Genomic DNA, 85,493 nt, shown 5'->3' on the forward strand with positions numbered 1-85,493 from the left:
CCCCCACCCCCCTCCCCCCCCCCCCCCCCCCCTCCTCCCCCCCCCCCCCCCCCCCCCCCCCCCCCCCCCCCCCCCCCCCCCCCCCCCCCCCCCCCGACAGGGTCTCTCACTTCTGAGCGAGTTCCTTCACCGCGATGTTGAGCTTCAGGACGTTCACCGCGGGCTCACCGAGGAAGCCGGCGGTACGGCCGTCGGTGTGGGCCTTCACCAGCTTCTCGACCTGGGCGACGCTTAGCCCATTGTGCTCGGCCACGCGCTTGACCTGGATCTCGGCGTAGTCCGGGGAGATGCCGGGGTCGATGGCGGAGGCCGAACCGGTGACCGCGTCCTTGGGCACCTGGGACTGCGGCACGCTGTTGAACTCGGCGACCTGCTTCTTCGCTGCCTTCACATTCTTGACCAGGGTGGGGTCGCTGGCGCCGAGCTGGCTGGAGCCGGTGGCCAGCGGGTCGTAGCCGCTGTTGGAGGGGCGGCCCTGGAACCACTTGGGGTCGGGCTTGTCCGTTCCCTTGAGGTTCCAGCTCTGACCGATGAGCTCGGAGCCGACGACCTTGCCGTCGACCTTCACCTCGGAGCCGTTGGCCTTGTCGTGAAAGAGCCCCTGCGCGATAGCGGTCACAGCCAGCGGGTAGATCACGCCGCACACGACCGTCAGGACCAGCAGGATGCGCAGCGACGCCCACGCCAGCCGGAGGGTGCTTGCTACGGAGTTGTTCACGGCGGTCACCCGATTCCGGGAATCAGAGAGATGAGCAGGTCGATGATCTTGATGCCGATGAACGGTGCGATCAGTCCGCCCAGGCCGTAGATGCCGAGGTTGCGCCGCAGCATCTTGTCGGCGCTCATCGGCCGGTACTGCACGCCCTTCAGGGCCAGCGGCACCAGCGCGATGATGATCAGCGCGTTGAAGATGACCGCCGAGAGGATCGCGGACTCCGGCGACGCCAGGCCCATGATGTTGAGCTTGTCCAGGCCCGGGTAGGCGATCGAGAACATCGCCGGGATGATCGCGAAGTACTTCGCGACGTCGTTGGCGATGGAGAAGGTCGTCAGCGCACCTCGCGTGATCAGGAGCTGCTTGCCGATCTCGACGATCTCGATGAGCTTGGTCGGGTTCGAGTCGAGGTCGACCATGTTGCCGGCTTCCTTGGCGGCCGACGTACCCGTGTTCATGGCCACGCCGACATCAGCCTGGGCGAGCGCCGGTGCGTCGTTCGTACCGTCGCCGGTCATCGCGACCAGCTTGCCGCCGGCCTGTTCGCGCTTGATGAGCGCCATCTTGTCCTCGGGCGTGGCCTCCGCGAGGAAGTCGTCCACGCCCGCCTCGTCGGCGATGGCCTTGGCCGTCAGCGGGTTGTCGCCCGTGATCATGACGGTCTTGATGCCCATACGGCGCAGCTCGACGAACCGCTCCCGCATGCCTTCCTTGACGACATCCTTGAGGTGGATGACACCCAGCACGCGAGCGCCCTTGTCGTCCTCGACGGCCACCAGCAGCGGGGTGCCGCCGGCCTGCGAGATGGCGTCAGTGAGCTGCTGGGCGTCGTCAGCGACCTCGCCGCCGCGCTCCTGGACCCAGGCGAGGACCGAACCCGACGCGCCCTTGCGGACCTTGCGGCCGTCCACGTCCACACCCGACATCCGGGTCTGGGCGGTGAAGGCGATCCACTCGGCGTGCTCCAGCTCGCCCTGGTGGCGCTCGCGCAGCCCGTACTTCTCCTTGGCGAGGACGACGATGGAGCGGCCCTCGGGCGTCTCGTCGGCCAGCGAGGAGAGCTGAGCGGCGTCCGCGACCTCGGCCTCGGTGGTGCCTCGTACGGGGACGAACTCGGCGGCCTGACGGTTGCCGAGGGTGATGGTGCCGGTCTTGTCCAGCAGCAGCGTCGACACGTCGCCGGCGGCCTCCACCGCCCGTCCCGACATCGCCAGCACGTTGCGCTGCACCAGCCGGTCCATGCCCGCGATGCCGATGGCCGAGAGCAGTGCGCCGATCGTCGTCGGGATCAGACAGACCAGCAGCGCGGTCAGCACGATCAGCGACGTCTGCTTGTCCGCACCCGCGTAGAGGGCGAACGGCTTCAAGGTGACGACCGCGAGCAGGAAGACGATGGTGAGCGAGGCGAGCAGGATGTTCAGCGCGATCTCGTTGGGGGTCTTCTGCCGTGCGGCGCCCTCGACGAGGTTGATCATCCGGTCGATGAAGGTCTCACCGGGCTTCGTCGTGATCTTGATGACGATGCGGTCGGAGAGCACCTTCGTCCCACCGGTCACCGCAGAGCGGTCACCGCCGGACTCCCGGATGACCGGAGCGGACTCACCCGTGATCGCCGACTCGTCGACGGATGCGACGCCCTCGACGACATCGCCGTCACCGGGGATGATGTCGCCGGCCTCGCAGACGACCAGGTCGCCGATGCGCAGTTCGGTGCCGGGGACCTCCTCCTCGGCCTTGCCGTCCTCGGACAGCCGGCGCGCGACCGTGTCCGTCTTCGCCTTGCGCAGGGTGTCGGCCTGCGCCTTGCCGCGGCCCTCGGCCACCGCCTCCGCCAGGTTGGCGAAGATGACCGTCAGCCACAGCCAGGCCGCGATGACCCAGCCGAACCACACGCCCGGGTCCTTGACCGCCAGGACAGTGGTGACTACCGACCCGACCAGGACCACGAACATGACCGGGGACTTGACCATCACCCGGGGGTCGAGTTTGCGGAAGGCGTCGGGCAGCGACTTCACCAGCTGCTTCGGGTCGAACAGGCCCGCGCCCACGCGCCCGTCGTCCTTGTGCCCGGTGGGGATGTCGCTGTGCGGCGCCGGGGTCGGGGTAGCGGTGGACATGGCGTCCTCGTGCTTCTTGGAATCGGTGGTCATGACGACAGCCCTTCAGCGAGCGGGCCCAGAGCGAGCGCCGGGAAGAAGGTCAGACCGGTGACGATCAGCAGAGTGCCGACGAGCAGGCCCGTGAAGAGCGGCTTCTCGGTACGGAGGGTGCCCGCGGTCTCCGGGACTGGCTTCTGCTCGGCGAGCGAGCCGGCCAGGGCGAGCACGAACACCATCGGCAGGAACCGGCCGAGCAGCATGCACAGGCCGAGCGTGGTGTTGAAGAACGGCGTGTTGGCGCCGAAGCCCGCGAAGGCGGAACCGTTGTTGTTCGAGGCGGAGGTGTAGGCGTAGAGCACCTCGGAGAATCCGTGCGCCCCGATGTTGGTCATGGCTTCCTTGCCGTCCGGCAGGGCAATGGCCACGGCCGTGCCGATCAGCACGAGCGCCGGGGTGATCAGGATGTAGCAGGCCGCGAGCTTGATCTCGCGGGTGCTGATCTTCTTGCCGAGGTACTCGGGCGTACGGCCGACCATCAGGCCGGCGAGGAACACCGCGATGATCGCCATGATGAGCATGCCGTAGAGGCCCGAGCCCACACCGCCGGGCGTGATCTCGCCGAGCATCATGCCCAGCAGCAGTACGCCGCCGGACAGGCCGCTGAACGAGTCATGGAAGGAGTTGACCGATCCGGTCGACGTCATGGTGGTGGAGACGGAGAAGAGCGACGAGGCGCCCTCACCGAACCGCTGCTCCTTGCCCTCCATCGCACCACCGGCGAGCTGCGAGGCGGTGCCCGGGTGGGCGTACTCGAGCCATGTCACCGCGATGACGGCACCGAACCAGACGATGCCCATGGCCGCGACGATCGCGTAACCCTGCTTGATCGAACCCACCATCTTGCCGAAAGTCCGCGGCATCGAGAACGGGATCACCAGCAGCAGGAAGATCTCCAGGAGGTTCGAGAGGCCATTGGGGCTTTCGAAGGGGTGGGCGGAGTTGGCGTTGAAGAAGCCGCCACCGTTGGTGCCCAGGTCCTTGATGGCCTCCTGGGACGCCACCGCGCCGGGGCTGAGCGCCTGCTTCTGACCCGTCAGGGTGGTGATGTGGTGGATGTCGCCGAAGTTCTGGATCGCACTGCACGCCACCAGGATGATCGCGGCGATCACCGAGAGCGGGAGCAGGATGCGGACAGTGCCGCGCACCAGGTCGGACCAGAAGTTGCCCAGTTCGCCGGTGCGGGACCGGGCGAAGCCGCGTACGAGCGCCACGGCGACCGCCATGCCCACGGCGGCGGAGACGAAGTTCTGCACGGCCAGACCGGCGGTCTGGGTGACATGGCTCATGGCCACTTCACCCGAGTACGACTGCCAGTTGGTGTTGGAGATGAAGGACGCGGCCGTGTTGAAGGCCTGGTCCGGGGTGATCGGCTTGAAGCCGAGCGACAGCGGCAGCTTGTCCTGTACGCGCTGCATCGTGAACAGGAAGAGCACGCCGACCGCGGAGAATATGAGGACGCCGCGCAGGTACGCGGGCCAGCGCATCTCGGCCTCGGGGTTGGCGCCGACGCTGCGGTAGATCCACTTCTCTACGCGCAGGTGCTTCTTGGACGAGTAGACGGCGGCCATGTAGTCGCCGAGCGGGCGGTGCACCAGGGCGAGCGCGCCGATGAGCGCGGTGACCTGGAGCACGTCAGCAAGAACGGGGCTCATATCTGCGGCTCAGAACCTCTCCGGGAATACAAGGGCGAGGACGAGATAGCCCAGCAGGGCGACGGCCACGATCAGGCCGATGAGGTTTTCGGCGGTCACAGCTTTGCCACCCCCTTGGCGACAAGGGCCACCAGCGCGAAGACCGCGATCGTGGTGACCACGAAGGCCACATCGGCCATCGTGAACTCCTGAGAGGTTCGGTTGAACGGACCAGGAGAGGGAATCGCGTCGGTGGCTCGTTCTCGCCCCTCGTTGACGCGGTCCTTACGGCCATTAGCGCGACATTGACGCATCCCTAACGGCTACGTGGCAACCTGCGGAGGCACGTCACGGGAACTGCGTTGAACCGGGCTGACGGCGGTGGTCGGCCAGCGCTCCACGGCAGCCCGGTGGAGCGCGCCTCGGCGGCGGCCCGGTGCAGAACCGTCAGGCTCCCAAGCGAGCCACTTACGCATCGACCGTGGCCCCGGCATCCAACTCACCGACTGGGAGCGGGCCTTCGAACCTTTCCATCGAAGGCGGCGACGTCCTCCCGTGCGCCGAGGGCGTACGCCACGCGGGCAGAAGATGCGGACGTGCTCCAGTCGGGTGCCTGAGCCATTCGAATTCCGTTAGGGAACCGGCTGTGATGCTCGTCTGTCCTCGCGTCGGCAGCCACGGTGGAGTCAGTCAGGGTGAGCGGAGGATCGAGGAGGGCCGTGAGCATGTGCGGAGACATGCCGGCGGTGGTGTCGTGAGCGTGGAGCGGATCGTGGGGCTGCTGGTGGCGGCATCGCTGGTCGGGCTGCTGGTGATCGTCGTCAAGTTCCCGGACCGGTTTTGAGGGTTGCCGGCATCTTCCGAGGGCTGCGAGATGTTCGGATCATGCGTCGCCGAGGCCGGCGTCCTCAAGGTCGAGCCTGCGTTGCAGGCGGCGTCGGGTGAGGTCGCTGATGTGGTTGTCCGCGTAGAGGCGTTGGAGTGTGGCGGTTTGGGCGGCTATCACGGTGCGGCGTAGTTCGCGGTAGCCGGCGGCGGAGGCCGAGGAGGACGGGGCCGTGTCGTCGTCCTGGTCGGCGTCGGCCTGGTCGAGCCGGGCCAGCAGGCCGCGGCGCAGCTGGTTGATGAGGGTGGCGGGTGCGGCCTCGGCGGCTTCGAGTTCGTCCAGGCAGCCCAGCCCGGCCTTGGCGAGGCCGGCGCGGGCGCGGGCTTCTTCGCGGGCGGTGTGTTCCGGTTCCAGTGCGATCTTGGACCAGCGGACGACCGGGGCCAGGGTGAAGCCCTGGAGGATGAGGGTGAAGACGACGACGCCGGTGGTCAGGACGAGGATCAGGGGGCGGTGGGGGAGCGGGGTGCCGTCGTCGGCGGCCAAGGGGATGGACAGGGCGGCTGCCAGCGGCATCACGCCACGGGTGCCGGCCCAGGAGACCACCGCGGGGATGCGCCAGGTCACGGTGCCATTGCCGCGGCGGCGCTGCATGACGGCGGAGAGCGGGAGGACTCCGAGGAGCCGTACGGTGATCACGGTGGCGGCCACCGCGAGCACGCCGAGCGGCCAGCTGTGCTCGTCCGCGGTCAGCTGGCGTACGAGAGCCGGCAGTTCGAGGCCGATGAGGGCGAAGACGACGCTCTCCAGGAGGAAGACCACGGTGCCGTAGACGGCGTGTACCTGGAGGCGGATGGTGGCATTCGTGAGCTTGTGGCCGGTGCTGCCGAGCACCACCCCCGCGACCACGACGGCGGTGACGCCGGAGGTGTGCAGGTCCTCGGCGAGAACATAGGCGGCGTACGGCGTGACCAGGGCGATCACCGTCTCCAGGACGGGGTCCTCGGTCCGCCGCCGGATCAGCGCCACCGCACCCGCGACGGCGCCGCCGACCAGCGCCCCGCCCCCGCCCAGCACCAGGAACTGACCGCCGGCCGCGGGCAGGGTGACCGCATGGGCGGCTATGGCGGTGCCCACCGCGACTTTGAACAGGACCAGGCTGGTGGCGTCGTTGAAGAGGCTTTCGGACTGGACGAGTACCTGGATGCGGGGCGGCAGCGCGATCTTGCGTCCCAGGGCCGTCACGGCGACCGGGTCGGTGCTGGCCAGCACCGCGCCCAGGACGAACGCCATGGTGGTGCTCAGCGGGGTGACCGCGGCAGCCACGGCGCCCACGGCGGCCGCGGTGGCCAGCACCAGGCCGAAGGCGAGGACGGTCACCGGCCGCCAAACCATGCGCAGTTCGCGCCAGGGGATCTCCTCGGCGGACGCGTAGAGCAGCGGCGGGAGTACAACGACGCTGATCACTTCGGGCGCTACCTGGCCGTCCGGTATCCAGGGCAGCAGCCCGATGAGGAGGCCGCCGACGACAAGTAGTGAGGGAGCGGGGATGCGCCAGTGGCGGGCGCCCGTGGCGACCAAAGTGGCGAACACGACGAGCAGCAGGAGGGCAGTAAGGTCGGTCACGAACTCGTCTCTCGATGGCTTCGGCTGTCACTGAACCGCCGCCGACCAGACTTCCCGGCACTCCGCAAGGAAATCTACCGGGTGTTGTCGGGTTACTGCCAGAGTTCTAACGACTTGCAGTTGCATTCGGCCCGGACGCCGCTGTCGCCGGCGATGTCACACCCCGGGATGCCACCCCACCGGCCATTGATGGGCAGGCTGGGCGGGACAGTGCCACTACGGCCAGTTGTCCTCGTGGCCGGACGCCGCGACCAGGATGCCTGCCGCGGCTGACAGCACGGCCGGCAGTCGACCGCCGCCCGTCCCCGAGGTGCCCTCTCCGCAGTCGCTCACAGCAGCCCGGAAGCTTCGAGGACTGCGCGCGCCTCCTGCCCGTCGATCCGGTCCGCCAGCGCCTGTAGCACCTGCGCACCGTGGCGCAGCGTGCCGCGTTCGAGGGAGCGGCGGGCGCCGGCGTCGAGCAGGTGCCAGAGGAGCGGATTGGCTTCCAGGACATGAGGACCGAGTTCCAGCCACTGTCCGTGCACATCTCGTAGGACGAGGTGCGTGGCGATGCCGCCGCAGCGCCGCACCGAGACCAGGGCGTCGGTGCGCACCCGGCGCTCGCCCATGAGGCCCCGCACTGCGAGCCACCCCTTGCCCGCGGTCACGCGTGACGGAAGGAAGACAGCAAGGACCAGGAGCCCGAGCACGGCCCAGAGTCCGGCGCGGGGCAGCGTGAGGCTACCCGTGCCCCAGTCGAGCAGCATGATCAGACCGACGAACGCCAGGGAGTACGCAAGGGCGCGCCGCGCATCCGCACGCCAGTGGCGGTCGACGGCTGTGTCCGGCCGTCCGGCGCGCATCGCCGCGGCGGGAGCGGTTCGCCGTCCCATTCCGCCGACAGTAGGCAGGCTGTGGGTGGCTGCCTGCTCTCCTGGCGACTCCCTGATGTCGTGTCGCTCATCTTTGTCGCGCCCTTGATGTCGAGGCGCTGTGTGCCCGCTCAGCCGACGTGGACGCGGGGGCGGCGTTCCCGGTCGGGTTCGGCCTCCCGCAGGACCTCACGGGTGACGGGGGCGACCTCGCCCTGGCCGAAGAGGAAGAAGCGGAGGAACTGGGTGATGGGGTTGCCTTCGGTCCATTCGAAGTAGATGTGCGGCCGCTGGCCGGTGGCATCGCGTACGTGCAGCAGCAGGGCGGCCAGCGCGTTGGAGACGGTGGAGCTCTCCAGGCAGAGCACGCGGTAGCGGCCGTGCAGCACCTCGCCGCGAGCCCGGAGCTCGCTTTCGAATTCGGAGGGGTCACCGAGGGTGACCTCGACGAAGACGAAGTCCTCGCCCTCCAGATCGTTGTCGGTGCGGATCTGCTGGAGCTTGTCGCGGTACTCGGCCAGATCGCGCTGGTCGGGCTCGTTGGCGATGAAGCGGATCTTGCGGTGCGAGATGTCGCGGATGAACCGCTCGGCCATCTCGTCGAGCACCACGTTGGTGACGCGCAGTTCGAAGGCGCGGGCGAGGCGGGAGAGGAACGACACCAGGATGATCCCGGCGATGAAGCAGGCGCCGATCTTCACGCCGTCGGGCCGCTCGATGACGTTCGCCACGGTGGTGTAGAGGAACACCACGGAGATCACGGCGAAGCCGATCGTCCAGCCTCGTTGCCCGGCCCGGTGGGCGGCGATGGTCACGGCGATCGCGGCGGAGCTGATCAGGACCAGGACACCGGTGGCGTAGGCGCCGCCCTGGGCGTCGACATCGGCGTTGAAGATCCAGGTCACCAGGAAGGCGACGAGGGTGAAGACCAGCACCATCGGGCGCACCGCACGGGCCCAGTGCGGGGCCATGCCGTAGCGCGGCAGGTACTGGGGCATCAGATTGAGCAGCCCGGCCATGGCCGAGGCGCCGGCGAACCACAGGATGGCGATGGTGGAGATGTCATAGATCGTGCCGAAGGCGGAGCCCAGGTACTCGTGCGCGAGGTAGGCCAGCGCGCGCCCGTTGGCCTCGCCGCCCGGCTTGAACGCGTCCGCGGGGATGAGCAGGGTCGTGATGAAGCTGGTGAGGATCAGGAAAACGCTCATGATCACGGCAGCGGTGGTGAGCAGCTTCTTCGTGCCACGGATCCGCCCGGCAGGACGCTCTTCGGTGTCGCCGGGGCTGCCCTGTACGTGCGGCATGACCGCGACGCCGGTCTCGAATCCGGACAGGCCCAGTGCCAGTTTCGGGAAGACCAGCAGCGCCACTCCCACCATCGCCAGCGCGTTGCCGTGTTCGGTGGTCAGCGCCTGGGACCAGTCGGTGACGACATGCGGCGCGGTGAGCACATGCCCCAGTCCGACGACCACCACGGCGACGTTGAGCAAGAGGTAGAGACCCACCAGAGCGACCGCTACCCCGATCGCCTCCAGGAACCCCTTGAGGAAGACCGCGCCGAGCAGCGCGACGAGGATCAGCGTGACGACCATCTGCTGGTTGCGCAGGACGCTGCTGACGTGCGGGTTCTCCACGAGGTGGGTGGAGGCATCGGCCGCCGAGAGGGTGATGGTGATGAGGAAGTCGGTGGCGGCGAAGCCCAGCAGGGTCAGTACGAAGAGCTTGCCTTTCCAGAAGGACAGCAGCCGCTCCAGCATCGCGATCGAGCCCTGGCCGCGCGGGCTCTCCTCGGCCACCCGCCGGTAGACCGGCAGCGCGCCGGCCAGCGTGACGATGACCAGCACGATGGTGGCGACCGGCGACAGCAGCCCGGCGGCCAGGGCCGCGATCCCCGGCTGGTAGCCGAGGGTGGAGAAGTAGTCGACACCCGTCAGGCACATCACCCGCCACCACGACTGCCCTTGATGGGCGCTCTGCGGCCCTGCATGCGGGCCGGGGTGGCGCTTGGCCATATCGGTCAGGCCTTCCAGCATCCACCCGCGCAGGCGGTGCCGTACGGCAGCCCCGGACGAAGAACCGGCAGGGGCGGAGGCGGCCATCGTGTGCTCCTGTCGTACCGCGAAAAGATCCAGCCATCGACACGACGGCCAGGTCAGGGTACGCGACGGCAGTATTTTCGCCATAGTGTTCGTCAATATGGCGGCCTCGTGTCACTCCTCCTCATGTCCCCGAAACGGTGGTCAGTGCGCCGGCCTCAGGACTTGGTGGCTGAGGTACGCAGCATCAGGTGACACGGGTGCTCCTCGCCGTCGCGGTGGAACGTGAGCCGAATGCGGATCTCACACGCGTTGGACGCCAGGGCGGGCTGTGCGGAGATGCTGCCGTCGGTATGTGTGCCGTCGCCGGCAGGTCCGTAGGCGCCGCCCCAGTCGAAGTACTCGTTGCCGACGTCGTCCATGGCCTCCAGGGCCAGGAACACGGGGGTGCAGTCCGCGGCGTCCGGCAGGGGTGGCGCGATCGTGTAGTGGACGGTGAAGGAGTCGTCCCGCCGTCTCAGGCCGTGGACCGACAGCTCGTGGGCGCCGTTGAGGATCTTCATCGAGGCGAGGGGTGCGCGGTGCGGCTTCATCAGGGCTCCTCGTTGTCGGGCGGTGTTCAGGCGGTGAGTCCGGCGACGCGGCGGGCCGGTTGTCCGGTCAAGTGGTGGACGTACTCGTACTCCAGACGGAAGCCGGCGGTCCAGGCGAGGAGCCGACTGGGCCGGTTGTCGCGGGAGCAGGTCCAGCTCGGGGTGTGGCCGCGGGCGGCGATGTCCTGGCACAGGGCCGTGACACAGGCCAGGGCGAGGCGCTGTCGGCGGCGTTCGGGAACGGTCACGCAGGCGACGTCCTCACATCTGCTGCCACGGAAGTACGTACAGGCCACCGCGAGAATGCGGTCGTCCTCGAAGGCCGCCCAGCCGTGTGCAGATGCGGCGAGACCGGCCGGGCCACCCCAACTGGCATGGACCCACGCCGAGTCAGGGCCCAGCGCGGCGAGTGCCGGAGCGTCCCCCGGTGCCAACCGACGCACCGTCACGCCGCGGGGTGGCCGCGGAGCCGACACCGGCACGCGGTGCAGGTACGCCATGCGCTCCCAGGGCACGAGCAGATCGAAGGCGTTGCCCAGCAGGGGCAGGAAGCGGGCAGGGGCCTGCACATAGTGCGCGGCGAAGGCGCCGAGTGCGAGCGGGGACAGGACGGTTGGTTCGCCGCGGAGCAGGAGGTGATCGGCGCAAGCCACGGCTATGGCACGCGGGTCGACGGCGCGGTCGGCCCACAAGCGACCGGCTCCTGATACCAGCGCATGTTCGGCGAGTGCTGTTGCTGCCGGGGGGCCGGCCGCGAACCAGTTGGAGAGCGCGGGAAGTTGGTCGGGGGAGAGTTCGATCACGGAGCCTCCTTGTGACGGTCGCGGTGGCCCCGGTTGGGGCCGGGGGCCACCCCGCTCGGCGTTTCAGCGCTGTCCGGCCCTGCTGCCGTGGTTGGCCTTCTTCCTACGGCGGGATTTCTTCTTGCGGGAGCGCTTGGACATGGGCATACGGGCCTTTCGTGCTCGGGAGGCCGCCTTCTCCTTCTTAGGGCAGCGGGGTTCCTGAGGCGGCCGGGTCCTTCAGGTGGGTGGGGTGTTCTTCAGGCGTGGTGGCTTACCAACTGGTCGGCGAGTTTGGTGAGGCGCTTCACGGTGCGGTCCTCCGTTGCGGCCTGGGCGGGCTCGACGCGCTGGTCGCGGTCGTAGTAGGCGCCGTTGACGATCTCCACCGCCGGGTCGCAGAGGCGTACGACATGACCGGCGCCCTCTGCCGCGGATGCACCGCTGATCGCGTAGAGGGACAGCAGGTCCGTCTCGCAGATGCCAGGGTGGACGGAGACGGCCGTGACCCGGGGGTCGGCGGCGAAGACGGTGAGGGCGAGCTGGGACTGGGCGTAGGCGGCGAGGCGGGAGTAGCGGCGGGCGCGCTGCGGATCGCTCCACTGGATGGAGGCGGTGCGGTGCAGCGACGACGACACATTGACCACTCGGCCGCCCGGCTCGCTGATCAGCGCCGGTTCCAGGAGGCAGGTCAGCAGGTAGTGGGCGAGGAAGTTGACCTGGAAGGCGATCTCGTTGCCGTCGGCCGTGAGGGTGTGCCGCTCAGGGGCGGCCATGCCGGCGTTGTTGACCAGGACGTCGAGATGAGGGTGCTCGGCGACCACGCGCCGAGCCATGGCCTCGACTTCCTCCAGGCGCGTGAAGTCCGCAGCGAATCCGCACAGTTGGGCGCCGTCGATGCCCGCGGTCGTGATGAGCCTGTCGGTGGCGGCCTGGGCATCCTCGGCGGTGCGGCCGTGCACAAGGACGGTGGCGCCGCGCTCGGCGAGCTGCCGGGCGGTCTCGAAGCCGATGCCGGAGGTGGCGCCGGTGACCAGGACAGTACGGGAGGAGAGGTTGAAGACGGGCATGATCCATTCCAGGGAAGAGCGACAAAGGGGATGGGCATACCAAGCGGGCGCGTCAGGGCCTGAGGTATGCGGGGACAAAAAGGGGGCGCAGCGATCAGATCGCCGCGCCCCGTAGGCGTGTAGAAACGTCTCAGTGGGAGGCGGACGTCTCCGGGCAGCGCGGTGCACGACACGGAGCCGCCGGATGAGGCGGACGGTCGAGCAGGAGCCAGGCGCTGTTCACAGCACCATCAAATGCCGTGCCGCACGCCGTTTCAAGAGTTCCCCGCGCCTCTTGACACAGCCCTGATGAAGCGCGGAATGCGGCCAATCGATAGTGCACCGGAGACACAAGAGGGAAGGGCCAGGGAGAGTTCTTGGTCATCGGCTCGCGACCGAGACAGCGAAAAGGATCAGTGAGAGCAGTATGACCAACCCGCCTCCGGCCATGAACCCGCGCTCCATTCCCAGGCGTTCATGGGCATGGACGACGACGTTGCGCGGATCGTCGGCATCGTAGAGGACAAGGACGTGGTCGCCATCGTTGAGCGGCCGACGGCGGGGCGGGGGCACAGGACAGAGGACCTCCACCACGCGGTCGTCTTGCGTCACGAACTGGAGCCGCGGCCGGGCCGGCTCGTCGGAGGTGTGCCCAGGAGGCCGCTTGACCAGGGCATCAACGCGTATGCCGGTCCGCCGCACCTGTCGTGCCTGCCGCAGTCCGCAGGAGCCGGCGAGCGGGGCGAGCAGGCCGCCGAAGGCGGCCATTCCTGCGAGGACGGGTACAGCCAACGCCGTTCAGTTAGGGCGGGGTCGGTGGTGTCAAGGGCTGCTTTTGAGCATGTTGATGCTGATGGTGGCTTTGTAGGTGGTGCGGTCGATGGCGGGTCCGCGTGCGTTGTATTTGGAGATCGCGCGTTTGACGATGCGGTCTTTGGTGCGGACCCGCCGGGCCGGCAGGAGGTGGGCCAGGACGTGACGGCCGATGGTGCCGACCAGATCGGTGTCCGCGCCGGTGATGACACCGGCGGCCAGGACAAGCTGGTTTCTGGCGGCGGCGAGGGCGGTGGTGAAGCCGGCCCGGTCCGGGTCGGTGCCCGGGGCGCTGTCGGTGGCGTCGGTCATCGCGGTGCGTAAGGCCTGGTAGGCGGTCAGCAGGGCCCAGACCTCCTGTTCGATGCCGTCGGGGGTGCGGGCCCGCAGAACACGTCCGCCCAGGATCGTGGACTTCAGCTCGGCGTAGGCGGTCTCGATCTCTCAGCGCTCGTGGTAGAGCCGGACGAGTTCACCGGCCGGGTGGGTAGCGGGGTCGGTGAGGGTGGTCAGCAGCCGGTAGTGGCCGGTGCGGGTGCCCTGGGCGGTGCGGATGGTGATCTCGGTGTCGATGACGCGAACGGTCAGCGCTCCGATCCGGGTCAGTGTCGAGCCGTCGGGGCAGCGGGCCACCGGGGGCAGGTTCCGGTTGGCCTTGCAGCGGACCAGCAGATCGGCGCCGGTGGCTGCCAGGTGGTTCATCAGGGCGGCGGAGGCAAAGTTCCGGTCGCCCAGCATCAGCATTCCAGCCCGCAGGCTGCCTGCCAGACGGCGGGCGTACTCCAGCTCACCATGCGTGGCCGGACCGAACACGGCCCCGATCACCGACCGGGTCCCGCAGGCCACCAGCGCGGCCAGACGCAGTTGCGGGTATCCCGAGGTCCCATGGCCGAGCCGCTGCCGGGAGAACACAGCAAGGTTGACCGGACAGTCCGGGACCGGCAGCAGGGTGCCGTCCACCGCGACCACCCTCAGACCCGCCACCGCCCGGCGGCAGCGGTCGTGGCCGCAGGCCCGCTCACGAGGTTGAACAGCGCCTTCATCGGTGCCGGACCCAGCCGCTGGCGGGCCTGGCGAAGAGCGCTGCCGCTGGGCCGGAGCAGCGGCAGGCCGGCCAGCCCTGCACACAACCGGTCGAAGACCTGCCGGTAGCCCAGCCCGGTGAAGAGTGCCGCGGCCAGCAGCAGGTAGACCGTGACGCGCGCCGGCACCAGCCGGACCCTGCGCTGCACCGCACCGGTCTCCGCCAGCACCTCATCGACCATCTCGAACGGAACGATCCGGGTCAGCTCCCCGATATGTCCCGGCGCGAACACCTCGGCCGCCACCCCGACCGTCCTTGTTATGGCAGCCTGTTCCAACAGTGGAGCTCCTGTGGTGATGATGTCTTGGAGTGACAGACCTCTTCTACAGCAGCTCCGCTGCCTCGTTCACCAGCCTTGACACCCCCGACCCCGCCCTAACTGAACGGCGTTGCGGCTACAGCTCCTGCGTCCACCTCTCTCCGATCTCCGGTCTCCGAGATGCCCACCCGCTCGGGCTACGTGAGCTCCGCGGGCTTCTCCTCGGCAGCAGCTCGCAACGAGAGGACCATGGTCAGCCCGCCTCCGGGGGTGTCCTCGGTGGTCAGAGTGCCGCCCATTGCCTCGGCCAGGCCCCGGGAGAGTGCCAGCCCGAGCCCCAGGCCGGTGGTGTTGTCGCCGTCGCCCAGGCGCTGGAAGGGGACGAAGATCCGGTCCCGGTCCTCGGGCAGCAGGCCCGGGCCCCGGTCGATGACCCTCAGTTCGACGCGCGGGCCGAGGGCGCTGGCGCTGATCAGCACCCGCTGTTGTTCGGGTGAGTGGCGCACGGCGTTGATCACCAGATTGGCGATGACCCGCTCCAGCAGCGGCGGATCCGCGAGTACATCGCAGCTCTCCGCCAGCCCCTGGGTCTCGATTGACACCGTCGTCGCGGAGAGGGTGTCGAGTGCCAGGGGAAGGACGTCGGCGAACGCGGTGGGCTGGAGGTGCAGGGTGAGGGCACCGGCCCGGAGTCGGCTCATGTCAAGGAGGTTGTCCACCAGGCGGTTGAGGGTGGTCAGCGACTCCTCGGCCGTCGTCAGCAGCTCCGCTCGTTCCTCGGCGGAGAAGTCCACGTCGGTGCTGCGCAGCGAGCTGATGGCGGCCCGTCCGGCGGCCAGTGGCGTCCGCAGGTCGTGACTGACCGCGGCGAGCAGCGCCGTACGCATCCGGTCCGCCGCCTTCACCGGCTCGACCTCGGCGGCGGCCTCGGTAAGGCGGGCGTGGTCCAGGGCGGCGGCAAGGTGTGCCGCGAAGGCGGTTAGCACCCGGTGCTCGGACGCGGGGAGGGTGCGGCCCCGTAGGACGAGCACGCGGTCCGGTCCGGCCGGCACTTTCACGAGTCCGTCGGTGCGCTCTACCGCTTCGTTCTCCTGATCCGAACGCGGGACGAGCTCGGCCGACTCCATACCGAAGGTCTCCCGGGTGCGCTCCAGGAGCATCGACACCGCTTGATCACCCCGGAGGATGTTCCCGGCCATGGAAGACAGGGTCTCCGCCTCCGCGGTGGCGCTCGCCGCGCGCCGGGACAGCCGCAGCGAGCGGTCGACGAGGGCGGCGACCGTGACGGCGACCACCACGAACACCGCGAGGGCCAGTGCGTTGTTGGGCTCGGTGATGGTGAATTGGTCGCTCGGCGGGATGAAGTAGTAGTTGAGCAGGAGGGAGGCGGTGAGGGAGGCGAGCAGCGCGGAGACGACACCCCCGAGGCAGGCCACACCGATGACGGTGACCAGGAAGAGCAGGGCCTCACTGGTCAAGTTGAGTTCGCCGCGGGTGTGGGTGAGGACGGCGGTCAGCAAAACGGGGAGGGCGAGGCCGGCCACTGGTCCCGCGACCCGGCGCGCTTGCGGCAGCTGCCGTGCCGAGGCGGGCAACCGCCTTCCTCGGCCGGCTCCTTCGTGGGTGACCATGTGGACGTCGATGTCACCGGAGAGCTCGACCGTGTCCTCGCCGATGCCCCGCGGCGCCACCAGACGGGACAGCCAGCTGCGGCGGCTGGTACCCAGGACGAGCTGGGTGGCGTTCTCGGCGCGGGCGAAGTCCAGCAGCGCGGTGGGCACATGGTCGCCGACGACCGAGTGGTAGCTGCCGCCCAGGCTCTCGACGAGGGTGCGTTGCTTGGCGAGCGCACCGGGGGAGGCATAGGCGAGGCCGTCACTGCGGGCGACGTGCACGGCCAGCAGGTCGCCGCCCGAGGAACGGTCCGCGATCCGCTCGGCCCGGCGGATGAGCGTTTCGCCCTCCGGACCACCGGTGAGCGCCACCACGACCCGCTCGCGGGTCTCCCACACGGTTCTGATGCCGTGCTCGGAACGGTACTTCTGCAACATTTCGTCCACCCGCCCGGCGACCCACAGCAGCGCGAGTTCCCGAAGGGCCGTCAGGTTGCCGATGCGGAAGTAGTGCGCGAGCGCGGCATCGACCTTCTCGGGCCGGTAGATGTTGCCGTGCGCCATGCGCCGGCGCAGCGCCTCGGCGGGCATGTCGACCAGTTCGATCTGGTGGGCGCGGCGGACGACCTCGTCGGGGACGGTCTCCCGCTGCGGGACCCCGGTGATCTTCTCCACCACATCGTTGAGCGACTCCAGATGCTGGACGTTGACGGTGGTGACGACGTCGATACCTGCGGCGAGCAGCGATTCGACGTCCTGCCACCGCTTGGCGTTGCGCCCGCCGGGGACGTTGCTGTGAGCCAGCTCGTCGACCAGGGCCACCTCCGGGCGGCGGGCCAGGACACAGTCGAGATCCAACTCGCTGAAGGTGCCTCCCCGGTACGCGCGGAGCGTCCGGGGCAGTATCTCGAGCCCTTCGAGCTTCTCCTCGGTGTGCGGCCGGGCGTGGCACTCGGCGTACGCCACCACCACATCGGTACCACGTCGCGCACGGCGACGCCCCTCGTCCAGCATCCGATAGGTCTTGCCGACCCCCGGCGCTGCCCCAAGGAACACCTTCAGCTTTCCTGGCCGTACGCCTGGCGTATCGGCTGCCCCAACCCTCGGCGCCACCGAAAGCCCCTCTCTCACCGGTCGTGCACAGCCCCACGTCGCCTGGTGCAGCGAGGAGGACCTCGGGTGGCCGAGCGGCATAGGTGGTGTTCCATGGTCACATCAGCCCGGCAAGACCGTGATTGAGTTCGACGATGTTGACGCTTTCCTGACCCGGGGAACCCCAGGGGATAAGGCCCTGGACGCGGTCGGTGATCAGCTTCTCCCCTGGCGGAGTGGAGGTAGCGGCCCTTTGCCACGCGGTCGACCGTCCGTACCCGTCCGCCCAGGGGCGGCTGCCGCCAACGCTGCATGGAGCGGACGCCGCCGGACTTGCTCGATTCCCAGGCCGCTGCTCGGGCCGTGCTCAGCGGTCGTGCGCCCGGGCTACGTCCGACGACGGTCCGGTGCAGATCGCCCGGATGTCCAAACTTGCCAAGGACTCCGCGGTCAAGGCCCGCACTCAGGCGATCAACCAGCTCAAGGCCGTCCTGGTCACCACCGGTCCGGTCGCGCGGGAAGAACTGGCCGGACTAAAGAATCCCGCACTGGTCCGCAGCTGCGCACGGTTCGGCGGTCGCAACGGCGACGGCGGGGGTGCCGTGGTCCGTCGCTCCAGGCGATCGAGCCACCGGTCACGGCAGCCGACATGTTCCCGCGCCTGCAGGCCAAAGCCGCGGTCGATATGCTCCTGTCCCTCCTCGAAGGCGACCAACCGCCATCGCCGGTCATCACCCCGGTCGACCTCCGCATCCGCGCCAGTACCCAGCGCACGCCCCCGAAGGGCTCGGCGCCGACGGTCTTCTGAACCCGCCCGGACACCCGCGCACCGAGGCCGGTCCCTCCGGCTGGTGCTTCTGCCCCGCCTGAGTCGAGCTGGGCGAACGGCTGGCTGGTGGCCCGGAGGGCCACCCTCATCACTGTGGGGGCTATGACCTGAGCCTGTGGAAGCTCGCTGACCTAAGTGGGCGGTTCTACGACATGCGGGAGATCGTGAACGCGATCCTCTATCGGGGGGCGGACCGGCTGCCAGTGGGCCTATCTCCCGCGCGACCTGCCGCAGAAGAGCGCGACGTACCACTACTTCGCCGCTTGGCGGGACGACGGGACCGACCACGTCATCCACGAACCCCCGCGCTGCCAGGTCCGTGAACGCTCCCGGCGATGAGAGGACCGGACCCTGGTGGTCCTGGACACCCAGGGCGTCTACGTGGCCGCCGGGCGGACGGACCCTGCTGACTCGTGGAGCCCGGCGGATATCGTGGCAGTTGCCTTAACGGAGGTTGGCGGATACCAACGTCGACAACCCGAACCGCCAGGTGCGGCTGAGCTTCCTGGGGTGACCGCCGGGATCGTCCTGGGGGTGGCCGTGCATTCTCCGTACCCTGCGTGCCCGAAACGGAGAGACCTTGGATGCGGAAAGCGCCTGCTCGGCGTGTGGCGACTGTCCCGCATGAAGCCGGCCACGTCGTCCCGTGAGCGCCAACGGGAGGACGTGCTGTGGTGCGTTCGCCTGACCGTGACGGTTGCCGAGGCCTCGGTTCCGCAGTTCGGCGACGCCGGCCGCGATGTTCACTGAGCCGGAGAGAAACTTCTTCACGGCCGTGCTGCCGTCGGGCCCCTCAGGAGCCGACCCGGCGTCGAGGCGTCCGGAAGGCGGAAGGCGCGTCAGCCGCCTTCGCCGGGGGGATCTGGGGCTGGTGCGGCCTATGAGTTCATGTGCGTCCGATCAGGGCGAGGACCTGAGCACCTCCTGCTGTGCGTGCTGCAGATCGTGTGAGGGGTCCAGACCGAGTTCCTCGCGCAGCAGGGTGCGGACCCTTTGGTAGGCGTGCAGGGCGTCGACCCGGCGCCCGGCCTTGTTCAGGGCGAGGACGAGCTGGGCGTGCAGCCACTCGTTGAACGGGTATTCCATCACCAGCGATCGCAGATCGGTGATCAGATCGCGGTAGCGCTCCAGGTTCATGGCGGCCCGTACGTACAGCTCCTGGGTGGAGACGCGTTTCTCCTCCAGGTTACTGACATAGTCCTGGAGCACGCGCCCACAGGGGACGTCTGCGAGCGGGGCGCCGCGCCATACCTGGAGCGCCGCTTTGGCCCAGCGCGCCGTGCCCTCGGCGTCGCCGGCCGCGCTACAGGCGTGGGCGCGGTCGGCCAGCTGCTCGAAGACGCGGATGTCCAGGGATTCCTCGGGGATGCTGAGCACATAGCCGGGCGGGGTGGTGACGATGAAGCGTTCGCCGAGTTCCTCGCCGAGCTCGACGACGAAATCCTTGCGCAGTTGGTAGATATACGTCTGAGCCGTGGTGACGGCGGTGCGCGGGGCGTGGTCGCCCCACAGTTCGTCGATGAGGGACTCCAGCCGGACGATCTGGTTCGTCCGCATCACCAGCAGCGCGAGAACCTGCTTTACCTTGGGAGCACTTGGTGTGTAAACGAGTCGGTCGTTGACTACTTCGATGGGGCCGAGCGCCTTGAATTCCATCGCCTCTCATACCTCCGCTGAACTCCGGTGAGCACACGGTCGACCAAAACCAGTCAGACGCTAACCGGGGGCGGGAGAGGGGCCAAGGAAAGGGCACGGAAGTGATTGACAACCTGCGGAAGGCGGAAGGCACGCTGATCCCTTGGAGGCAGTTTCCGCTACTCCTCGTGTGCTCCCACCGTCGTTGCTCCCGCTCTCATCTCCGTAATGAAGGTGAGGAGAGCGGGAGTGGAGAGTCGGCGGACCTGATGTGGCAGCCCGTTTTCACGCGTCCTGGCCCTGCGGGCTGCCGCCGTCCGCCGCCGCACCTTGGTCGCTCACCTGCGTGGCGGGCGCGTCCTGCGTCCCGTCCTGCAGCTCCCGCAGGAACCACGTCAGGACGAAGCCGGCCAGCAGCACCGCGCCGCTGACGAGGTACATGGCGTGGAAGCCGTGGGCGAAGGCATCCATGACGGGGTGCGCCAGCCTGGAGTCGATGCCGTGCAGGAACGAGGTGTCGTTCAGATCGATCTTCGAGGTACCGTTCCCGCCGACCACCTGCAGGAAGCGATGATTCGTGGGGTTGTCGGCCACCGCTGGGTCGGAGGCCAGCCGCAAGAAGCCGGGGCTGTGCCACAGTTCGGTCAGGCGCGCGATGGCCACCCCGAACATCACTGAGAACAGCATCGCGATTCCGGTCGATCCGCCGATCTGCCGGCACAGACCCGAGGCGGCATTGGCCACGCCCAGCTCGTTCTTGGGCGCCGAGTTCTGCATGGCGAGGGTGATGACGGTCTGGGCCAGCCCGATGCCCATTCCCAGCCACAGGACGATCAGGACGATGCCCCATAACGGGGTGGAGACGCCGGACGTGGACAGCGTCAGCAACGCGCCGGCCATCGAGCCCAGGCCCACGATCGCCTGCCTTTTGAACTTGCCCGACGCGGAGATGAGTTTCCCGGAGACGACCTGGGAGGCAATGGTGCCCACCATGAACGGGATCACGACCAGCCCCGCCTCGGTGGGGGAGCGGCCCTGTGCCATCTGGAGGAAGAGCGGCAGGGTCGTGACCGTACCGAAAATGCCCACGCCGATGGTGAAGTTGATCGTCGAGCACAGGGCGATGCCGCCGCGCCTGAAGAGCCGCAGCGGCAGTACGGCCTCCGCGCCCCGGCGCAGCTCGACCGGGAGGAACAGCGCGAGACCGGCCAGCCCGAGTGTGCACATCACCAGCGAGACGGGGGAGGTCCAGCCCCAGGTCCGGCCCTGTTCGGCCACGATCAGCAGCGGTACCAGGAACAGTGCCAGCGCCACGGCGCCCAGTGCGTCGATGCGGTGTTCGCGCCGCTCGTGCGGCAGGTCGAGCGCGCGGCGCACCGTGATCAGGGCCAGCGCGCCCAGCGGCACATTGAGCAGGAAGACCCAGCGCCAGCCGTCGAGGCCGAGCACGTCCCCGGCCTCCGCGAAGGCGCCGCCGGCCAGCGGGCCGACGATGCTCGCCGCGACCCAGGCCATCTGCAGATACGCGAAGTAGCGCCCGCGCTCGCGCACCGGGGCGAGGTCGGCCACCACGGCGGTCGGCAGCGACATCAGCCCGCCACCGCCCAGTCCCTGCACCGCACGGAACAGCGCCAGCGTCACCATCGAGTCGGCCATGCCGCACAGCAGCGAGCCCATGACGAAGACGACGATGGCGATGAGGTACATGGGCTTGCGCCCGTAGATGTCGGAGAGCTTTCCGTAGAAGGGCATCGCCAGCACCGAGGCGATCAGATACGCCGTGGTGGCCCAGGCCTGCTCGGTCTGGCCGTGCAGCTGGTCCGCGATGGTGCGCATCGCGGTGGCGATGACGGTCTGGTCCAGCGCCGCCAGAAACACCGCCAGCAGCAGTCCCGACATGGCGGTCATGATCTGCCGGTGTGTAAACCCACCGCCATCGGTGCCCGTCGCGACGGGAGTGGCGCGCGGATGCGTGGAGGGCACGGTTCCTCACTTTCCGGGGGCGGTGAGCTTCGGGTCGACGGGCTTGCGTGGAGTGCTGAGAGTAGCCAGGAATCGAGCTTTTCGACAAGCTCTTGTCGTTCTCTGGTTGCCGGGACATACGCTGAGGCCATGGATGCGTCAACGCCGGAAGTGGACACCCTGGTCGAGGTGACCGCCGAGGTCTTCGCGGTCAACGGTCGGCTGCTGCGTGCGGGAGACCAGATCTCCGCCCACGCCGGACTCACGTCGGCCCGCTGGCAGGTGGCCGGTCTGCTGCTGGACGGCCCGTCCACCGTCGCCCGGCTGGCCCGCGAGCGCGGGCTTCGCCGCCAGGCGGTCCAGCAGACCGTCGACCGGCTGCGGGCCGAAGGCGTCGTGACGACCTGTCCCAACCCCCAGGACCAACGCAGCCCCCTGGTCGAGCTGACCGATCGCGGCAGAAGGGCACTGGACGACCTGCGGCCCCTTGAGCGGCAGTGGCTCCAGGACCTCACCTCGGGCATCGACCACGACGATCTGCGCACCACGGTGCTCGTCCTGCGCCGGCTGCGCGAGAAGCTGGACGCCCAGTTGGATTAGGGCGCTTCCGAGAGCACGCCTCCAGGCCCCGCACGCTGCCCCAACCCGCCTCCAAACCGGCTTGAACACCGCGGGTCACGCTGGCATCGACGCACCCTCGCCGCCCCGCGGCCCGGGCGCGACGACGGCTAAGGAGACGCAGTGTCCAACACGCATGACGCCAGACGCGTCGTGATCACGGGTATCGGCGTGGTGGCCCCGGGCGACGTGGGCACCAAGCCGTTCTGGGAACTACTCACGGCGGGGCGGACCGCCACCCGCACCATCTCCTCCTTCGACGCCTCACCGTTCCGCTCCCAGGTGGCGGCCGAGTGCAACTTCGACCCGCTGGCAGAGGGGCTGAGCCGGCGCCAGATCCGGGCCTGGGACCGCACCACCCAATTCGCGTACGTAGCCGCGCGGGAGGCGCTGGCGGACAGCGGGGTTTCCGGTGAGACGGACCCGCTGCGCACCGGCGTGATGGTGGGCACCGCCTGTGGGATGACGATGAGCCTGGACCGCGAGTACGCAGTGGTCAGCGATGAGGGGCAGCTGTGGGAGGTGGACCCGGCCCATGGGGTTCCGTACTTGTACGACTACTTCCTGCCTTCCTCCATGACCAGGGAGATCGCCTGGCTGGCCGAGGCCGAGGGCCCGGCGGGGGTGGTCTCCGCGGGCTGCACTTCGGGGATCGACGTGGTCACCCACGCTGCGGACCTGATCCGCGACGGGGCGGCGGAGGTGATGGTCGCCGGGGCCTCGGACGCGGCGATCTCCCCGATCACCGTGGCCTGCTTCGACGCGATCAAGGCCACCACTCCACGCAACGACGAGCCGGAGACGGCCTCCCGCCCCTTCGACCGCACCCGTGACGGGTTCGTCCTCGGTGAGGGTGCCGCCTTCTTCGTCCTGGAGGAGCGCGGCCATGCACGCCGCCGTGGGGCCCGGGCCTACGCGGAGATCGCCGGGTATGCCGCGCGCTGTAACGCCTACAGCATGACGGGCCTGCGCCCGGACGGTAAGGAGATGGCCGACGCCATCCGCGCGGCCCTGGACCGGGCGCGGAGGGACCCGAAGGACATCGACTACATCAACGCCCATGGCTCGGCAACGAAACAGAACGACCTCCACGAGACCGCGGCGTTCAAGCGGAGCTTGGGCGAGCACGCCTATGCCACCCCGGTCAGCTCGATCAAGTCGATGATCGGGCACTCGCTGGGGGCGATCTGTGCGCTGGAGGTGGCAGCCAGCGCGCTGACCATCGAGCACGCGGTGATTCCGCCCACCGCCAACCTCCACGAGCCGGATCCCGACCTGGACCTGGACTATGTGCCGCTGGTGGCCAGGCAGTCGCCGGTGAACACCGTACTGTCGGTGGCCAGCGGCTTCGGCGGGTTCCAGAGCGCGATCGTGCTCACCGCCCCGGGGAGCGCGCGGTGAACGGCCGCACCGCCCCCGCCACGGCGGTTTCCCCTACGCCCGCCGCCCGTACGACGGCGACACCTCGGGTGGTGGTCACGGGGCTCGGCGTCATCGCTCCCAACGGCACGAGCACGGAGGAATATTGGCGCGCGACGCTGCGCGGCGAGAGCGGGATCGGCCGGGTCACCCGGTTCGACCCGTCGCGGTACGCCGCCACGCTCGCCGGTGAGGTCAAGGGCTTTGTGCCCGGGGAACGGCTGCCCAGCAGGCTGCTGCCCCAGACCGACCCCATGACCCGGCTGGCGCTGGTGGCTGCCGAGGAGGCGTTGGCCGACGCGGGCGCGGATTCGGGGCAGCTGTCCTCGTACGCGGCCGGGGTCGTCACCGCCGCGTCCGGAGGCGGCTTCGAATTCGGCCAGCGGGAGCTCCAGGCGCTGTGGAGCAAAGGCGGCGACCACGTCAGCGCCTACCAGTCGTTCGCGTGGTTCTACCCCGTCAACTCCGGCCAGATATCGATCCGTCACGGGATGCGCGGCCCCGGTGGCGCGCTCGTGGCCGAGCAGGCCGGTGGCCTGGACGCGGTGGCCAAGGCCCGCCGGCAGGTGCGCGACGGCACGGCGCTGATGGTCGCCGGTGGAGTGGACGGGGCGCTGTGCCCCTGGGGCTGGCTGTGCCAGACCCGCTCGGGACGACTGTCCCCGCGGACCGATCCGCAACGCGCCTACCTGCCCTTCTCCACCGAGGCCAGCGGCTATGTGCCCGGCGAGGGCGGGGCACTGCTGGTTCTGGAGGACGCCCGCTCCGCCGCCGAGCGCGGGGCGGCCCACGTCTACGGGCAGATCGCCGGATACGCCGCCACCTTCGACCCCCGCCCCGACACCGGGCGCCCACCCGGACTGCGCCGTGCCGTCCAACTGGCGCTCGCCGACGCCGAGGTGACCGCGGACGCCATCGATGTGGTCTTCGCCGACGGCATGGGGCTGCCCGGGCCGGACGCGGTGGAGGCCGGGGTACTGGCCGCCGAGTTCGGACCGCGGGGCGTACCGGTGACCGTGCCCAAGACCATGACCGGGCGGCTGCTGGCGGGCGGCGCGTCGCTGGATCTGGCAAGCGCGCTGCTGTCGCTGCGCGACCAGGTGATCCCGCCCACGGTGAACGTGCCCGACCAGGCGGAACCGGAAGCCCTGGACCTGGTGACCGACGGACCGCGTCCGGCGCGGCTGGACTGTGCCCTGGTGCTGGCCCGCGGATACGGCGGGTTCAACTCGGCCATGGTGGTCCGCCGCGCGGCGTGACCGTACGGCTGCTCCCCCCCTCGCCCGGTACGGACCGGAGCTTTCGTCACCACAAACACGACCACGACTGACGGCATCACCACGACCGATGAGAGGAACGAATCCATGACCACACTGACCCTCGACGCCCTGTTGGTCCTGCTGCGCGAGTGCGCGGGCGAGGATGAGTCCGTCGACCTGGACGGCGATGTCCTCCATGCCCCTTTCGACAGCCTCGGTTACGACTCACTGGCCCTGCTGAACACCGTCGGCCGTATCGAGCGCGAATACGGCGTCAGCCTCGGCGACGACGCGGTGGGCAACGCCGGAACCCCGCACGCGCTGATCGAGCTGACCAATGCGGCGCTCGCCGATTCCCGGCGGCGGGTGCCCGGCGCCGCTCGGGACAAGTGAGGGGCAGTCCCATGTGCGGAGTCACGGGCTGGGTCGATTTCGAACGGGACCTGTCGTCCGAGCACGCCACGGTCGGGGCCATGACCCGGACCCTGGCCTGCCGCGGCCCGGACGACGAGGGGGTGTGGCTGGGCCGGCACGCGGCGCTCGGCCACCGCAGGTTAGCGGTGATCGACCCGGATCACGGCCGACAGCCGATGCGCACCACCGCGGGCGACGGCTCGGCGGTGGTCATCACCTTCAGCGGAGAGATCTACAACTTCCGTGAGTTGCGGGCCGAGTTGACCGCCCACGGACATCGGTTCCGGACCCGCTGCGACACCGAGGTGGTGTTGCGGGGCTATCTCCAGTGGGGCCGGGGCCTGGCCGAACGGCTCAACGGTATGTATGCCTTCGCCGTCTGGGACCAGGCGCGCGAGGAACTGCTGCTGGTGCGCGACCGGATGGGCGTCAAACCGCTTTACTACTACCCCACCGCGCACGGTGTGCTCTTCGGCTCCGAGCCCAAGGCCGTCCTCGCCCATCCGTCGGTGCCCCGCCGGGTGACGGCGGAGGGCCTGTGCGAGGTGCTGGACATGGTCAAGACACCGGGAAGGACGGTCTTCTCCGGGATGTCCGAGGTGCGGCCCGGCGAGCTGGTCGTCGTCGGGCGCACCGGCCTCACCCGGCGGACGTACTGGAGGCTCCAGGCCCACGAGCACACCGACGACCTGGACACCACCATCGCCACGGTGCGCGATCTGCTGGCGGACACGGTCACCCGCCAGCTGGTCTCCGACGTCCCGCTGTGCACGCTGCTGTCGGGCGGCCTGGACTCCTCGGCGGTGACCGCACTGGCTGCCGGCGAGCTCGGCGCGGCGGGGAAGGGGCCGGTACGGACCTTCTCGGTCGACTTCACCGGCGCCGGCACCGGCTTCGAGCCGGACGCCGTGCGCCGGGCCACGGACGCGCCCTTCGTACGGGAGATGGTGCGACACCTGGGCGCCGACCACACGGAAGTCCTCCTGGACAGCGAGGGGTTGTCCGCCCCCGCCGTACGCGATGCGGTGCTGACGGCCACCGACGCGCCACCCGCCTACTGGGGTGACATGTGGCCCTCGCTCTACCTCTTTTTCCAGCAGGTACGCCGGCACTGCACGGTGGCGCTGTCCGGGGAGGCGGCGGACGAACTCTTCGGGGGCTACCAGTGGTTCCACCGCAGAGCCGCGGTCCGGGCCGAGACCTTCCCCTGGCTGACCCCCGGCTCGGCCCGCTACTTCGGCGGCCGGGGCCTGTTCGACCGGAAGCTGCTGGACAAACTGGACCTGCCGGGCTACCAGCGGGACCGGTACGCGCAGGCCCGCGCTGAGGTACCGCTGCTGCCCGGCGAGAGCGAGCCGGAGCGCGCGCTGCGCCGGGTGTCGTATCTGAACCTGACCCGCTTCGTGCAGACCCTGCTCGACCGCAAGGACCGGATGAGCATGGCCACCGGACTGGAGGTGCGGGTGCCGTTCTGCGACCACCGCCTGGTGGAGTACGTCTTCAACGTGCCGTGGGAGATGAAGACTTTTGACGGCAGGGAGAAGAGCCTGCTGCGGGCGGCGGTGACCGATCTGCTGCCGCAGTCCGTCCTCACCCGGGTCAAGACGCCCTACCCCGCCACCCAGGACCCGGCGTACGAGCGGGTGCTGCGGCGGGAGCTGTCCGCGGTGCTGGCGGACCGGGACGCCCCGGTGCGGGAGTTGATGGATCTGGAAAAGGCCCGGGAGGTGCTGCGGCGTCCGGTGGGCGGTGTCAGCCGCCCCTACGATCGCGGCAGTCTGGAGATGGCGCTGTGGATGAACACCTGGCTGACCGCGCACGACATCCGGCTGGAGCTGTGAGCGCCGATGCGGTGGGTCCCGATGCCACGGCCCTCCGCGCCGGGTGCTCCGCCGAGGTACAGGTGGACGTGTGCGTCGTCGGCGGTGGCCCGGCCGGGCTGACGCTGGCGCTGCTGATGTTGCGCTCGGGCGCGCGCGTCGCGCTCGTCGAGCGCAGCCGCACGCTGGAGCGTGCCTACCGCGGGGAGATCCTCCAGCCCGGCGGTCAGCAGTTGCTGGACGCGCTCGGCGTCCTCGACGGGGCCCGCGCGCGCGGGTGCCACGAACATGACGGCTTCCGGCTGGAGGAGCACGGCAGGATCCTGATCGACGGGGACTACCGCCGGCTGCCGGGACCGTTCAACTGTCTGCTCAGCCTTCCCCAGCAGCATCTGCTGGCCGAACTGCTGCGCCGCTGCCGGGCCCATCCGGCCTTCGTCTGTCTGACCGGCAGCAAGGTGAACGGCCTGGTGGAGGAGGCGGGTGTGGTCCGCGGGGTGGTCTGCTCCGGTGCCGGGGGCGAGCCGGGCGGGCGGGTGGTGGTGCGGGCACAGTGCGTGGTGGGGGCGGACGGGCGGTACTCCACCGTGCGCCGCCTCGCCGGGATCCCCTACGACCGGGTGGACCTCTTCGACCAGGACGTGCTCTGGTTCAAGCTCACCGCCGGCGCCACCCGCACGGTGCGGATCTTCCGCGCCGGGGGCAGCCCCGTCCTGGCGTACACCTCGTTCCCCGACCGGGTGCAGCTGGGCTGGACGCTGCCCCACCGTGGCTACCGGAAGCTGGCGTCGAGCGGTTTTGCGTACGTCAAGGACCGCATCCGCGCCTCGGTGCCGCAGTACGCGGAAGCCGTGGCGGAGCAGGTCAACGGCTTCAAGGACCTGTCCCTGCTGGATGTGTTCGCCGGCAGCGCCCGGGAGTGGGCGCGCGACGGGCTGCTGCTGATCGGGGACAGCGCGCATACCCACAGCCCGATCGGCGCCCAGGGCATCAACCTGGCCGTCCAGGACGCGGTAGCGGCCCACCCCGTGCTCTGCGAGGGGTTGTGGCGGCGCGACCTGAGCGCTCGCTTCCTGACCCCGCTGGTCGTCCGGCGGCAGCGGGAGACCGGAAAGATGACCAGGCTTCAGCTGATGCAGAGCCGGATGATGCTTTCCACCGGCCGCCTCTCCGGCATCGTACGGCCCAGGGCCGCGATGCTGGTCTCGCGTACGCCCCCCTACCGCTCGGTGCTGCGGCGCATCGCCTACGGCGACCGCGGTGTGGAGGTGCGAGACGACCTCTTCCGCGACACCGAAACCGCTCCCGCCTGACCCCCGTCCGTCCCTCGTCTCTCCGCGGGGAGGCGAGGCACGAGGGAAGCCCCCGGCCGCAGGACCTGCGGCCGGGGGCTTTTGGTGCGTGCGCGTTACGCGTCGGGGACCCTGCTCTCGAACAGGTGCAGGTACGAGTTGACCGGCCGGACGGACTCCAGCCGCAGGCCCGCCTCCTTGATCAGGGCGCTGAGCCCGTCCTTGGTGTGCTTGCGGCCGCCCACGTTGAGCAGCAGCATCAGGTCCATAGCGGTGGTGAAACGGGACTCGGGGCTGCCGTCGACGAGGTTCTCCATGACCACGACCCGGGCCCCGGGCGGGGCCGCCGCGGCGACGTTCCGCAGCGTGCGCACGGTGCTCTCGTCGTCCCACTCCAGGATGTTCTTCAACAGGTACAGATCGGCGCCCTCGGGGGCCGTACTACGGCAGTCGCCCGGAACCAGCCGCGCCCGGCCGGCGAGCGAACCGCCCTCGCGCAGCCGGGGGTCGGCGTCGGCGACCACGGCGGGCAGGTCGAAGAGGGTGCCGTGGAGGCCGGGGTGCTTCTCCAGCAAGGTGGCCAGCACCATGCCCTGGCCGCCCGCGATGTCCACGATCTTGCGCGCGTCGCCGATGCCGAGTACCTCGGTGATGGCCCGTGCGGACAGGACGCTGGACTGGGTCATGGCCTTGTCGAAGACCACCGCGGACTCCCGGGCCTCGGCGGTGTGCAGCCAGGCGAAGAACTCGCTGTCGTACAGCCCGGCGAAGACTTCCTTCCCGGTGCGCACCGCCTCCTCCAGGTGGGGCCACAGCTCCCAGGTCCACGGTTCGGTGGCCCACAGGGCGGAGTAGCGCAGGCTGCGCGGCGCGTCCTCGCGCAGCAGCCGCGAGGTGTCGGTGTGCCGGAACCGCCCGTCGGGCAGCTCGGCGAAGATGCCGTGCGCGGCCAGGGCGCGCAGCAGCCGGGCCAGGGCCTGGGCATCGGCGCCGACGGCCTCGGCGAGCGCCGGCGCGTCGTCGGGCTCGTCGCCGAGGGCGTCGGCCACGCCCAGGCGGGCCGCGGCGCGGACGGCCGCGGCACAGGCGGCGCTCAGGGCGAGCTCGCGCAGGTGCATGACGGCCGGGGGGAGCACCGTGCCGGGAGTACCGGACGTACGGGCAGTGCTGGTCACGGATGAATCCCTTTCCTTGGTACGAGAGCGGGTGTGGGTCCGGTCTGCGGGCCAGGGGGCTCGCGGGCCGGCTAGTGGGCGGTGAGCAGCGTGTACGGAGCCGGGTCGGCGGTCGCGAGCTGCTGCACCTGTCGTACGGCGGCGAGGAACTCCTCGGTGCGGGCGGCGCGCTGGTGAGCGGCGGCGTCCTCCCACTCGGCCAGCTCCACGTACACCTTGGGGTCTTTGCCGGAGCGGTAGAGGCGATGGGACCGGAAGCCCGGCTGGCGGGCCATATGGGCCGTGATATCCGCCAGTCGCTTCTCGAACTCCTCGGGGTCGCCGTCGACGGTGAACCGGTTGATGAAGGTGAACACGCGTTTTCCCTTCGTGCGGTGGGGTGTCGGGCTGCGGTGGGGCGTCGCGGTCAGTCCGGGGCGTGCCGTGTGAGGGTGGCGTCCCGCAGTTCACGACGCTGGATCTTGCCGGTGGGCGAGCGTGGAATGCGTTCGACCACGTCGAGGTACTGGAGGTGCTGGTAGTAGGGGAGCTGGTCGTTGACGAAGCGGGTGACGGTGGTGCGGTCGGCAACGGCGCTCTTGAGGACCACCAACGCGTGCGCCACGGCCCCGCTGTACTCGTCCGGGTGGTCGAAGACCGCGCAATCGGCGACGTCCGGGCTGCGCAGCAGGACGTGCTCGATCTCCAGCGGCGACACCAGCCAGTTGTCGCACTTGAAGACGTCCTTGACGCGGTCGACGACGAACAGCCGCCCGTCCGCGTCCGCGTAGCCGATGTCCCCGGTGGAGAACCAGCCGTCGGGCTCCACGGCCTCCTCCCGGGGGCCGCCCAGGTATCCCTTCATCAACTGCGGTCCCGTGACCTGGATTTCACCGCGTTCACCGACGGGGAGCACGGCTCGGGTGTCCAGGTCGACGATCCGGCATCGGGTACCGGGGACGGGCGGCCCCGAGGAGCCGGTGACCGGGTGGTCCAGGCTGTCGAAGTGCGTGGACGGTGAGGTCTCGGCGAGCCCGTACCCCTGCACGACCGGCACCCGGAAGTGCCCGCCCAGGAGGTCGGCCGTACGGGCGGGCAATGCGGAGCCTCCGGAAAGCACCGCCTTCAGTGTGGGCACGGACAGGTCGGCCAGTCGCGGGTGCGCGGCCAGGCGGGAGAGCCGGACCGGCAGGCTGTAGAAGTGCGTTGCCCCGTGCCCGGCCGCCGTCCGCATCGCCTGCTCACCGTCGTCCCCAGGACACAGGACGTGGGTTGCCGCGACGGTGACCGCGATGTTGAGGTGCATCAGGTGGAAGGACGGGAGGTTGTTCAGCAGGACCGAGTGTTCGGTCAGCCGGTGGGCGTGGGCCGTCTGGGCCGCGTTCACCGTCAGATTCCGGTGCGTGAGCTGCACGGTCTTCGGGGCGCCCGTGGTGCCGCTGGTGAACTGAAGATTGGCCACCGCTCCGGCGTCGGCAGCGGCCGGCGGTGCCACGGGCGCGGCCCGGTCGACCAGTTCGCCGAGCGTGGGAATCCGCCGCGTCGTCTCCTCGTACTCCGCCTCCCGATGGGTGAGCACCACGGTGCGCAGGGCGGGCAGTGCGGGACGGACCGCCTGGATGCGCGCGTACATGGCGGGCGGCACGATCACCGCCCGGGCGCCTGCGGACCTAAGGACGTGCGCCAGGCGTTCCTCGCGCAGCAGCGGATTGAACATGGCGCTGACCAGCCCCGCCCGGGCGGCTCCGAAGTACGCCAGCGCAAAGGGCAGGTCGAGCGCCGCGGCGATCCCGACCACTGCGCCGGGGCCGGGCCCGCCGGTCAGTGTCCGCAGCGCGGCGGCGCACCGGGTCACCCGCTCGTCCAGAGCGGCGTAGGTCAGCGCTCCCGACGGGCCGCTCAGTGCGAGCCGGCCGGGGGCACGTCGGGCAGCCCGTCGCAGCAGATCGTCGATCCGTGGGCCGCCCACGAGGTGGTCGATGGTCTCCAGAGGGGCGCCGGTCGCGGTGCTGTCGCCCTCGCCGGTCCGCTGCGGGATCCCCGCCCGGCCGTGCTCCGGGTCGGTCTCCTCCCTGGCGTACGTCACCGCAGGTCGTCCCGGCGGACCTCGCGGCGCCGGACGCGCAGCCGGCCCCCCTCCCGCACCAGCACGTCGTCGCAGGTGGTGCTCAGGTGCACGGAAGCCTGACCGTCGCGCGGGGTGCTGAGGATCAGAGCGTACGTACGGGCGTGAACGGTGCCGTCGGCCTGCTTGTCGGCCTCCAGCATGCCCAGCCAGTGGCGGCGCTGGAGCCCCTGCTCGGCCAGTTGCGCGGCGGCCTTACGGGCGCCGCCGGCGATGGCGGCGCGGCCGACGGACGGCTCCGGGTGGGCGTTGGCCGTGAACACCCCGTCCTCGGTGAAGGTCGCTGCCCACTCCTCCACCATGCCCTGGTCCAACAACCGCATCTGCCGGGCGTAGAAGTGCTGGATCTCCTGATAGAGCGCGTCGTCCACGGGGAGGACGGGCGAGGCGGAGCCCGACGGGGGCCGCTTCGACGGTGACATGGGATCTCCTCTCCGGCGGCCGCGCGGTGGGCGGCCACCCGCCGTGAGCGTGGCAGCACTGCTTCGACCCGTCTTAGAGCGGCGAACCGGCGAGCCGACGACGGTGACCGGCCCGGCCACGGCCCCAACCACGGTCGGTTCCGCCTCGAACCCTCGCTTGCACGCTGGTGGTGTGCCGTACCTCGGACACACTTCACACCACCGGAGGAGCCCCATGAGCAGCACCGCCACACCTCCCGGCACCGCCCCCGCAGCCCTGGTCACCGGCGGCACCAGCGGCATCGGCCTGGCCGTGGCCGAGACCCTTGCCGCCCGCGGGCTGCGGGTGTTCCTCTGCGCCCGCGGTCGCGACACCGTCGAGGAGGTGGTCAAGGACCTGCGGAGCCGGGGGTACGAGGTGGACGGCTGCGAGGGGGACGTCCGCTCGCGCGAGTCGGTGAGCCGGGTGGTCGGCGCGGCCGTGGACCGCTTCGGGCCGGTGGGCGTCCTGGTGAACAACGTGGGGCGCAACGGCGGCGGAACCACCTCCCGGATCACCGACGAGCTGTGGTACGACGTGATCGACACCAACCTCAACAGCACCTTCCTGGTCACCCGCGAGGTCCTGACCACCGGAGGCATGGAGGAGGCCGGGTGGGGGCGGATCATCAACATCGCCTCCACCGGCGGCAAGCAGGGGGTGCCGCTGGGCGCGCCCTACTCGGCGTCCAAGGGCGGAATGATCGGCTTCACCAAAGCCCTGGCCAAGGAGCTGGCAACCTGCGGGATCACCGTCAACGCGGTGTGCCCGGGATATGTGGAGACCCCGATGGCCGCCCGCGTCCGGCAGGCCTACGCCACCACCTGGCAGACCACTGAGGACGAGGTCCTCGCCCGCTTCAACGCCAAGATCCCGCTGGGCCGCTACTCCACCCCCGGGGAAGTGGCCGGGCTGGTGGGCTATCTGGTGGGTGACGAGGCCGCCTCCATCACCGCGCAGGCCCTCAACGTCTGCGGCGGACTGGGCAGTTACTGACCCCCGCCGCACACCTTCCGCCGTGCCATGAGCCATCGGAGTCATGAGAGAGGAAGCCCATGCCCACGCCCCGCATCCACCACGCCAGCCATGAAACGGCCGTCGACGCCCCGGCCGACCGGGTGTACGCGCTCGTCCGCGACGCCGCGTCCTGGCCGCAGCGCTTCACCCCCACCGTGCACGTCCGGCGCGAGGAACTCGGCGCCCGCGAGGAGCGACTGCGCATCTGGGCCACCGCCAACGACGAGGTCAAACACTGGACGTCGCATCGCAGCCTGGACCCGGTCCGGCGGCGGGTGACCTTCCGCCAGGAGGTCTGCTCCCCACCCGTCGCGGCGATGGGCGGGGAGTGGGTCATCGAGGAACTGCCCGGCGGCACCAGCACACTGACGCTGCACCATGACTTCGCCGCGGTGGACGACCTTCCCGCGAACGTGGAGTGGATCACCTCGGCCACCGACCGCAACAGCGGGACCGAGCTGGAGAACATCAAGGCCCTGGCGGAGGGGTGGCGGGAGCCGGACGAGCTGCTCTTCTCCTTCGAGGACCACGAGACGGTGCACGCCCCGGCCGACACGGTGTACGGCTTTCTGCGGGACGCCGGCCAGTGGCCCCACCGCCTCCCCCATGTCGCGCGGATGGAACTGGCCGAACCCTCGGACGGCATCCAGCAGATGACCATGGTGACCCGCGCGGGCAACGGCTCGGAGCACACCACCGCATCGGTGCGGGTCTGCTTCCCCGCCGAACGGACCATCGTCTACAAGCAGGTGACCACCCCGCCGCTGATGAGCCTGCACACCGGCCGGTGGACGGTGGTGGACACCGGTGACGGACTGCGGGTCACTTCGCAGCACACCATCCGGCTCAACGCGGCGGCCATCCCCACCGTCGTCGGCGAGGGCGCGACACCGGCCGAGGCACGGAAGTACATCCGCGAGGCGGTCGGCGGAAACAGCGCCGCCACGCTCGCCCTCGCCAAGGAATTCGCTGAGGCGCGGCATGGCGCCTGAGCCGCGGCGGCCTGCCCGCCGGGCACCGCGCCGGTCCACGGCGGGCGGCCGCAGCGAGGTGCTGATCGCCGGGGCCGGCCCGGTCGGCCTCACCCTCGCCCACGAACTGGCCCGCAGACGGGTGCGGGTGCGGGTGGTGGACCGGGCGTCCGGCCCGGCGACGACCAGCCGTGCGCTGGCCGTCCATCCGCGCACACTGGAGATCGCCCACCAGATGGGGCTGGCCGATGCGCTGCTGGCCCGCGGGCAGCGCGTCACACACTTCACGCTGCATCTGCGCGGCCGCGAGCTGATCCGCTTCGACACCAACTACACACGTCTGCCCACCTGCTATCCCTTCTCCCTGATGCTGGATCAGGTGCGTACGGAGGAGGTCCTCAGGAGCCGGCTGGCAGAACTGGGTGTGACCGTCGAGTGGGGGGTGGAGCTGACGGACTGCCGGCCGGACGGGGAGCGGGTGACCGCCCGGCTGCGGCGTGGCGGCACCGCCGCCGGCCGGGCGGCAGCGGGCGAAGAGGGCACCCGGGCGGCTGACGAAGAAGAGGTCGAGGTGCCTTGGCTGGTGGGCGCGGACGGCTCGCGCAGCACCGTACGCGACCGGCTGGGGCTGCGCCTGGTCGGCGATGCCACCCGCACCTGGCTGAACGCGGACGTGGTGGTGGACGCGGACCTGCCGCGCGACAGCAACCATCTGCTGCACACCGGCTCCGGCACCGTCCTGCTCGTCCCCTTCCCGGACCCGGGCAAATGGCGGGTGGTGGACACCGAGGAGACGGACGGGGCGGGCGACACGGAGGCGGTGCGCCGGCGACTGGGGGAGAAGATCTCCGCCGCGCTCGGCCGCCCGGTCACCGTCGGGGAGCCGACCTGGATCTCGGTCTTCCGAGTACAGCAGCGCATGATCACCGCCATGCGCGCAGGCCGCTGCTTCGTGGCCGGGGACGCGGCGCATGTCCACAGCCCTGCCTCCGGCCAGGGCATGAACACCGGGATGCAGGACGCCTACAACCTGGCGTGGAAGCTGGCCGATGTCGTCCGGGGCCATGCCCACGAGACCCTGCTCGATTCCTACGCCGCCGAGCGCCTCCCGGTGGGCGGCAGGCTGCTCTCGTCGACCCGGAAGGCGACCGCGCTCGTGGCGCTGCGCAACGCGGCTGCTCCCGTGCTCATGCCGGTGGGGCTCACCGCCCTCAAAGCGCTGCGACCGGTCAAGCGGCGGGTCGAGCACCGGATCATGGCGGGCCTCTCCGGTCTCGCGCTGCACTACGGGGACGGACCGCTCAGCCCCGCACCTGATCCGGGCGCGGAGCGTGGTCTGCGGCCGGGGCACCGCGTGGGGTGCATGGCGCGGGACGAAGCGGACCATCCAGGATGGCGGGCGCTCCGCGCGGCGCTGACTGATCCCCGCTGGACCCTGCTGCTGTTCCCGACGGCCCCGGAGGCCACCGGTCGCGCCCCCGCCCGGCACAAGGCCGCTGGCCGGCACACCGCCGACCGGGCCGGCTGGGAGCGTCTGGTGCGGCACTTCGGACGGGCCGTGTCCGTGCACCGCGTCCATCCGGACACCAAGGGACAGGACGAGCCGGACGTCCTGCCCGATCCGGACGGCGCTCTGCGGCGCGGCCTCGGTGTTCCACCCGGCGGCTGTGCACTGATCCGGCCGGACGGCTATCTCGCGGCCAAGGCGCCGTCCGCCACCGCCGAGGCCGTGGAGGAGATGTTGCGCGGCCTCCATCTGATCCCCGAGCAGTCGCCGGCGCAGTCCCCACGGCACGGGGACGGCGGCGTACGACAGGACGCGCGGACCGAATGAGGCCGTGCGACGTGGACGAAACCGATGAAGGAGGGCACTTCCATGACAGCGGATGTGACAGTGAATGTGACAGCGGACGTGACAGCGGCGGCGACACCACACCCGGCGGACTCCTCCGGTGGACCGGGCCGCACCCTCAGCGGCTCGGTGGCTCTGGTCACCGGGGCCACCGGGGGCCTCGGCCGCGCCATCGCCGGCAAGCTCGTCGCCGCGGGCTGCGAGGTACTGCTCAACTACGCCCACGACACCCGCGCCGCACTCGGCGTAGAGCGCCGGCTCGTCAAGGCGGGTGGCACGGTGCGCCTGATGCGGGCGGACATCGGCACGCCCGCTGGAGTGGTGCGACTCCTCGACGACATCCGCCGCACCCACGGGCGGCTGGACGTCCTGGTGCACAGCGCTGCCTCCTTCCACCCGGCCCCCACCGCCGCCCCGCACGTCGGACGGTCGCTGCGCGACGGTGCCGTGGCACTCGGTCCGCTGCTGTACGGCGCCGGTCGCCTCGGGGAGTTGATGACACCGGGTAAGGGCCGGATAGTGGCGATCTCCAGTACGGGGGCGCATCGTGTGGTGCCCGGGTACGCGGGTGCGGGCATGGCCAAGGCCGCGCTGGAGACCCTGGTGCGCTATCTCGCGGTGGAACTGGCCGAGCGGGGCATCGCCGTCAACGCGGTGACGGCAGGCAAGCTGGCCGACCCCGGCGCGGACGCCCTGCCCGCCGATGTGCGGGAGCGGCTGGAGCAGCGGACCGCGACCGGGCGCCTGGCGTCCCCTGACGAGGTGGCTGACGTGGTGGCGCTGCTGTGCAGCCCGCAGGCGGGCGGACTCCACGGGCAGATCCTCACCGTGGACGGTGGAGCGGCCCTGCGCTGACCGGCTTCGGCCCGTATCCGTAACCACCCCTGCTGAGGAACGACCGGCGGATGAACCCGTGTTGACACGAGAGAACAGAGGTCCTTCATGCGCATCGTCGATCTGTCGTCGACCGTGGACGCGAACCAGTGGGAGATCGACCCGGTGGAACACCAGGTCCTCTCTCCCGCCGAGGGCGGCCGCCACATGGCCGAGGGAATGCGGCGCGACTACGGCATCGAGTTCGACCCGGCCGAGCTGCCCGACGGCGAACTGCTCTCCCTGGACACTCTGAAGCTGACCACCCACACCGGCACCCACGTCGACGCCCCCTCGCACTACGGGTCCAAGGCCCGCTACGGCGTGCCCCGCCACATCGACCGGATGCCGTTGGACTGGTTTCTGCGGCCCGGCCTCAAGCTGGACCTCACGGACGCACCGACCGGGGTCATCGGCGCCGGCCGGCTGCGGCGCGCGCTCGACGAGGCCGGACGCGACCCGCGCCCCCTCGACATCGTGCTGCTGCACACCGGAGCCGACCAACGGGCAGGCACACCCGCGTACTTCAGCGAGTTCGCGGGGCTCGACGCCCAGGCCACCCATCTGCTGCTGGACTTCGGGGTGAAGGTCATCGGCACCGATGCCTTCAGCCTGGACGCCCCCTTCGGGCACATGCTCACCGAGTACCGGCGCACCGGCGACCGCGGGGTGCTGTGGCCGGCCCACTTCGTGGGCCGGGAGCGCGAATACTGCCAGATCGAACGGCTGAGCAATCTCGGCGCGCTGCCCGGCCCGGCCGGGTTCCTGGTCTCGTGCTTCCCGGTGAAGATCGCGGGTGCGGGCGCCGGCTGGACCCGCGCGGCGGCGCTCATCGATGACGAGGACGGGTGACGACCGCGCCGCAGGCCGAGGTGATGAGGGGCGCCCCGCGATCGTGCGGGGCGCCCCTCCTGTCCTTACCCGACATCGGTACCGGGTGCGTGCACACCTACTGGGGCACTGGATGCCCCTCGTCCCGCAGTTCCTCCCGCGCGGACTCAAGACAGGCCCGTTCGTCCTCCGGTACGCCCCGGCCTTTCGGTGCCAAGGCGATCACCCGGCTGCGTCCGCTCCGTACGGCGGGGTGGCGCCGGGCCACACTCGACAGCCCCCGGCCGGGCCCGGCCTCGACCACCACGTGGTCCCCTGAGGCCAGCAGCGCGTCCAGGGCCGGCCAGAACCGCACCGTTTCGACGGGCTGCGCGGCCCAGAACGCGGGATTCGCGCACTGGTCCGCCGTCAGCGGTGCCGCTGTGTAACACGAGTACACCGGCAGCTCGGGCTCGCGCCATGCCACCGACGCCAGCAGGCGCTCGGCGCCCTGGGCGTACGGGGCGATCACCGGGCTGTGAAACGGACTCAGCGCCGGGACGCGCCGGGCGGCCAGGCCGTCGGCGCACAGCCGTTGGCCCACCACCCGCAGCGCGTTCTCCGGTCCGGCAAGCACCGTCTGCTGCGGCGCGTTGACGGCACCGACCACCACACCGTCGCCCAGATAGGGCGCCAGCCTGTCGGGGGCCGCCGCCACCGCGAGGAGTCCGCCCGGTGGCGCCTGCGCCAGCCGTACCACCCGGTCCAGCACCACCCGGGCGGCGTCCCGCGCCGTGAACACCCCCGCGAGGGAGGCCGCGGCCAGCTCGCCGATGCTGTGGCCGAGGAGCACGGCAGGCCGGATGCCCCAGCTCTCGACCAGCCGTCCGAACGCGAAGTCCACAGCGAATAACAGGGGTTGGGAGCGCAACACATGATCCATCGGCAGCCTGTGGCCCGGCGCGCGCCGGCCCCCCGGCGCCGTGCCGGCCCCCGTGAGCCAGTCGTCCCGTATGCGTCCACCCTCCCCGCCCATCGCGTCCAGCACCTCGTCCACCGCGTCCGCGAAGACCGGTTCCGCCGCGTACAGACCGACGGCCATGCCGGGGTGCTGCGAGCCCTGGCCGGGCAGCAGCAGCGCCACCGGCCGGGGACCGGCAGCGGGGTTCGCAGCGGGGTGTGCCGCAGCGGGGGCGCTCATCGCAGGCGGGCGGCGGCAGCGGCGATCCGCTCGTCGCTCGCCGTGATCGCGATGCGGACATGACGCTCCCCGGCCTGACCGTAGAAGGCGCCGGGGGCGACGAGGATGCCGTGCTCGGCGAGTTCCTTCACCGTCGCCCAGCACGACTCGCCACGAGTCGCCCACAGGAAGAGACCCGCCGCCGAGTGCTCAAGGGTGAAACCGGCCGCGAGCAGCGCCCCGCGCAGAGTCTGCCGACGGCGTGCGTACCGCGCCCGCTGCTCCTCCACGTGTACGTCGTCCGCGAACGCGGCGCGCATGGCGGCCTGTACGGGCGCCGGGACGACATGCCCGGCGTGTTTGCGGATCCCGAGCAGCCGCCGTATGAGGGCCGGGTCCCCGGAGCAGATTCCGGCCCGGTAGCCGGCGAGGTTGGAGCGCTTGGACAGCGAGTGCACTGCCAGCAGCCCCTCGTGGCTGCCCCCGCACACCCGCGGGTCCAGGAGGGAGCAGGGCCGGCTGTCCCAGCCGTACTCGATGTAACACTCGTCGTTGACGAGCACGGTGTCGTGTTCCCTGGCCCAGGCGACCAGCGCGCGCAGCTCGTCGGGAGAGTGCACCCTTCCCTCCGGATTGGAGGGTGAGTTGAGCCAGACCACCGCCGGGCGCTCCGTGGCGGGCAGGTCCGGCGGCCAGGCCACGGGCAGGGATGTGGCTCCGGCGAGCCGGGCGCTCACATCGAAGGTGGGAAAGGCCAGTTCGGGGATGGCCACCGTGTCGCCGGGACCGGCGCCGAGCATGGTGGGCAGCCAGGCGATCAGTTCCTTGGTGCCGACCGCGGGCAGCACGGCCGTGGGGTCCACGCTCACTCCCAGACGGCGGCACAGCCAGTCGGCGGCCGTCTTGCGCAGGGCGTCGGTGCCCTCGGTCGGCGGGTATCCCGGGGCGTCGGAGGCCGTGGCGAGGGCGTCCCGTACCGGGCGTGGCGTGGGGTCGACGGGCTCGCCCAGGGCCAGATTGACGATTCCGTCGGGGTGTTCAGCCGCTCGGCGCTTGTGCGGCAGGATGACGTCCCACGGGAATTCGGGCATGTCCCTCATCGCTGTGCCTCCTCTTCGACGGTGATCCGGCGGGAGTGAACACCGGTGGCCAGGCTGCCCTCGATGCCCCAACTGATGATCCGCAACGGGCGGATCACGATCATTTCCTCGTCGCACTGCGCACGGCGGGCCTTTCCTCCGGTGGCCAGCGCCCGTGCCTGCCCGTGGATGATCACGGCCCGTACGACTTCCGGATCGCGGCAGGGAATGTCATCCACGACGAAGGAAACCTTGTCGTTGGCCAGCACGTTGCGGTACTTCCGGCTGCGGCCCATGTTTCTTCCGGTGATCTCGATAACACCGTCGTCCTCATCCAGGAGGAACGAGACGGGGACATTGTGCGGTTCTCCGTACGCGCCGACCGTGGCGAGCCGGCCGTAGCCCTGTGACCGCAAATAGGCGATTTCCTTCGGGGTGAACGGCATATCGCATCCTTCGCTGTTCGTAGGGTCCTGACACGCTACGAAGTCCCCTTCAAGAGCCCTTCGAGTACGCGGGGCGGGCGGGCGGCCGACGGCATGGCCAAGGCCCCGGATTCCGGCTGGACGGCGGCTCTAAGCCGCGGGGCGAGCATGCATCGCGGAAACCCAAATCCCTGCATGAGGAGGGCCGTGGTGGAGTACGACGTGGTGGTGGCAGGCGCCGGACCGACCGGTCTGATGCTCGCCTGTGAGCTGCAACTGGCCGGTGCGCGAACCCTGGTGCTGGAACGCCTCGCACAACCGGTGGATTTCTCCAAGGCGTTGGGGGTCCACGCGCGCACCATGGAACTGCTGGAGATGCGCGGTCTGGCCGCCGAGTTTCTGCGGGACGCCCCGAAGCTGCGCGGCGGCAACTTCGCCAGTCTCGGTGTACCGCTGCGGTTCGAGTCCTTCGACACCCTGCATCCCTACGCCCTGTTCGTTCCGCAGGTCCGCACCGAGCAGCTGCTGACCGAGCGGGCCCGGCAACTGGGCGCACAGCTGCGCCGGGGCCACGCCCTGACCGCCCTGACGCAGGACGAGCACGGCGTGACCGTCACCGTCGAGGGGCCGGACGGGCCGTACGAGGTCGGTGCCGCGTACTTGGTGGGGTGCGACGGGGGCGGCAGCACCGTCCGCAAGCTGCTGGGCATCGACTTCCCCGGCCAGGAGCCCCATATGTTCGCGGTGATCGCGGACGCCCGATTCCGCGATGAGCTGCCGCACGGCGAGGGCATGGGGCCCATGCGGCCCTACGGCGTGATGCGGCACGATCTGCGCGCCTGGTTCGCGGCCTTCCCGCTGGAGCCCGGCATCTTCCGGGCAACGGTCGCCTTCTTCGACCGCCCCTACGCCGACCGGCACGCCGCCGTGACCGAGGACGACGTACGAGCCGCGCTGACCGAAGTGGCCGGCAGCGACTTCGGCATGCACGACGTCCGATGGCTCTCCCGGCTCACCGACACCTCGCGGCAGGCCACCCGCTACCGGGACGGACGGGTGCTGCTGGCCGGTGACGCCGGCCATATCCACCTCCCCGCCGGGGGCCAGGGCCTCAACCTCGGTTTCCAGGACGCCGTCAACCTCGGCTGGAAGCTGGGCGCGACCCTCGCCGGCACGGCCCCGGAGGGGCTGTTGGACACCTACGAGTCCGAGCGGCGCCCCGTCGCGGCGGGCGTGCTGCGCAACACCCGGGCCCAGGCCGTCCTCATCGATCCCGACCCGCGGTTCGAGGGACTGCGGGAACTGATGATCGAGTTGTTGCACGTACCGGAGACCAACCGCTATCTGGCAGGCCTGATTTCGGCGCTGGACGTGCGCTACGACATCCCCGGCGAGCATCCGCTGACCGGTCGACGGGTTCCGGACCTGCTGCTGGACACCGGCGAGGGCAGCCGCAGGCTCAGCTCCTTCTTCCACGAGGCCCGGGGGGTGCTGCTCACCCTGCCGCCGGACCGCGGCCAGGCCGACGCGGCCGCCGGCTGGAAGGACCGGGTCGCTCTCGTCCCGGTGAACGCGGTCCGGGCGCCCGGCGCCGCTTCCGCCGAATTCACGGCGCTGCTCATCCGTCCCGACGGGTACGTCTGCTGGGCCGGTACGCCCGGTGGCGGAGTGGACGGTCTGACCGAGGCGTTGCACGCCTGGTTCGGCGCACCAACGCCGTAACGCGTCGTGTCCCCAGCACGCTCGTCCCCCCGTGATCACCTCAGGCCAAGGAGCCCCATGCCCATCTCACCACTCGCCTCGGTCGAGCAGGCCCGCTCGCTTCTCCAGCTCAACACCGCCTACCACCAAGCCAAGGTCCTGCACACGGCAGTGGAGCTGGGCCTCTTCGAACTGCTCGCCGGCGGCCCGTCGACCGTGGACGAGGTCCGCCGGAAGCTGTCCCTGGCCCACCCGTTGGCGACGGATTTCCTCGACGCCCTGGTTGCCGTGGGGCTGCTGGAGACGGACGACGGCGCTCCGCGCAGTTACCGTAATTCCGCGACGGCGACCGCGTTCCTGGTGCCCGGTGCACCCGAGTACCTCGGCGGAAGCGTCCTGCAGCACGCCCGCAAGCACTACCACGTGTGGGCCGGGCTCACCACGGCGCTGCGCGAGGGCGAGGCGGGCTCGGGCGCTGAGGCACATGGCCCGGAGGCGTATCCCCAGCACTACGCGGACCTCGAACGCGCCCGTCAGATCATGGCGCATTTCGACACCTTCACCACCTTTACCGCCGACGAGCTCGCGCGCCGCGTCGACTGGGGCCCGTACGGCTCCTTCGTCGACATCGGCGGCGCGCGCGGAAATCTGGCGACCCGCCTGGCACTGGCCCACCCACACCTGTCGGGCACGGTCTTCGACTTGCCGGCGCTGGCGCCGCTGTGCGCGGAGTTGGTGGCCGACCGTGGCCTGGACGGGCGGGTCCGCTTCCAGGGAGGCGACTTCCGCACCGATCCGCTGCCCGCGGCCGATGCGGTGGTCATCGGGCATGTGTTGCCCGATTGGCCCTTCCCGCAGCGGCGTGCGCTGCTGCGTCGGATCCACGGTGCGTTGCGTCCGGGCGGCGCCCTGGTGATCTACGACCTGATGACCGACCCCGCGTCCGAGAACGCCCACGACGTCCTGCAGCGCCTCAACCACGGGCTGATCCGTGGGGACAGCTCCTCCTCAAGCGTGGCGGAGTACCGGGCGTCCGTGGAGGAGGCCGGATTCACGATCCGGCAGGCGGAGCGCATCGACAATCTCCTCGGCGACTGGCTGATTGTCGCCGTCAAGCCCTGACCTGCGACAAGGCTTTTGTTACCGTGACCGCGCCTGCCGGGGCATGTGCCCCGGCAGGCGCGGTCACGGGGCCCCGCCGAGTGGTGCTCAGGCCCGTACGTCGGCTGGGGATATCGACTGCACCAGCCGGACCAGCAGCTACAGCGGCGAACGGAGAAGATCGAGCGATGCGGCAGGCAACCATCCACCCCCACAAGGAAGAGGACCACATGACGACATTCAGGACATCAAAGAGTCTCTATGAAGAAGAAGCTGAACCTGGGAATCCTTGCGCACGTTGACGCGGGAAAGACTTCCCTCACCGAACGGCTGCTGCACCACACCGGCGCGATCGCTGAGTTCGGGAGCGTGGACGCCGGAACCACACAGACCGACTCCATGGAGCTGGAGCGGCGCCGTGGTATCACCATCCGGTCCGCCGTGGCCACCTTCGTCACCGACGGACTGAAGGTCAACCTCATTGATACTCCCGGCCACTCGGACTTCATCGCAGAGGTGGAGCGGGCACTCGGCGTGCTCGACGGCGTCGTGCTGGTCGTCTCGGCCGTGGAGGGAGTGCAGCCGCAGACCCGTATCCTGATGCGGACGCTGCGGCGGCTGCGGATTCCCACCCTGATCTTCGTCAACAAGATCGACCGTCGCGGCGCGCGCTACGGCGGCGTTCTGGAGGAGATCGCGAAACGGCTCACGCCGTCCGCGGTGGCGGTGTCCGCCGTAACGGACATCGGCACCCCTGCCGCGCGGACGATCCCGCGCCGTCCCGACGACCCGGTGTTCGCCACCGAACTCGGCGAGTTGCTGTCCCTGCACGATGACGCGTTCCTCACCTCCTATCTGGACCTGGACGGCGGAGCGCGGCTGACCGACAAGGAGTACGCCGAGGAACTGGCCCGGCAGACCGCGCACGGCCAGGTGTACCCGGTGTTCTTCGGCTCGGCACTGAAGGGCGAGGGCCTGGTCGAACTGCTGGGCGGCATCCGGGAGTTCCTGCCCGCGGTGCACGAGGGCGAGGACGAGGCACCCCTGCTCGGCACCGTCTTCAAGGTCGAGCGCGGCCCGCGGGGGGAGTCCATCGCCTACCTACGGCTGCGATCGGGCTCGCTGGCCACCCGCGACCATGTCACGCTGCACCGCACCGACCATGCGGGCCAGGTGACCGAGCACCCCGGCAAGATCACCTCGCTGCGGGTCTACGAGCACGGCTCCGCCACCGTCGAGGCCCGGGCGTCGGCCGGGGACATCGCCAAGGTCTGGGGGCTGAAGGACGTCCGGATCGGCGACCGCGCCGGCTACCGCGAGGAGCCGCCGCCGCGGAACTTCTTCGCCCCACCCAACCTTGAGACGGTGGTCCGGCCCGAGTGCCCGGCGGATGCGGGCCGGCTGCACGCCGCCCTGCGGATGCTGAGCGAGCAGGACCCGTCCATCGAGCTGCGGCAGGACGAGGAGAGCGCGCACGGGACGGTGCTCCGCCTGTACGGGGAGGTGCAGAAGGACATCATCCACACCACGCTCGCCGAGTCCTTCGGTGTCCGGGCCGTCTTCCAGGAGTCCCGGACCGTCTGCATCGAGAAGCCTGCCGGAGTCGGTGAGGCGCTGGAGGAGTGGGATCTGCGCAAGCTCAACTACTTCTGGGCAACGGTGGGACTGCGGGTGGAGCCCGGCGAGGAGGGCAGCGGCATCGACTTCCGCCTTGAGGTCGAACGAGGCTCGCTGCCGGGGGCGTTCCACAAGGCCATCGAGGAGACGGTGCACACCACCCTGCAGCACGGGCTGCACGGCTGGCAGGTCACCGACGTCGTCGTCACCTTGAACCGCTCCGGCTTCGCCAGCCCGGTCAGCGCGGCGGACGACTTCCGCAAGGTGACGCCCCTGGTCCTGATGAGTGCGCTCAAGCAGGCGGGGACGCAGGTGTATGAGCCGGTCAGCGCCTTCGAGCTGGAGATCCCGACCGCCGTGCTGAGCACTGTCCTGGCGAATCTGGCGGAGCTGGGTGCCACTCCTGAAGTCCCCCTGGTCCGGGGGGACGCGTTCTTGCTGGAGGGCACCCTGCCCTCCAGTCGCGTCCATGAGCTCGGCCGGCGTATCCCCTCACTCACCAATGGTGAAGGCGTATTCCTGTCCCAGCTGCACGGTCACAGGCCGGTCAGCGGCAGTTTCCCCGCACGGCCCCGGCCTGCGGGACCCGATCCGCTGGACCGGGACGAGTACATCCTGCACGCGGTCAAGCGCCTATGAGTGCCTGCCTTACCCGCTGATGCGCGTCGGGCCGTTCTTCTCCGTCCCTCTCCCAGGGCCCGGAAAGAACGGCCCGACGTGTTCCATATGTCAGGAACCCACTGGCACCCGCAGTGCCGCACGGTGCGGCACCACGTACTGGTGCCTGTTTGTGCGCATATTTCCGCGTATGCCACCCTGTCCGGCGCCCTCCTCCTTCATCCGCCGCCCCATGCCGTTGAGGTTCGCGGAGAATCCGAGAACGAGCATCGACTTCGCCTTGTTGACTGCATCGATACGGGAAACGGCTCCCAGTTTTTCGAAGATGTTTCGTAGATGGCGTTTCACGGTGGCCTCGGTGATGTCCAGCCGACTGGCTATCTGGCCATTGCTGAGCCCCTGTGCCACATTCTCCATGATCTGTAACTCTCGTGAGGAAAGGTGCACCCCCACGTCCTGCCGTGCGGCCGCGAGGCTTTCCCTGGGAACGGCTAACAATATTTGGTCAGGATGACGGCTGACGCTGCGGATAGCGGATATTACTTCTTCCCGGGTAAGGCTTTTCGTCAAGAATCCGCTCACATGCAGCCGCAGCGCGTGTTTGATGAGTTCGGGGTGATGGAAAGACGTCAGGACGATGCAGTGCGACTCCGGAGACGCCCTCCGTAATGCGGCAACCTGGCTGATGATCTCGTGCGGCTCAGCACCGTCCAGCAGGACGATTTCGGGACGCGTTTCGGCCGCCATGCGTATGGCGCCTTCGTTATTGGGGACACCGCCAACGATCTCGATGTCCGGCTGGGCCGCCAGCACGTCGCAGAGTGCCTCCCTGAGAAGGGTCTGGTTCTCGACCACGAGGACAGTAATAATGTTGTTGCCCATATCTATCGCTCCCATGTGTACCGTGTCGTCCCGCGCCGGCGCCCCGGCTCGTGTCCACCGCCGCGCTTTACCCTCGGGGTTTACCCGGAATGTGAGAGCGCGGAGAGGGGTGGCTGAATTGTCGACGTGGTCACCGGGTTCGGAGTAATGGAAGCGAAAAGAGATAACTTAATCGACGGAAAACTCATTGGGGCCTCTCTCCGGAAGGGAGATTGCGCATGGGTTATCCTCACCAGTAAAGCCCGGGCTGCAATAGAGATCAAGCATCCAGGTTAAATGATTAGTCAATCGCCGTTAAAGATTTCGCAAATATCGACACTTTCATTATGGCGGCAAAGGGTTTGCCTGTGCCTCCATTGCTTCCGGTGCGACTGGTGTGCCCGGCTCGAATTCTCTACGACCCGGACGCCGAGGAGCCTTGAACGCGCCTGGATCCCAACCCCAGGCGGCAGCTTGGGGAAGTTCGGCTGTGTGGCCAGGGGAGGGTGCCGGGGCCTGGCACTGGTGCCCGATCGCTCGTGGCCGACGAGGTGAAAAATCTTCGATGCCTCATGCGTGACCGATATGCCTGCGGCGTGATTCAACACATCGGATTGCGGGAACACAAGAAGCTTCGGACCAGGGGGACCCTCCTTGACGCAGCGCTGGAACTGTTCACTCAGCGGGGATTTGACAATGTCACGGTCGCACGTCGATCAGCCGGCACCTGTGACCAGACTTGAATCAGGTCAGCGCAGCCATGGATATCCGGCTGAGCGAGTGGCCGCGAATCCGTGCCACCGAGGTCCGGTCCCGCAGTTCCTCATAGAACCTGGCTGGTCGTCGAAGAGGGAACCGGGTACCCCCATGACGCAGCCAGGCAAGACTTGGGTGGTTGCTGCGTGCGGCCGGGACGAACAACGCAGACGGCAGTGGCTGGTGGCCTGGCGCTGAAGTACCCGAGGAGATCGTCCGGCGCTGCGGCGGGGCAACCGCCGAGATCGTCCTGGGGGTAGCCGGCACCGCCTACCGCCTACTGCCCTGGCGGCGCCGGCCCGCGGCTAGCGGAGATGCCGGGTGAAGAACCGGGCCGCGGCGTCCCCCGCGAACTGCGGGACGCCGGTGTGCCCGCCCATGTTGGCGTGCAGCGTCTTCTCCTTGGAGCCGAAGGCGTCAAACAGGTCCAGGGCCGCCTGCCGGTCATTCCCTTCGTCGTCCCATTGCAGCAGGACGTGCAGCGGAACGGTGACCCGGCGGGCCTCCTCGAACATGGCGGCGGGCACGAGACTCCCGGCGAACAGAACGGCGGCCGCGATGCGCGGCTCGACCACCGCGAGCCGGATGCCGATGGAGATCACTCCCCCCGAGTACCCGACCGGGCCACCGATCCCGGGCAGCGACAGGAGGGCGTCCAGGGCGGCCCGCCATTCCGGGACCGACTTCTCGACGAGTGGGAGGACGAGGGCGTCGATGATCTTGTCGCCGACCGGTTCGCCGGCCTCCATAGCCCGGCGCAGGTCGGCGCGGGCCTGCTCGGCGGCGGCCCAACCGGGCCGTTCACCGCTCCCGGGGAGTTCGATGGTGGCCGCGGCGAAGCCATCCGCCGCGGCGCGCCGGGCCCGCTCCGCCAGCCGGGGGTACATCGTGCGCAGTCCGAGCGGAGGGTGGCCGAGCAGGATCAACGGCGCCGGTACGGATGCGGAGGCGGATGCGGGCGTCCACAGGAGGCCAGGGATCTCGCCGAGGGTGAATTCGCGTTCGAGGACGCCGTCGTCGAGGTGCCGTTCAGAAGTGAAGTGCATGGTCGTGCCTTTCGGGAGTGCGCTTGAACGGCGCTCCCGGACGACCTATCGCCCGGCCGTGACCCCGGAGGGGAGCACCCATGTCGATACTGCGTTCACGGGTACCACCTCCTCGTTCTCTCGCACGGCCTTCCGGAAGGTAGCAGTGGTCGCCGTGGTCCGCCAACGGGTTTTCGCAGCGGCTCCGCGGCCGGATGTCGGCTTCCGAGTTGAAGGCCCCCTCGGAACAGAATCGAGGGCAGGACTTGGGACACGACTTGGGACAGGAGGCACCGTTATGCGTATCCCCGGACCCGAGCGCCAGGAGGACGGCGGGCTGAGCGCCGTTGCGGCTGCGGGCGGGCTGCACCGGTACCAGTTACGCCTGCACGAGGCGTACGGACCCGTCGTGCGCTTCCAGCTGCCGGGCGCGGACACGGCCGTGTCGGTCGCCGATCCCGTGCTTCTGGAGGCCACGGCGCACCTCGACACACGGCCCGAGGAACTGTTCGCGTTCCTGGACCCGCTGTGCGAGGCCGGCAACCTGCAAGTGCTACCCGCCGACGAGCACAGCCCCTGGCGCCGACTGCTGCTCTCGGTGCTCGCCGGACGGCCGGCCCACGAGCGGCACTTCGCGCGCTTCACCGAGCTGGCGCAGGAGCTCGCGGACCGCTGGGCGGGGCAGGCCGACGGCGAACCCGTCGAGCTGCAAAAGGAGTTGACCGCGCTGTCGCTCCGTATGATCTGCGGGTTCGCGCTCGGCGGCGCGGAAACCGACACGGACCGTGTCGTCGCCGCGTTCGAGGAGGTGCTCACCGAGCACCTCGGACGGCTCTACCAGGCGCCGCGGGCCGACCCCCGCGCGGCGCAGCGGGCCGAGGCGGCCCTTGCCTATCTGCGCGCGACGGTCGACCGCGTGGTGGCGGCGCACCGCTCGGGCGGCCGCACCGACCGCAGCGACCTGATCGGGGCGCTGGTCGAGGCCGGTCAGAGCCCGGCGCGGATCCGGGACACCGTGATGGTGACGCTGCTCGCCGCCCACCACACCACCGGCGTCGCCGTCTCGTGGACGCTGCACCTGCTGGGTCGCCATCCCGAAGCGGCCGATCGCGTCGCCGCCGAACTGGACCAGGTGCTGGGCGAGCGCGCCACGCCCGAATACGGTGATCTGCGGCGGCTCACGTATCTGGAGATGGTGCTCAAGGAGTCGATGCGCCTGTTCCCGCCCGGCCCGTACGGCGCGCGCGAGACGACCGAGGACCTGGTTCTGGGCCCGTACGAGATCCCGGCCGGGACGACGGTGTTCTATCCGTTCTGGGCGGTGCATCTGAACCCTGAGTACTGGCCCGAGCCGGAGCGGTTCGACCCCGAGCGGTTCACGCCGCAGGAGGTGGCCAAGCGGCCGCGGCTCGCGTACGTCCCCTTCGGGTTCGGGCCACGCAGCTGCGAGGGCGCTGCTTTGGCCACGGTCGAGGCCCAGCTCGTCCTGACCGTCCTCCTCAAGCGCCTGCGCTTTCGGCCCGCGCCGGGGCACGAAGTGACGCCGGTGGAACGGTTCGTGCTGTGGGCACGGGACGGGATCCGGATGACGGTGCGGCCACGGGACCTCTAGATGTGTTGTCCCGCCACGTCGGTGACCGGTGACACGGCCTGGTGGGTCGGCCCGGACCGTCCCCGTACCGCCGTCTGCCCTCACCTCGCGGCAGCTCACGCGGCTGAAGCCCGCCAGGAACCGGATGCCGGAGGCGAGTGAGAGGGGCCCGGCCGGGGTGAGGGGGACGGCGGGCGCGGTCAGCCTCCGTGTGCGGTGAGGGTGTAGCCCTCGGGGCCTTCGAAGGAGAACATCGGCCCGAAGGGGCTGTCCGCGATCGGAGTGAGGATCTTGACCCCGGCTGCGGCGAGCTGGTCGTGGAGCTGGTGGGCGTCGGAGGTCTGGAACCAGAGCACCGCACCGAGTCCGGGCCGCGCGGTGTCGGCGAGGTCGACGCCCGGGAGGAGCTCGCGGACGGCGAAGGGGGTCGGCTTGGTGTCGAAGACGACTGCGTGGGGTGGCGAGACCGCGGCCCGGCGCAGACCGAGGTGCCGCTCGCAGAAGTCCGCTGCCGCGTTCAGGTCACGCACTTGCAGGGCGACGAAGTCGGGGCCGTCGATGGTGACAGTCATGGGTCTCCTCGAACTCAATGTCAGGACTTTGACATGCCAGAGGCTAAGGCGACCGCGTCGCATATGTCAAAATGCTGACATGCTGGAGAACATGTCGGCCGACTCGTCGCACCCCACGAAAGACGTCACACAACACGTGGGGTACCTGCTCAAACGCACCCAGGCCGCCCTCCGTGGGGCCATGGACAAGGTCCTGCGTGAGCACGGCCTGACCGTGCCGCAGTACGCCACCCTTGAACTCCTGGCCCTGCATCCCGGCATGTCCAACGCCGACCTCGCCCGCGCGACCTTCGTCACCCGGCAGTCCGGAAACGTCGTCCTGCGGGCCCTACAGGAAGCGGGACTGATCACCCGCCCCGCCACCGCCGACCACGGCCGCGCCCGGCCCGCCCACCTCACCGAGGAGGGCAAGGCGCGCCTTGCCGCCGTCCAGGCCGCCGTCTACGCCATCGAACAGCGCATGGTCGAAGCGATCCCGGCGCAGCGACTGACAGTGCTCCTCGCCGACCTCGACCGCATGGCGAGAGCACTGGAGGAGTGACCCCACTGGAGGAATCCCTCGTGACTTGAGGAATGCCGCGTGGATGTCGTCCTCTCGGCCGTCAGCGCAGGGCGACGGCCGCGCCCGTTCGCTCGGTGGCGATCTTGACGGCGAAGCCCGCCAGCGCGGTGCCCACCACATAGCGGTGCAGGCGCTGCCAGAGCGGGTGCCGGGCGAAGAACCCGGCGACGGAGCCGGCCGTCACGATGAAGAAGGCATTGCCCGCGACCCCCACCGCGATCTGGGTCAGCCCCAACAGCAGCCCCTGCAAGCCGACATGGCCGCGCTCCGGGTCGACGAACTGCGGCAGTAGCGAGATGTAGAGGATGGCCACCTTGGGATTGAGCAGGCAGGTGAGGAAGCCCATCAGGAAGAGCTTGCGGGTCCCGTCATGCGCCAACTCCTGCGTCGCGACAGCCGAACGGCCGCCCGGCCGGACGGCCTTCCAGGCCAGCCAGAGCAGATAGCCCGCTCCGGCCAGCTTGATCGCCAGGTAGATCTCCGGCACCAGTGCGAAGACGGTGGCGATACCGGCGGACACCGCGAAGAGGTAGACCAGGAAGCCGAGGAAGACCCCGGCCAGCGAGATCAGCCCCGCCCGGCGGCCCTGGGCGATCGAGCGGGACACCAGGTAGATCATGTTCGGCCCCGGCGTGAGCACCATGCCGAGCTCCACCACCGCGATCCCCGCTATTGCTCCCAGCCCGATCACAGCACAACCCCCGTACGCACGTTCGCCCAGGGCAACCTAGCAGCCCACGGCCATGTGGCATGTCCGTTCCCTCCGCGACTTGTTGAGGAGGTGGTGGGGAAGCGACAGGTTGGGCATCCGGTCGAGGGTCGGGCACGCGCCCAGGGGCGTGGTCCTTGAGGCTTGCGGGTGAACCACGCGACCATGCCCTCGCGCCGACCGTGACTGGACGATCGCGCCCATTATTGTCCTTTATCGTGCCTTTGAGTTGTGCGTTTGTGAATCTCAAGCCCGGCGTCGGAAAGACGACGAGTGCTGTGTGGCTGGCCCATGCGCTTCATGAGTCGGGGCTGTCGCCGCTGCTGGTCGACGGTGACCCGGCCGCTTCCGCGCTGCGCTGGAGCGAGCTGGCCGGCGGCTTTCCGTTTCCGGTGATCGCCCTGCCGGTGGGGGACGTCCACCGGCGCGTGAACGACTTCCTCGGCAACCGGCAGTCCGTCGTGCTCGATGCGCCCCAGCTGGAGGACCATCCCCGCATCACCCGCAGCATCATGAGGTACGCCGGTGAGTGGATCGTGCCCGTGACCCCCGCCCCCATCGAACTGGACCGGATGGCACCCATTCTCGGTGAGATGGCGGACGTGCAGTCCCTGCGCGCCGAGCCGGCCCGCACGGCCGTCCTGCTCAATCGCACCAACCGTCCCGATGCCACGCGCACCGGGCCCGATGCGGACGCTCGCGAGGCACTCACCGAGCGGGGTTTCGAGGTGCTGAACACCCAGATCGCGCGGCTCGACCTGTACGCCCAGTCTTTCGGGAACCCGGTCCAGGCCAAGGGGTCGGCGTACATGGACTTCGCGGAGGAACTGATCAAGCGTCAGGATGAGGTATGAGTCAGCGCAAGGAGAGCTACCGCGCGGCATTGCGGCGCGGGCCGGACGTCTCGGCACCTCGGTCCGCCAAGGTCACCAGGTTGCAGAGCAGATACATCCGGGTGACCGTCGAGGTCGATCCCGACCTGCGAGGTGAACTGACGCGATGGATGGGCTGGCCGGTCTCCTCGGTAGTGTTCGCCGGCGCTACGGTCCTGCGTACTCTGGCCGCCACCGCCGGCTTCGTCTCCCGGCCCGGGGACCAGGCTCCCTCCGCCCCGCGCGAGGTTCCGGATTCGGGTCGCTGACCAGCCGGCTCGCACGGCGGGTCGGCGAAATGGCCTGACCAAGACGGCTCTGACGCCGTATCGCGCCAGCAGCGCCGAGAACATCTCCCCGGCAAACGGCGGTTCGGTCCCGGGACAGCTCTTAAAGCGTGTTGCGGAATGATCAGCGAGCCCCGCCGCGTAGTCCATTTCCAGGATTGATGACACCGGCAAGTCACAGGGAATGCGGACCGACACGTCGACGCGCAATCTTTCCTTCCCTCTCGACCTCCCAGTCGCCGTTGGAATCTTTGAACATGCTGTCGATCTGACGGGGTGTCTGGAACACCATCGCCTCGCCCTGAAAGCGATGACGCCCGGATCGGCGAGCAATCCGCGGAGGTCTCGTTCGACCTCGACCGCGTCTTCTGTGAGCTTCGCGTGCGTGTTACGCAGAGTGCCCAGCGTGTTCTCGTATCGGTGCGGCCTGTGGTGCGCGACCATACGGACGCCGACACAGGATCGGTCATCGGCGTCGTGCATGAGGGTGGGTTCTCGCCGGCCGCGGTAGCCCGCGTTGACTGCCGCGGGCCCGGTCAGGCGGTGCCGGCCGGCGGACGCCATGGCGCGCTGTGGGCGCGGGTCGCAGTATTCGACACCACGAGACAAACCAACGGCAAAAGCAAGCAGCCAGCAGAAGGAATCACCGAGACAGGAAGAAGGACGGACGTGTCCGGCAGCGAAAGCGAGAACCCAGTAATCGACTCCCCGGCCCCCACGCCGACCCGGCCCAGGACGAACCGGGACTGGTGGCCGAATCAGCTGGACCTTCAGATTCTCCATCAGCACTCGTCCCGGTCCAATCCGATGGACGAGGACTTCAGCTACGCGAAGGAGTTCTCGACCCTCGACGTCGAAGCGCTGAAGCGCGACGTATTCGAGGTGATGAAGACGTCGCAGGACTGGTGGCCTGCCGACTACGGCCACTACGGGCCGCTCTTCATCCGGATGAGTTGGCATGCCGCGGGAACGTATCGCATCGCGGACGGCCGGGGCGGTGGCGGCGCCGGCGCTCAGCGCTTCGCCCCCCTCAACAGCTGGCCGGACAACGCGAGCCTCGACAAGGCACGCCGTTTGCTCTGGCCGGTCAAGCAGAAATACGGCCGCAAAATCTCCTGGGCCGACCTGCTGGTCTTCGCCGGCAACTGTGCCATGGAATCGATGGGGTTCAAGACGTTCGGGTTCGGCTTCGGACGAGAGGACATCTGGGAGCCCGAGGAAATCTTCTGGGGGCCCGAGGACACCTGGCTCGGCGATGAGCGCTACACCGGCGACAGGGAACTCACCGGCCCCTTCGGTGCCGTGCAGATGGGGCTGATCTACGTCAATCCGGAGGGGCCCAACGGCAACCCGGATCCGATGGCTGCCGCCAGGGACATCCGCGAGACCTTCGGGCGTATGGCGATGAACGACGAGGAGACAGTGGCGCTCATCGTCGGCGGACACACGTTCGGCAAGTGCCATGGTGCCGTCGATCCCTCGTACATCGGCCCGGAGCCCGAGGCGAGTCCCCTTGAGCAGCAGGGCCTCGGCTGGCGGAACATGCACGGCAGTGGCAAGGGCGCCGACGCGCTGACCAGCGGGCTCGAGGGCGCATGGACCTCCGAGCCGACGAAGTGGGACAACGAGTACCTGGACAACTTGTTCCGGTACGACTGGGAGCTGACGACGAGCCCCGCCGGTGCGAAGCAGTGGACTCCCAAGGATGCCGCGGCCCAGAACACTGTGCCGGATGCTCATGACCCGTCGAAGCGGCACGCTCCCATGATGCTGACGACGGACCTCGGGCTGAAGGTGGACCCGGTCTACGGACCGATCGCGAAGAGCTTCCACGAGAACCCTGACAAGCTCGCGGTGGCGTTCGCCAAGGCGTGGTACAAGCTGCTGCACCGCGACATGGGACCCGTCTCGCGCTACCTCGGCCCGTGGATTCCCGAGCCGCAGCTCTGGCAGGACCCCGTCCCCGAGGTCGATCACGAACTGGTCGCGGCCGACGACATCGCTGCCCTCAAGGACAGGATCCTCTCCTCGGGACTGTCCGTCTCCCAGCTGGTCACCACCGCTTGGGCGTCGGCGTCGAGCTTCCGCGGCACCGACAAGCGTGGCGGGGCCAACGGGGCACGGATTCGGCTCGCGCCGCAAAAGGACTGGGAGGTCAACGACCTGCCCGAGGTGGCCGAGGTGGTGCGGACCCTCGAAGAGATCCGGCAGGACTTCAACGGCTCACAGACCGGCGGAAGAAAAGTGTCCCTCGCGGACCTGATCGTCCTGGGCGGATGCGCGGCGGTCGAGAAGGCTGCGAAGAACGCCGGGTACGACATCACCGTCCCGTTCACACCTGGACGCACGGACGCCTCGCAGGAGCAGACCGACGTGGAGTCGTTCGCCGTGCTCGAACCCAAGGCAGACGGGTTCCGCAACTACCTCCGGGCGGGAGAGAAACTGTCACCGGAGACGCTCCTGCTGGACCGCGCCAGCCTGTTGACGCTGACGGCTCCCGAGATGACGGTGCTGATGGGCGGTATGCGCGCCCTGAACACCGGCTATGCGGGCTCCTCCCATGGTGTCTTCACGCAGCGGCCGGAGACCTTGACCAATGACTTCTTCGCCAACCTGCTCGACATGCGCACGGAGTGGAAGGCGTCAACCTCGTCTGAGGACGTATTCGAAGGCCGGGATCGCGTCACGGGCGAGGTGAAGTGGACCGCCACCGCCGTCGACCTGATCTTCGGTTCACACTCGCAGCTCCGGGCCGTCTCGGAGGTCTACGCGTCCCGGGACGCGGGAGAGAAGTTCGTGCGTGACTTCGTGGCGGCCTGGGACAAGGTGATGAACCTCGATCGGTTCGACCTCGCCTGAGCCCGATGTCCCGGTCGGCCACGCATCGGCCGGCCGGGGCATTTCCGGGCCCGGCCAGGGCGGTTATTCGATCCCCATTCTGAGGACCTTGTCGAATTTCCGCTGAGATCGGCTCAATGAGTGGCATTCCCGGACCGGACCGGCGCGCTGCGGCAACGTCGGCCGTGGACGATCGTCGGCAGTGGGGGCCAGGGCGGCGGCCACGGCAGTGGCAGCCAGGCCGGTGGTCAAGGCTACGGCGACCACGGCGGCGGCCATGGCCACTGAGGGGATCGAGCCCCGGTTTCACTCGCCGGCGACCTTGTGGACGGTGGTGTCGTCGGGGTCGATCCGTCGCCCGTCCGCGGACAGTACTTCCAGTGGGCGGAGGCGGTGTCCCTGTTGGCGGTCGAGCAACTGTGAGTGCGGTTCGCCGGGGGAGAAGAAGTTCTCTTCGCCCCATTGCCGCAGTGCCACGATGACGGGGAAGAGTGCCTTGCCCTTCGGCGTCAGTACGTACTCGCGGTAGGCGCTGCCGTCCGAGGCGGGGACGGATTCGAGGATGCCGCCGGCGACCAGGGTACGCAGACGCGCGGTGAGGATGTTCTTCGCTACGCCGAGGCTGCGCTGGAACTCCCCGAAGCGCCGGCTCCCGTCGAAGGCGTCCCGCACGATCAGCAGGGACCACCAGTCGCCGATCGCGTCCACCGACCGGGCGACGGGACAGTCGCTGTCGTCGAAGCGCGTCCTGGTCACCATGGCGTCCCTCGCTCTCTCAGTGGTTGCAACATGCTACCAAAATGCTTACCGTCGCCACTGGTAGCAAGATGAAACCAGATGTGGGGGAGTGCTGATGATGCCCGGCAAGGGTCAGGCTGTGACGCGACGGACCGAAGTCCGCAGCGGGGAGGGTCCCGCGCCCGTCCTGTCCCGTGGCGTCGTCATGTTGTTCGCCGTCGCCTGCGGGGCCGCCGTGGCCAATGTCTACTTCTCCCAGCCGCTTCTGGTGACGATGGGTCACGACCTCGCCATGAGCCCGGCACTGGTCGGCAGCGTGGTCACCCTCACGCATGTCGGATACGGGCTGGGGCTCTTCTTCCTCGTGCCGCTGGGTGACGTGGCCGACCGCCGACGGCTCATCGTGGCCCAGTTGCTGCTCCTGGTGGTGGCGCTGGCCGTGGTAGCCGCCGCCCGCACGGCGGTGATCCTGCTCATCGGCATGGCCGCGGTGGGGCTTCTCGCCGTCGTCACGCAGACGCTGGTGGCCTTCGCGGCAGCACTGGCCCCTCCCGCCGGGCGCGGGCGGGTGGTCGGTCTGGTCACCAGCGGTGTGGTCGTCGGAATCCTGCTCGCCCGCACCGCATCCGGCCTCATGGCTGAATTCGCGGGCTGGCGCTCCGTCTACCTCGCCTCGGCGTCGCTCACCGCTCTGCTCGCCCTGGTCCTGTACCGAGTGCTGCCGCGCCACCGTGACGTGCCGCCGACAGCCCTGCGCTTGTTCGGTCTGCTGGTCTTCGCCGCCTTCAGCACTCTGTGGAGCAGCGTCGCGTTGCCGCTCAGCGATGCTCCGTACTTCCTGCCCCACAGCGCGATCGGGGCGCTGGGGCTGATCGGTGTCGCGGGCGCCCTGGCCGCGACGGTGGCCGGCCGGCTGAACGACCGCGGGCTCTCCCGGCGGACCACCGGCATAGCCCTGGCACTGCTCGCCGCCTCATGGCTGCCGTTGGCCTTCCTGCGCAGCTCGCTCTGGGCCCTGGTCGTCGGGGTGATCCTGCTCGACCTCGCCGTGCAGGCGGTCCATGTCACCAACCAGACCCTGATCTACGCGCTGCACCCGGACGCGGGCAGCCGGCTGATCGGTGGATATATGGTCTTCTACTCGATCGGCAGCGCCACCGGCGCCCTCGCCGCGACCTCCCTCTACACGGTGGCCGGCTGGGGCGCCGTATGTGCTCTGGGTGCCGGGTTCAGTGGTGTCGGGCTCGTGCTGTGGGCGGTCACGCGACACGGAACCCCGGAGCCCGCTGCCACCAAGGTGCCTTCTTCCAGCGCAGGTTGAGGGTCTTCGCTGAATGTGAATGTTGAAGGTGAGTGACGGGCGCGCCGCAGGGTGGAGGACCGTGCGGTCCCTTCAGGGAGTGGTGACGTGGAACCGGTCCTGGTGCGGGGTTCAGTGCGGCGGCCGCCGATTGGGGGCTTCGGCGGCGGTTTTGAGGTCGCGCAGCCAGGCTTCGAGGCCCTGGCGGAGGAGTTTGGTCGCGGTGGGAACGTCGGCTTCGACTTCGGCGCCGGTGTGGGTCTCTTCGGTGCTCACGCGGATGCCGCCCTTGACCCTGGTGAAGTTCCACACGTGCACGCCCTCGATGCGCAGACCTTCGCCGACCGCGGGGCCGGTCCAGCGGATGCAGGAGTGGGGTTTGAGCTGTTGGACGGTCGAGGTGATGTCGAGGCTGGTGGCGGGAGTCGCGGGGTTGGGAGGTATAGGAGTGGTCCACCGGAACGCCGAACCTTCGCGGAACGGGCCGTGGTCGAGGCGTTTCATGGTGGTGACGGCGTTCTGCCAGTACGGCCAGCGCTCCACGTCGGTCTGAAGTTTCCAAATGGTGCGCAGCGGGGCGTGGATCACGGTCTCGGTCCGATGGCGGACGAGGGCGTGGGGGGCGACGCCTTCGCCGCGGCAGGTGAGGGGCCTGGCGGGATGAGAGGTGGTGGCTTCGGCCGGTGCGGTAGCGGAGCCGAGGACGCCGATGGCCACGAGCGGCACGGTGAACAGGGCGGTGCGGATACGGGCGTTGGGGATGTCGGGCATGAGGTCTCCCTTGTCGGTTGGTGGGCGGGTGATGTTGGTGGTGGCGAAGCGCGTTTGAGGTCTGGGGACGTCGGTCGTCGGATTGGCGGGATGTACCGGGCGGGTGCGTCACCGTTGCGGACGTGGTGTGTGGCGTCGGCGCCCAGAGGGTTCGGCGTGGTCCATGGCGTCACGGTCACCGGCAGCGGAGCGGGCCGGCCTGTGGGGGGCCGAGGTGACTCGGCTGTGGTGGCCATGGGCTTCCCCTCGTTCGGTGGTGTGCGCGTGGCGCAGCGGTACTGCGCATCCCGCGCATGGGTAGGGCTTCTTGGGTTCGTTAGAAGTTATAACCCGAGAGATGTGAGGGGGCAATAGTTGCGTGATAGCGTCTAACTCGATCTGGAAGGTTTAGTCGCTCGGTTGGGGAAGGTGACAGGTCGTGGCCAAGGCGGACGCGGGCGGGGAGACGGACACGAGGACCCCGCGGGAGCGCTATCGCGCCCAGGTGCGCGCAGAGATCAAGGAGCGCGCCTGGGAGCAGATCGCCACGGCGGGCGCGTCCGCACTCTCCCTCAACGCCATCGCCAAACAGCTGGGCATGAGCGGACCCGCGCTCTACCGCTACTTCGCCAGCCGCGACGAGCTGATCACCGAACTCATCCGCGAGGCGTACCTGAGCCTCGCCGAGACCCTCCGCGCGGCCTCCACCACCGGCGCCGACCTGGCCGGACTCGCCCACGCTCTGCGCGGCTGGGCGCTGGAGGACCCCCAGCGGTACTTCCTCATCTACGGCACCCCCGTCCCCGGCTACCACGCGCCCGAGGACATCACCGGCATCGCCTCCGAGATCATGGGCACTCTGCTCGACGCGTGCGCGGCGCTCGCTCCGGACGCCCCAGCGGCTCCGTTCAGTGCCCACCTCGAAGACCACCGGGACTGGGCCGGCGACCACCCCGCCCCGTCCGCGGCCCTCCACCGTGCCCTGGCCTTCTGGACCCGGCTCCACGGCGTTCTGTCCCTGGAACTCGCCGGCCACTTCACCAACATGGGCTTCGACCCCGCCCTGTTCTTCGCGGCTGAACTGGACGACCTGTTGGCCGGCCGAGTGTGACGTCGCGGTGCAAGGGCTGCGCCAAGCTCAGCCATCCTGCCCCACGCCGCCGGCTCGGCCCGTAGCCGCCGGGCAGACCTACCCGGTCGCCCCGCCTGCCCCGCCGGTCCCGCCGTGCGCCCGATGGGGCCGATGGGTCCGCTCCGCGATCCAGCCCGCCATCGCCCGTACGCCGACGCTGAGGGCGCGCTCGTCCGGGGCGAAGCCGGGGTAGTGCGGGTAGCTGGTGGTGACGGGGGCGCCGGGGGTACGGACGCCGAGGAAGGTGAACGTGCCGGGGACGCGGTCCAAGTAGAGCGCGAAGTCCTCGCCGCTGAAGGGAGGGAAGGCGGCATGGAGCTCGGTAACCGTGTCCCGGCCGAGTGTGCCCCGCAGGTGGCGGGCGAGCGCACGGGCGTCGCGTTCCGGGCAGACCATGGCCGGGAACGGCTCGGCGGGGAAGCTCAGCGCGGCCCCCGGGTATGACGTGGCCAGGCGGTGGATGTCCTGGCGTACCTCCAGGTACCGCTCCGGGGGCCAGCAGCGGTAGGACACCGTCACTTTGGCCTCCTGTGCTCGGGCCCGGATCGCCACGAACTCGGCCAGCGGCCCGTGGGGAGTCTGTGCGTCGGCGACGATCCGCTCAAGGTCCGCGGGAGTCTGCGGCAGCGCCACCGTGGCGAGCGCGCCGATCTCGGCGGCCAGTCGCCGCGCGGCATCGGGCGCGTCCGGCCCGGAGACAGTCACCTCCGCCTTGTCCTGGCCCGGCATCCCGAAGCCCGGGGTCACCGCGAACCGGCCGACGGGGAACGGCCCGCAGTGCAGCGCGTGGATCTCCGCCACGCGGGTGCGCTCCAGCACGCCTGTGCCGATCAGTGCTCGGGCCCCCGACAGGCTCTCCTCGGCAGGCTGGAAGAGGAACACCACCGTCCCCGCCAGGTGCCGGCGCAGCCGTGCCAGGACCTGTGCGACGCCGAGGGCAACCGTGGTGTGGACGTCATGCCCGCAGAGATGGGCCGGAGCCGGACCGCCCCCCACGATGTCCTTGGGCGGTACGGCATCCATGTCCGCCCGGTAGGCGACGGTCCGGCCCGGACGTGCGCCCCGCAGGACGGCGACGACGCCGTGGCCGCCCACCCCCGTGGTGACGGCCAGCCCGCCCGCCCGCAGCTCCCGGGCCACCACACCGGCGGTGCGCTGCTCCTGCCCCGGCCCCTCCGGATGCCGGTGAAGGTCCCGCCGCAGTTCGATCAGCCCCCGCTTCAGGCGTGCCACCTCGGCGTCCACCGCCCCTTGCGCCACCGGCTGTCCCTGCCCGCCGGCGACGGCCCTCCCCGCCGCTCCCCACACGGCTCCCGCACCGGCAACCGCCGCGCCGGCCAGTAACGTACGGCGCGAGAGCGCGCGCTCCATGGAACGGTCCACTGTTCCCCCTTCGTGAGTCTTCGGGTGGCCTCCCGGAGTGCCTGACGGGCTGTCGGCTTTCGGCACTGTGTGCCGGGGCCTCGCCGCCGGGCAAGCGGAAAACCCGTCGACGACACGATCGCCGCAGGCACCTGCCGTTGCCCATCCGGTGGTCCACCGCCTGGGGGTGGGGGTAACCCCAGCTCGGGGGCGCCGATGCAGATCGGTCGGAGGACCCGGCGGGCCACCTGGCGGGTGACCCGCCAGATCACCCGCCAGGCCACCCGCCATACGTCCCATCGGACAGGCTCTAGGCGTCCTGTGCGTACCAGCGGAGTTCGACGGTGTTGCCGTCCGGGTCGCTGACGTACAGGGACTGGCCCTCGCCACGGGCGCCGAAGCGCGGGCCGGGGCCGTCGACCACGGTGAACTCGCCCGAGTCGATGACCTCCTGCCAGTCGAGAGGCTCGACGACCAGGCAGAGGTGGTCGACATTGGAGCCCTCGCGGGGGCCCTGGACGAGGTCGATGATGGTCGTCGGGCTCACGCGTACGGAAGGGAAGGACACCGCGCCCGCGCGCCAGTCGTCCACCCGAACGGGCTCCAGACCGAGCGGCCCGCAGTAGAAGGCGAGCGATCGCTCGATGTCGGCGACGTTCAGAACGAGGTGGTCGAAGCCGGTGACGCGCATGGCAGTTCCTCTGGAGACGCGCGGGCCCCTGGCAGAGCCCGTCGGATGCTGGTGCAAGGAACGTATAACCCGGGCCGGCGGGCGCGCGATCGGTCGTTGGTCCTGGTCCGCCCGTACTGGTCCGCTTGGCGGAGGGGCAGGAGGCGCAGGGCCCCTCGGTGGGTGGTTCAGGGGGCTGGCTGTGCGTCCGCCGGGTGGGGAAGATGGCAGTCCGACAGACAGCTGTGCTGCGCCATCTCCAGCCATCGGAGGCGGAATTGCTGTGGCGATCGATGCGTCCGTGGGCAGTGTTGATCGGTGCGTCCGGAGGGGGCACCGCGGCAGCCGTGATGGGTGCCGCATGGCTGCCGTCCTGGGGCGCGGCGATGCTGGCGGCATCCGGTGCCGCACTGGCGGGAGTGTTCACCGCCGATGCGCAGCGGGCCATTTCGGAGCGGCGGCTGGCAAGACGGCGAGTCGACGGCGCCGGCCCTGCCCTCACGGGACGGGCTGAACGGTGCGTCGTCGGGGAACTGAACGACCCGATGGCGCTCGGCATCCACCCGGCGGCACCACACGGGGCGTCGTCCCCGTCCGACAGACTGCCGCAGTTCGTGCGGCGCGACTGCCTCCCTGCCCTGCTCGACAGGCTACGACTCGGTGGGCTCGTGCTGATCGTCGGTGAGTCGACCGCGGGGAAATCCCGGCTGGCCTACGAGGCGATGCGCGCGGCACTGCCCGATCACGAAGTGTTCGTCGTGAAGCCGGGCCAAGACCTCCACACCGTGGCGGCCGAGGCGGCGAAGGTCCGTCGGTGCGTGCTGTGGTTCGACGAGTTCGACCAGTTCCTCGGCGTGGGCGGGCTGACGACCGACCTGGTGGGCGCCATGCTCGACGGTGCGAACCGGCACGTTGTCCTGCTCGCCTCCATGCGCAGTAAGGAGTACGACCGCTACGGGGCCCGGCAGCGCGAGGTCACCGATGCGGCGACCTGGCGCTCGGGGCGCGAGGTGCTCCTCATGGCTGCCGAACCCCTCCGGCTGGAGCGGTTGTGGACGCCGGCTGAGGTGGCACGCGCCAGATCGGCGGCGGCCGACCCGCGGGTGGCCCGGGCGGCGCGCGGCACCGGCAACCGTTTTGCGGCGGCACGGCCTTGCCGATGCGGACTACGCCCATGCCATCGCTCTGGGCAATGCCGGGCGTCCGGCTGAGGCCGTACCACGCTTGCGGGCTCTGCTTCAGGAGCGTCGCGCCGCATGGGGAGACGACCATCACCTCACCTTGAACACCTGGCATGACATCGCCCGTTATCTGGCGGAGGCGGGCCATCCCGGTCAGGCGGTCGACGTGCTGTTACGGGTGGTCGGCGACCGGACGCGGTTGCTGGGGCCCCGGCATGAACAGACCCTCGCCGCCCGGAGCGGGCGGGCCCGGTTCGCGAGCGAAGCCGGTGACCACGAGGCCGCGGTCCACCAGTTCCATGAGGTGCTGCCGGTCATGGAGGAGGCGCTCGGTCCCCAGCACCTGGAGGTGTGGCTCACCCGGCAGGATCTCGCCCGGGCTCTGGGGCGCGCGGGCCGCTCCGCGGAAGCCCTCGCGCTGACCCGCCGCGTACACGTCGCCCTCGTCGAGGCATTGGGCACCGCCCACCCCTGGGCCCTGAGCAGCCGTTACGAGGAGGCCGTGCTGACCGGCCGGACCGGCCGTGCCGCGGAAGCCGTTGAGCTGCTCCGTGCCGTTTTGGTGGATCAGCAACGGGTCCTCGGACTGCACTCACGCACACTGAGCACCCGTCATCAGCTCGGCAGATTCCTGTCGTTGGACGGCCACCTTGAGGAGGGACTCCGCGTCCTGGACGAGGTGATCGCCGACCAGAGCAGCTTCCATGGCCCCGACCATCCCCGGACCCTCGCCTCCTGCCGCGAGCGTGCCGGCGTCCGTGAGGCACTCGCGGAGCGGACCAATGGGGCGTGACCGCGGTGGCAGGGCAGGCTGGTCGGGGCAGTGGGCAGTGGGCAGTGGGCAGTGGGCAGGCCGGGTGGCAGTAGGGGCGCCGGGGTGCACGGAAGGCGTGTGGACGCGAGCCGGTTTCGGTCTTGCCTCGGCCCCGGGGCCGGTAAGCACCCGGGGCCGAGCTCTCGCTCTGATGGTCGGTCAGGTCAGGGACCGTGGTGCTGAAGGTGCGGCTTTCGCCGACGGCTTGACGGTGCAGGCGCCCGAGGCGCAGGTGGTGAGCCAGGAGTCGAAGTCGGCGTCGTAGCGGGTGCCGATGTCGGTGTTGTAGACGGCGTAGCCTCCCGCGTAGTCGCCGGTGCGGAAGTGCTCCAGCATGGTGGCGATGTCCTGGGGGTGCTTCTCGAACATGTAGCGGACCGCGAGGTAGCCCCAGGGGTAGGTGCGGGTCACGTCGCTGTTGTCGTAGGTGCTCTGGAAGAGCGTGCTCAGCTTGTAGGTGTGTTTGCCGGCCTCGGCGACCGCTTCGGTGTTGGTGATTTTGCGGTAGCTGTACGAGATGTACTCGCCGAGGCCCTCGATCCACCAGATGTCCGGGACCGACGTCTGCTGGCCGAAGTCGCCCTTCATGTCGTCACGGGCGTCGAGGTAGTGCGTGTACTCGTGGTTGAGGTTCCAGATCCGGGCCGGGAAGCCGTTGTCGTCGCTCCTCTGGTACATGATCGACATGGGCTTGTTGTCGGGTTTGGTGGGGTCCCCGATCATGGTGATGCCGCCGTTGTTGGTGTCGACGCCGAAGATGGCCCCGGCATAGGTCTGGTAGTCCTTGCGGCTGCCGAACACGACGAGGTCGATGGTCGATTCATACTGGCCGGGGATCGGACCGTTGTTCTTCACCAGGTTCTGGACGTACGGGCCCTGGGCCAGGACGCTGGCGCAGGTGGCGTCGAGTTCCTCGGGGGTGAGGGACTGCGCTTTGACGGTGTGGGTCGCGTCGCAGTTGTGGGTGGTCGGCAGGGCCGCCTTGCTCAGCTGGCCGGACAGGTCGCAGACGCCGAAGTACGAGCAGTTGGCCTTGTCGTAGGCGTCGGCCTGGGAAGCGACGGTGACCCACAGGGGCGCGGTCGGACCGGAGATCTTCGAGGCGTCCAGCAGGCCCTTCATGAGCGGCCGGACCTTCTCCTGGAGGGCCGCGTGCTCGACGTACCGGGCGACGTTCATCCCGGCGTTGGAGTCGAGATAGGAGTTGTCGGTGTCCAGCATGTCCAGGTGGTCGAGCGCGAAGGTGCTGAGGGTGTCGATGATGCTCGGATCGGCCGTGACCGCCTTGACATAGTCGGGGTTCCAGTTCCCGCGCCAGAGCGGGGTGTAGACGTCGTTGACGGCGGCCAGCATGCTGGGGATGTCGTTATAGGAGCTGTTGTACCCGCTCAGCACCTGCTTGTAGGTGGTCAGGTAGCGGGCCTGCTCATTGGCGCTGTCCGAGAGGATGATGACCTCGCCCAGGACGTCGCCGTTGTCCGAAGTGACCTCCTTGGTGTGCGAGTTGGCGAAGAACGCGTCCAGGCCGCCGCGGGAGGCCGTCGCCAGGGTCGGGCCGTAGTCGCCGACGTCGTCCGGGTGGTTGGACTGCACGTAATAGCCCGCACGCAGAAACAGCACGAGCTGCCACACATGCTCCGAGTTGTTCCCCGGATACGTCGTCGCCCCGCCCTGGAAGGCGTTGGCCACGGTGACCATCTGGTCCTCGCGGAAGACATCGTGCGCGTCCTTGCCGGTGACGCTGAACAGGGTGTTGACGCAGTCCGTGGTCGAGCCCTCGATGAAGGTGACCAGTTCGGGGCCGGTCCGGCTGCCGAAGTCGGACGGGCTGCACGCCGCCGCGGCGCCGTGCTCCGCGCCCTTCCGGTGACCCGCCGCAGTCGAAGAAGTGGGGGGACTCTTCGCGCTGAGCGGGGGCAGTTGGGCGGCGCCGCGCGGCCGTTCCTGAAGCGCGGACCTCTCGTTCGCGCCGACGGTCGGGCCGGTCGGTGGGACGGGGTGGGAGGCGGACCGGGACGCGGGGACGGGGTGGTCGGCGGTCGGCGAGTGTGGTGCGGCCAGTGCCGGTGAGGCCAGCAGACCGGCCGTGGCGAGGCAGGCCGCCAGGCCGCCGGCCGCACATCTGGGCAGGGGGAAGCGGTAGCGCATCCATGCTCCTTCGTGGACAGATGCGCCTCGGGATCGAGCTGAGGCGTGAGTGGCACTTTCTCAGCGCACAGGGGCCGCGACAATAAGGTGTGACATAGCACCTGCGGTGGGTCCGTCATAACATCCGGAGGGAGGGCTTGAGGGCCAGTGCACCGCCAACTGCGGCTCTATGACTGTCTGTTGATCGTTGGTTCGGGCGGCAAACCCTACGGTCTGGCCACGCTCCAGGTTCGGGAGGCCCAGGTGCGGAAGTGCGGCGACTGGGCGATGAGTGCCCGGTAGGCCGCGGCGGCGGAGCCGAAGAGGGTGTCGGCCACCTCGTCGGCAACGCTTTCGCGGCGCCAGGCCAGCACATAGCGGCACCACAGGGGAGTGCCGACCAGCGGTTTGACGAGGACATCGGGGATCGGCCGGAGCGTGGCCTGCACGATGGAGACGCCGATGCCTTCGGCGATCATGTTCTGCAACTGCTGCTGGTCGCCGAGGAATTCGTGGACCGCCGCCGGGGTGAATCCGGCCGCCCGGCACGCCGCGTAGAACACTCCCGGCCAGCCGGCCCCGTCGTCCGGGGTCAGAAACCACGCGTCGTCGGCCAGGTCGGCGAGCGTCACCTCGGGAGAGTGCCGGAGCCGGTGGCCGGCCGGCAGGGCGACGAAGGACGGTTCGGTGACGATTCCGCGGTGTGTCACGGTCGCCGCGTGCCGTAGTTCCCGTCCGGGGTAGTCCGCGGCGATCGCGGCGTCCACCTCGCCGCGTTCCAGGAGTTCGACGATCTCCGAGGAGGGATAGACGCTGCTCACGGTGAGAGTCAGCTCGGGCAGCTGGTTGCGGAGCCGGATGAGCATGCCGGCCAGGACCGGCGAGTTGGTCGCGGCCAGGCGGAGCGGACGGCGGCCGGATGCCGTGCCGTCCGGGGCGGGCCGGCGGCCGATCGCCGCCGCGCGGGCCAGCACGTCACGGGCCTGTGCCAGGACCTCGCTGCCGTACCGCGTCAGTTCCACCCCCGAGGTGTTCCGCACGAACAGCGGATGGCCGAAGTGCGCCTCGATTCGCCGGAGTTGGGTACTCATGGCCGGTTGCGAGTACCCCAGGTCCGAGGCGGCCCGGCCCACACTCCCGGCGTCGGCGATCGCACACAGCACTCTCAGGTGCCGAAGCTCCAACTCCATGCCCGCACTCCTCCCGTTCGCGCGCTGCTGTCCGGACCACCCCCGTGCCACCACGGGGCGGTGCCGGGCGCGCGGCCTCGTCCGACTGTTCGACGTGGAATCCCACCTCATCGTTCTCCGCCCGCTCGCGCCAGAGCCGGGAGCGTCTTCGCGACGACGGAGACCACGGAGCGGACGTGGTGCATGCGCCACGGGGCGGCCCGCGTCTGCGAGCCGCCCCGTGGACGGTGTTTTCCCTTTGTGGCGGGTCCGTTCGTGAGGTGTCGGACCCCGTGGTGCGTCAGTCGGTGGCGAGCGCCCGTGGGGTCTCGACCAGGACCTTTTTGCCCTGCTGGTCGGTGATGACGAGGCGTGGGAGCCAGGGCCCCTGGTGGTCGTAGGCGTGGGTGACGGTGGCCTCGTCCGTCTCCCGCTGGGTGCCGTCGCCGAAGTACCAGTGGTAGCGGTTTCCGGTGGCGGGCGTCTTGCCGTCCACCGTCACCGACAGGGGAACCTCACTGCCGACGTGCGCGTGCTCGGGGACCTTCAGCTCGGCCCGGGGGCCCTGCCGGGGGAGGTGGAACCACTCGCGCAGGCTCGGGTTGAGGAGGAAGGATGCGGCGTACTGCTGGGCGCCCGCGATGTCGGGGTGGCCGACGGCCGCGCTCAGACACTGCGCCGGAGTGGCGCTGAGCTCGGGGCAGGCCCGCGTGCGCAGCGGGAACGCCGGGTCGGTCACCGGGGTGTTCCAGACCTTGGAGTCCGGGGTGAGTACGGCATTGTCGACGGTGAAGAGTCCGTCGGCCGCCGTCGCGTACGGGCCGTCCGAGGACGCCTTGTTGGCGGCGGTCGCGGCCTGACGGTAGGCCGCGTTGGCCAGTTGGGTGTACTGCTCGTAGCGCTCGGACACGCGGCCGAGGGCGCCCTTGCAGGAGAGCAGCCGCGACGCGGTGATTCCCGGGGCCGAGCAGCGCTTCAGCGGGATCGGGGAGCTGCTGCGGCTCAGCGCGTAGTAGAAGTCGGCCACGAGCACCTTCGGGTGCCCCGGCAGGGAGTGGGCCTTCTCGATGGCCGCCTGCATGCCGCGTCCGCCGTAGCCGACCTTCGCGCCGCTGAAGTAGGGCACGTCCTTCGCCGGGTTCTCCGGGGCCGCGCCGACGCCGGAGCACTCGCGCTTCACCGCCTCGGGCAGGTTCTCCGAGCCGGGGGTGATACCGACGCCGATGCCGAAGAAGGGGTCGAGGTCGTTGATGCACCCGTTGATCACGACCAGATCGAGGCCGTAGCCGCCCGCCCGTGCCTGCGCCCCCGCCTTTTCCAACTGGCAGAAGACATCCGGCATCTGCTGGGTGACCTCGCCGAACTCCATCTCCCCATCGCCGTCCGGGTCCTGCTTCTCCGTGGTGCGCAGACAGGCCGCGTCCTTGTTGCCCGCGGGCAGCCCGGGTGCGTCGAGCACCGCGCCGGAGATCGAGTAGTCCAGCTGCTGATGGCCCCGCCCGGTCTCCCGGCCGAGCAGCTGACCGGTCAAATAGGGGAACTTCTGGTCGTGGTCCAGGCCCTGCCCCCAGACCACGGAGTCACCGACGGAGGCCACCCGCACCGGGTCGCATCCCCGGCGGATGGTGTCCCGCCAGACCTTGCCGTAGCGGCCGGGCTCTTCGTCCTCGGAGGAGGCGGCGGTACGGGCGTCGATCTGCAAGGCGGTCTCGGTTGCCGGCACCCGGTCGAAGGGGATGTCGAACTTCGCCGTGCCGACCCTGGCGTTCATGGTGAGACGCCCGCCGGCCAGCTGCTTCGCACCCGCGCGTACCCGCCACTCCACGGTCGCTCCGGCCTTCGCCGCGGCGGGGTCGTAGAGCTGTACCCGGCCGTGCACGTCGCCGCTGCACACCGGATTCGGCGTCAGGTCCACGTCGAGGACGAGGGGGAACGCCGATCCCGGCAGGGCACCGGCCTGTGCCACGGCGGGGTGCCCGCCGAGGAGCTGGCCGAGGAGCACGGCGACCGCGCCGACCGCTGCGAAACGCCTCGCCGCCCGTGAGCGAGGGGCCCGGGGGACCACCCCCGGCCCGCTCGGGGCGGGGCCCGCGCCGGTGCCCGTCCGCTGTCGCACAGCCCGCCACGACCACCCTAATTTCACGCCAACACCCCTGATTTCGTTGTCATTTCGGTGTGTGCGGAATCAACAGAATCCGCATCGGTAGGGATCATGACAGCCGGGAGGGCGGCATGGTCTGCGAGCAGGGTCCCGTACCGAGTGAAACTGATCACTTACCTGTAGTTACGGGGCGTGGGGTGGGTGGACGGGGCCGGGGATCGACGTGCCTTTGCCAAGGAGGCTGGGAGGGGTCAGCCCGCCATGGTGTTTTCCGCGCGGGACAGGGCGACTTCGAGTACGACCAGCAGGGCGTCGCGGACCGAGCCCGTGTTGCGGGCGTCGAAGACGACCAGCGGGACATGGTCGGAGACGTCCAGCGCCCAGCGCACCTCATCGAGGTCGTGGTGGACTTCGCCGTCGAACGCGTTGACCGCGACGGCGAACGGGATGCCCTTGTGCTCGAAGTAGTCGACCGCGGCGTAACAGTCGTCCAGGCGGCGGGTGTCCACGATCACCAGACCGCCGAGCGCGCCCTCGACCACGTCGTCCCACATGAACCCGAAGCGGTCCTGGCCCGGCGTGCCGAACAGATAGAGCTTCAGCGTCGGGTCGATGGTGATGCAGCCGAAGTCCATGGCGACCGTGGTGGTGGTCTTGCCGGGGGTGTGGGTGAGATCGTCCACACCGGCCGCCACCTCGGTGATGGCGGCCTCCGTGGTCAGCGGCCGGATCTCGGAGATCGCGCCGACGGCCGTGGTCTTGCCGACGCCGAAGCCACCGGCGATGACCAGCTTGACCGGTACCGGCGGCTGTTCAACCGCTGTCACGGAGTGTGCCCCGTGAGTCGGGGACGGCACGGAGACCATCAATCACCCTTCGCAGTACGGAAATGTCCTGGGTTGTGCCGGTGTCCGGGACGTGGACCGCCAGATGTCCGGCGGCGCGCAGGTCCTCCGCCAGCACTCGGACCACGTTCAGGTGGAGGTGCAGCCGCGCGGCCAGTTCCGCCACCGACTGCGGCCGTCGGCAGGCGGCCACGATGTCGTGTTGTTCGAAGGCGAGCGACCCCAGGGCGGAGAGCCCGGACGAGGTCGCCACGACCTGCGTCTCGACCGGGAGCGGTGGGCCGGTGCCGCCCCCCGCCACCCGGCCGGCGGTCAGCAGGAACGGCCGGATCGCGGGAGCCCGGCCGGCCGGCTCCGACGGGCCCGGCGCGCTGCCGTCCCCCGGGCTCTCGGCAGCACTTGAGCCGGGGGGACCCGCATCCTCGTCCGGTTCTGGTTCACCGGCGGCCATCATGATCCTCTTCTCGGCACCTGTATCCCGCCTCCGCGGAGTGGAACGGTCAGCGGGCCGGTGTGGCGCCGGCGTTCTTCTTGAGCTCCAGCACCAGCTGGGGGGTGAGCGCGCTCCCGGCCCGGTTGGCGAAGAGGGTCATCTCGTAGGCGATGTTGCCCAGCTTCGCCTCCTTCGAGGTCACCACGCCGAGGACGGCACCGCAGCCGATGGCCGACACCAGGACATGGCCGCCCTCCAAGTCGATGATGACCTTGTTGAGGCCGCCCAGGCCGTAGTTGCCGGACGCGCCGGCGGCCAGACTCGTGACACCCGACACGATGGCCGCGAGCCGCTCGGAGTCGGCCTGCTCACGCAGTTGGGAGACCGCGATCAGCAGTCCGTCGGAGGACACCGCGATGGCGTCGACGACACCGGCGGTCTGGGTGGCGAACCGGTCGAGCAGCCAGGTGAAGTCGGCCGCCGCAGCGGTCAGATCCATGGGTTCCGCACGCTCGGAACCGCTCTTACCTGTCGGCGTGTTCACTGCCCGACTCCTTCCGGGTTTGCTGGTGTGGCGAGGGGGACGAATCCCCCGGGGGCGAAGCGGTCTCCTGCTCCGCCCGTTGTACGGCGGCTTCGAATTCGTCGAGTTCCGAACGGACCGCGTCGGCGTCGACCGGTGTGCGTACGTCCTGGGCCGCTCGGTCGGGCGGCGGGGCGGTCATGGTGAGCGTCGCGCCCCGTACCCGCCGTCGCAGCGGGCGGGGGGAGTCCGCCGACCGTGGCCCGGACGCGGAGCCGGACCGGTCCTCGTCCGTACGCCGCGGGAGGCGCCGGGGGAGCTCGCCTTGCTGCGACGGGTCGGTGGAACCAGCTTCGGGCCGGGCGTCGGGGGCCCGCACCGGCAGGGGAGTGGCCGGGGCCGGCTCGGGGGCGGTGGTCTCGGGCTCGGGGGCCGCCGGGGGCGCCGATGCGGCCCGGTCCCCGGTCACCTCCGCTGCCGGCGACGGGGTGCCGACGGGCTGGACGGTCAGCAGCAGCGCGGCAGGCAGCCAGACGGTGCTGGTGACGCCGCCGCCCGGGGTGCGGCTCAGGGTGACCCGGATGCCCGAGCGGCGGGCCAGGCTGCCGACCACGAACAGGCCGAGGACCTTGGTCGGTACGAGGTCGAGCCGCTCCCGGCGGATCAGCCGGGAGTTCTCCTCGTCGAGCCGTTCCGCGCTCATGCCGAGGCCGTGGTCGATGATCTCGATCAGGGCACCGCCGTCCGCGGTGATGTCGGTGCCGGGCCGGACGACCACCTCGACGGGGGTGGCGGACGGGGAGAACGAGACCGCGTTCTCCAGAAGTTCGGCGAGCAGCAGCGTGAGGTCGTCGACGATGTCGGGTCCGACGGTGACCTCGGTCTCGGACCGCAGGGACACCCGCTGGTAGCCCTCGATCTGGCCGAGCCCCGCCCGGATGACGTTGACCAGCGTGGTCGGCCGGGCCTCCACCTCGGGGTCCCGGATTCCGGCGAGCAGCATCAGACTGTCGGCGTTGCGCTGGAGGCGTACGGCGATGTGGTCGATGCGGTACATCCGCTCCAGGACGTCGGGGTCGGTCTCCTCGCGTTCCACGGCGTCGATCAGCATCAGCTGGCGTGAGGTGAGGTTGCTGACCCGGCGTCCGACGTTGCCGAACATCTCGGCGACGTTGCGGCGGCTGAGCACCTGCCGCTCCAGCAGCGCCGCGGCGGTGACCTGCACCTGGTTGAACGCCTCGGCCAGGTGGCCGATCTCGTCACGGACCGGTACGGGGATCGGCCGCGGCCGCAGCGGGGCGCGCTCCGGCGACTCGTCGTCCTCGATCCTGGCGAGTTCCTCGCCGGCCACGTCGACGACCTGCTCGGCGGCGCCGGTCAGGGCCGTCAGGGGACGGACCACCGAGCGCCGGACCAGCACGGAGAAGGTGAGCCAGAAGGTGAAGCCGAGCAGCGCGAGGCCGAGCATCGCCAGTGCGTTGCGCAGGGCGCTCACGGAGAGGGTGTCGGCCTCGTCGGCGATCTGCTCGATCAGTGACCGGGTGATGTCGAGACGGGCTTCGGCCTGCCGGGTGCCGGCGGCCATCGCCTTGCGCAGCTGCTGCGGGCTCTGGCCCTGGAGGGAGCCGGGGTCGATCTGGAGCTCTGCGAACTGGGCCTCGATGCCGTTCTCCTCGGCATCGCGCTCGATCCCGCCCAGACGCAGCACCTGGTCCGGCCGGGCGATCCGGCCGAAGCGTTCCGTCTGTTCTTCGTAGAGCTTGTGGGCGCCGACCGCGCGGGTGTACTCGGTGAGCGCGTTGGCGTCCCGGGTCTGGGCGGAGAACACCCCGCTCTCGAAGGCCGCATGGGCGGCGTCGGCGCGCAGCACCGTGTCGAGAAGGTGGGTGACCGAGGACGACGAGGAGCCGATGAAGCGGTCCAGGCCGATGCCGTCGATCAGGTAGCCGACCGCGGCGGCGTACGCGGGGTCGATGCCGGCCGCCGGGACCGAGCCCCGCTCGGCCTTGTCGCGCAGCACCGCGAGGCCCCGGATGTAGGTGAGGGCCTGCGCCTCGTCCTTGGGCAGGTCCGGTCCGAACGCGGACTGGACGGCGGTGACCTGTTCATCGGTCGCCTGCTGCGCCCGGCGGTAGGCGGCGGTGGACGGCAGGGCGGCACCGGGCCGGGCCGACTCCTGTTCCACGGACAGCAGCAGCGCCTGCCGGTGTTCGGCCTGGATGTCGTTGATCAGCTTGGTGACCTGCTCGCTGTCCCGCACCAGCTCCGCGGTCCGGTCGGCGTCCAGGGCCTTGTCCATCTGCGTGGTGACGCCGATGCCCAGCAGTACGCCGACGACCGCGACCGGGGCGATCACCAGCACATTGAGCTTCCGCCGGAACGGCCAGCGGTCCAGGAGCGCGCTCGTCTGCGGACGGAACCACGGCCTCATCGGTGAACGCCGGGACCGGTCCGGTTCGTGTGACGGGTCCACTGTGTCCACAGACACCCAGGCCTCCTTACGACGTTCTCCTGAGCGGTGACCGAGGTGTTGTTGTTGCCGACCGCCGACGACGGGGGGAAGGTGACGCTTGCGGATCTCGTTCCGAAGGCGAACGAAAAGATTGCGCCACATGCCCGACCGGCCGTGAACACTACCGCTTGTGCACGGGCATGCAACACACGACGACCAATGGCCAGGTGGTATTCAATTCTTTGTCATGTTTGGCCCGTTGCCTCCTCTGTGGAGCGCAGCGCCTGCGGATGGGCCGATTGGCCGGATTTCGCGGGGAGCGGGGCGCGCGGAGCGGCTCGTTCCGCACCGGGGACGTGTGCCGCAGGGATGCGCCGTACGTTCCCGAAGGCGGCTGCTGTGCCGAGCACCGCCACCCGTAACCTGTCTCCCCCCACCCGAACCCGTATCCTCATCCCGCCCTGCGAGGAGACCCGTGCACCCCACCCGCAAGGCGGTCGTGACCGCCGCCGCCCTCCTGGTCATGGCCACCTCCGCCGGCTGTGAACCCGGCGCCGGCGCCACCGCCTCCCACCGGGACTCCTCCGCCGAGCCCGGATGCCCCACCGTCCTGGCGAAGGCCAAGCAGGCGGTCAAGAAGGCCGAAGCGGTCAATGCCCCCTGGCGGGGCCCCACCACCGGGCCCAAGGCCGTGCACGGCAAGTCCGTGGTCTACATAGCCCAGACCCTGACCAATCCCGGCGTCGCCGGCGTCGCCCAAGGTGTCCAGGAAGCCGCCAAGATCGTCGGATGGCACGCCCGCACCCTCAACGGCCAGGGCACGCCCGAGGGCCTGCGGGCCGCCTTCAAGCAGGCGCTCCGCCTCAAGCCGGACGGCATCGTCATCAGTGGTTTTGACCCCGGGACCGCCCCGGCAGAGGTCAAGAAGGCGAATTCTGCGGGAATTCCGCTGATCGGCTGGCACGCCGCCCCGGCCCCCGGCCCCAGCAAGGATCCGAAGCTCTTCAGCAACGTCACCTCCCGGGTCGAGGATGTCGCGAAGATCAGCGCCGACTGGATCATCGCCCGGTCCAACGGGCGCGCGGGCGTCGTCCTGTTCACCGACGCCACGGTTCCGTTCGCGAAGCGCAAGTCCGATCTGATCAAGAAGGAACTCGCCACCTGCTCCGGCACCAAGCTGCTGAGCTACACCAACATGCCCATTCCCGAGGTCAACCGCCGGTCCCTCAAGGAAGTCCGCTCCCTGCTGTCCCGGTTCGGCCGCAAGTGGACCTACTCCGCCGCCATCAACGACCTGTACTTCCAGCATGCCGCGCCCGCGCTGCGCGCCGCGGGCAAGGACGGCGCCGGCGCCCCGTACAACATCGGTGCCGGTGACGGCGATCCGTCGGCCTTCCAGCGCGTCAACGGCAAGGAGTTCCAGGCCGCCACCGTGCCCGAGCCGCTCTCCGAACAGGGCTGGCAGATCGTCGACGAGTTCAACCGCGCCTTCACCGGCGCCCCGGACAGCGGGTACGTCGCCCCCGTCCACATCGCCACGGCTACCAACAGCGGCGGCGCACTGTCCTGGGACTCCGAGGGCTACCGCCAGGCGTACCGCAAGATCTGGGGCGACTGACCTCCCCCGGCGGGCGCGCGGCCTCCCGGTCCGCGCCCATGTCCCGTCGGCGGAGGGTCACTTGGGGATGGTCGAGGCGACGTCGTCGAGGGTCGCGTCGGTGACCAGGCCGGTGTCCTCCAGTACGTCCATGTGGTCCTGGACGGTGTTGTTGGTCTGCGTGGCCAGTCGCCGGATCAGGGTGTTCTTGGTGGTGGCGCGCACCTCGCCGATGGTGATGAAGATCTTGCCGTGCGAAGCGCGCAGCAGGTCCACGAAGAGCTGGTCGAACGCCTTGCCCCGGGCGTCCTTCAACTGGTCGACCCAGCCCTGTTGTTCGGCGCTGGCCTCGTCGGGGATGGGCACGCTCAGTGCCTCGGAGTCCTCACGGGCCAGCTGGTCGAGTTTGCTGTGCCCCTCCAGCAGGTGCATTCCGGCGCGCTTGATGGCTTCGCTCGATGCGTGCGTCTGGGCGAGCCGGCCCGCCGGCATCTCCCACAGCCCGGCCTGCCGGACCTTGGTGAGGAAGGTCTTGTCCAGAGCGCTGAGGGGGCCCGCATTGCCGCCCTGCGGCCCGGCCGGGGCCGCGTTCGCGGCGGGCAGATGGGCCGAGTGTGACTCGTCGGCGGAGCTGTTTCTCTGCGCGAGCCACACGGATACGCTCGCGATGACCGCGACAAGAGCGACCGCGGCGGCTATCAGGCGGCCACGGCTCGCGGTGGGCTGGGCTTTTCGTGCATGAGATTTCATCGTGCCTCCTGATTGCGCGCGAGGGTTGCCGGAGCGCTGTCGCCCATGGGGCTGCTGGGGCACGGCCACGCTAACGTTTGCATTGGGCAAAGAATTCGATTCAGCGACGATGCGCAAAACCCCCGGGCGGCCGGTGACGATGAGCTAGCATGCCGCCCCTCGTGCGCACGGGGGCCCAGGGCCCGGGCTGCTCCTCGCGCGGCTGCCGGCGTCCCTTGACGGCGCCGAAAGTTTCCGGGCGGTAAAAAGGGGAGATGGCGGAGCGCATGGCCCCCACGAGGGGCATGGATGATGTGGATGCGGTGACCCAAGCGGTGCTCACGGCGTCGAGGCTGCTGGTCGCGGTGTCCGCGCGGTCACTCGGCGAGGTGGAGGAGCGGGTGACGCTGCCGCAGTTGCGGATGCTGGTGGTGCTCTCCACCCGAGGCGCCACCAAGCTCGTGACCCTCGCCGAGCTCCTCCAGGTCGCCCCGTCGACCGCGATGCGCATGGTGGACCGGCTCATCACGGCAGGGCTGGCGCTCCGTCAGGCCAACCCCGACAACCGGCGCGAGACCTTGCTCCAGCTCACCGACGAGGGGCGGCGCACGGTCGAGGAGGTCACCGCCCGTCGCCGCGCCGAGATCAGCGCCATCGTCGAACGCCTCGCCCCCGCGCAGCGGGCCTCGCTCATCGAGGCACTCACGGCCTTCAACGAAGCGGGGGGCGAGCCACCCGTGGACGCGGCGGAGGCGCACCCGCTGGGGTGAGGCGCTGGAGTGGGCAAAGTGCCGTACGGGCGCACGTCCGGGCTCTATGCTCGGACCACATTCGCTCGCGGACCGGAGGCGCGCTGTGCAGATCACGATTCGGTGTGAAGGTGCCGACGCCGCAGGGGAGTTGGCCGCGAGCCTCCATCAATGGCTGCTCGACGAACCGGACGCCCGGCGGCACGCCGAGGTGCGGCTGGTCGGTGCCGCGCCGGTCGAGGGTGAACTGGGATTCGTGCTCGATCTGGTGCAGCTGGTCGTCAGCTCCGGATTCAGCGCGGGGTCCCTGGGCTACACCGTCGCCCAGTGGAAGAAGCTGAACGCCCCGCAGCTGGCCATGAGTTTCGAGCGGAACGGCCGGACCGTGACGGTGAGCGGGACGGACGCCGAGGAGATCGCCCGCGTCATCCGGCAGCTCGACGAAGAGTGAAGCATTGGCACGATTGCCGCGGTTCGACGCTTCGTATGCCTTGCTGATCGGGGTGTCGGAGTACCAGGATCACGAGTTTCCCGAGGTGCCGGCCGCGATCCACAATCTGGCGGGGCTGCGCAGTGTGCTCGCACCGTCCGACGGCGGAGGCTTTCCCCGCGAGAAGTGCCGCATGGTCTCCAACCCGCGGACGGGCGAGGGGATGCGGGTCGCCATCAAGCGGGCGGCCGAGTCCGCCACCGACGTACTGCTGCTCTACTACGTCGGCCATGGCTGGAAAGTCGAAGGCGACCTCTATCTGGCCTCCCAGTCGTCGAGTCCTGATTCGATCGAAACCACGGGGCTCGCGTACAAGACGGTCCGCCGGCTGGTCCGGAGCTCCCCGGCCGCGATCCGGATCATCGTCCTGGACTGCTGCTTCAGCGGGGTCGCCACGGGACTGCTGAGCGGTGCGGGCGATCTGTGCCTCAGCGCACCCGAGGTCGAGATCCCCCTCGACGAGGAGCTGCCCGACGACCATGCCGACGGTGTCTGCGTCATCGCTTCCAGCGGCCCCAACCAGCCGTCCCAGGACTCGGACGGGGCGGACCACACGGCCTTCACGGGGCACTTCCTCACCACACTGAAGGCCGCCACGAGGGCCGGTGAAGTGCGTGATCTGGAAACGGTGTTCGACGGGACGAAGGCGGCGATGGTGTCCGCGGAGCTGCGGCATGCGCCGTTGATCGCCTCGATGGGAGGGGCCCGCCGGCTGGCGCTGGTGAAGAGCCTGCCGGCCGTCGATCCCGTTCCTGTTCCCGTACCTGTTCCTGTTCCCGTTGCGGTGCCGGAGCCCGCGGTCGTCCGCCCGCCGACGGCGGCGGACGAGGCCGTGGCCGCGGCGGCGGTCGCGCCGGGCGACGGGCCGGCCAAACTCATGAGCTGGCACACCCCGGTGGGCAGTGCGGACATCTTCGATTCCGCGCTGGCGCTGACGCTGCTGCAACAAGCCATGGCAATGGGGGGTGACGATGAGCACGCCGGATAGGAAGCGGAGCGGGGAGCTCGACCGGCTCCGCGTACAGGCGGAGGAAGACTTCCGGACCTATGGCCCACCGCTCGCGGACCGGCTCCTGACTGCCTGTCAGCGGCTGCGGGCCACCGGTGAAGGAGAGGAAGCCCTCCTCATCGCGCAGGAAGCGGTGGGGATTCACCGGGCACTCCTCGACCGCTACCACTCCGTCGGCACCGGGCTGGCGCACGCCCTGCTTCAGCTGGGGCTCTGTCTGGCCGAGCTCGGGGCGGCCGAGGAGGCGGTCGATGTGCTCCAGGAGTGCATCGCGCTCAGCGACGTCCTGCCGGCGCCTCTCCGGCCGCCCGCGCTGCGGCTGCGCTGCAACGCGCTGGAATGCCTCGCCCTGATCCTCGGCTCGTCGGGCCGCACGGCGGAGGCCGTCGGCGCCTCGCACCTCGCCATCACCGGCTACCGGCAGCTGTACGAGGACGACCCGAGCGTGGCGCCGGAGCTGGCCCGTGGTCTGCACAACCTCGCCACCCTGCTGGCCTCCGGCGCCGAGTGGGAGCAGGCCCTGGTCCCCCTGGAAGAGTCCCTCGCGATGTATGACCAGCTCTCGGCAGGGGGCAAGACGGCGCTGGCGGCGGAGCGGAGCCGGGCCCAGCAGTTGCACGCCGTACTGGCGGGAGGAGAGGGGGAGACCGGGGAGGTCGCGGGCGAAGCGCTGTCCGCCTATCACCTGGCGGCGGAGGCCGATGCGTACTCGGCCACCTCGGGACTGGTCGGCATCCCGGCGCATGTGGAGATCAGTCGTGTTGAACCCGCCGACCACGTCGCACAGCCACACAGAGAGCAGCGGAGCATGGACTTGAACCGGATTGACCTCACCGAAGCGGTGCAGGCCGTACGCGATGATCTGCGCGCGGCCACCGAATCGTTCGACGGCGGTGACCTCCAGTTCGACATGGGACCGATCGAGCTGGAATTCACCGTCGAGCTGGAGCGTGACCCCCGGGCACGATCGGGTGTCCGCACCTGGGTGGTGACGGACGCCGGCACGGGGAAGGTGTCGGCCCCCGCCAGGCACCGGCTCACGCTCACCCTGACACCGCGACAGGTCGCCTACCGGAGCGTCAATGTGGCGGACAGGATGATGTAAAAGGAGTCCCATCCAGGTCAACTCCGGTCGCCCGGCGATGCCTTGGACCCCTGCCGCACGGCCGCTGCGGAGGGTCGACGTCCGTACCCCGGCCGCGTACTCTCCCCAGGATGCGCCTCACCAAGTACACCCACTCCTGTGTCCGGTTGGCGCGCCCGGGGGGCGGGACACTGGTCATCGACCCCGGTATCTGGAGCGAGGCGCGGGCGCTGCACGGTGCCGACGCGATCCTGGTGACGCACGACCATGCCGACCATGCCGATGTGCTGCGGCTCAAAGGGCTCGGCGCGCCGGTTTACGCACCCAGGGGCGCGGACTTCGGCGGCCTCCTGGACGTCATCGAGGTGGAACCGGACGAGGAGTTCAGCGCGGCGGGCTTCCACATCACCGCGCACGGCGGCCGGCATGCCCGGATCTACGGTGACCTCCCGGACTGCGCCAACCTCGGCTATCTGATCGACGAGCGCGTCTACCACCCCGGCGACTCGCTCCATGCGCCCGGCAGGCCGGTGGAGACGCTGTTCGTGCCCGTGCAGGCGTCGTGGCTGCGTACGTCCGAGGCCATCGACTTCGTCCGGGCGGTCAAGCCGGAGCGGGCCTACGGCATCCATGACGCGCAGATCAACGAGCGGGGCCTGCACAGCGTCAACGGCTGGCTCGACGAGGAGGCGGGCGGGTGTTACCGCTGGGTGCCGCCGGGCGCCTCGTTGCCGTGCGGACCCGCCCCGGGACAGGAGGCCCGCGAAATGCCCGGTCTCTGATGCCCGGTGCCTGATGCCCGGTGACTCATGGCCGGTGGCTGATATGCCGCGCCCCGGACCGGGCAGGCATGCGGATATGACCGTCCTCGTCGGAACCTCCGGCTGGCAGTACAAGGACTGGCGCGAGGTCCTCTACCCGCAGGACCGGCCGCAGCGACTGTGGCTGGAGGAGTACGCGCGGCACTTCGCCACCGTCGAGAGCAACGCCGCCTTCTACCGGCTGCCGGAGGAGAAGACCTTCGCGGACTGGCGGGACCGGACCCCCGACGGGTTCGTGATGGCCGTGAAGGCAAGCCGCTATCTGACCCACATCAAGCGGCTGCGCGAGCCGCAGGAACCGGTCGGGCGGCTGATGTCGCGAGCCGCCGCCCTCGGCCCCCGGCTCGGGCCCGTGCTGCTCCAGCTGCCGCCCACACTGAAGGCGGACGCCGGCCTGCTGGACGACTGCCTCAGCTGCTTTCCTGCCGGTACCCGGGTCGCCGTCGAGCCCCGCCACCCGTCGTGGTGGACCGCGGAGGTCCGTACGGTGCTGGAGCGGCGGGGCGCCGCGCTGTGCTGGGCGGACCGGGGTTCCCGGCCCGTGACGCCCCTGTGGCGGACCACCGACTGGGGGTATCTGCGCTTCCACGAGGGCCGCGCGGAACCCTGGCCGCGCTACGGCAGGCAGGCGCTCACCACCTGGGCCCGGCGGATCGCCGACACCTGGCCGGACCGGGCCGACGTCTACACCTACTTCAACAACGATCCGGGCGGTGCGGCCGTGCGCGATGCCGCCACCTTCGCCCGTGCCGCCACGGCCCTCGGCCGCACCGTGAGCCGTGCGCCGTCCGGGCGTGGCGCCGTCCGGTGACCGTGGGGCCGGGATATATCTGCGCTCGGACGGCCGGGCCGGGCGAACGAGGTGACGAGGTGAGACACGGATGATCCGCAGACGGGTGGTGGTCTCCGGAGACGTGCACGGTGTGTTCTTCCGCGACACCTGCCGGCGCACGGCCGACGGGCTGGGGGTGGCCGGCTGGGTGCGGAACCTCCCGGACGGGACGGTGGAGGCCGTGTACGAGGGCGAGCCGGAGCGCGTGCAGCAGCTCGTGGACTGGGCGCACCAGGGTCCGCCCCTGGCCACCGTCGACGCGGTCTCCGTACGGGAAGAGGAGCCGGAGGGGCTGACGGGCTTCGAGATCCGGCCGACACCCGCAGGATTCTGAACCAGCCCGGGCACCCGGGCCGTGCCATGTCACCGGCCGACCCCCCAGCCGCCGCCCGCACGACGAGCGGTCCGTCACCCCAGCCGCCCCCTCGCACGACGAGCGGTCCGTCACCCCAGCCGCCCCCTCGCGCGACGAGCGGCCCGTCACCCCATCAGGAACGCCGCGTCCCAGCCGTTCACCTCAGCCATGGCGACTCCCCGGCGGGCGTCGGCGTAATCGGCCAGGACGAGGGCGATCCCGGCGGCGCCGTCCAGCAGCCCGGGGTGGTGCACCCGGTGCGGTGCGGAGCCCGACCCGGGGGCGGGTGGCACCACCTGACGGTAGCCAAAGGGGGTTCGGGGATCGCACTCCGCCATGAGCTCCCGGGCCAGAGCGTCCGCCCTCGCCCACCACTCCGTGCGTCCCGTGGCGACGGCCATCCGGCTGACGGTGTGCAGGACGCCCGCACGGCCATGGCAGAAGCCCGGGGCGGTGGACACCGCGGCATCGAGCGGGCGGCGCACCAGGCCACCGACCGCGTCCTGCGCCAAGGCCGTCAGCCGACGGTCATCGAGTGCCCGTCCGGCCAGATACAGCGACCAGGCGATCCCGGCTGTCCCGTAACACCACCCCGGCCGGCTCCTCGCCCCAGTCTCCCGTAGCGGCCGGAGTTCCTGGGACGGGTGGGCAGGCTCTCCGGCGGCCTCCGCAGGGGCGACGCGACCGGGCCACCGCATGCCCAGGTCGTCCGTGTCCCCCACGCTGACCACCCAGTCGGCCATCCGGCGGAGGGCGTCCGCCATCCCCGGCACCCGGTGTCCGGACCGGTGCGCCAGCGACATCAGGGCCAGCGGCCCGCAAATCCCGTGCGCGACACCGACGTTGAGGTCGCCCTTCGGGTACTCCTCGCGGTCCCGGGGGAGGAGGTAGCGGTCGGGGGCGCACCACCACCCCGGCACCTGGCTTCCGCCGGCCTCCGGGGGCCGCACGGGATGCGTCATCCGGACCAGATAGGTGAGGACGTCGTGGAGTGCCTGCGCGCACCGCTCGTCGCCGTGGTCGGCCGCCAGCAGGAGGCCACGGCCCTCGCCCGCCAGGCCCGAGATCACGTCGTAGTCGTCGGCCGCCAGCCCCGGACCGGCCGCCTGCCGCCGGGCCTCCAGCCGGGCGACATGGGCCCGCACGTAGGTGGCGTGCACCTCGGCGCAGCGCGCCAGCAGCCGCGTGTAGCCGCCGTGCGCGTCGGCGTGCAGCCGTGCCGGCAGCAGCAGATCGCCGACCGTAGCCGGACCGGCGTCGGTGGTTGCCGCGACGGCCGCCGCGAGATGGGCGTGCCCGATCGCCGCATACCGGGCGTCGCTCCGGGCGCACCTGGTGTGCAGCAGCGCGATGCCCGGGTGCCCCATCAGCAGTGACGCGGGCTGCCAGGCGGGCTGCGACAGTTCCGGCGGCAGCGCGGCGAGCGCCTGGTGCGCCGTACCGGCCACCTGCTTCGGCGAGCTCAGCAGATCGGCGACGCGGTACGCGAGGTCCGAGGCGGCATCGCACAGTGCGAGGGGCGCGGTCATCGGCTGTTCCGCCGTCCGAGCCACCACGCCAGCGCCTCACGGGCCGTCACCTGCGCCGTCCGTTCCAGCTCGGGACGTGGGCCGAGCAGCCGGTTGCAGTGCATATGGGCCAGGCTCAGCGCGATGCGTGCCGTCCGGTCGCGGTCCGTCGCAGCGGCGGACAGCACCTCGCGCAGACCGGCCAGCGCCGGGCCGCGGGTGCTCCACCCCACGCCCCAACCGTCCGCCGCGGCCGGCGGCCGGGGCCGGGCGTGCGCGTCCAGCAGCGCGGCGACCTCCTGTTTCCGGGACCGCGGGACCTCTCCCCGGCGCTCCAGCACCGACGGGGTGCTGAGCCAGTCGAGCGCCTCCTCCGGGGAGCCGAGACGGGTGAGGATGTCGAGGATGCCCAGCGCGGCCGGCAGCGCGGGATCGCCCAGCTGGTCGGGGGCCATGGCCAGCAGCGTGACGACGGACTCGCTGTCGGCGTGGAAGACGCGCTCGGCGTGCCCGAGGGCGGCCGGTCCGCCGTACCGCTCGACCTCGGGCTCGTAGGTGTCCAGGCCCACCGACCCGAGCAGCCCCGCCGCCGTCCGCTCCCGCGCCCAGGAGTGCAGCGCGGGCAGCAGCACCGGCCACAGGGACTCCGGCGTGCCGTGGAAGCGCAGCCGGATGTGCGGTGCCGGGTCCTCGTAGCGGAGGAAGAACCAGCGGTCGGCGCCCGCTCTGCGCAGCAGCTCGGGGTCGGTCAGCGCGCCGAGATGACGGGCCAGCACCTCCGGCTGGCGGGCCGGGGGCACATAGAGCTTCGCGTAGAGCCACTCGCCGCCGGGCAGATGGGTGCGCGCGCCGCGGCCGCCGTCCGGGTCGTCCAGCGGGAGCGGGACCGGCGCCGCGGCAGGGCGGGCCTGCCGGGTGCCGGGCGCGGCTCCCCGGCCCGCGGGCCGGGCGAAGACGGGAAAGACGAACTCGGCGGCATGAGGGCCCTCAGCGCTCCCGAACCACTGCCGTTCCGCCCGGCCTCCGCACTGCTCCACCAGCGTCAGACCGGCCGCCCGCCGCACCTCGTCCCGCAACACCGGGAGATCCAGCGGGTCGTCGAGGTCGACCGCGACCCGGTGATCGGCCCTGGCGAGCAGCACCCGTCGAGGCACATCCCAGCGCTGCCGCCACTGCCCGACCTGCTCTCCCCACTCCTCATCCCCTTGGCCGGCCGCCGCGCGCAGCGCCCGGTCCGGCAGCCAGCGCGCCGGGGAGAGCACGGTCCGGCCGTGGCGCACCCGCGGCAGCGCGGGAGCCGAGGCCCAGCGTCCCCAGCTCCACGGCGCGCAGAAGGACCGGCCCTCCTGCCCGAGCTCCAGCAGGAACCGGGCCACGTACGGAAGATGGCCGTTGGCCGGGTTGAGCATCGAGTACGACAGCGGGCGCACCCTGCGGCCGGTCGTGCCGTCGACGAGCCGGAGGCCGTCCCGGTCCGCGTGGACCGCGAGGTTCTCCAGGCGCAGATCGTGCGCCGTCTCCGCTGCGGCGGGGCCGACACCCAAGGGGATGCGATGGGAGAGCCACTGCGGTACGGCGGAGACATTGGCGGAACGCGCCACCCTGGGCCGGTAGGCGAGACAGGCCGGGATCTCGCCGTCCGGTGCGCTCTGCTCCGCGTGCAGCGCCAGCTCCTGAACCCGCGTGCCCGAGGGGCCGAATACCGGCGCGAATCGGCTGAACATCGCCCCCGCCAGCGGCGACACCGCCTGCGGCGCGAGCACCAGATGAAAGTCCCCGGCGCACAGGGCCGCCCAGTCCGGTGCCACCAGCTCGGCGCCCACCTCCATGCTCAGCGGGGCCGGCCGGCGCTCCGCCGGTTCCAGGGCGCGCACGGTCTCCTCGTCCAGCACCACTTCCCGTACGCCGCGCCGCGCCGCGTCCATCAACAGCTCGCCGAGGACCCGGTCGCGCTCCCCGGACTCGGGGGAGGGCCCGGCCCCGGGCTGCCGGTAGGCGCCGGGCAGCCCCAACCCGCGGGCTTCGTCGAGCAGTTCCAGGACCGGCACCGCACGGTCGGTGCCGTACTTTTCGAGGAAGGCCAGGTGGTAGTCGCGCAGATGCGGAGTGCCGTGGTGTACGGGGGAGGTCCGCCACAGCACCGTCGCGGCCTGTTCCGCTTCCCGGGCCACTTCCGGCGGCAGGGTCAGCTGTAGCTCCAGGGACAGGTCGGTCTGGAGCACGTCGGACGCCGGCTCCAGCGCCCGCATCCGTGCGGAGACCGCGGTCAGCCGGGCCCGCCGGTCGTTCGGCGGCGAGGTGTCCAGGGATGCCAACTCGCCGTGGATCGCGCACAGTTCATGCGCGATGGGGTGGTCGACCCCGTGCAGCCGATCGCGTATGTGGCCGAGGGGGGCGGTGCAGTCGGGCGGCGGTGTCAGGTCGGTCAGCAGGAAGTGGCCGCGCACGAGCTGGGTGATGCTGCCCTCGACCGCGCCTTCGGGCGCGTGCGGGAACGCTCGCCGGCCCTCTTCCACCAGCCGGGGAAACGGCGTGGGCCGCGTCGCGGCCGCCAAGAGGTGCCGGACCACCCGGGTGTGGCGCACCGACCCCGCCAACTGGCGTTGCCCGGTGGGGTCGTGGTGGTCGACGAGCACTAGCCGGCCGTCCCGGACGGTGTGCAGGTTGTTGGCCGTGAGCCGCGAGCGCTCCAGTACGGCGGGGACATCGCGCAGCGACTCCAGTACGCCGTCCAGCCAGGCCGCGTCCGGCCGGGTCACGGTGCGTCCGCCACCGAGCGGTTCCCGGGCGGGTGCCGGGCCGAATCCGGCGAGACCGACCCCGGCGAACAAGCCGAACGGGGTCGGGCGGTGGGACATCCGTGAGCGGTACTTCGTCAGCGACAGCGCGATACGGCGCAGCGACTTGAGCCGGAGCGGTTTCCCGGCGACGGCGCGTTCCACCTCGTCCGCCAGGCTCCCGCTGGCCAGGCTCACCGCCGTCATGAGCCGTGGTTCGGCGGCGAGTTGCGCAATCTGACCGCGCAGCCGGGCTTCTTCGTCCGCGACCTCACCGGACGGCCGGGACTCGGAGGCCGGGGGATCGTCCGAGGGCAGTGGGAGGGCCGCGGCCCGTACCAGAGCCACCTTCCCGCACTCGAATCTCACATCACCCGTACCGCTCACGCCTGTCCCCGCCCCGTTCCGTGCCACCGCTTGACCCGACGATGGTGTGGGGGGGGGGGGGGGGGGGGGGGGGGGGGGGGGGGGGGGGGGGGGGGGGGGGGGGGGGGGGGGGGGGGGGGGGGGGGGGGGGGGGGGGGGGGG

The 85,493-nt window shown here is 70.1% G+C and carries 79 protein-coding genes and 1 pseudogene; 35 read left to right on the forward strand and 45 right to left on the reverse strand.

Annotation, left to right across the window (positions count from 1 at the left end):
• Positions 1 to 106: 106 nt before the first annotated feature.
• The 5 genes from kdpC to ACZ4XD_RS21100 are packed head-to-tail and all read right to left on the reverse strand — an operon-like array spanning position 107 to position 4,819.
• Positions 107 to 718: a potassium-transporting ATPase subunit KdpC gene (gene kdpC, locus ACZ4XD_RS21080; RefSeq protein ID WP_468044168.1), complete on the reverse strand. Its 612-nt coding sequence runs from the start codon at positions 716 to 718 to the stop codon at positions 107 to 109.
• Between the two features lie 5 nt (positions 719 to 723).
• Positions 724 to 2,865, reverse strand: coding sequence for a potassium-transporting ATPase subunit KdpB (gene kdpB / locus ACZ4XD_RS21085; protein ID WP_468044170.1), 2,142 nt, complete (start codon positions 2,863 to 2,865; stop codon positions 724 to 726).
• On the reverse strand, positions 2,862 to 4,526 hold the full coding sequence (gene kdpA, locus ACZ4XD_RS21090) for a potassium-transporting ATPase subunit KdpA (protein WP_468044172.1): 1,665 nt from the start codon (positions 4,524 to 4,526) through the stop codon (positions 2,862 to 2,864). Before kdpA ends, kdpB begins: the two co-directional genes overlap by 4 nt.
• 9 nt (positions 4,527 to 4,535) lie before the next feature.
• Entirely contained in the window at positions 4,536 to 4,625 is a 90-nt protein-coding gene (gene kdpF, locus ACZ4XD_RS21095) for a K(+)-transporting ATPase subunit F (protein WP_018542562.1), read from the reverse strand.
• A complete protein-coding gene (locus ACZ4XD_RS21100) occupies positions 4,622 to 4,819 on the reverse strand; it encodes a hypothetical protein (RefSeq protein ID WP_468044174.1) in 198 nt (65 codons plus the stop codon). Before ACZ4XD_RS21100 ends, kdpF begins: the two co-directional genes overlap by 4 nt.
• Before the next feature lie 335 nt (positions 4,820 to 5,154).
• Here ACZ4XD_RS21100 and ACZ4XD_RS21105 point away from each other — a divergent pair, with 335 nt between their 5' ends.
• A complete protein-coding gene (locus ACZ4XD_RS21105) occupies positions 5,155 to 5,349 on the forward strand; it encodes a hypothetical protein (RefSeq protein ID WP_468044176.1) in 195 nt (64 codons plus the stop codon).
• A 39-nt stretch (positions 5,350 to 5,388) separates the two neighbouring features.
• On the opposite strand, the gene ACZ4XD_RS21110 is transcribed toward ACZ4XD_RS21105, so the two are convergent.
• The 12 genes from ACZ4XD_RS21110 to ACZ4XD_RS21165 form a co-directional block, all read right to left on the reverse strand.
• Positions 5,389 to 6,957: a Na+/H+ antiporter gene (locus ACZ4XD_RS21110; RefSeq protein ID WP_468044178.1), complete on the reverse strand. Its 1,569-nt coding sequence runs from the start codon at positions 6,955 to 6,957 to the stop codon at positions 5,389 to 5,391.
• A gap of 329 nt (positions 6,958 to 7,286) precedes the next feature.
• On the reverse strand, positions 7,287 to 7,832 hold the full coding sequence (locus ACZ4XD_RS21115; RefSeq protein ID WP_468044180.1) for a hypothetical protein: 546 nt from the start codon (positions 7,830 to 7,832) through the stop codon (positions 7,287 to 7,289).
• A gap of 110 nt (positions 7,833 to 7,942) precedes the next feature.
• The gene (locus ACZ4XD_RS21120) at positions 7,943 to 9,910 is read right to left on the reverse strand and encodes an APC family permease (RefSeq protein ID WP_468044182.1); all 1,968 of its coding nucleotides are present in this window, start codon (positions 9,908 to 9,910) and stop codon (positions 7,943 to 7,945) included.
• A gap of 155 nt (positions 9,911 to 10,065) precedes the next feature.
• Entirely contained in the window at positions 10,066 to 10,440 is a 375-nt protein-coding gene (locus ACZ4XD_RS21125) for a hypothetical protein (RefSeq protein ID WP_468044184.1), read from the reverse strand.
• A gap of 26 nt (positions 10,441 to 10,466) precedes the next feature.
• Positions 10,467 to 11,243: a GNAT family N-acetyltransferase gene (locus ACZ4XD_RS21130; protein WP_468044186.1), complete on the reverse strand. Its 777-nt coding sequence runs from the start codon at positions 11,241 to 11,243 to the stop codon at positions 10,467 to 10,469.
• 63 nt (positions 11,244 to 11,306) lie between these two features.
• Positions 11,307 to 11,390: a 50S ribosomal protein bL37 gene (locus ACZ4XD_RS21135; RefSeq protein ID WP_468044306.1), complete on the reverse strand. Its 84-nt coding sequence runs from the start codon at positions 11,388 to 11,390 to the stop codon at positions 11,307 to 11,309.
• Between the two features lie 92 nt (positions 11,391 to 11,482).
• Complete coding sequence (locus tag ACZ4XD_RS21140) at positions 11,483 to 12,292, reverse strand: SDR family NAD(P)-dependent oxidoreductase (protein WP_468044188.1); 810 nt, start codon at positions 12,290 to 12,292, stop codon at positions 11,483 to 11,485.
• A gap of 360 nt (positions 12,293 to 12,652) precedes the next feature.
• Entirely contained in the window at positions 12,653 to 13,063 is a 411-nt protein-coding gene (locus ACZ4XD_RS21145; protein ID WP_468044190.1) for a DUF3592 domain-containing protein, read from the reverse strand.
• Between the two features lie 30 nt (positions 13,064 to 13,093).
• Positions 13,094 to 13,396 (reverse strand): hypothetical protein, encoded by a 303-nt coding sequence (locus tag ACZ4XD_RS21150; RefSeq protein ID WP_468044192.1) that lies wholly within the window; start codon positions 13,394 to 13,396, stop codon positions 13,094 to 13,096.
• 132 nt (positions 13,397 to 13,528) lie between these two features.
• Positions 13,529 to 14,044: a transposase gene (locus ACZ4XD_RS21155; RefSeq protein WP_468044194.1), complete on the reverse strand. Its 516-nt coding sequence runs from the start codon at positions 14,042 to 14,044 to the stop codon at positions 13,529 to 13,531.
• A gap of 11 nt (positions 14,045 to 14,055) precedes the next feature.
• Entirely contained in the window at positions 14,056 to 14,445 is a 390-nt protein-coding gene (locus ACZ4XD_RS21160; protein WP_468044196.1) for a transposase domain-containing protein, read from the reverse strand.
• 179 nt (positions 14,446 to 14,624) lie between these two features.
• Positions 14,625 to 17,054: a sensor histidine kinase gene (locus ACZ4XD_RS21165; protein WP_468044308.1), complete on the reverse strand. Its 2,430-nt coding sequence runs from the start codon at positions 17,052 to 17,054 to the stop codon at positions 14,625 to 14,627.
• A 727-nt stretch (positions 17,055 to 17,781) separates the two neighbouring features.
• On the opposite strand from ACZ4XD_RS21165, the gene ACZ4XD_RS21170 reads away from it, so the two are divergent.
• Positions 17,782 to 17,940 carry a hypothetical protein gene (locus ACZ4XD_RS21170; RefSeq protein WP_468044198.1) on the forward strand — a complete coding sequence of 53 codons (159 nt, stop codon included), beginning with the start codon at positions 17,782 to 17,784 and terminating at the stop codon, positions 17,938 to 17,940.
• Between the two features lie 167 nt (positions 17,941 to 18,107).
• Positions 18,108 to 18,297 (forward strand): annotated as a pseudogene (locus ACZ4XD_RS21175) (transposase); the annotation flags it as partial.
• A 108-nt stretch (positions 18,298 to 18,405) separates the two neighbouring features.
• Here ACZ4XD_RS21175 and ACZ4XD_RS21180 read toward each other — a convergent pair.
• The 3 genes from ACZ4XD_RS21180 to ACZ4XD_RS21190 all read right to left on the reverse strand — a co-directional run bounded on the left by ACZ4XD_RS21180 (position 18,406) and on the right by ACZ4XD_RS21190 (position 21,504).
• Positions 18,406 to 18,843 (reverse strand): abortive infection family protein, encoded by a 438-nt coding sequence (locus tag ACZ4XD_RS21180; RefSeq protein WP_468044310.1) that lies wholly within the window; start codon positions 18,841 to 18,843, stop codon positions 18,406 to 18,408.
• Positions 18,844 to 18,861: 18 nt separating this feature from the next.
• Positions 18,862 to 19,617 (reverse strand): AfsR/SARP family transcriptional regulator, encoded by a 756-nt coding sequence (locus ACZ4XD_RS21185; protein ID WP_468044200.1) that lies wholly within the window; start codon positions 19,615 to 19,617, stop codon positions 18,862 to 18,864.
• A 264-nt stretch (positions 19,618 to 19,881) separates the two neighbouring features.
• The gene (locus ACZ4XD_RS21190) at positions 19,882 to 21,504 is read right to left on the reverse strand and encodes an MDR family MFS transporter (protein ID WP_468044202.1); all 1,623 of its coding nucleotides are present in this window, start codon (positions 21,502 to 21,504) and stop codon (positions 19,882 to 19,884) included.
• A 204-nt stretch (positions 21,505 to 21,708) separates the two neighbouring features.
• On the opposite strand from ACZ4XD_RS21190, the gene ACZ4XD_RS21195 reads away from it, so the two are divergent.
• The 6 genes from ACZ4XD_RS21195 to ACZ4XD_RS21220 all read left to right on the forward strand — a co-directional run bounded on the left by ACZ4XD_RS21195 (position 21,709) and on the right by ACZ4XD_RS21220 (position 28,401).
• On the forward strand, positions 21,709 to 22,158 hold the full coding sequence (locus ACZ4XD_RS21195; protein WP_468044204.1) for a MarR family winged helix-turn-helix transcriptional regulator: 450 nt from the start codon (positions 21,709 to 21,711) through the stop codon (positions 22,156 to 22,158).
• Positions 22,159 to 22,299: 141 nt separating this feature from the next.
• Positions 22,300 to 23,577 (forward strand): beta-ketoacyl-[acyl-carrier-protein] synthase family protein, encoded by a 1,278-nt coding sequence (locus tag ACZ4XD_RS21200; RefSeq protein ID WP_468044206.1) that lies wholly within the window; start codon positions 22,300 to 22,302, stop codon positions 23,575 to 23,577.
• Complete coding sequence (locus ACZ4XD_RS21205; protein ID WP_468044208.1) at positions 23,574 to 24,854, forward strand: ketosynthase chain-length factor; 1,281 nt, start codon at positions 23,574 to 23,576, stop codon at positions 24,852 to 24,854. Before ACZ4XD_RS21200 ends, ACZ4XD_RS21205 begins: the two co-directional genes overlap by 4 nt.
• Positions 24,855 to 24,959: 105 nt before the next feature.
• A complete protein-coding gene (locus ACZ4XD_RS21210; protein WP_468044210.1) occupies positions 24,960 to 25,247 on the forward strand; it encodes an acyl carrier protein in 288 nt (95 codons plus the stop codon).
• An 11-nt stretch (positions 25,248 to 25,258) separates the two neighbouring features.
• On the forward strand, positions 25,259 to 27,109 hold the full coding sequence (gene asnB, locus ACZ4XD_RS21215) for an asparagine synthase (glutamine-hydrolyzing) (protein ID WP_468044212.1): 1,851 nt from the start codon (positions 25,259 to 25,261) through the stop codon (positions 27,107 to 27,109).
• Positions 27,106 to 28,401, forward strand: a complete 1,296-nt coding sequence (locus ACZ4XD_RS21220; RefSeq protein WP_468044214.1) for an FAD-dependent monooxygenase — start codon at positions 27,106 to 27,108, stop codon at positions 28,399 to 28,401. The genes asnB and ACZ4XD_RS21220 overlap by 4 nt, the downstream gene beginning before the upstream one ends.
• 95 nt (positions 28,402 to 28,496) lie before the next feature.
• Here ACZ4XD_RS21220 and ACZ4XD_RS21225 read toward each other — a convergent pair whose 3' ends face one another.
• The 4 genes from ACZ4XD_RS21225 to ACZ4XD_RS21240 all read right to left on the reverse strand — a co-directional run bounded on the left by ACZ4XD_RS21225 (position 28,497) and on the right by ACZ4XD_RS21240 (position 32,081).
• The gene (locus ACZ4XD_RS21225; protein ID WP_468044312.1) at positions 28,497 to 29,498 is read right to left on the reverse strand and encodes a methyltransferase; all 1,002 of its coding nucleotides are present in this window, start codon (positions 29,496 to 29,498) and stop codon (positions 28,497 to 28,499) included.
• A gap of 128 nt (positions 29,499 to 29,626) precedes the next feature.
• Complete coding sequence (locus ACZ4XD_RS21230) at positions 29,627 to 29,911, reverse strand: antibiotic biosynthesis monooxygenase family protein (RefSeq protein WP_468044216.1); 285 nt, start codon at positions 29,909 to 29,911, stop codon at positions 29,627 to 29,629.
• A 50-nt stretch (positions 29,912 to 29,961) separates the two neighbouring features.
• Positions 29,962 to 31,620: a class I adenylate-forming enzyme family protein gene (locus ACZ4XD_RS21235; protein WP_468044218.1), complete on the reverse strand. Its 1,659-nt coding sequence runs from the start codon at positions 31,618 to 31,620 to the stop codon at positions 29,962 to 29,964.
• Positions 31,617 to 32,081: a nuclear transport factor 2 family protein gene (locus ACZ4XD_RS21240; protein ID WP_468044220.1), complete on the reverse strand. Its 465-nt coding sequence runs from the start codon at positions 32,079 to 32,081 to the stop codon at positions 31,617 to 31,619. The genes ACZ4XD_RS21235 and ACZ4XD_RS21240 overlap by 4 nt, the downstream gene beginning before the upstream one ends.
• Positions 32,082 to 32,295: 214 nt before the next feature.
• On the opposite strand from ACZ4XD_RS21240, the gene ACZ4XD_RS21245 reads away from it, so the two are divergent.
• The 5 genes from ACZ4XD_RS21245 (at position 32,296) to ACZ4XD_RS21265 (ending at position 37,665) form a co-directional block, all read left to right on the forward strand.
• Positions 32,296 to 33,096, forward strand: coding sequence for an SDR family NAD(P)-dependent oxidoreductase (locus tag ACZ4XD_RS21245; protein ID WP_468044222.1), 801 nt, complete (start codon positions 32,296 to 32,298; stop codon positions 33,094 to 33,096).
• 59 nt (positions 33,097 to 33,155) lie between these two features.
• On the forward strand, positions 33,156 to 34,109 hold the full coding sequence (locus ACZ4XD_RS21250) for an aromatase/cyclase (RefSeq protein ID WP_468044224.1): 954 nt from the start codon (positions 33,156 to 33,158) through the stop codon (positions 34,107 to 34,109).
• The gene (locus tag ACZ4XD_RS21255; protein ID WP_468044226.1) at positions 34,099 to 35,922 is read left to right on the forward strand and encodes an FAD-dependent monooxygenase; all 1,824 of its coding nucleotides are present in this window, start codon (positions 34,099 to 34,101) and stop codon (positions 35,920 to 35,922) included. The genes ACZ4XD_RS21250 and ACZ4XD_RS21255 overlap by 11 nt, the downstream gene beginning before the upstream one ends.
• Before the next feature lie 42 nt (positions 35,923 to 35,964).
• Positions 35,965 to 36,795, forward strand: a complete 831-nt coding sequence (locus ACZ4XD_RS21260) for an SDR family oxidoreductase (protein WP_468044228.1) — start codon at positions 35,965 to 35,967, stop codon at positions 36,793 to 36,795.
• A gap of 87 nt (positions 36,796 to 36,882) precedes the next feature.
• The gene (locus tag ACZ4XD_RS21265; protein ID WP_468044230.1) at positions 36,883 to 37,665 is read left to right on the forward strand and encodes a cyclase family protein; all 783 of its coding nucleotides are present in this window, start codon (positions 36,883 to 36,885) and stop codon (positions 37,663 to 37,665) included.
• Between the two features lie 97 nt (positions 37,666 to 37,762).
• Here the strand turns inward: ACZ4XD_RS21265 and ACZ4XD_RS21270 are convergent, their stop codons facing one another.
• From ACZ4XD_RS21270 to ACZ4XD_RS21280, 3 genes are read right to left on the reverse strand one after another with little or no spacing between them, the layout of a single operon-like run.
• The gene (locus ACZ4XD_RS21270) at positions 37,763 to 38,824 is read right to left on the reverse strand and encodes an acyltransferase domain-containing protein (RefSeq protein WP_468044232.1); all 1,062 of its coding nucleotides are present in this window, start codon (positions 38,822 to 38,824) and stop codon (positions 37,763 to 37,765) included.
• A complete protein-coding gene (dapC, locus tag ACZ4XD_RS21275; protein ID WP_468044234.1) occupies positions 38,821 to 39,903 on the reverse strand; it encodes a succinyldiaminopimelate transaminase in 1,083 nt (360 codons plus the stop codon). Before dapC ends, ACZ4XD_RS21270 begins: the two co-directional genes overlap by 4 nt.
• Positions 39,900 to 40,328 (reverse strand): PPOX class F420-dependent oxidoreductase, encoded by a 429-nt coding sequence (locus ACZ4XD_RS21280; RefSeq protein ID WP_468044236.1) that lies wholly within the window; start codon positions 40,326 to 40,328, stop codon positions 39,900 to 39,902. The genes dapC and ACZ4XD_RS21280 overlap by 4 nt, the downstream gene beginning before the upstream one ends.
• Positions 40,329 to 40,514: 186 nt before the next feature.
• On the opposite strand from ACZ4XD_RS21280, the gene ACZ4XD_RS21285 reads away from it, so the two are divergent.
• From ACZ4XD_RS21285 to otr(A), 3 genes are all read left to right on the forward strand, one after another.
• Complete coding sequence (locus ACZ4XD_RS21285) at positions 40,515 to 42,029, forward strand: FAD-dependent monooxygenase (RefSeq protein ID WP_468044238.1); 1,515 nt, start codon at positions 40,515 to 40,517, stop codon at positions 42,027 to 42,029.
• A gap of 57 nt (positions 42,030 to 42,086) precedes the next feature.
• The gene (locus tag ACZ4XD_RS21290) at positions 42,087 to 43,130 is read left to right on the forward strand and encodes a methyltransferase (RefSeq protein WP_468044240.1); all 1,044 of its coding nucleotides are present in this window, start codon (positions 42,087 to 42,089) and stop codon (positions 43,128 to 43,130) included.
• A 240-nt stretch (positions 43,131 to 43,370) separates the two neighbouring features.
• A complete protein-coding gene (gene otr(A) / locus ACZ4XD_RS21295) occupies positions 43,371 to 45,365 on the forward strand; it encodes a tetracycline resistance ribosomal protection protein Otr(A) (RefSeq protein WP_468044242.1) in 1,995 nt (664 codons plus the stop codon).
• A 90-nt stretch (positions 45,366 to 45,455) separates the two neighbouring features.
• Here otr(A) and ACZ4XD_RS21300 read toward each other — a convergent pair whose 3' ends face one another.
• Together ACZ4XD_RS21300 and ACZ4XD_RS21305 are read right to left on the reverse strand one after the other, a co-directional pair.
• Positions 45,456 to 46,226, reverse strand: a complete 771-nt coding sequence (locus tag ACZ4XD_RS21300; RefSeq protein ID WP_468044244.1) for a LuxR C-terminal-related transcriptional regulator — start codon at positions 46,224 to 46,226, stop codon at positions 45,456 to 45,458.
• Positions 46,227 to 47,266: 1,040 nt separating this feature from the next.
• Positions 47,267 to 48,007 carry a dienelactone hydrolase family protein gene (locus ACZ4XD_RS21305; protein WP_468044246.1) on the reverse strand — a complete coding sequence of 247 codons (741 nt, stop codon included), beginning with the start codon at positions 48,005 to 48,007 and terminating at the stop codon, positions 47,267 to 47,269.
• Positions 48,008 to 48,284: 277 nt separating this feature from the next.
• Between ACZ4XD_RS21305 and ACZ4XD_RS21310 the strand changes: the two genes are divergently transcribed.
• Positions 48,285 to 49,598 carry a cytochrome P450 gene (locus ACZ4XD_RS21310; RefSeq protein ID WP_468044247.1) on the forward strand — a complete coding sequence of 438 codons (1,314 nt, stop codon included), beginning with the start codon at positions 48,285 to 48,287 and terminating at the stop codon, positions 49,596 to 49,598.
• 179 nt (positions 49,599 to 49,777) lie between these two features.
• Here ACZ4XD_RS21310 and ACZ4XD_RS21315 read toward each other — a convergent pair whose 3' ends face one another.
• On the reverse strand, positions 49,778 to 50,149 hold the full coding sequence (locus tag ACZ4XD_RS21315; RefSeq protein ID WP_468044248.1) for a VOC family protein: 372 nt from the start codon (positions 50,147 to 50,149) through the stop codon (positions 49,778 to 49,780).
• Between the two features lie 79 nt (positions 50,150 to 50,228).
• Here ACZ4XD_RS21315 and ACZ4XD_RS21320 point away from each other — a divergent pair, with 79 nt between their 5' ends.
• Complete coding sequence (locus ACZ4XD_RS21320; protein ID WP_468044250.1) at positions 50,229 to 50,690, forward strand: MarR family winged helix-turn-helix transcriptional regulator; 462 nt, start codon at positions 50,229 to 50,231, stop codon at positions 50,688 to 50,690.
• Between the two features lie 61 nt (positions 50,691 to 50,751).
• Here ACZ4XD_RS21320 and ACZ4XD_RS21325 read toward each other — a convergent pair whose 3' ends face one another.
• Entirely contained in the window at positions 50,752 to 51,402 is a 651-nt protein-coding gene (locus ACZ4XD_RS21325) for a LysE family translocator (protein ID WP_468044251.1), read from the reverse strand.
• A gap of 257 nt (positions 51,403 to 51,659) precedes the next feature.
• On the opposite strand from ACZ4XD_RS21325, the gene ACZ4XD_RS21330 reads away from it, so the two are divergent.
• The 4 genes from ACZ4XD_RS21330 (at position 51,660) to ACZ4XD_RS21345 (ending at position 55,705) form a co-directional block, all read left to right on the forward strand.
• Complete coding sequence (locus ACZ4XD_RS21330; RefSeq protein ID WP_468044253.1) at positions 51,660 to 52,274, forward strand: nucleotide-binding protein; 615 nt, start codon at positions 51,660 to 51,662, stop codon at positions 52,272 to 52,274.
• Positions 52,271 to 52,561, forward strand: a complete 291-nt coding sequence (locus ACZ4XD_RS21335; RefSeq protein WP_468044255.1) for a hypothetical protein — start codon at positions 52,271 to 52,273, stop codon at positions 52,559 to 52,561. The genes ACZ4XD_RS21330 and ACZ4XD_RS21335 overlap by 4 nt, the downstream gene beginning before the upstream one ends.
• 687 nt (positions 52,562 to 53,248) lie before the next feature.
• Positions 53,249 to 55,438 carry a catalase/peroxidase HPI gene (katG, locus tag ACZ4XD_RS21340; protein WP_468044257.1) on the forward strand — a complete coding sequence of 730 codons (2,190 nt, stop codon included), beginning with the start codon at positions 53,249 to 53,251 and terminating at the stop codon, positions 55,436 to 55,438.
• A 120-nt stretch (positions 55,439 to 55,558) separates the two neighbouring features.
• Positions 55,559 to 55,705: a hypothetical protein gene (locus tag ACZ4XD_RS21345; RefSeq protein ID WP_468044259.1), complete on the forward strand. Its 147-nt coding sequence runs from the start codon at positions 55,559 to 55,561 to the stop codon at positions 55,703 to 55,705.
• Positions 55,706 to 55,723: 18 nt separating this feature from the next.
• Here ACZ4XD_RS21345 and ACZ4XD_RS21350 read toward each other — a convergent pair whose 3' ends face one another.
• The gene (locus tag ACZ4XD_RS21350) at positions 55,724 to 56,176 is read right to left on the reverse strand and encodes a winged helix-turn-helix transcriptional regulator (protein ID WP_468044261.1); all 453 of its coding nucleotides are present in this window, start codon (positions 56,174 to 56,176) and stop codon (positions 55,724 to 55,726) included.
• 97 nt (positions 56,177 to 56,273) lie between these two features.
• Between ACZ4XD_RS21350 and ACZ4XD_RS21355 the strand changes: the two genes are divergently transcribed.
• Entirely contained in the window at positions 56,274 to 57,476 is a 1,203-nt protein-coding gene (locus ACZ4XD_RS21355; protein ID WP_468044314.1) for an MFS transporter, read from the forward strand.
• A gap of 111 nt (positions 57,477 to 57,587) precedes the next feature.
• Here the strand turns inward: ACZ4XD_RS21355 and ACZ4XD_RS21360 are convergent, their stop codons facing one another.
• Positions 57,588 to 58,226, reverse strand: a complete 639-nt coding sequence (locus tag ACZ4XD_RS21360) for an SRPBCC family protein (RefSeq protein WP_468044263.1) — start codon at positions 58,224 to 58,226, stop codon at positions 57,588 to 57,590.
• 418 nt (positions 58,227 to 58,644) lie between these two features.
• Here ACZ4XD_RS21360 and ACZ4XD_RS21365 point away from each other — a divergent pair, with 418 nt between their 5' ends.
• The gene (locus tag ACZ4XD_RS21365) at positions 58,645 to 59,316 is read left to right on the forward strand and encodes a TetR/AcrR family transcriptional regulator (protein WP_468044265.1); all 672 of its coding nucleotides are present in this window, start codon (positions 58,645 to 58,647) and stop codon (positions 59,314 to 59,316) included.
• A 78-nt stretch (positions 59,317 to 59,394) separates the two neighbouring features.
• Here the strand turns inward: ACZ4XD_RS21365 and ACZ4XD_RS21370 are convergent, their stop codons facing one another.
• Positions 59,395 to 60,708, reverse strand: a complete 1,314-nt coding sequence (locus ACZ4XD_RS21370) for a M20 metallopeptidase family protein (RefSeq protein ID WP_468044316.1) — start codon at positions 60,706 to 60,708, stop codon at positions 59,395 to 59,397.
• Positions 60,709 to 61,009: 301 nt separating this feature from the next.
• A complete protein-coding gene (locus tag ACZ4XD_RS21375; RefSeq protein WP_468044267.1) occupies positions 61,010 to 61,390 on the reverse strand; it encodes a VOC family protein in 381 nt (126 codons plus the stop codon).
• A gap of 203 nt (positions 61,391 to 61,593) precedes the next feature.
• Here ACZ4XD_RS21375 and ACZ4XD_RS21380 point away from each other — a divergent pair, with 203 nt between their 5' ends.
• Positions 61,594 to 62,580 (forward strand): hypothetical protein, encoded by a 987-nt coding sequence (locus ACZ4XD_RS21380; RefSeq protein ID WP_468044269.1) that lies wholly within the window; start codon positions 61,594 to 61,596, stop codon positions 62,578 to 62,580.
• 70 nt (positions 62,581 to 62,650) lie between these two features.
• Positions 62,651 to 63,343, forward strand: coding sequence for a tetratricopeptide repeat protein (locus tag ACZ4XD_RS21385; RefSeq protein WP_468044271.1), 693 nt, complete (start codon positions 62,651 to 62,653; stop codon positions 63,341 to 63,343).
• 180 nt (positions 63,344 to 63,523) lie between these two features.
• Here ACZ4XD_RS21385 and ACZ4XD_RS21390 read toward each other — a convergent pair whose 3' ends face one another.
• From ACZ4XD_RS21390 to ACZ4XD_RS21420, 7 genes are all read right to left on the reverse strand, one after another.
• Positions 63,524 to 65,512 (reverse strand): collagenase, encoded by a 1,989-nt coding sequence (locus ACZ4XD_RS21390; RefSeq protein WP_468044273.1) that lies wholly within the window; start codon positions 65,510 to 65,512, stop codon positions 63,524 to 63,526.
• 206 nt (positions 65,513 to 65,718) lie between these two features.
• On the reverse strand, positions 65,719 to 66,681 hold the full coding sequence (locus ACZ4XD_RS21395; protein ID WP_468044275.1) for a LysR family transcriptional regulator: 963 nt from the start codon (positions 66,679 to 66,681) through the stop codon (positions 65,719 to 65,721).
• Between the two features lie 280 nt (positions 66,682 to 66,961).
• On the reverse strand, positions 66,962 to 68,662 hold the full coding sequence (locus tag ACZ4XD_RS21400; RefSeq protein WP_468044277.1) for a PKD domain-containing protein: 1,701 nt from the start codon (positions 68,660 to 68,662) through the stop codon (positions 66,962 to 66,964).
• Between the two features lie 350 nt (positions 68,663 to 69,012).
• A complete protein-coding gene (locus tag ACZ4XD_RS21405) occupies positions 69,013 to 69,627 on the reverse strand; it encodes a GTP-binding protein (RefSeq protein WP_468044279.1) in 615 nt (204 codons plus the stop codon).
• Complete coding sequence (locus tag ACZ4XD_RS21410) at positions 69,575 to 70,057, reverse strand: DUF742 domain-containing protein (RefSeq protein WP_468044318.1); 483 nt, start codon at positions 70,055 to 70,057, stop codon at positions 69,575 to 69,577. The genes ACZ4XD_RS21405 and ACZ4XD_RS21410 overlap by 53 nt, the downstream gene beginning before the upstream one ends.
• Before the next feature lie 49 nt (positions 70,058 to 70,106).
• Positions 70,107 to 70,538 (reverse strand): roadblock/LC7 domain-containing protein, encoded by a 432-nt coding sequence (locus tag ACZ4XD_RS21415; RefSeq protein WP_006601854.1) that lies wholly within the window; start codon positions 70,536 to 70,538, stop codon positions 70,107 to 70,109.
• A 25-nt stretch (positions 70,539 to 70,563) separates the two neighbouring features.
• Positions 70,564 to 72,918, reverse strand: coding sequence for a sensor histidine kinase (locus tag ACZ4XD_RS21420; RefSeq protein WP_468044321.1), 2,355 nt, complete (start codon positions 72,916 to 72,918; stop codon positions 70,564 to 70,566).
• 571 nt (positions 72,919 to 73,489) lie between these two features.
• Between ACZ4XD_RS21420 and ACZ4XD_RS21425 the strand changes: the two genes are divergently transcribed.
• On the forward strand, positions 73,490 to 74,632 hold the full coding sequence (locus ACZ4XD_RS21425) for a substrate-binding domain-containing protein (RefSeq protein WP_468044281.1): 1,143 nt from the start codon (positions 73,490 to 73,492) through the stop codon (positions 74,630 to 74,632).
• Between the two features lie 57 nt (positions 74,633 to 74,689).
• Here ACZ4XD_RS21425 and ACZ4XD_RS21430 read toward each other — a convergent pair whose 3' ends face one another.
• Positions 74,690 to 75,361 (reverse strand): DUF4142 domain-containing protein, encoded by a 672-nt coding sequence (locus ACZ4XD_RS21430; protein ID WP_468044283.1) that lies wholly within the window; start codon positions 75,359 to 75,361, stop codon positions 74,690 to 74,692.
• Between the two features lie 254 nt (positions 75,362 to 75,615).
• On the opposite strand from ACZ4XD_RS21430, the gene ACZ4XD_RS21435 reads away from it, so the two are divergent.
• From ACZ4XD_RS21435 to ACZ4XD_RS21465, 7 genes are all read left to right on the forward strand, one after another.
• Positions 75,616 to 76,110: a MarR family winged helix-turn-helix transcriptional regulator gene (locus ACZ4XD_RS21435; protein WP_386684605.1), complete on the forward strand. Its 495-nt coding sequence runs from the start codon at positions 75,616 to 75,618 to the stop codon at positions 76,108 to 76,110.
• A gap of 85 nt (positions 76,111 to 76,195) precedes the next feature.
• On the forward strand, positions 76,196 to 76,540 hold the full coding sequence (locus ACZ4XD_RS21440) for an effector-associated constant component EACC1 (RefSeq protein ID WP_468044285.1): 345 nt from the start codon (positions 76,196 to 76,198) through the stop codon (positions 76,538 to 76,540).
• A 4-nt stretch (positions 76,541 to 76,544) separates the two neighbouring features.
• The gene (locus tag ACZ4XD_RS21445; RefSeq protein WP_468044289.1) at positions 76,545 to 77,567 is read left to right on the forward strand and encodes a caspase family protein; all 1,023 of its coding nucleotides are present in this window, start codon (positions 76,545 to 76,547) and stop codon (positions 77,565 to 77,567) included.
• On the forward strand, positions 77,551 to 78,693 hold the full coding sequence (locus ACZ4XD_RS21450) for a trypco2 family protein (RefSeq protein ID WP_468044292.1): 1,143 nt from the start codon (positions 77,551 to 77,553) through the stop codon (positions 78,691 to 78,693). The genes ACZ4XD_RS21445 and ACZ4XD_RS21450 overlap by 17 nt, the downstream gene beginning before the upstream one ends.
• A gap of 110 nt (positions 78,694 to 78,803) precedes the next feature.
• Positions 78,804 to 79,454 carry an MBL fold metallo-hydrolase gene (locus ACZ4XD_RS21455; protein WP_468044294.1) on the forward strand — a complete coding sequence of 217 codons (651 nt, stop codon included), beginning with the start codon at positions 78,804 to 78,806 and terminating at the stop codon, positions 79,452 to 79,454.
• Positions 79,455 to 79,530: 76 nt separating this feature from the next.
• The gene (locus ACZ4XD_RS21460) at positions 79,531 to 80,304 is read left to right on the forward strand and encodes a DUF72 domain-containing protein (protein WP_468044296.1); all 774 of its coding nucleotides are present in this window, start codon (positions 79,531 to 79,533) and stop codon (positions 80,302 to 80,304) included.
• Positions 80,305 to 80,374: 70 nt separating this feature from the next.
• On the forward strand, positions 80,375 to 80,659 hold the full coding sequence (locus ACZ4XD_RS21465; protein ID WP_468044298.1) for an acylphosphatase: 285 nt from the start codon (positions 80,375 to 80,377) through the stop codon (positions 80,657 to 80,659).
• Positions 80,660 to 80,805: 146 nt separating this feature from the next.
• Here the strand turns inward: ACZ4XD_RS21465 and ACZ4XD_RS21470 are convergent, their stop codons facing one another.
• Both ACZ4XD_RS21470 and ACZ4XD_RS21475 read right to left on the reverse strand, forming a co-directional pair.
• The gene (locus ACZ4XD_RS21470; RefSeq protein ID WP_468044300.1) at positions 80,806 to 82,209 is read right to left on the reverse strand and encodes a lanthionine synthetase C family protein; all 1,404 of its coding nucleotides are present in this window, start codon (positions 82,207 to 82,209) and stop codon (positions 80,806 to 80,808) included.
• The gene (locus tag ACZ4XD_RS21475) at positions 82,206 to 85,313 is read right to left on the reverse strand and encodes a lantibiotic dehydratase (RefSeq protein ID WP_468044302.1); all 3,108 of its coding nucleotides are present in this window, start codon (positions 85,311 to 85,313) and stop codon (positions 82,206 to 82,208) included. Before ACZ4XD_RS21475 ends, ACZ4XD_RS21470 begins: the two co-directional genes overlap by 4 nt.
• Between the last annotated feature and the right edge of the window lie 180 nt (positions 85,314 to 85,493).

This window comes from Streptomyces sp. NPDC029466, from assembly GCF_055574515.1.

What these genes read in the sequence shown, in the direction of transcription:
- kdpB (WP_468044170.1), bottom strand. Translation starts at nt 2,865, where the DNA reads ATGACCACCGATTCCAAGAAGCACGAGGACGCCATGTCCACCGCTACC.
- kdpA (WP_468044172.1), bottom strand. Translation starts at nt 4,526, where the DNA reads ATGAGCCCCGTTCTTGCTGACGTGCTCCAGGTCACCGCGCTCATCGGC.
- ACZ4XD_RS21100 (WP_468044174.1), bottom strand. Translation starts at nt 4,819, where the DNA reads ATGCGTCAATGTCGCGCTAATGGCCGTAAGGACCGCGTCAACGAGGGG.
- ACZ4XD_RS21105 (WP_468044176.1), top strand. Translation starts at nt 5,155, where the DNA reads ATGCTCGTCTGTCCTCGCGTCGGCAGCCACGGTGGAGTCAGTCAGGGT.
- ACZ4XD_RS21115 (WP_468044180.1), bottom strand. Translation starts at nt 7,832, where the DNA reads ATGGGACGGCGAACCGCTCCCGCCGCGGCGATGCGCGCCGGACGGCCG.
- ACZ4XD_RS21120 (WP_468044182.1), bottom strand. Translation starts at nt 9,910, where the DNA reads ATGGCCGCCTCCGCCCCTGCCGGTTCTTCGTCCGGGGCTGCCGTACGG.
- ACZ4XD_RS21125 (WP_468044184.1), bottom strand. Translation starts at nt 10,440, where the DNA reads ATGAAGCCGCACCGCGCACCCCTCGCCTCGATGAAGATCCTCAACGGC.
- ACZ4XD_RS21135 (WP_468044306.1), bottom strand. Translation starts at nt 11,390, where the DNA reads ATGCCCATGTCCAAGCGCTCCCGCAAGAAGAAATCCCGCCGTAGGAAG.
- ACZ4XD_RS21140 (WP_468044188.1), bottom strand. Translation starts at nt 12,292, where the DNA reads ATGCCCGTCTTCAACCTCTCCTCCCGTACTGTCCTGGTCACCGGCGCC.
- ACZ4XD_RS21150 (WP_468044192.1), bottom strand. Translation starts at nt 13,396, where the DNA reads ATGACCGACGCCACCGACAGCGCCCCGGGCACCGACCCGGACCGGGCC.
- ACZ4XD_RS21165 (WP_468044308.1), bottom strand. Translation starts at nt 17,054, where the DNA reads ATGCTGGACGAGGGGCGTCGCCGTGCGCGACGTGGTACCGATGTGGTG.
- ACZ4XD_RS21170 (WP_468044198.1), top strand. Translation starts at nt 17,782, where the DNA reads ATGTTCCCGCGCCTGCAGGCCAAAGCCGCGGTCGATATGCTCCTGTCC.
- ACZ4XD_RS21185 (WP_468044200.1), bottom strand. Translation starts at nt 19,617, where the DNA reads ATGGAATTCAAGGCGCTCGGCCCCATCGAAGTAGTCAACGACCGACTC.
- ACZ4XD_RS21190 (WP_468044202.1), bottom strand. Translation starts at nt 21,504, where the DNA reads ATGACCGCCATGTCGGGACTGCTGCTGGCGGTGTTTCTGGCGGCGCTG.
- ACZ4XD_RS21195 (WP_468044204.1), top strand. Translation starts at nt 21,709, where the DNA reads ATGGATGCGTCAACGCCGGAAGTGGACACCCTGGTCGAGGTGACCGCC.
- ACZ4XD_RS21210 (WP_468044210.1), top strand. Translation starts at nt 24,960, where the DNA reads ATGACCACACTGACCCTCGACGCCCTGTTGGTCCTGCTGCGCGAGTGC.
- asnB (WP_468044212.1), top strand. Translation starts at nt 25,259, where the DNA reads ATGTGCGGAGTCACGGGCTGGGTCGATTTCGAACGGGACCTGTCGTCC.
- ACZ4XD_RS21225 (WP_468044312.1), bottom strand. Translation starts at nt 29,498, where the DNA reads ATGCACCTGCGCGAGCTCGCCCTGAGCGCCGCCTGTGCCGCGGCCGTC.
- ACZ4XD_RS21240 (WP_468044220.1), bottom strand. Translation starts at nt 32,081, where the DNA reads ATGTCACCGTCGAAGCGGCCCCCGTCGGGCTCCGCCTCGCCCGTCCTC.
- ACZ4XD_RS21245 (WP_468044222.1), top strand. Translation starts at nt 32,296, where the DNA reads ATGAGCAGCACCGCCACACCTCCCGGCACCGCCCCCGCAGCCCTGGTC.
- ACZ4XD_RS21250 (WP_468044224.1), top strand. Translation starts at nt 33,156, where the DNA reads ATGCCCACGCCCCGCATCCACCACGCCAGCCATGAAACGGCCGTCGAC.
- ACZ4XD_RS21255 (WP_468044226.1), top strand. Translation starts at nt 34,099, where the DNA reads ATGGCGCCTGAGCCGCGGCGGCCTGCCCGCCGGGCACCGCGCCGGTCC.
- ACZ4XD_RS21260 (WP_468044228.1), top strand. Translation starts at nt 35,965, where the DNA reads ATGACAGCGGATGTGACAGTGAATGTGACAGCGGACGTGACAGCGGCG.
- ACZ4XD_RS21265 (WP_468044230.1), top strand. Translation starts at nt 36,883, where the DNA reads ATGCGCATCGTCGATCTGTCGTCGACCGTGGACGCGAACCAGTGGGAG.
- ACZ4XD_RS21270 (WP_468044232.1), bottom strand. Translation starts at nt 38,824, where the DNA reads ATGAGCGCCCCCGCTGCGGCACACCCCGCTGCGAACCCCGCTGCCGGT.
- dapC (WP_468044234.1), bottom strand. Translation starts at nt 39,903, where the DNA reads ATGAGGGACATGCCCGAATTCCCGTGGGACGTCATCCTGCCGCACAAG.
- ACZ4XD_RS21280 (WP_468044236.1), bottom strand. Translation starts at nt 40,328, where the DNA reads ATGCCGTTCACCCCGAAGGAAATCGCCTATTTGCGGTCACAGGGCTAC.
- ACZ4XD_RS21290 (WP_468044240.1), top strand. Translation starts at nt 42,087, where the DNA reads ATGCCCATCTCACCACTCGCCTCGGTCGAGCAGGCCCGCTCGCTTCTC.
- ACZ4XD_RS21300 (WP_468044244.1), bottom strand. Translation starts at nt 46,226, where the DNA reads ATGGGCAACAACATTATTACTGTCCTCGTGGTCGAGAACCAGACCCTT.
- ACZ4XD_RS21305 (WP_468044246.1), bottom strand. Translation starts at nt 48,007, where the DNA reads ATGCACTTCACTTCTGAACGGCACCTCGACGACGGCGTCCTCGAACGC.
- ACZ4XD_RS21310 (WP_468044247.1), top strand. Translation starts at nt 48,285, where the DNA reads ATGCGTATCCCCGGACCCGAGCGCCAGGAGGACGGCGGGCTGAGCGCC.
- ACZ4XD_RS21315 (WP_468044248.1), bottom strand. Translation starts at nt 50,149, where the DNA reads ATGACTGTCACCATCGACGGCCCCGACTTCGTCGCCCTGCAAGTGCGT.
- ACZ4XD_RS21320 (WP_468044250.1), top strand. Translation starts at nt 50,229, where the DNA reads ATGCTGGAGAACATGTCGGCCGACTCGTCGCACCCCACGAAAGACGTC.
- ACZ4XD_RS21335 (WP_468044255.1), top strand. Translation starts at nt 52,271, where the DNA reads ATGAGTCAGCGCAAGGAGAGCTACCGCGCGGCATTGCGGCGCGGGCCG.
- ACZ4XD_RS21350 (WP_468044261.1), bottom strand. Translation starts at nt 56,176, where the DNA reads ATGGTGACCAGGACGCGCTTCGACGACAGCGACTGTCCCGTCGCCCGG.
- ACZ4XD_RS21355 (WP_468044314.1), top strand. Translation starts at nt 56,274, where the DNA reads ATGCCCGGCAAGGGTCAGGCTGTGACGCGACGGACCGAAGTCCGCAGC.
- ACZ4XD_RS21360 (WP_468044263.1), bottom strand. Translation starts at nt 58,226, where the DNA reads ATGCCCGACATCCCCAACGCCCGTATCCGCACCGCCCTGTTCACCGTG.
- ACZ4XD_RS21370 (WP_468044316.1), bottom strand. Translation starts at nt 60,708, where the DNA reads ATGGAGCGCGCGCTCTCGCGCCGTACGTTACTGGCCGGCGCGGCGGTT.
- ACZ4XD_RS21375 (WP_468044267.1), bottom strand. Translation starts at nt 61,390, where the DNA reads ATGCGCGTCACCGGCTTCGACCACCTCGTTCTGAACGTCGCCGACATC.
- ACZ4XD_RS21380 (WP_468044269.1), top strand. Translation starts at nt 61,594, where the DNA reads ATGGCAGTCCGACAGACAGCTGTGCTGCGCCATCTCCAGCCATCGGAG.
- ACZ4XD_RS21390 (WP_468044273.1), bottom strand. Translation starts at nt 65,512, where the DNA reads ATGCGCTACCGCTTCCCCCTGCCCAGATGTGCGGCCGGCGGCCTGGCG.
- ACZ4XD_RS21395 (WP_468044275.1), bottom strand. Translation starts at nt 66,681, where the DNA reads ATGGAGTTGGAGCTTCGGCACCTGAGAGTGCTGTGTGCGATCGCCGAC.
- ACZ4XD_RS21405 (WP_468044279.1), bottom strand. Translation starts at nt 69,627, where the DNA reads ATGGTCTCCGTGCCGTCCCCGACTCACGGGGCACACTCCGTGACAGCG.
- ACZ4XD_RS21410 (WP_468044318.1), bottom strand. Translation starts at nt 70,057, where the DNA reads ATGGCCGCCGGTGAACCAGAACCGGACGAGGATGCGGGTCCCCCCGGC.
- ACZ4XD_RS21415 (WP_006601854.1), bottom strand. Translation starts at nt 70,538, where the DNA reads ATGGATCTGACCGCTGCGGCGGCCGACTTCACCTGGCTGCTCGACCGG.
- ACZ4XD_RS21430 (WP_468044283.1), bottom strand. Translation starts at nt 75,361, where the DNA reads ATGAAATCTCATGCACGAAAAGCCCAGCCCACCGCGAGCCGTGGCCGC.
- ACZ4XD_RS21435 (WP_386684605.1), top strand. Translation starts at nt 75,616, where the DNA reads ATGGCGGAGCGCATGGCCCCCACGAGGGGCATGGATGATGTGGATGCG.
- ACZ4XD_RS21450 (WP_468044292.1), top strand. Translation starts at nt 77,551, where the DNA reads ATGAGCACGCCGGATAGGAAGCGGAGCGGGGAGCTCGACCGGCTCCGC.
- ACZ4XD_RS21455 (WP_468044294.1), top strand. Translation starts at nt 78,804, where the DNA reads ATGCGCCTCACCAAGTACACCCACTCCTGTGTCCGGTTGGCGCGCCCG.
- ACZ4XD_RS21460 (WP_468044296.1), top strand. Translation starts at nt 79,531, where the DNA reads ATGACCGTCCTCGTCGGAACCTCCGGCTGGCAGTACAAGGACTGGCGC.
- ACZ4XD_RS21465 (WP_468044298.1), top strand. Translation starts at nt 80,375, where the DNA reads ATGATCCGCAGACGGGTGGTGGTCTCCGGAGACGTGCACGGTGTGTTC.
- ACZ4XD_RS21470 (WP_468044300.1), bottom strand. Translation starts at nt 82,209, where the DNA reads ATGACCGCGCCCCTCGCACTGTGCGATGCCGCCTCGGACCTCGCGTAC.